Annotated in this window: 109 protein-coding genes, 1 pseudogene and 1 riboswitch (2 of these 111 running past the window's edge); of the genes and pseudogenes, 51 read left to right on the top strand and 59 right to left on the bottom strand. The window is 72.7% G+C overall.

What is annotated here, in order from left to right:
* On the bottom strand, positions 1-129 hold the beginning of the coding sequence (locus EDD30_RS36300) for a helix-turn-helix transcriptional regulator (protein ID WP_071807952.1). It extends 855 nt beyond the left edge of the window; only the first 129 of its 984 coding nucleotides appear in the window; it begins with the start codon at positions 127-129; the stop codon falls past the left edge of the window.
* Positions 126-1121, bottom strand: a complete 996-nt coding sequence (locus EDD30_RS36295; protein ID WP_071807953.1) for a helix-turn-helix transcriptional regulator — start codon at positions 1119-1121, stop codon at positions 126-128. The genes EDD30_RS36300 and EDD30_RS36295 overlap by 4 nt, the downstream gene beginning before the upstream one ends.
* A gap of 97 nt (positions 1122-1218) precedes the next feature.
* Here EDD30_RS36295 and EDD30_RS36290 point away from each other — a divergent pair, with 97 nt between their 5' ends.
* Positions 1219-2304, top strand: a complete 1086-nt coding sequence (locus EDD30_RS36290) for a DUF3866 family protein (protein WP_071807954.1) — start codon at positions 1219-1221, stop codon at positions 2302-2304.
* On the opposite strand, the gene EDD30_RS36285 is transcribed toward EDD30_RS36290, so the two are convergent.
* Genes EDD30_RS36285 through pafA form a run of 3 tightly spaced genes read right to left on the bottom strand, consistent with a single transcriptional unit; the run spans position 2301 to position 4593 of the window.
* Positions 2301-2951 (bottom strand): O-methyltransferase, encoded by a 651-nt coding sequence (locus tag EDD30_RS36285; protein WP_123678914.1) that lies wholly within the window; start codon positions 2949-2951, stop codon positions 2301-2303. The genes EDD30_RS36290 and EDD30_RS36285 overlap by 4 nt on opposite strands.
* 35 nt (positions 2952-2986) lie before the next feature.
* Positions 2987-3208 (bottom strand): hypothetical protein, encoded by a 222-nt coding sequence (locus EDD30_RS36280; protein ID WP_071806820.1) that lies wholly within the window; start codon positions 3206-3208, stop codon positions 2987-2989.
* 26 nt (positions 3209-3234) lie between these two features.
* Complete coding sequence (gene pafA, locus EDD30_RS36275; RefSeq protein ID WP_071806821.1) at positions 3235-4593, bottom strand: Pup--protein ligase; 1359 nt, start codon at positions 4591-4593, stop codon at positions 3235-3237.
* A gap of 118 nt (positions 4594-4711) precedes the next feature.
* Here pafA and rfbB point away from each other — a divergent pair, with 118 nt between their 5' ends.
* Positions 4712-5686, top strand: coding sequence for a dTDP-glucose 4,6-dehydratase (gene rfbB / locus EDD30_RS36270; RefSeq protein WP_071806822.1), 975 nt, complete (start codon positions 4712-4714; stop codon positions 5684-5686).
* Between the two features lie 238 nt (positions 5687-5924).
* On the opposite strand, the gene prcA is transcribed toward rfbB, so the two are convergent.
* The 5 genes from prcA to arc all read right to left on the bottom strand — a co-directional run bounded on the left by prcA (position 5925) and on the right by arc (position 11696).
* Entirely contained in the window at positions 5925-6755 is an 831-nt protein-coding gene (prcA, locus tag EDD30_RS36265; protein WP_071806823.1) for a proteasome subunit alpha, read from the bottom strand.
* 58 nt (positions 6756-6813) lie between these two features.
* On the bottom strand, positions 6814-7653 hold the full coding sequence (gene prcB, locus EDD30_RS36260; RefSeq protein WP_071806829.1) for a proteasome subunit beta: 840 nt from the start codon (positions 7651-7653) through the stop codon (positions 6814-6816).
* A 170-nt stretch (positions 7654-7823) separates the two neighbouring features.
* Positions 7824-8039 (bottom strand): ubiquitin-like protein Pup, encoded by a 216-nt coding sequence (locus tag EDD30_RS36250; RefSeq protein WP_023364349.1) that lies wholly within the window; start codon positions 8037-8039, stop codon positions 7824-7826.
* Between the two features lie 106 nt (positions 8040-8145).
* Positions 8146-9663 (bottom strand): depupylase/deamidase Dop, encoded by a 1518-nt coding sequence (gene dop, locus EDD30_RS36245; RefSeq protein WP_071806824.1) that lies wholly within the window; start codon positions 9661-9663, stop codon positions 8146-8148.
* A gap of 251 nt (positions 9664-9914) precedes the next feature.
* Positions 9915-11696, bottom strand: a complete 1782-nt coding sequence (gene arc / locus EDD30_RS36240) for a proteasome ATPase (RefSeq protein WP_071806825.1) — start codon at positions 11694-11696, stop codon at positions 9915-9917.
* Between the two features lie 174 nt (positions 11697-11870).
* Between arc and EDD30_RS36235 the strand changes: the two genes are divergently transcribed.
* Entirely contained in the window at positions 11871-12164 is a 294-nt protein-coding gene (locus EDD30_RS36235) for a ferredoxin (RefSeq protein WP_071806826.1), read from the top strand.
* 60 nt (positions 12165-12224) lie between these two features.
* Here EDD30_RS36235 and EDD30_RS36230 read toward each other — a convergent pair whose 3' ends face one another.
* The 3 genes from EDD30_RS36230 to EDD30_RS36220 all read right to left on the bottom strand — a co-directional run bounded on the left by EDD30_RS36230 (position 12225) and on the right by EDD30_RS36220 (position 14946).
* Positions 12225-12812 carry a hypothetical protein gene (locus tag EDD30_RS36230; protein ID WP_071806830.1) on the bottom strand — a complete coding sequence of 196 codons (588 nt, stop codon included), beginning with the start codon at positions 12810-12812 and terminating at the stop codon, positions 12225-12227.
* A 70-nt stretch (positions 12813-12882) separates the two neighbouring features.
* A complete protein-coding gene (locus tag EDD30_RS36225) occupies positions 12883-13815 on the bottom strand; it encodes a tRNA (adenine-N1)-methyltransferase (protein WP_071806827.1) in 933 nt (310 codons plus the stop codon).
* A gap of 15 nt (positions 13816-13830) precedes the next feature.
* Positions 13831-14946, bottom strand: coding sequence for a site-2 protease family protein (locus EDD30_RS36220; protein ID WP_071806828.1), 1116 nt, complete (start codon positions 14944-14946; stop codon positions 13831-13833).
* Between the two features lie 240 nt (positions 14947-15186).
* On the opposite strand from EDD30_RS36220, the pseudogene EDD30_RS36215 reads away from it, so the two are divergent.
* From EDD30_RS36215 to EDD30_RS36200, 4 genes and pseudogenes are all read left to right on the top strand, one after another.
* Positions 15187-16131 (top strand): annotated as a pseudogene (locus tag EDD30_RS36215) (RecB family exonuclease); the annotation flags it as partial.
* 706 nt (positions 16132-16837) lie between these two features.
* Positions 16838-17569, top strand: a complete 732-nt coding sequence (locus EDD30_RS36210; protein WP_280526197.1) for a response regulator — start codon at positions 16838-16840, stop codon at positions 17567-17569.
* 405 nt (positions 17570-17974) lie between these two features.
* Positions 17975-18742, top strand: a complete 768-nt coding sequence (locus EDD30_RS36205; protein WP_071806971.1) for an ABC transporter ATP-binding protein — start codon at positions 17975-17977, stop codon at positions 18740-18742.
* Positions 18742-21291, top strand: coding sequence for an ABC transporter permease (locus EDD30_RS36200; RefSeq protein WP_071806970.1), 2550 nt, complete (start codon positions 18742-18744; stop codon positions 21289-21291). The genes EDD30_RS36205 and EDD30_RS36200 overlap by 1 nt, the downstream gene beginning before the upstream one ends.
* Before the next feature lie 246 nt (positions 21292-21537).
* Here EDD30_RS36200 and EDD30_RS36195 read toward each other — a convergent pair whose 3' ends face one another.
* The gene (locus tag EDD30_RS36195) at positions 21538-22185 is read right to left on the bottom strand and encodes an HAD family hydrolase (protein ID WP_071806969.1); all 648 of its coding nucleotides are present in this window, start codon (positions 22183-22185) and stop codon (positions 21538-21540) included.
* 115 nt (positions 22186-22300) lie between these two features.
* Positions 22301-23038, bottom strand: a complete 738-nt coding sequence (locus EDD30_RS36190; RefSeq protein WP_071806968.1) for a neutral zinc metallopeptidase — start codon at positions 23036-23038, stop codon at positions 22301-22303.
* A gap of 117 nt (positions 23039-23155) precedes the next feature.
* Here EDD30_RS36190 and EDD30_RS36185 point away from each other — a divergent pair, with 117 nt between their 5' ends.
* Positions 23156-23530 carry a hypothetical protein gene (locus tag EDD30_RS36185; protein ID WP_143162796.1) on the top strand — a complete coding sequence of 125 codons (375 nt, stop codon included), beginning with the start codon at positions 23156-23158 and terminating at the stop codon, positions 23528-23530.
* Positions 23531-23896: 366 nt separating this feature from the next.
* A complete protein-coding gene (locus EDD30_RS36180; RefSeq protein ID WP_071806966.1) occupies positions 23897-24634 on the top strand; it encodes a YqjF family protein in 738 nt (245 codons plus the stop codon).
* On the opposite strand, the gene EDD30_RS36175 is transcribed toward EDD30_RS36180, so the two are convergent.
* The 4 genes from EDD30_RS36175 to EDD30_RS36160 form a co-directional block, all read right to left on the bottom strand.
* Positions 24631-24975, bottom strand: a complete 345-nt coding sequence (locus tag EDD30_RS36175) for an ArsR/SmtB family transcription factor (protein ID WP_211277870.1) — start codon at positions 24973-24975, stop codon at positions 24631-24633. The two genes, EDD30_RS36180 and EDD30_RS36175, sit on opposite strands and share 4 nt — an antisense overlap.
* 49 nt (positions 24976-25024) lie before the next feature.
* Positions 25025-25570 (bottom strand): hypothetical protein, encoded by a 546-nt coding sequence (locus EDD30_RS36170; RefSeq protein ID WP_071806964.1) that lies wholly within the window; start codon positions 25568-25570, stop codon positions 25025-25027.
* A gap of 8 nt (positions 25571-25578) precedes the next feature.
* Positions 25579-26286, bottom strand: coding sequence for a hypothetical protein (locus EDD30_RS36165; RefSeq protein WP_071806963.1), 708 nt, complete (start codon positions 26284-26286; stop codon positions 25579-25581).
* Positions 26287-26413: 127 nt separating this feature from the next.
* Positions 26414-27439, bottom strand: coding sequence for a CDP-alcohol phosphatidyltransferase family protein (locus EDD30_RS36160; protein WP_071806973.1), 1026 nt, complete (start codon positions 27437-27439; stop codon positions 26414-26416).
* A 303-nt stretch (positions 27440-27742) separates the two neighbouring features.
* Here EDD30_RS36160 and hpt point away from each other — a divergent pair, with 303 nt between their 5' ends.
* Positions 27743-28291, top strand: a complete 549-nt coding sequence (hpt, locus tag EDD30_RS36155; protein ID WP_071806962.1) for a hypoxanthine phosphoribosyltransferase — start codon at positions 27743-27745, stop codon at positions 28289-28291.
* 218 nt (positions 28292-28509) lie between these two features.
* On the top strand, positions 28510-29379 hold the full coding sequence (locus EDD30_RS36150; protein ID WP_071806961.1) for a PAC2 family protein: 870 nt from the start codon (positions 28510-28512) through the stop codon (positions 29377-29379).
* An 82-nt stretch (positions 29380-29461) separates the two neighbouring features.
* On the opposite strand, the gene EDD30_RS36145 is transcribed toward EDD30_RS36150, so the two are convergent.
* Entirely contained in the window at positions 29462-29815 is a 354-nt protein-coding gene (locus EDD30_RS36145) for a hypothetical protein (protein WP_071806960.1), read from the bottom strand.
* Positions 29816-30133: 318 nt separating this feature from the next.
* Between EDD30_RS36145 and EDD30_RS36140 the strand changes: the two genes are divergently transcribed.
* Complete coding sequence (locus EDD30_RS36140) at positions 30134-30925, top strand: GntR family transcriptional regulator (protein WP_071806959.1); 792 nt, start codon at positions 30134-30136, stop codon at positions 30923-30925.
* Positions 30926-31106: 181 nt separating this feature from the next.
* On the opposite strand, the gene mshC is transcribed toward EDD30_RS36140, so the two are convergent.
* The 5 genes from mshC to EDD30_RS36115 form a co-directional block, all read right to left on the bottom strand.
* Positions 31107-32345: a cysteine--1-D-myo-inosityl 2-amino-2-deoxy-alpha-D-glucopyranoside ligase gene (mshC, locus tag EDD30_RS36135; protein WP_071806958.1), complete on the bottom strand. Its 1239-nt coding sequence runs from the start codon at positions 32343-32345 to the stop codon at positions 31107-31109.
* Positions 32346-32408: 63 nt separating this feature from the next.
* Positions 32409-33224, bottom strand: a complete 816-nt coding sequence (locus EDD30_RS36130; protein ID WP_071806957.1) for an SCO1664 family protein — start codon at positions 33222-33224, stop codon at positions 32409-32411.
* Complete coding sequence (locus EDD30_RS36125) at positions 33221-33814, bottom strand: DUF3090 domain-containing protein (RefSeq protein WP_071806956.1); 594 nt, start codon at positions 33812-33814, stop codon at positions 33221-33223. The genes EDD30_RS36130 and EDD30_RS36125 overlap by 4 nt, the downstream gene beginning before the upstream one ends.
* A 120-nt stretch (positions 33815-33934) precedes the next feature.
* Complete coding sequence (locus EDD30_RS36120) at positions 33935-34636, bottom strand: histidine phosphatase family protein (protein ID WP_071806955.1); 702 nt, start codon at positions 34634-34636, stop codon at positions 33935-33937.
* A 2-nt stretch (positions 34637-34638) separates the two neighbouring features.
* A complete protein-coding gene (locus tag EDD30_RS36115; protein WP_071806954.1) occupies positions 34639-35691 on the bottom strand; it encodes an LLM class F420-dependent oxidoreductase in 1053 nt (350 codons plus the stop codon).
* A gap of 158 nt (positions 35692-35849) precedes the next feature.
* On the opposite strand from EDD30_RS36115, the gene EDD30_RS36110 reads away from it, so the two are divergent.
* The gene (locus tag EDD30_RS36110) at positions 35850-36866 is read left to right on the top strand and encodes an aldo/keto reductase (RefSeq protein WP_071806953.1); all 1017 of its coding nucleotides are present in this window, start codon (positions 35850-35852) and stop codon (positions 36864-36866) included.
* Between the two features lie 5 nt (positions 36867-36871).
* Positions 36872-37063 carry a DUF5703 family protein gene (locus EDD30_RS36105; RefSeq protein ID WP_071806952.1) on the top strand — a complete coding sequence of 64 codons (192 nt, stop codon included), beginning with the start codon at positions 36872-36874 and terminating at the stop codon, positions 37061-37063.
* 438 nt (positions 37064-37501) lie between these two features.
* Here the strand turns inward: EDD30_RS36105 and EDD30_RS36100 are convergent, their stop codons facing one another.
* Both EDD30_RS36100 and EDD30_RS36095 read right to left on the bottom strand, forming a co-directional pair.
* Entirely contained in the window at positions 37502-38167 is a 666-nt protein-coding gene (locus EDD30_RS36100) for a hypothetical protein (protein WP_071806972.1), read from the bottom strand.
* Between the two features lie 46 nt (positions 38168-38213).
* Positions 38214-39524, bottom strand: coding sequence for a M20/M25/M40 family metallo-hydrolase (locus EDD30_RS36095; RefSeq protein ID WP_071806951.1), 1311 nt, complete (start codon positions 39522-39524; stop codon positions 38214-38216).
* Between the two features lie 67 nt (positions 39525-39591).
* Here EDD30_RS36095 and EDD30_RS36090 point away from each other — a divergent pair, with 67 nt between their 5' ends.
* From EDD30_RS36090 to EDD30_RS36060, 7 genes are all read left to right on the top strand, one after another.
* Entirely contained in the window at positions 39592-40197 is a 606-nt protein-coding gene (locus EDD30_RS36090; RefSeq protein ID WP_071806950.1) for a hemerythrin domain-containing protein, read from the top strand.
* 156 nt (positions 40198-40353) lie between these two features.
* Positions 40354-41331 (top strand): LysR family transcriptional regulator, encoded by a 978-nt coding sequence (locus EDD30_RS36085; protein WP_071806949.1) that lies wholly within the window; start codon positions 40354-40356, stop codon positions 41329-41331.
* Positions 41332-41447: 116 nt separating this feature from the next.
* On the top strand, positions 41448-41864 hold the full coding sequence (locus EDD30_RS36080; protein WP_071806948.1) for a hypothetical protein: 417 nt from the start codon (positions 41448-41450) through the stop codon (positions 41862-41864).
* A gap of 46 nt (positions 41865-41910) precedes the next feature.
* Positions 41911-42171 carry a hypothetical protein gene (locus EDD30_RS36075; RefSeq protein WP_071806947.1) on the top strand — a complete coding sequence of 87 codons (261 nt, stop codon included), beginning with the start codon at positions 41911-41913 and terminating at the stop codon, positions 42169-42171.
* 4 nt (positions 42172-42175) lie between these two features.
* Positions 42176-43054, top strand: a complete 879-nt coding sequence (locus EDD30_RS36070; protein WP_123678712.1) for a hypothetical protein — start codon at positions 42176-42178, stop codon at positions 43052-43054.
* Positions 43047-45689 carry an FtsK/SpoIIIE domain-containing protein gene (locus EDD30_RS36065; RefSeq protein WP_123678711.1) on the top strand — a complete coding sequence of 881 codons (2643 nt, stop codon included), beginning with the start codon at positions 43047-43049 and terminating at the stop codon, positions 45687-45689. Before EDD30_RS36070 ends, EDD30_RS36065 begins: the two co-directional genes overlap by 8 nt.
* Positions 45686-46393: a hypothetical protein gene (locus tag EDD30_RS36060; protein ID WP_071809317.1), complete on the top strand. Its 708-nt coding sequence runs from the start codon at positions 45686-45688 to the stop codon at positions 46391-46393. Before EDD30_RS36065 ends, EDD30_RS36060 begins: the two co-directional genes overlap by 4 nt.
* Before the next feature lie 72 nt (positions 46394-46465).
* Here EDD30_RS36060 and EDD30_RS36055 read toward each other — a convergent pair whose 3' ends face one another.
* Both EDD30_RS36055 and EDD30_RS36050 read right to left on the bottom strand, forming a co-directional pair.
* Positions 46466-47713, bottom strand: a complete 1248-nt coding sequence (locus EDD30_RS36055) for a cupin domain-containing protein (RefSeq protein ID WP_071809316.1) — start codon at positions 47711-47713, stop codon at positions 46466-46468.
* A gap of 10 nt (positions 47714-47723) precedes the next feature.
* Positions 47724-48056, bottom strand: a complete 333-nt coding sequence (locus EDD30_RS36050; RefSeq protein ID WP_071809315.1) for a BatC protein — start codon at positions 48054-48056, stop codon at positions 47724-47726.
* Positions 48057-48140: 84 nt separating this feature from the next.
* On the opposite strand from EDD30_RS36050, the gene EDD30_RS36045 reads away from it, so the two are divergent.
* Positions 48141-48896, top strand: a complete 756-nt coding sequence (locus EDD30_RS36045) for a DUF72 domain-containing protein (protein WP_071809320.1) — start codon at positions 48141-48143, stop codon at positions 48894-48896.
* On the opposite strand, the gene EDD30_RS36040 is transcribed toward EDD30_RS36045, so the two are convergent.
* The 5 genes from EDD30_RS36040 to EDD30_RS36020 form a co-directional block, all read right to left on the bottom strand.
* Positions 48893-49759, bottom strand: a complete 867-nt coding sequence (locus tag EDD30_RS36040; protein ID WP_071809314.1) for a DUF72 domain-containing protein — start codon at positions 49757-49759, stop codon at positions 48893-48895. The two genes, EDD30_RS36045 and EDD30_RS36040, sit on opposite strands and share 4 nt — an antisense overlap.
* 73 nt (positions 49760-49832) lie before the next feature.
* Positions 49833-50255: a TraR/DksA family transcriptional regulator gene (locus tag EDD30_RS36035; protein ID WP_071809313.1), complete on the bottom strand. Its 423-nt coding sequence runs from the start codon at positions 50253-50255 to the stop codon at positions 49833-49835.
* Positions 50256-50472: 217 nt separating this feature from the next.
* Complete coding sequence (locus EDD30_RS36030; protein WP_071809312.1) at positions 50473-51102, bottom strand: nucleoside/nucleotide kinase family protein; 630 nt, start codon at positions 51100-51102, stop codon at positions 50473-50475.
* Between the two features lie 55 nt (positions 51103-51157).
* Positions 51158-51625 carry a winged helix-turn-helix domain-containing protein gene (locus EDD30_RS36025; RefSeq protein ID WP_244945680.1) on the bottom strand — a complete coding sequence of 156 codons (468 nt, stop codon included), beginning with the start codon at positions 51623-51625 and terminating at the stop codon, positions 51158-51160.
* Between the two features lie 339 nt (positions 51626-51964).
* Complete coding sequence (locus EDD30_RS36020) at positions 51965-52363, bottom strand: cupin domain-containing protein (protein ID WP_084557604.1); 399 nt, start codon at positions 52361-52363, stop codon at positions 51965-51967.
* Between the two features lie 50 nt (positions 52364-52413).
* Here EDD30_RS36020 and EDD30_RS36015 point away from each other — a divergent pair, with 50 nt between their 5' ends.
* From EDD30_RS36015 to EDD30_RS36005, 3 genes are read left to right on the top strand one after another with little or no spacing between them, the layout of a single operon-like run.
* Positions 52414-52806 carry an ankyrin repeat domain-containing protein gene (locus tag EDD30_RS36015; protein ID WP_071809310.1) on the top strand — a complete coding sequence of 131 codons (393 nt, stop codon included), beginning with the start codon at positions 52414-52416 and terminating at the stop codon, positions 52804-52806.
* Positions 52807-52850: 44 nt separating this feature from the next.
* Positions 52851-53048, top strand: a complete 198-nt coding sequence (locus EDD30_RS36010) for a hypothetical protein (protein ID WP_143163010.1) — start codon at positions 52851-52853, stop codon at positions 53046-53048.
* Positions 53038-53970, top strand: a complete 933-nt coding sequence (locus EDD30_RS36005; protein WP_071809308.1) for a DUF3500 domain-containing protein — start codon at positions 53038-53040, stop codon at positions 53968-53970. The genes EDD30_RS36010 and EDD30_RS36005 overlap by 11 nt, the downstream gene beginning before the upstream one ends.
* Here the strand turns inward: EDD30_RS36005 and secA2 are convergent.
* Complete coding sequence (gene secA2 / locus EDD30_RS36000) at positions 53967-56258, bottom strand: accessory Sec system translocase SecA2 (protein ID WP_071809307.1); 2292 nt, start codon at positions 56256-56258, stop codon at positions 53967-53969. The two genes, EDD30_RS36005 and secA2, sit on opposite strands and share 4 nt — an antisense overlap.
* Before the next feature lie 143 nt (positions 56259-56401).
* Between secA2 and EDD30_RS35995 the strand changes: the two genes are divergently transcribed.
* Genes EDD30_RS35995 through EDD30_RS35980 form a run of 4 tightly spaced genes read left to right on the top strand, consistent with a single transcriptional unit; the run spans position 56402 to position 60815 of the window.
* The gene (locus EDD30_RS35995; protein ID WP_071809306.1) at positions 56402-57139 is read left to right on the top strand and encodes an ATP-binding protein; all 738 of its coding nucleotides are present in this window, start codon (positions 56402-56404) and stop codon (positions 57137-57139) included.
* A complete protein-coding gene (locus tag EDD30_RS35990) occupies positions 57136-58155 on the top strand; it encodes a chemotaxis protein CheB (RefSeq protein ID WP_071809305.1) in 1020 nt (339 codons plus the stop codon). Before EDD30_RS35995 ends, EDD30_RS35990 begins: the two co-directional genes overlap by 4 nt.
* 30 nt (positions 58156-58185) lie before the next feature.
* The gene (locus EDD30_RS35985; RefSeq protein ID WP_071809318.1) at positions 58186-60027 is read left to right on the top strand and encodes a CheR family methyltransferase; all 1842 of its coding nucleotides are present in this window, start codon (positions 58186-58188) and stop codon (positions 60025-60027) included.
* Positions 60028-60086: 59 nt separating this feature from the next.
* Positions 60087-60815 (top strand): ATP-binding protein, encoded by a 729-nt coding sequence (locus tag EDD30_RS35980; protein ID WP_071809304.1) that lies wholly within the window; start codon positions 60087-60089, stop codon positions 60813-60815.
* Here EDD30_RS35980 and EDD30_RS35975 read toward each other — a convergent pair whose 3' ends face one another.
* Positions 60816-61949: a SigB/SigF/SigG family RNA polymerase sigma factor gene (locus EDD30_RS35975; RefSeq protein ID WP_071809303.1), complete on the bottom strand. Its 1134-nt coding sequence runs from the start codon at positions 61947-61949 to the stop codon at positions 60816-60818.
* A 258-nt stretch (positions 61950-62207) separates the two neighbouring features.
* Positions 62208-63710: a hypothetical protein gene (locus EDD30_RS39630; protein WP_170208306.1), complete on the bottom strand. Its 1503-nt coding sequence runs from the start codon at positions 63708-63710 to the stop codon at positions 62208-62210.
* 1360 nt (positions 63711-65070) lie between these two features.
* Here EDD30_RS39630 and EDD30_RS39625 point away from each other — a divergent pair.
* Positions 65071-65226, top strand: coding sequence for a hypothetical protein (locus EDD30_RS39625; RefSeq protein WP_170047512.1), 156 nt, complete (start codon positions 65071-65073; stop codon positions 65224-65226).
* Positions 65227-65699: 473 nt separating this feature from the next.
* Entirely contained in the window at positions 65700-65951 is a 252-nt protein-coding gene (locus EDD30_RS35960) for a CDGSH iron-sulfur domain-containing protein (RefSeq protein WP_071807929.1), read from the top strand.
* A gap of 174 nt (positions 65952-66125) precedes the next feature.
* Here EDD30_RS35960 and EDD30_RS35955 read toward each other — a convergent pair whose 3' ends face one another.
* Positions 66126-67079, bottom strand: coding sequence for an iron-containing redox enzyme family protein (locus EDD30_RS35955; protein WP_071807930.1), 954 nt, complete (start codon positions 67077-67079; stop codon positions 66126-66128).
* A 159-nt stretch (positions 67080-67238) separates the two neighbouring features.
* Between EDD30_RS35955 and EDD30_RS35950 the strand changes: the two genes are divergently transcribed.
* Complete coding sequence (locus EDD30_RS35950; protein ID WP_071807931.1) at positions 67239-67781, top strand: hypothetical protein; 543 nt, start codon at positions 67239-67241, stop codon at positions 67779-67781.
* Between the two features lie 25 nt (positions 67782-67806).
* Here the strand turns inward: EDD30_RS35950 and EDD30_RS35945 are convergent, their stop codons facing one another.
* Positions 67807-68160: a DUF3817 domain-containing protein gene (locus EDD30_RS35945; RefSeq protein ID WP_071807932.1), complete on the bottom strand. Its 354-nt coding sequence runs from the start codon at positions 68158-68160 to the stop codon at positions 67807-67809.
* A 96-nt stretch (positions 68161-68256) separates the two neighbouring features.
* Here EDD30_RS35945 and EDD30_RS35940 point away from each other — a divergent pair, with 96 nt between their 5' ends.
* Positions 68257-69732: a glutamate-cysteine ligase family protein gene (locus EDD30_RS35940; RefSeq protein WP_071807933.1), complete on the top strand. Its 1476-nt coding sequence runs from the start codon at positions 68257-68259 to the stop codon at positions 69730-69732.
* 5 nt (positions 69733-69737) lie between these two features.
* Here EDD30_RS35940 and EDD30_RS39620 read toward each other — a convergent pair whose 3' ends face one another.
* From EDD30_RS39620 to EDD30_RS35910, 6 genes are all read right to left on the bottom strand, one after another.
* On the bottom strand, positions 69738-70127 hold the full coding sequence (locus tag EDD30_RS39620; RefSeq protein WP_211353769.1) for a cobalamin biosynthesis protein: 390 nt from the start codon (positions 70125-70127) through the stop codon (positions 69738-69740).
* Entirely contained in the window at positions 70124-71494 is a 1371-nt protein-coding gene (locus EDD30_RS35930) for a cobyrinic acid a,c-diamide synthase CobB (RefSeq protein WP_071808201.1), read from the bottom strand. Before EDD30_RS35930 ends, EDD30_RS39620 begins: the two co-directional genes overlap by 4 nt.
* A complete protein-coding gene (cobO, locus tag EDD30_RS35925; protein WP_071808202.1) occupies positions 71488-72090 on the bottom strand; it encodes a cob(I)yrinic acid a,c-diamide adenosyltransferase in 603 nt (200 codons plus the stop codon). The genes EDD30_RS35930 and cobO overlap by 7 nt, the downstream gene beginning before the upstream one ends.
* Positions 72090-74219 carry a VWA domain-containing protein gene (locus EDD30_RS35920; protein WP_123678911.1) on the bottom strand — a complete coding sequence of 710 codons (2130 nt, stop codon included), beginning with the start codon at positions 74217-74219 and terminating at the stop codon, positions 72090-72092. The genes cobO and EDD30_RS35920 overlap by 1 nt, the downstream gene beginning before the upstream one ends.
* A gap of 56 nt (positions 74220-74275) precedes the next feature.
* Positions 74276-74353, bottom strand: a riboswitch (cobalamin riboswitch).
* A gap of 75 nt (positions 74354-74428) precedes the next feature.
* Positions 74429-76015 carry a gluconokinase gene (locus EDD30_RS35915; protein WP_071804409.1) on the bottom strand — a complete coding sequence of 529 codons (1587 nt, stop codon included), beginning with the start codon at positions 76013-76015 and terminating at the stop codon, positions 74429-74431.
* Between the two features lie 163 nt (positions 76016-76178).
* The gene (locus EDD30_RS35910) at positions 76179-77462 is read right to left on the bottom strand and encodes a citrate synthase (RefSeq protein WP_071804410.1); all 1284 of its coding nucleotides are present in this window, start codon (positions 77460-77462) and stop codon (positions 76179-76181) included.
* 182 nt (positions 77463-77644) lie between these two features.
* On the opposite strand from EDD30_RS35910, the gene EDD30_RS35905 reads away from it, so the two are divergent.
* From EDD30_RS35905 to EDD30_RS35875, 8 genes are all read left to right on the top strand, one after another.
* A complete protein-coding gene (locus tag EDD30_RS35905) occupies positions 77645-78502 on the top strand; it encodes a universal stress protein (RefSeq protein ID WP_084556254.1) in 858 nt (285 codons plus the stop codon).
* A 23-nt stretch (positions 78503-78525) separates the two neighbouring features.
* A complete protein-coding gene (locus tag EDD30_RS35900; protein ID WP_244945523.1) occupies positions 78526-80817 on the top strand; it encodes a putative bifunctional diguanylate cyclase/phosphodiesterase in 2292 nt (763 codons plus the stop codon).
* Positions 80818-80948: 131 nt separating this feature from the next.
* The gene (locus EDD30_RS39615; RefSeq protein WP_170047210.1) at positions 80949-81095 is read left to right on the top strand and encodes a hypothetical protein; all 147 of its coding nucleotides are present in this window, start codon (positions 80949-80951) and stop codon (positions 81093-81095) included.
* Positions 81096-81448: 353 nt separating this feature from the next.
* On the top strand, positions 81449-82228 hold the full coding sequence (locus EDD30_RS35890) for an exodeoxyribonuclease III (RefSeq protein WP_071804419.1): 780 nt from the start codon (positions 81449-81451) through the stop codon (positions 82226-82228).
* 77 nt (positions 82229-82305) lie between these two features.
* Positions 82306-84027, top strand: a complete 1722-nt coding sequence (locus EDD30_RS35885; RefSeq protein WP_123678910.1) for a PP2C family protein-serine/threonine phosphatase — start codon at positions 82306-82308, stop codon at positions 84025-84027.
* The gene (locus EDD30_RS41235; protein WP_244945522.1) at positions 84027-84662 is read left to right on the top strand and encodes a cobalamin B12-binding domain-containing protein; all 636 of its coding nucleotides are present in this window, start codon (positions 84027-84029) and stop codon (positions 84660-84662) included. Before EDD30_RS35885 ends, EDD30_RS41235 begins: the two co-directional genes overlap by 1 nt.
* Entirely contained in the window at positions 84659-85069 is a 411-nt protein-coding gene (locus EDD30_RS41230) for a hypothetical protein (protein ID WP_244945521.1), read from the top strand. Before EDD30_RS41235 ends, EDD30_RS41230 begins: the two co-directional genes overlap by 4 nt.
* Before the next feature lie 249 nt (positions 85070-85318).
* Entirely contained in the window at positions 85319-85549 is a 231-nt protein-coding gene (locus EDD30_RS35875; RefSeq protein WP_123678709.1) for a hypothetical protein, read from the top strand.
* A gap of 267 nt (positions 85550-85816) precedes the next feature.
* Here EDD30_RS35875 and EDD30_RS35870 read toward each other — a convergent pair whose 3' ends face one another.
* The 3 genes from EDD30_RS35870 to hrpA all read right to left on the bottom strand — a co-directional run bounded on the left by EDD30_RS35870 (position 85817) and on the right by hrpA (position 91021).
* Entirely contained in the window at positions 85817-86557 is a 741-nt protein-coding gene (locus EDD30_RS35870; protein WP_071807391.1) for a LamG-like jellyroll fold domain-containing protein, read from the bottom strand.
* Positions 86558-86621: 64 nt separating this feature from the next.
* Complete coding sequence (locus EDD30_RS35865; protein WP_071807390.1) at positions 86622-87002, bottom strand: DUF6401 family natural product biosynthesis protein; 381 nt, start codon at positions 87000-87002, stop codon at positions 86622-86624.
* A 104-nt stretch (positions 87003-87106) separates the two neighbouring features.
* Positions 87107-91021 carry an ATP-dependent RNA helicase HrpA gene (gene hrpA / locus EDD30_RS35860; protein ID WP_071807389.1) on the bottom strand — a complete coding sequence of 1305 codons (3915 nt, stop codon included), beginning with the start codon at positions 91019-91021 and terminating at the stop codon, positions 87107-87109.
* A 136-nt stretch (positions 91022-91157) separates the two neighbouring features.
* Here hrpA and EDD30_RS35855 point away from each other — a divergent pair, with 136 nt between their 5' ends.
* Positions 91158-91523, top strand: a complete 366-nt coding sequence (locus EDD30_RS35855; RefSeq protein ID WP_071807388.1) for a response regulator — start codon at positions 91158-91160, stop codon at positions 91521-91523.
* Here the strand turns inward: EDD30_RS35855 and EDD30_RS35850 are convergent.
* Together EDD30_RS35850 and gsmA are read right to left on the bottom strand one after the other, a co-directional pair.
* Positions 91456-93798, bottom strand: coding sequence for an ATP-binding protein (locus EDD30_RS35850; protein WP_244945520.1), 2343 nt, complete (start codon positions 93796-93798; stop codon positions 91456-91458). The genes EDD30_RS35855 and EDD30_RS35850 overlap by 68 nt on opposite strands.
* A gap of 69 nt (positions 93799-93867) precedes the next feature.
* Positions 93868-95004 carry a sporangiospore maturation cell wall hydrolase GsmA gene (gsmA, locus tag EDD30_RS35845; protein WP_123678708.1) on the bottom strand — a complete coding sequence of 379 codons (1137 nt, stop codon included), beginning with the start codon at positions 95002-95004 and terminating at the stop codon, positions 93868-93870.
* 201 nt (positions 95005-95205) lie between these two features.
* Between gsmA and EDD30_RS35840 the strand changes: the two genes are divergently transcribed.
* Together EDD30_RS35840 and EDD30_RS35835 are read left to right on the top strand one after the other, a co-directional pair.
* Complete coding sequence (locus EDD30_RS35840; RefSeq protein ID WP_071807966.1) at positions 95206-96093, top strand: phosphatase PAP2 family protein; 888 nt, start codon at positions 95206-95208, stop codon at positions 96091-96093.
* A gap of 19 nt (positions 96094-96112) precedes the next feature.
* On the top strand, positions 96113-96685 hold the full coding sequence (locus EDD30_RS35835) for a YflT domain-containing protein (RefSeq protein ID WP_071807965.1): 573 nt from the start codon (positions 96113-96115) through the stop codon (positions 96683-96685).
* A 382-nt stretch (positions 96686-97067) separates the two neighbouring features.
* On the opposite strand, the gene EDD30_RS35830 is transcribed toward EDD30_RS35835, so the two are convergent.
* Complete coding sequence (locus tag EDD30_RS35830) at positions 97068-97859, bottom strand: RNA polymerase sigma factor SigF (protein ID WP_123678707.1); 792 nt, start codon at positions 97857-97859, stop codon at positions 97068-97070.
* A gap of 320 nt (positions 97860-98179) precedes the next feature.
* Between EDD30_RS35830 and ppgK the strand changes: the two genes are divergently transcribed.
* The gene (gene ppgK, locus EDD30_RS35825) at positions 98180-98992 is read left to right on the top strand and encodes a polyphosphate--glucose phosphotransferase (RefSeq protein WP_071808037.1); all 813 of its coding nucleotides are present in this window, start codon (positions 98180-98182) and stop codon (positions 98990-98992) included.
* Positions 98993-99052: 60 nt separating this feature from the next.
* Here ppgK and EDD30_RS35820 read toward each other — a convergent pair whose 3' ends face one another.
* The 3 genes from EDD30_RS35820 to EDD30_RS35810 form a co-directional block, all read right to left on the bottom strand.
* Complete coding sequence (locus EDD30_RS35820) at positions 99053-99397, bottom strand: hypothetical protein (protein ID WP_123678706.1); 345 nt, start codon at positions 99395-99397, stop codon at positions 99053-99055.
* 148 nt (positions 99398-99545) lie between these two features.
* The gene (locus EDD30_RS35815; protein WP_071808070.1) at positions 99546-100595 is read right to left on the bottom strand and encodes a helix-turn-helix domain-containing protein; all 1050 of its coding nucleotides are present in this window, start codon (positions 100593-100595) and stop codon (positions 99546-99548) included.
* Between the two features lie 51 nt (positions 100596-100646).
* Positions 100647-101249, bottom strand: a complete 603-nt coding sequence (locus EDD30_RS35810) for a hypothetical protein (protein WP_123678705.1) — start codon at positions 101247-101249, stop codon at positions 100647-100649.
* A 92-nt stretch (positions 101250-101341) separates the two neighbouring features.
* On the opposite strand from EDD30_RS35810, the gene EDD30_RS35805 reads away from it, so the two are divergent.
* The 5 genes from EDD30_RS35805 to glgB all read left to right on the top strand — a co-directional run bounded on the left by EDD30_RS35805 (position 101342) and on the right by glgB (position 109588).
* Positions 101342-102157 carry a spermidine synthase gene (locus EDD30_RS35805; RefSeq protein WP_084558020.1) on the top strand — a complete coding sequence of 272 codons (816 nt, stop codon included), beginning with the start codon at positions 101342-101344 and terminating at the stop codon, positions 102155-102157.
* A 138-nt stretch (positions 102158-102295) separates the two neighbouring features.
* On the top strand, positions 102296-104263 hold the full coding sequence (locus tag EDD30_RS35800; protein ID WP_071810212.1) for an alpha-1,4-glucan--maltose-1-phosphate maltosyltransferase: 1968 nt from the start codon (positions 102296-102298) through the stop codon (positions 104261-104263).
* 48 nt (positions 104264-104311) lie between these two features.
* Positions 104312-106087 carry a maltose alpha-D-glucosyltransferase gene (treS, locus tag EDD30_RS35795; RefSeq protein WP_071810210.1) on the top strand — a complete coding sequence of 592 codons (1776 nt, stop codon included), beginning with the start codon at positions 104312-104314 and terminating at the stop codon, positions 106085-106087.
* Positions 106084-107394: a maltokinase N-terminal cap-like domain-containing protein gene (locus EDD30_RS35790; RefSeq protein WP_071810211.1), complete on the top strand. Its 1311-nt coding sequence runs from the start codon at positions 106084-106086 to the stop codon at positions 107392-107394. Before treS ends, EDD30_RS35790 begins: the two co-directional genes overlap by 4 nt.
* 58 nt (positions 107395-107452) lie before the next feature.
* Positions 107453-109588, top strand: a complete 2136-nt coding sequence (gene glgB / locus EDD30_RS35785) for a 1,4-alpha-glucan branching protein GlgB (RefSeq protein ID WP_071810213.1) — start codon at positions 107453-107455, stop codon at positions 109586-109588.
* Between the two features lie 199 nt (positions 109589-109787).
* On the opposite strand, the gene EDD30_RS35780 is transcribed toward glgB, so the two are convergent.
* The 5 genes from EDD30_RS35780 to EDD30_RS35760 form a co-directional block, all read right to left on the bottom strand.
* Complete coding sequence (locus tag EDD30_RS35780) at positions 109788-110225, bottom strand: GNAT family N-acetyltransferase (RefSeq protein WP_071809711.1); 438 nt, start codon at positions 110223-110225, stop codon at positions 109788-109790.
* A gap of 39 nt (positions 110226-110264) precedes the next feature.
* On the bottom strand, positions 110265-110660 hold the full coding sequence (locus tag EDD30_RS35775; RefSeq protein WP_084557800.1) for an MmcQ/YjbR family DNA-binding protein: 396 nt from the start codon (positions 110658-110660) through the stop codon (positions 110265-110267).
* A gap of 153 nt (positions 110661-110813) precedes the next feature.
* A complete protein-coding gene (locus EDD30_RS35770; protein WP_071809707.1) occupies positions 110814-111230 on the bottom strand; it encodes a VOC family protein in 417 nt (138 codons plus the stop codon).
* A gap of 124 nt (positions 111231-111354) precedes the next feature.
* Positions 111355-111894: a GNAT family N-acetyltransferase gene (locus tag EDD30_RS35765; protein WP_071809708.1), complete on the bottom strand. Its 540-nt coding sequence runs from the start codon at positions 111892-111894 to the stop codon at positions 111355-111357.
* Positions 111895-111903: 9 nt separating this feature from the next.
* Positions 111904-112629 (bottom strand): PP2C family protein-serine/threonine phosphatase, encoded by a 726-nt coding sequence (locus tag EDD30_RS35760; RefSeq protein WP_071809709.1) that lies wholly within the window; start codon positions 112627-112629, stop codon positions 111904-111906.
* Positions 112630-112693: 64 nt separating this feature from the next.
* Between EDD30_RS35760 and EDD30_RS35755 the strand changes: the two genes are divergently transcribed.
* On the top strand, positions 112694-113069 hold the 5' end (the start) of the coding sequence (locus EDD30_RS35755) for a helix-turn-helix domain-containing protein (RefSeq protein WP_170047702.1). It continues 587 nt past the right edge of the window; the window shows 376 of its 963 coding nt (coding positions 1-376); its start codon is at positions 112694-112696; its stop codon lies beyond the right edge, outside the window.

Below are 113069 nucleotides of genomic sequence, written 5' to 3'. Positions count from 1 at the left end.
GATCCGGAAGTCGGCGGCGGCCTCCGCCACCGCGATCCCCGGACGGGCCAGCAGGTACGGCACCAGGTTGAGCAACCGGCCCAGGCGGTCGGCCGAGGCCCGCGCCGGGCCGCGCTGCTGCGGGGTCACGACGGCGCCCCGGTGCGGGCCGGCTCGTGCCGGGCCACGACCTCCTTGAGCTGCTGGATCACGGCCTCGCGCAGCTCCGGCGGCCCGTCGGCGCGCACGTCCGCGCCGTAGCCGACCAGCCGCGAGGCGAGCCACTCGACGTCGGCGTACGGAATCGTCAGCCGGTCGCCGCCGGGGCCGGGCACCGTCTCCACCGCCAGCCGGCGCAGCCCGGCGGCCCGGCCCGGCCGGACCACGACGGTGGCGCGGCCGGTGCGCTCGAGCGGGCCGGACCAGCGGGCGACGTGGCTGATCAGGTCGACGTCCTCCGGCGGGGTGAACGCGCCCTCCGGGCCGACGACGCGCACCTGGCCGACGATGCGCGACAGCCGGAAGCAGCGGGTGGCGTCGCGGTCGCGGTCGTGGCCGACGACATACCAGCGGCCCTGCCAACAGACCACTCCCCACGGCTGCAACCGGCGGGTGGAGGGCTCGTCGACCTCGGGCACGCGATAGGAGAAGGTCACCGCGCGGCGCGAGCGCGCCGCCCCGGTGAGCGGCGCGAACGCCGGGTCGACGGTCACCACCGGCTCGACGCCGAGGGTGGCCTGGGGGTCGACCTCGACGCCGGCGGCCCGCAGCTTGGCGAGGCCGGACGACGCGGCGGCGGCGAGGCCGGCGTGCTGCCACAGCCGTGCGGCGATGCCCACGGCGGCGGCCTCATCCGGTTCGAGCGGAATGTCGGGTAGCGCGTACTCGCGGTGGGCGATCCGGTAGCCCTGCTCGGTGTCGAACGCGCTCGCCTGGCCCGTCTCCAGCGGCACGCCCAGCTCGCGCAGCTCGGCCTTGTCGCGCTCGAACTTGCGCTGGAACGCCTCGTGGTCGCGCGGATCCTCGGGGTCGTGCTCGTATCCGGGCACGGTCGCGGCGATCTGCGCGGCGGTCAGGAACCGTCGCGTGGACAGCAGACAGATCACCAGGTTCACCAGGCGTTCGGTACGGGTCCGCGACACGACCGAAACGCTAGCAGCCCCGCGGCGCCACGGCGGCACGCGTCGACCGGCCGGGGCCTACCACTCCCGCACGGGTGGCGGAGATAGGGTCGCCGCCATGGTGCGCTGGCGGTCGGGAATCGTTTCTTCGGTACGGCGGGATTGGCACGGCGCCGTCGAGCTGGAGGTCGGCACCGGCGACGGCCCGGTCAAGGCGCTCGCCTACCCGGAGCTGACCGGCGCGCCGCGCCCCGGCGACCGCGTCCTGCTGAACGTGGGCGCGCTGGTGATGGGTCTGGGCACCGGCGGCTATGCCCTGGTCGTGGCGCTGCCCGACCGGCTGCCCCCGGACCCGGTAGCCGACGGCACCACCCGCGACAGCGGCCATCTGGTCAAGGCGCGGTACACCCCCCTGCAGCCCATCCTGCTCGGGGTGGACGAGGAGGCGTCACCGCACCGCCCGGCGATGGAGGCCGCGAGCGGCCTGGACGACATGCCGGTCGTCACCGCCGACCTGCACTCCGCGCTGCCGGCGATCCTCGCCGGCGTCCACGCCGACCGGCCCGACGCGCGGGTGGCGTACGTGATGACCGACGGTGGCGCGCTGCCCGCCTGGTTCTCCCGCACGCTCGACGGCCTGCGCGACACGCTGGCCGGCACCGTGACGACCGGTCAGGCCTTCGGCGGCGACCTGGAGGCGAGCACGGTCCACGCCGCCCTGCTCGCCGCCCGGCACGTGCTGCACGCGGACGTCACCATCGTCGCCCAGGGGCCGGGCAACCTGGGTACGGGCACGGCGTGGGGCTTCTCGGGCGTGGCGGTGGGCGAGGCGGTCAACGCGGTGGTGGCGCTCGGCGGCCGGCCCGTCGGCTCGCTGCGGATCTCGGACGCCGACGGCCGGGCCCGGCACCGGGGGGTCTCGCACCACAGCCTCACCGCGTACGGAAAGGTGGCGCTGGTCCCCGCCGACCTGCCGGTGCCCGCCGACCTGCCCGCGGACCTGGCCAAGGAGGTCACCGACGCCCTCGCGCCACTGACCACCCTGCACCGGGTCGTGGAGGTGCCCACCGACGGCCTGGACGCGGCGCTGCAGGCAAGCCCGGTGAAGCTGTCGACGATGGGCCGCGGCCTGGCCGAGGACCACGCCTACTTCGTGGCGGCGGCCGCCGCCGGACGGCACGCCGCCACCCTGCTTGCGGTCTAGCGGCGGCGGATCAGGGTCACGCCGTCGCGGACCGGCAGCATCACCGACTCGACCCGGTCGTCGGCCACCACCCGGTCGTTGACCTCGCGGATCGCGACGACGGACTCGGACTGCGGGCCGTCGGCCACCACCCGCCCGCCCTGCAGCACGTTGTCGAGCACGATCAGGCCGCCGGAGCGCAGCCGCGGCACGAGCTCCTCGTAGTAGGCGAGGTATCCGGTCTTGTCGGCGTCGATGAAGGCGAAGTCGACGACCGGATCGCGGGGCAGCGCCCGCAGCGTCTCTATCGCCGGCGCGATCCGCAGGTCGATGCGGTCCGCCACCCCCGCCTGCTTCCAGTAGCGGCGGGCCACCCCGGTCCACTCCTCGGAGACGTCGCACGCGAGCAGGCTCCCGCCCTCGGCCAGCCCCCGGGCGATGCAGATGGCCGAATAGCCGGTGAAGACACCGACCTCGACGGCGACCCGCGCCCCGGTCAGGCGGACGAGCAGCGTGAGGAGCTGACCCTCGTCCTGACTGATCTGCATGACGACGTCGTCCGGAAAAGCCGCCCGGGTCTCGGCGGCCAGCTCACGCAGGGCGTCGTCGGCGGGCGTGCAGTGGGCCAGGAGGTAGTCGCTGATCGCGGGATCGATGATGTCAGACATGCCGACCAGCATTGCGCAGATCCGGACGTCTGTCGTCAGTCGAAGATGATCAGGTAGAGCCAGCCCAGCAGGAGCACGCCGAGGATCACGGCCAGCACCCAGGTGGGAACCTTGTGGCCGCCCGCGCGGTTGCGCTGGATCTGGCTGCGGATGCGTTCACGGCGGCGCTCGACGCGCGACCACATGACGTCCTCGACGGTCCGCTCAGGCTTCTCCCCGGGCGGACGCCGGTCGGGCTCGTGCGACGGCTGTGTCATGGCCCGACCAGCCTAGCGGTCGCCGGTCACATGCTGGCGATCAGGCGCTCCACCCGCTCGTCGTACGCCCGGAACGGGTCCTTGCACAGCACGGTGCGCTGCGCCTGGTCGTTGAGCTTGAGGTGCACCCAGTCGACGGTGAAGTCGCGCCGCTTCTCCTGGGCGTGGCGGATGAACTCGCCGCGCAGCCGCGCCCGGGTGGTCTGCGGCGGCGTCTCCTTGGCCTCGAAGATCTCCAGGTCGTTGGAGATGCGGTCCACCTGCTTGCGCTTCTCCATCAGCGCGTACAGGCCGCGGCCGCGGCGCACGTCGTGGTACGCGAGGTCGAGCTGGGCGATCCGCGGGTGCGACATCGGGATCTCGTGCTTGGCCTGGTACCGCTCGATCAGCTTCAGCTTCGACACCCAGTCGATCTCGCGCGAGACCGGGTCCAGGTCGCCGCTCTCGATCGCGCTGAGCACCCGCCCCCAGAGCTCGACGACGCGCTTGGCGGTCTGGTCGCCGCCGCGCCGCTCGACGAACTCGGTCGCCTTGGCGAGATACTCCTGCTGGATCTCGAGAGCGCTGACCTCCTTGTTGTTCGCCAGCCGGATCTTGCGCCGCCCGGTGACGTCGTGGCTGACCTCCCGGATGGCCCGGATCGGGTTCTCCAGGGTGAGGTCACGCATGACCACGCCGGCCTCGATCATCCGCAGCACGATGTCGGCGCTGCCGACCTTGAGCAGCGTGGTGACCTCGTTCATGTTGGAGTCACCGACGATGACGTGCAGGCGGCGGTAGCGCTCGGCGTCGGCGTGCGGCTCGTCCCGGGTGTTGATGATGGGCCGGCTGCGCGTGGTGGCGCTGGAGACGCCCTCCCAGATGTGCTCGGCGCGCTGCGACAGGCAGAACACCGCGCCGCGCGGCGTCTGCAGGACCTTGCCGGCGCCGCAGATCAACTGCCGGGTGACGAGGAACGGGATCAGGACGTCGGCGAGGCGGCCGAACTCGCCGTGCCGGGACACGAGGTAGTTCTCGTGGCAGCCGTAGGAGTTGCCGGCGGAATCGGTGTTGTTCTTGAAAAGGTAGATCTCCCCCGCGATCCCCTCGTCGTGCAGCCGCTTCTCGGCATCGACCAGCAGGCCCTCGAGGATGCGCTCGCCGGCGCGGTCATGGGCCACCAGGTCGGTGACGGAGTCGCACTCGGGGGTCGCGTACTCGGGGTGGGAACCGACGTCGAGATACAGGCGGGCACCGTTGCGGAGGAAGACATTGCTGCTGCGTCCCCAGGACACCACTCGGCGGAACAGATAGCGGGCCACCTCGTCGGGCGACAGCCGCCGCTGTCCCCGGTAGGTGCACGTGACTCCGTACTCGGTTTCGAGGCCGAAAATTCGCCGTTCCATGTCGAAACATTAGCCGCACAACGGCTTCCCGTGGCAGGTACCGCGCGCCCTTTCACCGGTGTCCCGTGCGGCCGACTCCGGCCTCGGGGCCGGTACCTGCGGATACACTGCCCACCTGATGAAAGTTCTGGTCACCGGGGGCGCCGGGTTCATCGGCTCGGCATTCGTCCGCGGCGTCCTGACGGACACGCTGCCGGGCCTGGAGGGCGCTCACGTCACGGTCGTCGACAAGCTGACGTACGCGGGCAGCCTCGCCAATCTGGCACCGGTCGCCACGAGCGGACGCCTCGACGTCGTCCCGGGTGACGTGTGCGACCCGGCGCTGGTCGAAGCGGTGATGCGCCGGCACGAGGGCGTCGTGCACTTCGCCGCCGAATCCCATGTCGACCGCTCCATCCGGGCGGCGGCCGAGTTCGCCATGACCAACGTGGTGGGCACCCAGGTGTTGCTGGACGCGGCGCTACGGCACGGCGTCGAACGGTTCGTCCACGTCTCGACGGACGAGGTCTACGGCTCGATCCCGTCCGGGTCCTGGACGGAGTCCTCGCCGGTGGCGCCCAACTCGCCGTACGCGGCGACGAAGGCCGGGGCGGACCTGCTCGCGCTCTCCTACCACCGGACCCACGGGCTGCCGGTGACGGTGACCAGATGCGCCAACAACTACGGCCCGTACCAGCATCCGGAGAAACTGATCCCGCGCTTCGTGACCAACCTGCTGGAGGGCCGGACGGTCCCGCTCTACGGCGACGGCTCGCAGGTCCGCGACTGGATCCACGTCGACGACCACTGCCGCGCCACGGCCCTGGTCCTGGAGCGCGGAAAGCCCGGCGAGGTCTACCACGTCGGCGGCGGTCAGGAGCTGACGAACCGGGAGCTGACCGGTCTGCTCCTGCGGGCCTGCGGCGCGGACTGGGACCGGGTGGTCCAGGTCGAGGACCGTAAGGGCCACGACCGCCGCTACGCGCTCGACGACAGCCGCCTGCGCGACGAGCTCGGCTACCGGCCCGAGGTGGACTTCGCCGGCGGCCTGGCGGCGACCGTCCGGTGGTACCGCGACAACCCGGGCTGGTGGCGGCCCCTCGTCATCGACTGACCACTCCCGACGAGCCGGAGCCCGCGAACCCGCCGGCCGTCACGGCCCGGGGCGGCGAAGCTCGCCGACCCCTCAGGAGTCCCGACGGGCACTGCGCGGCGAGAGCAGCCGCCACGGCCGGGTGGCGATGGCTCGCCGGAGCGAACCGTCGCCACCCGGGCACGAAGCCCACCGGCGGCACGTCCCCAGGCTGTCCCGCGCGGAGCGCGGACTGTGTCCGGGCCGCCGCCCCGGTGGATCAGGACTTGTCGCCGGACTCGTCGGGCTTGCCCTCGAGGTCGACCGAGGCGGCCGAGACCGTGGGCTTGTCGTCGCCCTGAGCCGGCGGCGCGGTGTCGCCCGCCTCGCCCACCTCGGGCTCCGGCTGGTCCTTGCCGCCGCCGAGCAGCGTCTCCACCGCCGCGCCGACGATCCGCCGGAAGGCGCGACCCTTGCGGCGCCGGTCCAGCACGGCAACCTCGAGCTGGGAGGCGCCCAGCTCGCGCGCGGCGCCGTTCTCTCCGCCGACGCTGCCCAGGCCCTTGACCGCCAGCGCCAGCGCCGTCGGCAGGTCCGCCGTGACGTCGTGGCGCTCTTTGAGGACGGTGGAGATGGCCTCCGCCGAGCCGCCCATCGCCATGAAGCCCGGCTCGTCCATGACCGAGCCGTCGTAGGTGATGCGGTACAGCTCGTCGGCCTCCGGCGAGGCGCCGACCTGCGCCACGCAGATCTCCACCTCGTAAGGCTTCTGCGTTTCGGAGAAGATCGCGCCGAGCGTCTGGGTGTAGGCGTTCGCGAGCGCGCGGCCGGTCACGTCGCGCCGGTCGTATGCGAGGCCGTTGAGGTCGGCCATCCGCACGCCGGCGCGGCGCAGGCTCTCGAACTCGTTGTAGCGGCCGACGGCCGCGAAACCGATCTTGTCGTACAGCTCGCTGATCTTGCGCAGCGAGGTGAGGTTCTCGGCGACCAGCAGGATGCCGCCCTCGTACGTGAGCACGACGGCGGAACGACCGCGGGCGATGCCCTTGCGGGCGTACTCCGAGCGGTCCCGCTGGACCTGCTCGGGCGAAGCGTAGAACTGCATGGCCACGGGTGGTTACTCCTTCGATGACCTTCGCTGGTGGTTTCGTCGTCGGATCGCGGGTGGCTCAGCCCCCCGGATTCTCCATCCGTCCGGCGACCACTGCCTCGGCCACCGCGTTGATCTCGGCCTCGGTGAGCCGGTGGGTGCTGTCGGCGGTCGCGGTCATCACCACCGGGTAGATCTTGCGGGTCAGGTCGGGCCCGCCGGTCGCGGTGTCGTCGTCGGCGGCGTCGTACAGCGCCTCCACCGCGAGCCGGATCGCCTCCTCGGTGCCGATGCCCGGCCGGTAGCGCTTCTTCAGCGCGGCCTTGGCGAACAGCGAACCGGAGCCGATCGCGTCGAAGCCGGTCTCCTCGTAGAGCCCGCCGGCGACGTCGAAGCTGAAGATGCGCCCGACCCGGGCCGGGTCGGCCGGGGACAGGTCGAAGCCCGCGAACAGCGGCACCACGGCCAGACCCTGCATGGCCGCGCCCAGGTTGCCGCGCACCATCGCGGCGAGCCGGTTGGCCTTGCCGTCGAGGGACAGCATGGCGCCCTCGATCTTCTCGTAGTGCTCGAGCTCCACCTGGAACAGGCGCATGAGCTCGATGCCGATCCCCGCGGTGCCCGCGATGCCGATCAGCGAATACGCGTCCGCGGGATGCACCTTCTCGATGTCCCGGCTGGCGATGATGTTGCCCATCGTGGCGCGCCGGTCACCGGCCATCACGACGCCGTCGGTGGTGGCGATGGCGATGATCGTGGTCCCGTGCGGCGCGATGTCGGCCGCCATCCCCGGCGGCAACGGCCGCCGGCCGGGAAGCAACTCGGGGGCGGCCTGGCTCAGGAACTGCGTGAAGGATGACGTCCCCGCATTGGTGAACACATCGGGAAGACGCCCGGATGGATCGAAGCCCGCTGCCACGTGGTTCCTCTCGAACGTGATCGCGGCGGCGAGGGATTCCGGGCCGTCCCGCAACCACCCGATGCCGCCGTCGCAGTTGAAGCACAATATCCCGCGAGCGGGGCCGACGCGATGATCGTGATCAACGTGTCGGCCCGACGCCGCGAATGTCTGATTAGCCGGCTAAGAGGCTATTCTCCGCCTTTTTGTACGTACCCGCGGACGAACTCCTCGGCGTTCTCCTCGAGGACGGAGTCGATCTCGTCGAGCAGGTCGTCGACGTCCTCGGTGATCTCGGCGTGGCGCTCGGCAACCTCGGGGTTGGCCTCGGTGGTGACGTCCTCGATCTCCTCGTCGCGCTTGCCCTTGCCGGACTGCGACTGACCGCCGGTGTCTCGCGTTGCCATCCGTGTCCCCCTTCAAGACCCAACCGGTTCGGGTTGGGAAAAACCTACCTTGCGGGTACGACGAATACGCCTGCCCGTCCGCGTGTTTCTCGCGCAGCGAAGCGGGTCACCGACTGGTGATCACCTCGAGCAGGTCCTTGGCCGTGTCGCACCTGTCGAAGAGCGCGCCCACGTGCTTCCTGGTGCCGCGCTCGGGCTCCATCATCGGGACCCGCACCAGCGACTCGCGGCCGACGTCGAAGATGACCGAGTCCCAGCTCGCCGCGACCACTTCGGACGCGTAGCGGGCCAGGCACTGACCGCGGAAGTACGCCCGGGTGTCCTCGGGCGGCTCCACCATCGCGCGGGCGGTCTCTGCGGGGTCGAGGAGCGTCTTCATCGAGCCCCGGGCCACCAGCCGGTGGTAGAGGCCCTTCTCCGGGCGGACGTCGGAATACTGCAGGTCGACCAGTTGCAGCTTCGGCGAGGACCACGCCAGGCTCTCGCGCTCGCGGTAGCCCTCCAGCAGCCGCAGCTTGGCGACCCAGTCGAGCTGATCGGAACAGGTCATCGGGTCACGGCCGAGCTTGTCGAGCACGTCCTCCCAGCGGCGCAGCACGTCCACGGTCTGCTCGTCGGCGTCGGCGCCGTAGCGCTCGTCCACGAAGGCCTTGGCGCGCTCGTAGTACGCCCACTGCAGGTCCAGCGCGGTGAGGCGGCGGCCGTCGCGCAGCCGCATGAGGTGCCCGAGCGAGGGGTCGTGGCTGACCGCCTTGAGCTCGGAGACCGGGTCGGCCACGCCGAGTTCGCCGGTGAAGACCTTCTCCTCGATCATGTTCAGGATCAGCGCGGTCGTACCCATCTTCAGATACGTGGCGATCTCGGAGAGGTTCGCGTCACCGATGATGACGTGCAGCCGGCGGTACTTGTCGGCGTCGGAGTGCGGTTCGTCGCGGGTGTTGATGATCGGGCGCTTGAGGGTGGTCTCGAGGCCGACCTCGACCTCGAAGAAGTCGGCGCGCGAGGAGATCTGGAAGCCCGATCCCGAGCCGTCCTGACCGATCCCGACGCGGCCGGCGCCGCAGAAGATCTGCCGGGTGACGAAGAACGGCGTGAGGTGGGCGACGATGTCGGCGAACGGGGTCTGGCGGCGCATGAGGTAGTTCTCGTGCGAGCCGTACGAAGCACCCTTGTTGTCGGTGTTGTTCTTGTAGAGCTGGATGCGGTGCGTGCCGGGGATCGTGGCGGCGCGGCGGGACGCCTCGGCCATGACCTGCTCGCCGGCCTTGTCCCAGCGCACGATGTCCAGCGGGTTGGTGCACTCGGGGGTGCTGTACTCCGGATGGGCGTGGTCGACGTAGAGACGGGCGCCGTTGGTGAGTATCACGTTGGCGAGGCCGAGATCCTCGTCGGCGAGCGCTTCCGCGGGGTCGTACGCCGCGCCCGAGTAGGTGAACCCGCGGGCGTCACGCAGCGGCGACTCCTCCTCGTAGTCCCATCGCGCGCGGCCGCCGCGATTGAGCTCGGGGCGGGCGCCGTAGGCGTTGACGACCTGGGAGGAGGTGACCATCGGGTTGGCGCCGGGCTGCCCGGGCACGGAAATGCCGTACTCCACCTCGGTGCCCATAATCCGCCGAACGCTCATGCGACCACTCCGCCCGCCACTGTGCTGCCGTTGCCCATGTATCGAGCCTAGACGCTTCCGTATCGGTTCTCGCCTCGGGCCGTACGCGTCACGCCACGCTCAGTGGCGATCTTTCGTCACATCAGGGAGTTATCGGGCCGCCGAACAGGCGGGAGGCTGTCGGCCGGCGCCACGCAGAGCGACGAAGGCGGATGAAATGAGATGAGAAGACGCGGGCGGAGGAAACCTCCGCCCGCGTCCGGATGCGTCTGCTACAGGTATTGACCGGTGTTGCTGGCCGTCTCGATGGACCGGCCGGCCTCGGCGCCCTTGCCGCCGGAGACGAGCGTACGGATGTAGACGATCCGCTCGCCCTTCTTGCCGGAGATCCGGGCCCAGTCGTCGGGGTTGGTGGTGTTGGGCAGATCCTCGTTCTCACGGAACTCGTCGACGCAACTGTCGAGCAGGTGCTGCAGCCGCAGCCCCTTCTTGCCGGAGGTGAGGAACTCCTTGATCGCCATCTTCTTGCCGCGGTCGACGATGTTCTGGATCATCGCGCCGGAGTTGAAGTCCTTGAAGTACAGGACTTCCTTGTCACCGTTGGCGTAGGTGACCTCCAGGAAGCGGTTCTCCTCGGACTCCGTGTACATCCGGAGCACGACCGCCTCGATCATGGCCGCGACCGTCACGTCGGCGTCGCCGCCGTGCTCGGCGAGGTCCTCCGCGCTCAGCGGGAGGCCCGGGAGGATGTACTTGGCGAAGATGTCCTTCGCCGCCTCCGCGTCCGGACGCTCGATCTTGATCTTCACGTCCAGCCGGCCGGGCCGCAGGATCGCCGGGTCGATCATGTCTTCCCGGTTGGAGGCGCCGATGACGATGACGTTCTCCAGGCCCTCGACACCGTCGATCTCGCTCAGCAACTGCGGGACGATGGTGTTCTCGACGTCGGAGGAGACGCCGGAGCCACGGGTCCGGAAGATCGAGTCCATCTCGTCGAAGAACACGATGACCGGAGTGCCCTCGCCGGCCTTCTCCCGCGCCCGCTGGAAGACCAGGCGGATGTGCCGCTCGGTCTCGCCCACGTACTTGTTGAGCAGCTCGGGACCCTTGATGTTGAGGAAGTAGCTGGTGTGCTTCTCCTCGCCGCGCCGCTCGGCGATCTTCTTCGCCAGCGAGTTGGCGACCGCCTTGGCGATCAGGGTCTTGCCGCAGCCGGGCGGGCCGTAGAGCAGGATGCCCTTCGGCGGGCGCAACTGGTGCTCCCGGAAGAGGTCGGCGTGCAGGAAGGGCAGCTCCACCGCGTCACGGATCTGCTCGATCTGCGAGTGCAGGCCGCCGATGTCGGTGTAGTCGACGTCGGGCACCTCCTCGAGAACGAGCTCCTCGACCTCGCTCTTGGGGATGCGCTCGTACGCATACGCCGAGCGCGGCTCGATCATCAGCGAGTCGCCCGCCCGCAGCTTCGAGATCTCGAGCGAATCGGCCAGATGGACGATCCGCTCCTCGTCGGCGTGCGAGACGACCAGGGCGCGATCGCCCGGTGCCCCACCGGGACCGGCCAGGATCTCCTTGAGCAGGACGACCTCGCCGACCCGCTCGTAACCGAACGCGTCCACCACGTTGAGCGCGTCGTTGAGCAGGACTTCCTGCCCCCGCTTGAGCTCCTCGACCTCGAGGCTCGGTGACACGGCGACCCGCAACTTGCGCCCGCCGGTGAAGACGTCGACGGAACCGTCCTCGTGGGCGGCCAGGAAAACGCCGTAGCCGCTGGGCGGCTGGGCGAGCCGGTCAATCTCTTCCTTGAGAGTGACGATCTGAGCCCGGGCTTCCTTGAGGGTCGCCACGAGCCGGTCGTTGTTCTCGGTCAGCCGGGCCAGCTGCGCCTGCGTCGCCGCGAGCCGTTCCTCGAGCTGCCGGACGTGTCGGGGGCTTTCGGTCAACTTGCGCCGTACCAGAGCGAGTTCCTCCTGCAGGAACGCAACCTGGCTGGAGAGATCGTTGGCCTCTTTCTCCCAACGTGCGGCGCGTGAATCCGCCTCGTCGCTACGTGCCACGTCCCACCTCCCCGGGGGCTCGAACGTCTTGAGACAACACTAGCCGCTGCGGCGCGGATTTCGACCCATGCAACACCCTCGTCACTGAACCTTGATCGATTGGGTCGGGTGGGGCCGCCGGGTGGTCCGACCTGTCGGGTACGGTCGGAGCGGTCGAAACGTGGGAGGTGTGCGGTGTCTGCACAGACCGGAACTGACGAACTCGAGGTCTGGGTGGATCAGGACCTGTGCACCGGCGACGGGCTCTGCGTGCAGTACGCCCCGGAGGTCTTCGAGTTCGACATCGACGGGCTGGCGTACGTCAAGGACAGTGCCGGTGAGCTGCTGCAGGGCCACGGCGCGCGCACCGGGGTGCCGGCCCGGCTGCAGCTCGAGGTGATCGACTCGGCCAAGGAGTGCCCGGGCGACTGCATCCACGTCGTGCGCGCCTCCGACGGCGTCGAGGTCGCCGGTCCGGACGCGGACTGATCCGACGCGTACGGGTCTCGTTCACGGCCCGTACGCGCCGCTGTCATCCGGCGGAAAATGTCACAGTGTCGGACGGCCGACCAAAGATGCGACAATCCGGGAAAACTCCTCTAGACGGGCGATTTGCCCCGGCCCGCCGTCGTCGAGGGTCTTGCCGAAGCGCAACGCGTCGTGCCGTAGCGCCGCCCGGCCCTCCTCCTCCATGCCCGGCGGGGGAACCGCGTCGTCCACCGAACTGAGCAGCAGGTACACGTCGATGCTGTCGACCCGCGCCTGCCCGGTCGAGGTGCGCGTCAGCCGCCGCCGGCAGCCCACCTCGGTCACCGTCGACAACGGCACCACGCGCAGCGACGAGGTCATCGAACCGACCGGCCCGTCCCCCGGCGCCACGTCCTCGCCGTGCCAGAGCACCAGCCGGCTGCCGTCGCAGATCACGACCTCCTGCCAGACGCCGTTGACCTCGTTGACGAAGCGCTCCAGGGTGAAACAGAGCACCGACGCGCCGCGCAGAACGCCGAAGAGGGCGTCCAGCGCCACCTCAGGGTCGCGCAGGTAGGCGCGGGCCGCCGAGTCCAGGTCCTCGTACGGCGACCAGTCCGGGAAGACCGCCGGCATCTCGTTGCTGCCACCGAACGGCGGAGAACTCATCGCGCCCACCCGTTCCCTCCCCATGACCCATCGGACCCGCGACGGAAACTACCGGATGCCGGGCTGGTCGTCACATCCCGGGATCGTCGGCCGTCTCCGTACGCTCGGCGGCCATCGCGGCCTGAGCAGCCCGGCGCAGGGCGTAGGCCTCGGCGCCCTTGCTCGGCTTGCGCCGCCGCGGCGGCGCGGTGACACCCGGCGCCAGTCTGCGCGCCGACACCAGGAACGCGGTGTGCGCGATCATGCGGTGGTCCGGGCGCACTGCCAGGCCCTCCGCGTGCCAGTCGCGCACCAGTGACTCCCACGCCCGCGGCTCGGTCCAGCCGCCGCGCTCGCGCAGCGCCTCGACCAGCTCGGAGAGCTGGGGCGTCGTGGCCACGTACCCGATGAAGACGCCGCCGGGGACGAGCGAGCGCTCGACCATGTCGAGGGCCTCCCACGGGGTCAGCATGTCCAGCACGACCCGGTCGAAACCCGTTTCGGTGTTGCCGGCGACATCGCCGTGGTGCAGATGCCAGGCCGGGTGCGGTCCGCCGAAGAACGACTCCACGTTCTTGCGGGCGATCGCGGCGAAGTCCTCGCGCAGCTCGTACGAGTGCAGCTCGCCGCCGCCACCCACCGCCCGCAGCAGCGAACAGGTCAGCGCGCCCGACCCGACGCCGGCCTCCAGCACCTTGGCGCCGGGGAAGACGTCGCCCATCGCGACGATCTGCGCGGCGTCCTTCGGATAGATGACCTGCGCGCCGCGCGGCATCGAGAGCACGTAGTCGGCCAGCAGCGGGCGCAGTGCCAGATACTGCGTGCCGCCGCTGGACGTGACGACACTGCCGTCGCTGAGCCCGATGAGGGCGTCGTGCTCCAGCGCGCCCCGGTGGGTGTGGAACGCCTTGCCGGGCTCGAGGACGATGGTGTGCATGCGGTTCTTGGGATCGGTGAGCTGCACCCGGTCGCCCGCTCGGAACGGTCCCCGGTGGGTGGGCGCGGCGTCTTGCTGAACGGTCACGGATCCCTCTCTCGACTACCTGGCGGTGGCACGGCGGGCCGCGCGGCGCGGCTCCAGCAGCTCGGCCAGGTCCGCGACGTGCAGCACGCCGACGACATCCTCGCCTGAGGTCACCACGTACTGCGCACCCGGGTGTGCCTGCACGGCCCGGACCACCTGCTCGCCGGTCAGCTCCACCCGCATCGCCGGCACCCGCGACACGTCCCGGGACACGGTGTCGACGGTGACCCACGGCCGCCGCTCGGCCGGCACGGCAGCGACGGCGGCGCCGTCGACCAGGGCGACGACCCGGCCGCTGGAGTCGGCCACCGCCAGGCCCGCGGGGTGCGGCCCGGCCTCGCCGGCCCGGCGCTGCGCCTCGGCGATCGACGTTCCCGACGGCACGGCGACCAGCGGGCGCGCGAGCGCGGCGAGGTCGACCAGGGGGAACCGCCGGGTGATCCGGGCGAGCCGGATCGACTGACCGGCGCCCTGCCACAGCGTCAGCGCGACGAGCAGGATGAAGATCAGACCGAACAGGGTCAGGATATTGAGCCGGTAGAGCGCGACGACGGCGCAGCCGGTGGCCAGGGCGATGCCCCGCCCGGCCCAGGCGGCCACCTCGGTCGCCCGGTTCCGGTCCCGGATCAGCGCCCACAGCGCGGCCCGCAACGCTCGGCCGCCGTCGAGCGGCAGGCCGGGCAGCAGGTTGAAGATCGCCACGATGACATTGCTCGCGGCAAGCTGGAACGCGATCTCCCCCGCGACGGTACGGTCGGGAAGCACCACGGCGGCGGCGGCGGCCACCGCGCCCAGCACCAGGGAGACGGCCGGCCCGGCCAGCGACACCAGCGCGTCGACCCGGGGCGCCGGGGCGTCGCGATCCATCTCCGTGTAGCCGCCGAGCAGCTCCAGGGTGATGCCCCGCACGCCGATCCCGTACCGCCGGGCCGTCAGGGCGTGACCGAGCTCGTGCAACAGCACGGAACCGAGCAGGCAGGCCACGAAACCCAGGCCGATCGCGTACGCGAGCACGCCCGCGAAGCCGAGCTGGCGCTGGGCGTACCCGCCGTACACGATGGTGACGAGCAGCGCCAGGAGCAGCATCGAGGCATTGACGAAGACCGGGATGCCGAGCACCCGGCCGACCATCCATCCACCGCCCCGCGCGCGCCGCTTCGTGTCCTCCACATCCCCGATGCTACGGAGCGCGCCTGAGGCCCCGCCTCGCCGGTTTCGTCGTACCCCTCCCCTAGCCTTGTCCCCATGACGGCAGAAACGGTCCTATCCCCCTCCGAGCCCGGCCTGTCGACTTCAGAGGGCGGCCTATCCCCCTCCGGAGCCGGCCCGTCACCCTCGGGGCCCGACCGGGATCGGCATGCCGGGCCGTCGCTGTCGCCGTCGCGGGCCGCCGACTTCAAGACCTGCCCGCTGCTGTTCCGTTTCCGGACCGTCGACCGGCTGCCGGAGCAGCCCAGCCGCGACCAGGTGCGCGGCACGCTGGTGCACGCGGTGCTCGAGCGGCTCTTCGACCTGCCGGCGCCCGACCGCACCCCCGAGGCCGCAGCGGCGCTGGTGGCCCCGCAGTGGGATCGCCTGGTGGCGGAGGAGCCCGGGCTGTCGGCGCTGTTCGGCGACGACGGCGACGCGGCCGCGCCGGTGCCGGTGGTCGACCGGCCGGCCGGTGCGACCGTGGCCGACGGGGAAACCGAGGTGGCGCCGGTCGACGGGCAGACCGGGTTGATGGTCCCCTCCGTGCCGTCCGTGCCGGCGTCCGCCATGAGCGCGACGCTGCCCGGCATGCCTGAGCCGGACGAGGCCGCCCGGCTGAAGGCCTTCCTGGCGAGCACGGGCGACCTGCTCGACGGCTACTTCGCGGTGGAAGATCCCCGGCGCCTCGAGCCGGCCGAGCGCGAGAGCCTGGTCTCCACGCTGGTCGACGAGGAGCTGCTGATCCGCGGCTACATCGACCGCCTCGACGTCTCCCCCGCCGGCGATCTGCGCGTCGTCGACTACAAGACCGGCGGCGCGCCCCGGGAGGCTTTCGAGGGCCGGGCGCTGTTCCAGCTCAAGTTCTACGCCCTCGTGCTGTGGCGCACCCGGGGCGTCGTCCCTCGCGTGCTGCGCCTGCTCTATCTCAAGGACGCCGAGGTCTGCGACTACAGCCCGGACGCGGACGAGCTCGAACGCTTCGAACGCACCCTGGTAGCGCTCTCGCAGGCGATCGAACGCGCCAAGCAGGAAAGGGACTTCCGCCCCAAGCCGAGCCGCCTCTGCGGCTGGTGCAGCCACCAACGGTTCTGCCCGGAGTTCGGCGGCACCCCACCGCCCTACCCCGAGCCCCCGACCGGCCGCCCCACTGACCCCACGACCGACATCCCCACCAGGACCGGAACAGACGAAGCCACCACAGCCGCGGCGGACGGACGGGCCGCGGCCGTCGTTGATCGACCCGCCACAGCCGTGGTCGATCGACCCGCCGCGGCCATGGCGGTGGGGTCGCACCCGGGCGTGCCGTCGCCGGCGCCCGCGGCCGGGGCGCGCTCCGCGGCCGGCGAACCTCCGATGCCGGGTCCGCGCCGGCCCTGACGGCGCCGCAGGACCTCGGCGCCGCAGGACCTGACGGCGCCGCAGGACCTGACGGCGCCGCAGGACCTGACGGCGCCGCAGGACCAGACGGCGGCGCAGGTCCACGACGCCTGCAGCGTCGGCGGGTAGGCGCTCGTCCGGGTCGGCCGCTCGTTCGACGCGGCCCACTCCTCGCGAGCGCACTAGTCCGGCGCAGCACGCCCGTCCGGCGCATTCCGGTCCGACGGGGCACGCCCGTCGGAAATGGCACGCCCGTCCGAAACGGCACGCCCGTCCGAAGCGGCGCGCTCGTCCGAAACGGCACGCCCGTCCGAAGCGGCGCGCTCGTCCGAAACGGCACGCCCGTCCGAAGCGGCGCGCTCGCCAGGAGGGGGAACTCGGTCGGGCGGGGCGTCTATGCGTGGTTGCCGATCGCCTAGGGTGAGCGGCGGAATCGCGTTCGGGGAGGCTGGCGGTGTCGGCGGGTGACGGGGTGAGTGCGGGCGCCGGTCCGGCCGGTGGGCGTACCGTCCGGGTGCTGCTCGCCGATGATCAGCCCATGTTGCGGTCCGGGTTGCGGTCGGTGCTGGCGGGGGCGGGCGGGCTCGCCGTCGTCGGTGAGGCCGGCGACGGGGCCGAGGCCGTCGATCTGGCCCGCCGGCTGCTTCCCGACGTGGTCCTCATGGATCTGCGGCTGCCGCGGCTCGACGGGCTGACCGTCACGCGCCGTATCGCCGGGTCCGGGCTGGCGGTGCGGGTGCTGATCCTGACCGCCGACGACACCGACGAGCAGGTGCTCGGCGCCGTCACCGCCGGGGCCAGCGGGTACCTGTGCAAAGACGTTCCGCCTGATGAGCTCGTGGCCGCCATCCGTACGGTGGCCGCCGGCGGCGCGGTCGTCGCACCGCCGACTCTCGACCGGTTGCTGACCCGGATGACCGAGATCCTTCCCGCCGCCGAGACCACCGCCGCCGCTCCCGTGCTGGACACCCTCACCGAGCGCGAACGCGAGGTGCTCATCCACGTCGCCAAGGGCCATTCCAACGCCGAGATCGCCCGGGCGCTGCTGGTGAGCGAGACGACCGTGAAGACGCATGTCGGCCACTTGCTCACCAAGTTGCGCCTGCGCGACCGCGTGCAGGCCGTCGTGCTGGCATACGAGACCGGCCTGGTCCGCCCGGGCCGCGGACAGCCCGGCCACCGCTGACGGCCCGGCCACCGCTGACGGCCCGGCCACCGCCGACCGCCCGGCCACCGCCGACCGCCCGGCCACCGCCGACCGCCCGGCCACGTCCGGCGAAAGGCCGTGCCCGACGGGAAGGCTCTCCGGAAGCCGGAGTAGGAAGCCGCAACGAGGAGCTGCGGCAAGCGCAGGAGGACGCCCCGGCGTCAGGTCGCACGAGGGCGCGGGACAGCGCCGCCGCCCGCCGGCGACCGCGGTGGATCAGGGGCAACCCTGACCCTCCCTGGGTGGCGACCCGCAGCCGAATCTCCGCGTCGCTCTCCGCCGGCAGGCGGACGCCCCGCCCCCGTCGCGCCACCAGACTGGCGGAGCCGGCCGGGGGACCAAGCCCCGGCCGGACCACGACGGCACAGGGATCCAGGGGGAACAGTGACAGCGACGAATGCCGGCCTACCGGCGGCGGCTCGGGCCGACGAGGTCTGGAAGGTCTACGGTTCGGGCGAGGCGCAGGTCGTCGCGCTGCGCGGGGTGAGCGCCGAGTTCGCCCAGGGCCGGTTCATGGCCATCATGGGCCCCTCCGGCAGCGGCAAGTCGACGCTGATGCACTGCCTCGCCGGGCTGGACACGGTCGACCGCGGCACCGTCCACGTCGGCGGCACCGAGATCAGCAAGCTTGGCGACAAGGCGCTGACGCGGCTGCGGCGGGACCGGATCGGGTTCATCTTCCAGCAGTTCAACCTCCTGCCGACGCTGAGCGCGCAGGAGAACATCCGGCTGCCGCTCGACATCGCCGGGCGCAAGCCGGACCCGCAGTGGTGGGACATCGTCATCGACACGGTCGGGCTGCGGGACCGGCTGACGCATCGACCCAGCCAGCTCTCCGGCGGCCAGCAGCAGCGCGTCGCCTGCGCGCGGGCGCTGGTCGGACGCCCGGACGTCATCTTCGCGGACGAGCCGACCGGCAACCTGGACTCCCGGTCCGGGGCCGAGGTGCTGTCCTTCCTGCGGGCCAGCGTCCGCGAGCACCACCAGACGATCGTCATGGTCACCCACGACCCGGTCGCGGCGAGCTACGCCGACCGGGTCGTCTTCCTCGCCGACGGGCAGATCGCGGGCGAGCTCACCGAGCCGACCGCCGACCGGGTGCTCGACACGATGAAGCGGCTGGACACGCACGCCGAACCGGTGATGCTCTGATGCTGCGCGCCACCCTCAAGAGCCTGCTGGCGAGAAAGCTGCGGCTGATCCTGTCGGGGCTGGCCGTCGTGCTCGGGGTCATGTTCGTGTCCGGGGCGTTCGTGGTCACCGACACCCTGAGCCGTTCCTTCGACATGGTCTTCGCCAGCGCGTACTCGACCACGGACGTCGGTGTCGCAGCCGTCCCCAAGGTCGAGGTCTCCGAGTTCGAGGGCGAACAGGTTGCCGCGCCCCTGCCGGCGGCCGTCGTCGAGAAGATCAAGACCGTTTCCGGCGTACGGTCGGCGACCGGGCTCGTGGAGTCCGACGGCGCCCGGGTGATCGGCAGCGACGGCAAGGTGCTCACCTCGACCGGCCCACCGCGGCTGGGTGTCTCCTGGACCGGCGAGGACGAGCTGGTGCGCCTGCGCGAGGGCCGCGGCCCGTCCGCGCCCGACGAGATCGCGGTGAACGCCACGGTGGCCGAGGCCGCCGGGCTCAAGGTCGGCGACCGGGTGGGCGTGCTGACCCTGGAGCCGAAGAAGGACTTCACGCTCGTCGGTATCGTCGGCTACAGCGGCGACCGGGACAGCCTCGGCGGCGTCCAGCAGGTCGCCTTCACCGAGGCGACCGCGCAGCAGTTGATGCTCGGGCGCACCGGGGTCTACAGCTCGGTGCGCGTCGAGGCCGCTGGGGACGTGACGCCGGAGGTGCTGCGCGACCGCATCGGCGCCGCGCTCGGCGCCGGGTACGTGGTCAAGACCGGCGACCAGCTCGCCGACGAGAGCTCCGCCGCGATGCGCGAGGGGCTGAGCTTCTTCGGGCAGCTCCTGCTGGGCTTCGCGGGGGTCGCGCTGTTCGTCGGCGTCTTCCTCATCCTCAACACCTTCTCCATCATCGTGGCGCAACGCACCCGCGAGCTGGCGCTGATGCGGGCGATGGGGGCGAGCCGCCGACAGGTCATCACCTCCGTGCTGATCGAGGCCGTCGTGATCGGACTGGTGGCGGCGGTGCTCGGTCTCGCCGCCGGGGTCGGGATCGGCGCGGGGCTCGCGTACCTGTTCGGCAGCTTCGCCGGTGGCGGCCTGGAGCTGGCGCCGCTCGGCGTGCCCGCGGCCGCCGTGATCAGCTCCTTCGTCGTGGGTGTCCTGGTCACCGTGGTCGCCGCGGTCCTGCCCGCCCTGCGGGCGTCGCGGATCGCACCGGTGGCGGCGATGCAGGACGTCGCCATGCCGGACCGCCCGCTGACCAAGATCAGCGTGGCCGGTGGGGCGGTCACCGCCGTCGGTGCCGCGGCGCTGGGCCTCGGACTGTACGGCGACGTCGGCAACGAGCTGTGGCTGATCCTCGGCGGCGTTCTCGGCTCCTTCGTCGGCATCGCGCTACTCACGCCGCTCATCAGCCGCCCGGTGGTGGCACTGCTGGGCCGGTTGTTCTCGTGGTCCGTGCCGGGGCGGCTGGGCCGGCTCAACTCCGGGCGCAATCCGCGCCGCACGGCGATCACCGCGGCCGCGCTCATGGTGGGCATCGCGCTGGTCACCGGCGTCACCGTGATCATGGATTCCGCCAAGAGCAGCCTCAAGGCCGAGGCCGCCCGCGTCCTCAAGGCCCAGATCATGATCAGCGGCGACCAGAACGGCCCGCGGCCGCCGACGTTCGATCCGGCCGTCGTGGACCGGGCCGCACAGATTCCGGGGGTACGGGCGGCGGCCGGCGTCTGGAACGACCAGGTGCTCGTCGACGGCGCCAAGGAGTGGGTGAACGCCACCGACGACCTCGCCGCGCTGGCAGAGACCTACGGCGCCAGCGCCACCGGTGGCACGCTGACGACGCTGCGCGACGACCAGATCGCGGTGAGCGTCCCGGAGGCCACCGAGCACGGCTGGCACATCGGCTCCAGGGTCAAGGTGCAGACGTCGCGGGGCGAGCCCCGCACCTACACCGTGGCGGCCACGTACGCCGACGACGCCCTGCCCGGCTGGATCATCCTTCCGGCGGCGGCGACGAAGGACTTCGGCATTCCGCAGCCGGTCCTCGGGTTCGTCCGCCTCGACGACGGCGTACCCGTCTCCGCGGTCCTGCCGCAGGTCAAGGCGCTGGTAGCCGACAGCCCCGAGGTGTCGGCCACGGACGCGGCGACGTTCGTGGACCAGCAGGCGCAGATCTTCGACGTGCTCATCACGATGATCCAGATCCTGCTGGCGATGGCGATCCTCATCGCGGTCCTGGGTGTGATCAACACCCTGGCGCTGTCGGTCCTGGAGCGCACCCGCGAGCTGGGCCTGCTGCGCGCGGTCGGTCTGGGCCGGGCCCAGACGATGCGCATGGTCACCGTGGAGGCGGTGGTGATCTCCGTCTTCGGCGCCCTGCTCGGCGTGACGGTCGGCGCGGGCCTGGGCACGGCGGTGACCAAGGCGCTGGAGAGCGACGGGATCACCGAGCTGGTCCTGCCGTGGGGCCGGATGGGCACCTACCTGCTCCTGGCCGCATTCGTCGGCGTGGTCGCGGCGGTGCTGCCGGCGATCCGGGCGGCCCGCCTCAACGTCCTGGGTGCCATCGCCCACGACTGAGCCGGACCCGGCACCCGCTGCGTCTGCATCCACGGCGGCGCGGCGGGTGCCGCGTGCTCAGCGATCCGGTGCAGATCGCGGCGCGGCCGAAGAGAACCCGGTCGCGGCGCGGTCGAAGAGAAGCCAGTCGCGGCGCGGTCGAAGAGAAGCCAGTCGCGGCGCGGTCGAAGAGAAGCCAGTCGCGGCCGGAGAAAGGCCAGTCGCGATGCGGCCGAAGAGAAGCCAGTCGGGACTCGGTCGAAGAGGTCAGGTCGCGACGCGGCCGAAGAGGGTCGCCAGGTATTCCGGGTCGACGCCGACGAGGGTGTCGCGCAGGTGGACGCCGTCGGTCGGCGGCAGTTCCAGCTCGGCGGGCACCGCGAGGACGGCCGCGCCAGCGGCGACCGCGCTGGCCATTCCCGTGGGCGAGTCCTCGATCGCCACGCAGGCGGCGATGGGCACGCCGAGCAGCTCGGCGGCGGTCAGATACGGCGCCGGGTCGGGCTTCGGGGCGGTCACCTCGTCGCCGCAGACGACCGCGTCGAAGTTCTCCCGTCCCAGGGTGTCCAGGGCGACCTCGACGAGGCGGCGCCCGGTGGAGGTCACCAGCGCCGTCGGCAGCCCGGCCGCGCGGACGGCGCGCAGCAGCTCCATCGCCCCGGGCCGCCAGACCAGGCCGCCGGCGAAGAGCTCCGCGACCCGGCGCTCCAGCCACCGCACGTCGGCGGCCTCGTCACGGTGCGGCTGGCCGAGGTCGTCGCGCAGGATCCGCATGGAGACGGCCATGCTGCCGCCGACCATGGCGAGCCGCGCCGGCTCGGACAGCGTGCCGCCCGCGTGCGCGGCCAGCTCGTGCAGGGCGACGTCCCAGACCTTCTCACTGTCGACCAGGGTGCCGTCCATGTCGAAGAGCACCGCTGCCGGTTGTCGTGATGTCAGGGGAGGCCTCCCACGCCGCTGAGCCGTCGGTCGCCGCCATTGTCGCCCGTCCACCGCCCCGGCACCGGCTCGGCGCGACCCGCTGTGATCGTCACGACAGGTTGCAGGGCTCCAGCGAGCGGGTGTAGCCGTTGCTGAACGCGCGGGTGCGCTGCTTGGCCGTGCCGTGCGCGCCCTCGGCGAACCACGGCTGGCCCGGCTCGTCGCCCACCGCGTCCAGGCCGACGGCGAGCTCCTCCAGGTCGCCGTCCTCCAGCCGCAGCCGGCCTGCCTTGACCAGATCGCCGAGGTACGCCCCGGCCATGCAGTCGGCCTGCAGCTCCTGCTCGATCGTGAACTGCTGCTGGATGCGCAGCCGGCGCTGGATGGCGTGGGCGTACTCGTGGCCGAGCAGGTAGAAGATGAACGCGTCACCGATCTGCCGGAACGCCCCGAACGCCCAGCGGATGTCGTAGGCGATGAAGTCTCCCGCCGAGCAGTACGCCGCGTTGTTGCGCCCGAGCGCCTGTCCGCCGCACTCGATCTCCCCGTCCTCCTGGTACGGGATCAGCTCGGCGACCGGCCGGAACGTCAGCCCGGAGGCGTCGAACTCCTTCTTCCAGTACTCCTCGGCGAGCACCCGAGCGTCCTCGACGTCGGCCTGGAACTCCTCCACGGTGTCCGTACCGTCGACGTCCGTGTCCGGACGGTCCGCGGCCCGCGTGGCCGGGGTCTGTGCCGGGCGTCGGGGCTCACCGGACGGGGCCTGGGGTGCCGACACGCAACCGAGGGTGACGAGGACGGCCACGCAGAGGGCCGGGATGACGAGGTGATGGCGCGGCACCGGCATGCGGGTCCTCCGATGGGCGGGTGACCGGGGTCCTCTCCACGATACGGACCGCCGACCGGCATCCCGGCTCTGCCGGCCGTGCCGACCACCCCGTGCCGGAGGCCTGGCCAGGTGGTCGTGACGTCCGGCGACCCGGCCTGCTCGTTCGCCTTCTGCGCGGCGGCCTCGGCCTTCGGGGCCGCAATGAGGGCTTCGGCGGCGCGGGCCTCCGCGGCCCTGGCCTGTTCCTCACCGATGCTCTTGGCCTGTTCGGCGACCTGCTTGGCGAAGTCGGCGTCGATGTCGGCGCCGGTGAACGGCGACACCAGGGCGATCGCGGCGTTGTGCGGCTCGGCGATGCCCGCCGAGGACACCGACGCGGCGGAGGCCGCGGCGATCGCGATATCCGCCTGCGCGGCGGCGGTGACCGCCTCGGTGGTGGCCGCCTGGGCCTCGTCCTTGGTGCGGTCGGCCGACCACAGCCCGCGAGAGCCTGCTCGGCGGCCGCCTTGAGCTGCGACTCCGCCGGTGCCGCTGGTCCACACCGGTCTGCCCGTTCCACGCCTCCGTCACCAGCGGCGGGACGACGATGGGCGAGGCGCCGGCGGTGGGCTCCTCGCGGAGCGGGACTACAGCAGCAGCCGGTGGCACCGACAGCCCGGTGCTGACGAGCACTACGACCATCGACATCAGGATCGCGGCGCGTACGCGCGTCATCGACGTCATCGCTGCACCGTCGCGAGGACAGCCCGTGCCGGCACGGTCGCCACCAGGGCATCCGTGCTCGCCTTGGGCGCGAACGCGATCGCGCCGACACATATCCAGTTCCCCCGTTGGGCGAGCCGGCGAGGCGCGGCGCCGCTGCGCCATGATGGGTGGATGTGGATCGAGGACGTCACACCCGAGACGTCGCGGCCGGTGCGCCGCCCCTGGCTGGTGCAGCGCTGGGAGGACCTGGCGTTCCTGCACTGGGCCGTGCCGCCCGCGACCGTCGCGCCGTTCCTGCCGCGCGGGACCGTGCCGGACACCCTCGACGGCGTCACCTACGTGGGTCTCATCGGCTTCCGTCTGGTCGGGCTCGGTCCGCTGGGCGGCCCCGGCATTCCCTACCTCGGCACGTTCCTCGAAACCAACGTGCGTCTCTACAGCGTCGACGACCGGGGCCGCAGGGCGGTGGTGTTCCTGTCACTGGACGCCGAGCGGCTGCTGCCGGTGGTGACGGCGCAGGCGCTGCTGCGGCTGCCGTACAAATGGTCGAGGATGTCGCTGGTCAAGGACTCCGGAGTGCTTCGGTACGCCAGCACGCGCCGCTGGCCGGGACCGCGGGGAGCAGCCACGGCGTTCTCGGTGCGCGTCGGGGAACCGCTCGGTGAGCCGTCGCCGCTGGAGCACTTCCTGACCGCTCGGTGGGGGCTGCACACGCGGGCCTGGGGCCGTACGGTGCATCTTCCGAACGAGCACCCGCGCTGGCCGCTGTTCCGGGCCGAGGCGCTGGAGCTCGGCGACGGGCTGATCCGGGCGGCGGGCCTGCCCGCGATGGCCGACCCGCCGGTCAGCGTCCTCTACTCCCCCGGCGTGCCGGTCACCTTCGGCGCCCCGGGGATTGCGGCCCGCTAGGACGCGTCCAGCCGCGCGAAGGTGACGTCCCAGAACCGGCGGTAGCCCTCCATCCAGGCCGTGGCCTCCCGCAGGGGCTCGGCCCGCAGGCTGCTGGACCGCCACTGGGCCGAGCGGCTGCGGGAGATCAGGCCGGCGTTCTCGAGCACCTTCAGGTGTCGGGAGATCGCGGGGAGGCTGATGGCGAACGGCTCGGCGAGCTGCGAGACGGTCGCGTCGCCCTCGGCGAGGCGGGCCAGGATCGCCCGGCGCGTCGGGTCCGCGAGCGCCGCGAAGATGATGCTGAGCCGGTCCGTGGTCACTTGCTTAACACCTCCGTTAATTAACGGACGCGTTAACATAGCTCCTGCGCGCCGGCCGGGTCAAGAAGAGCCGCCAGGCGCGGGGCGCTCAGACCCGGCTGGGAATGCGGCGGTGCAGCTCCGCCAGCAACGTCTCCGGCCCCGGCGACATCAGCCCCACGTCCACCAGGAACGCCGGCCCGCCGTCGCGGCGCAGCATCCGCGGCCGCCGGCCGGGGCCGGGCAGCTCGGTGACCTCGTCACGGGACGTCGGGGTGATCACGAGCTCGGTGAACGGCCCCCAGCGGCGCAGCCCCACCGACGCCACCGCCCGCCACGGCAGATGGACGCCACGCCGGCCGGTGGCCCCGAACTCGAGCCCCCGCACCGAGCTCTTGAGCCAGCCGAGCCGCCGCCACGCCAACAGCAGGATCGCGCCGGCGACGACCGGGGGCCCGATCAGCACGCTCTCCAGCGCCAGCACGAGGTCGCCGACGCCGGGGCGCGCCCCGAGCGCGAAGGCCACCAGCAGCACCAGCACACCGCAGGCGAGCCAGCCCAGGGCGATCACCCACAGCATCGTCACGAAGACCATGGCCCGGGGCTGGAAGAAGGTGGTCGCGTCCTCACCGACCTCCAGTGGATGATCCCGCACAGAGACGATTATGGCGGTCCGGCCACCGGCGTACGCCCGGTCAGCAGATCCGCCACCCGGTAGAGCGAACCGAGCAGGTACGGAATCGACTCCGGATCCTTCAGCCGGCCCGGCGTGCTGGTCATCAGGTCGGTGCCGTGCAACGTCCAGGCCGGTGCGACGCCGTCCACGTGGGCGGCGAGCAGGGCCGGGCTCAGCGGGTACGGGGAGGAGGAGGGCTCGCCCACCACCCGGAAGTTCTTGTCGAACTGCTCGTTGCCCAGCGCCGCGCCCGCGCCGAACAGCGCCCTGCCCCACTTCGCGAGGGTCCCGCGGGGCTGTACCCCCAGGTATGGCGACGGCCGGTCGAGATGCACCACGAGAACCGTGAAGTGGTGCGTGGTCGAATGCGTGCCGTGGGTCGTGCCGCCGTGGGCGTCCGAGGAGCTGGTCGTGGTCGTCTCGGTGTACGAGTAGTCGGCGACGCTGGCACGCCGCCCCCACAGCGGCCCGGTCAGCGCGAGAGTCACGCCCCGGCGGTTGCGGCCCGGCAGCCGCGAACTCCAGTCGACCGCGGGATGGTCCACGAGCGTCCAGCCGCGCGCGGACGCCCAGCCTTGCAGCGCCTCGCGGCGTTCCCGCTCGCGGCGACGGCCGGTGGCCACGCCGAGGGCCACGAGGGCGACCACGGTGGCCAGGCACAGGCCCAGCCCACCGGAGATCACGAGTGCCTCCATGGCCGGACAGCTTGCCACGCCGCGGCCGGTCAGGACACGGCACGACCCGTCAGGACACGGCAGGCCGGCGCACGGCACGGCCACGGTCGGCGTGAGGTCAGTGGCGGACCGTGGGCCACGCGACAGGTCAGTGGCGGACCGTGGGCCGCGCGACTGTGTCCGTGCCGAGCTGCTCGGCGTCGTCCACCTGCTCGACCGGTTCGACGCCGGCCGCGGCGGCGACCGCCTCCGCCTGGGCCTCCGAGGTCACGCCCAGCGCGGCAAGCTGCCGGGAGTAGCTGCGGGTCGCGGTCCAGAGCTTGTAGATCAGCAGCAGCTCGAACGCCGTCAGCAGCACCGCGGACAGGATGGTGACCGGGATGATCCAGCCGGTGAGCGGGCCGATGATGAAGACGAACATCTGGAACTCGATGCCACTGAACAGGTGCGCGCGGATCCGCTGGCGCACCAGCATGTTGCGGAGGCGGACGAAGGCGCCGAACTTCGTACGGAAGTCGCCGTACACGTCGACCACGGGCCGCTCGGCGCCCGTACCGTCGGTGGCCGTGGCGGCGCCCATGGCACCCACCGGGTGCTCGGCGTCGGTCTCCTCGACGAACATGGGCGGGGCCGCGCCCTCGCCCTGGGCCGCCTCCAGGCAGCGCCGCATGTCGTTCTTGACCTTGCCCATCTGCAGGGCATTGAGGTAGCGGAAGCCGTCCAGGAAGATCACCACGCCGGCCATCCACAGATAGTGGATGTTGTCGGTCTGTGCGTACTGGCCGGCCATGAGGGCAACCGCGCAGACGACCACGCGCAACCGGTCGAAGACGTAGTCGAGCCACGAGCCGAACACCGAGCCGGTGCCCTTGAGCCGGGCGATCTTGCCGTCCATGCAGTCCAGCACGAAGCTGAGGTGGAAGACCAGCGCACCGGCCACCAACCACGGGTAGTCGCCCACGGCGAAGCACGCGGCGGCGACGAGGCCGAGCACGAAGGCACCCATGGTCAACAGGTTCGGTGTGATCCACCCCACCGGTGCGACGAGCCACACGAGTCGCGAGGCCAGCGGGTCCACGAGCCAGACGGTCCACCACGCGTCGCGATCCTTGTACGTGCGGGTGCGGATCTCTCCGAGGCTGAACCGTTGTGCCAATTCAAACAACTCCACCATGGTGACGAACACATGAATACTGAGACTCGCGGACATTACCGGAGACCTTTTCGCGGCAGAAAGACCAAGCCGAAAACCTGGACAGACGCTGCGAAGGCCAGCCTCATGGTCGGGACCGAGGTGAACGCCCGGTTGACTCTCCTTCTGCGTGGTGAGGATCACCGCGGTCGCGAATGGCAACGGTACGGCGGGAAACGGCGTGATGACATGCCGATAGTTCAGCCGTCCGGGCGACAGGGCTGTTGGCCGGGACGTCCCCGCGTGTCAGGATTCCCGCAGGACCGGCCGGCAGCGGGGGGATGAGTGGACGCCGAGCACGTGGCGGGCGACCTGGAATCGGTGCTGTTCAGCGAGGAACAGATCCTGCTGCGCGTCGGCGAGCTAGCCGCCACGATCGGCAAGGACTACGCCGGGCGCGAGATCGTCCTCGTCGGCGTGCTGGGCGGGGCGGCGACCTTCACCGTAGACCTGGCCCGGGCCCTGGAGAGCCGGGTCGAGATCGGCTGGATGGCGATGCGCTCGTACACGACGAGCAAGCGCAGCTCGGGCGCCGTACGCCTGCTCAAAGACCTCGATCTCGACATCGAGGGCCGCGACGTGATCATCGCGGAGACGGTGATCGACACCGGCCTCACCATGTCCTGGCTGATCGCCAGCCTTCACCAGCGCCGGCCCGCCTCGCTGGCCGTCTGCGCGCTGCTGCGCCGGCCGCACAGCCCCGCGTTCGACGTGCCGACGTACGTGGGATTCGACGTGGATCCCGGCCTCATCGTCGGGTACGGCCTGGACTACCGCGGCCAGTACCGAAACCTGCGCTGCGCTGCCGTCCTGGCTCCGCACGCCGTCCGCTGAGGCCGCTCCCGTCGACCGAGGGCCGGCTGCCCGTCCGCCCCGCAGCGCCGCCCGCCGGACCGCCTCACGCCCCGCAGCGCCGCCCGCCGGACCGCCCCGCCCCGCCACGCCGCTTCTGTCCCGCCGCCCGCCCTGCCGCGGCGGCACGGCGCGGCCGCCGAGTGGGATTCTGTGACGGCACGTAGGCTCTGGGTACTGAGGTACGAAAGGTTGGCATCGTGACAGAGTTCGACGGCCTCCCCTTGCTGCGCTCCCCCGTGGCGATCGCCGCTTTCGAGGGGTGGAACGACGCCGCCGACGCGTCGACGGCCGCGGTGGAGCACCTCGAGCAGGTGTGGCAGGCCCGCGAGATCACCACCATCGACCCGGAGGAGTTCTACGACTTCCAGGTCAGCCGCCCCAACATCACCATGGCGGAGGGTGAGACCCGCAAGATCGAATGGCCCACCACCCGGTTCAGCGTGGCCAGCCCGCCCGGCACCGAGCGTGACGTGGTGCTCATCCGGGGCATCGAGCCGAGCATGAAATGGCGCACCTTCTGCGAGCAGATCCTCGAAGTCTGCCACAGCCTGGAGGTCGACCGGGTCGTGCTGCTGGGCGCGTTGCTGGCGGACGTGCCGTACACGCGGCCCCTGCCGATCAGCGGCACCGCGACGGAGAAGGCGGTCGCCGAGAAGTACAAGGTCGTGCCGACCCGCTACGACGGCCCCACCGGCATCGTCGGCGTCCTCCAGGAGGCCGCCGGGCGCGCCCAGCTCGACGCTCTGTCCTTCTGGGTGCACGTCCCCCACTACGCCAACAACCCGCCCTGCCCGAAGGCGACGCTCGCGCTGCTCAGCCGCCTCGAGGACGTGCTCGACCTGCCGGTGCCGCTCGCGGACCTCGCCGAGGAGGCCGACGAGTGGGAGAAGCGCGTCCGGGCCGCCGCGGAGCAGGACGCCGAACTCGGCGAGTACGTCCGCGAGCTCGAGGAACGCGTCGGCGACGAGGGCATCAAGCCGCTGACCGGCGACGAGATCGCCAGCGAGTTCGAGAAGTACCTGCGCCGGCGCGGCGGCTCGGCCGGACCGACCGCCGGATCCTGGTAGGAGGCCGCCACGGTCCCGCGACTCTTCGCGGGGCCGTGGGGAATGGTCCGGACTAGTGCCAGCCGGACCGGTGCCAGCCGGACTAGTGCCAGAAGGTCGCGACGGCGGCGTTGATCAGGGTCATGCCGATGATGCCGAGGAAGTGCCCCCGGTTGACGTCCTCCCGCTTGCGCCGCCACGGGACGAACACCATCACAAAGATCATGATCGCGATGACCAGCTTCACGGCGAGCTTGACCGGGCTGGGCTCCGCGTCGCCGCCACCCCGCAGCGGTGCGGACAGGGCGAGGCCGGTCAGCACCTGGATGACCGCGCCCCACAGCATGGCCGGGTTGATCCGCAGCTTGCCCGAGACGAACTGGACGATCGCACCGCCGAGCAGCAGCGCGAAGCCGATGAGATGCGCATAGCGCAGGACCAACCGCAGAGCCTCCATGGCGAGACAGCCTAGTGGTCACCCGGAAGCCCGCCGACCGGCAGGTGCCGCTCGGCGGAAGCGATCCCGGCTCGGCGCCGAAGGCGGTCACACGGCGCGGCCGTCAGATCCCAGGCGACGTCTCCAGAGTCCCCGGGCAGGCCGTCAACTTCCGGGCAGCTCGTGAAGTTCCGCTCGGGGCGTCAAGTTCCGGGGCGACGTCTCCAGGGCGCCCCGGCGGGCCGTCAAGTTCCGGCGTGTCGATTTCCCGGCGTGTCGATGCGGGGCGGCGCACACCTGGTAGGGCATCCTAGGAACCTAGGGTCTGGAGGTCGGAGCATGACGATCAATCCCGGCGCCGCCGAGTTCCCGCATCGGCAGATCGCCGCCCAGCTCAAAGAGCGCATCCGGCGCGGCGACTGGCAGCCCGGCGAACGGCTGCCGTCGATCCCGGCCATGGCCGAGATGTTCGGCGTGGCCAAGCAGACGGTGCAACGGACGGTCGACCAGTTGCGGGTCGAGGGCATCCTGATCACCAAGCCGGGCTCCGGCACGTACGTCCGCGGCACCCGACGCCGTCTCAACCGCCTCTCCCGCGGCCGCTACGGCGCGCACCGCGGTTACCATGCCGACCTCGCCGCGCGGTACCGCCAGCAGCTCACCCGCGTCGGCCGCGAGGCCGCACCGCCGGAGGTCGCCGACGCGTTCGGCGTCCGCGACGGCACCGAGATGTTGGTGCGGCGCCACGTCGTGCGCGCCGACGACGCGACCGTCGAGGTCGGCGCCTCCTGGTTCCGGGTGACCGACACGACCGGCACCTCCCTGGAACGCGCGGAGGCCTTCGGCCGCCCGCTCTACCAGGAGGCGGAGAAGGCGATCGGCCGCCGGTACGCCTCGGCGACGGACACGATCAGCGCCCGCCAGCCGAGCCGGGAAGAGGCGGAGATCCTGCAGATCCGGCCGGACACGCCGGTGCTGCACCTCGTGCACGTCGCCTTCGACGAGACGCGCAAGCCGATCGAGGTGGCGCAGGCGACGTGGCCCGGTCCGATGACGACGCTGACCGAGGAGTACCGGATCCCGGCGCCCGTCCCCGAGCCGGACCCGGATCCCGGCCTTAGCCTCGCGTGACGGCGGCCGACGCACCGCGCCCGAGGCCACGACGCCGGGCCGGACCACATCGGACGAGCCGCACCAGCGCAGCCCCACGCCGCCCACCGCGAAAGACGCAGCCCCGAAGCACCCGGATCGGGCCGAGGGCCGCCCCACCCTGGTGATGGAGAGGGTGCTGTGAGCGCGGCCCGGCGGGCCGTTACAGGCGGACGCCGAGGAGCGCGTCGACCGTCCTGGCCACGAGGGCCGGTGCGGCCGGATCGTCGCCGGCTCCGGACAGCGCCGCCTCCGCCCAGGCGTCGACCAGCGCGAGCGCCGCCGGCGTGTCGAGATCCTGGTGCAGTGCCTCGCGGACCGACGCCAGCAGGCCCTCACCGGACGGGCCGGACGGCGCGGACGCCGCCTCGCGCCAGCGCGCCAGACGAAGCTGCCCCGTCTTGAGGACGTCGTCGGTCCACTGGCGGTCGGCGCGGTAGTGGTCCGTCATCAGGCCGAGGCGGATGGCCATCGGGTCGACGCCGTCGCCGCGGAGGCGGGACACGAAGACGAGGTTGCCCTTGGACTTGGACATCTTCTCGCCGTCGAGGCCGATCATGCCGGCGTGGACGTAGTGGGCGGCGAACGGCGCCGCGCCGGTGAGGCGCTCGGCGTGGGCCGCGGAGCACTCGTGGTGGGGGTAGAGCAGGTCGTTGCCGCCGCCCTGGACGTCGATGGTGGTGCCGAGCAGGCCGAGGGCGATGGTCGCGCACTCGATGTGCCAGCCCGGACGGCCCGGGCCGAGGTCGCCGCCGTCCCAGGCCGGCTCGCCGTCGCGGGCGCCGCGCCACAGCAGCGGGTCGAGGGGGTCGCGCTTGCCGGGACGCTCCGGGTCGCCGCCGCGTTCCGCGGACAGCTTGAGCATCTCGTCGCGCGACAGATGGGACTCGTAGCCGAAGGAGGGCGCCGTCGCGACGGAGAAGTAGACGTCGCCGGTGCCGTCGTCGAGCGTGTACGCCGCGCCGTCGGCGACCAGCTCACGCACGTGCGCGGCGATCGCCGGGATGGACTCCACCGCGCCGACGTAGTGCGCGGGCGGGATGATCCGCAGCGCCTCCATGTCCTCGCGGAACAGGGCGGTCTCGCGCATCGCCAGCACGATCCAGTCCTCGCCGTCGCGGGTGGCGCGCTCGAGCAGCGGGTCGTCGATGTCGGTGACGTTCTGGACGTAGCGCACGTCGAGGCCGGCGTCGCGCCAGGCGCGCTGGACCAGGTCGAACGTGATCATCGTGGCGGCGTGGCCGAGATGGGTCGCGTCGTAGGGGGTGATCCCGCAGACGTACATCGTCGCGGTGCGACCCGGCATGGTCGGGGCGATCCTGCGGCGGGCCGAGTCGAACAGGGCCGGCGGAGTTGCTTCTCCCGGCAGGGTCGGCACGTCGTGCCCGGTCCAAGCGTCCATGGTCAAAAGCCTATCGAGCCCCTCCGACACTTCCGCACGGGCGTGAGTAAAGACTCAGAGCGCTCAGATCGGTGGCCACGGCACGGCCGGCCAGTCCTGCGGCGGCTCGGGGAACCGTGCCGCCCGTACCAGCCTGCGCACCCTCAGCCGCGCGTGCTGCACCTCCGACACCGTCAGGTGCTCCTCGAGCCGCTCCCCCAGCCCCGCGTCGAGCCGCTCCCCGAGCCGGCGCAGCACGTCGAGCGACTCCTCGGGGATCGGCTTGCCGGTCCAGCCCCAGAGCACCGTGCGCAGCTTGTTCTCCACGTGGAAGGAGACCCCGTGGTCGACGCCGTGGACGCCGCCGCCGGCGGCGTACAGCACGTGACCGCCCTTGCGGTCGGCGTTGTTGATGACCGCGTCGAGCAGGGCCAGGCGGGCCAGCCGGGGGTCGTCGGCGTGGGCCAGCGCGTACGCGTCGCCGTCGGAGTCGCGGGCCGCGGCGACCGGGAACCAGCCCTGCGGCACGTCGTACGCCGGAACGAAGCCGATCAGCGCCTCGGCGTCGGCCGGCTCGTCGATCCAGAGCTGGCAGGCGCCCGGCCCGAGCGGCCCGTCGCGCAGGATCGTGGGCGGCACCAGAGCCCAGCCCGTGGCCTGGGAGACCAGGAACGCCGCCACCTCACGGCCGGCGAGGGTGCCGTCCGGGAAGTCCCACAGCGGGCGTTCGCCCTGCACCGGCTTGTAGACGCAGCGGCGGCTGAGGCCGTCGAGGGTGATCTCGGCGCGCAGCGTGGTGTTGGAGGCGTCGACCAACCGGCCCTCGAGCTCCAGGGTCCCCCGGGTGAGCAGCTCGAGGGCGTCCTCCTCGGCGAGCACGGAAGCGGACTCCGTCGTCACCGGTGATAGCCGTTGTGCCGGGGACAGAGGTGGCCCGCCGGGTCGAGCGGCTGGCCGCAGAGCGGGCACGGCGGCCGGCCGGCCGCGACGACCCGCCGGGCGCGGTCGATGAACGCGCGGGTCGCCTCGGGGGTGAGGCGTACGCGCAAGCGGTCGAGGTCGTCGTCCGGCTCGTCGTCCTCGTCGTCGTCGAGCGGTTCCTCGTCGTCCTCGTCGCCGCCGAGATCGGCCTCCGCGTCGCCCTCGCCGGCCTCGATCGCCTCGATGACGACCGTCGTGGTGTCGACGTCGAAGGCGAGCCCCAGCGTGCCGACGCGGAACTCCTCGTCGACCGGGGTGTCGAGCGGCTCGTTGTCGTTGGCCGACAGCGGCGACGTCTCGGGCAGCTCGACGCCGAAGCGCCGGCTGGCCTCGGTGAGCAACTCCTCGAGCTTCTCGGCGAGCAGCGACACCTGGACCTTCTCCAGCGCCACGCTGACCACCCGCCCGCCGCCGCGGGCCTGGAGGAAGAATGTCCGGTCGCCCGGCTCGCCCACCGTCCCGGCGACGAACCGCTCAGGCGGCTCGAAGGCATGCACCTGGTGGGTCATGACAACGACCCTATCCGCCCGCGTACGCGAGCGCGCAGCGCACCGGGCCGGTTCGCCGAGGGCGCAACGTGAGTGTCGGCAGCGGTGACACGCTGCCGACACATGGGTCACACGGGGTGTTCAGACACCCGCTCCGGCGCCGCCGCCCACGGCGGCGTCGGACTGCGCGGCCGGTTCCACGGCCTGCCCGGCCGTCCGCGGCGGAGGCACCAGACCGGCCAGGTCGGCGGTGTCGTTGAGCCGGACCAGGAAGGGCCGGGTGGGCGTGTAACGGATCACGCTCAACGACGCCGGGTCGGCCACGATGCGCTGGAACTCGTCGAGGTGCAGCCCCATCGCGTCGGCGACGATCGCCTTGATCACGTCGCCGTGGCTGCAGGCGAGCCAGAGTGCCTCGGGACCGTGCTCGGCGGTCACCTCGGCGTCCCAGCGCCGGATCGTGGCCACCGCGCGCGCCGACATGGCCGCCATCGCCTCCCCGCCGGGGAACACCACGGCACTCGGATGCTGCTGGACCACCGGCCAGAGCGACTCCTTAGCCAGTTCCTTGAGCGGCTTGCCCTCCCAGTCGCCGTACCCGCATTCGATGAGCCCCTCGTCGACCACCGGGGCCGCGTCGGGCAGGGCCAGGTCGAGGGTCTGCCGGCAGCGGATCAGCGGGCTGCTCACCACCGCGGCGAGCGGCAGCTTGCGCAGCCGCTCGCCGACCCGTACGGCCTGATCACGGCCGATGTCGTCGAGCTCGACCGGCAGCCGCCCGGCCAGCCCGCCGCTGGCGTTCGCGGTGGTGCGGCCGTGGCGCAGGAGCAGGACGGTGGCCACGGCTACCCGGCCACGCCGGACGCCTCGTAGGCCTCGGCCAGCGCCCGCAGGTTCTCGATGCCGCTGTCGCGGTCGGGCACGAACAGGCTCACCGACAGCGTGGTCACGCCGGCCGCGGCGAACTCGCGGATCCGCTCCGTGACCCGCTCCTTCGGGCCGATCAGGGACGTACGCTCGATGAACTCCTGCGGCACGGCCTCGGCCGCCTCGCGGTGGTTGCCGGCGAGGTAGAGGTCCTGGACCTTCCTGGCCTCGTCCGCGTAGCCCATCCGCACCGCGAGCTGGTTGTAGAAGTTCTGCTCCCGGCTGCCCATGCCACCGACGTAGAGCGCGGCGTAGAAGCGGATCACGTCGGCGCACGCGGCGATGTCGTCGCCGATCATGACGGGCACGCTGGGGCAGACGTCGAAGCCGTCGAGCCCGGCCCCGATCTTCTCCCGCCCGCGCCGGATGTGCTGCAGGCTCTCCTCCGCGGCGTCCGGCGCGAAGAAGACCGCCAGCCAGCCGTCGGAGATCTCGCCGGCCAGCTCCAGGTTCTTGGGTCCCACGGCCGCGAGATAGATGGGTACGGCCTTGCGCGGCGGGTGGAAGCCCAGCCGCAGCGCCTTCCCGGCCCCGTCCGGCAGCGGGAGCCGGTAGTGCTCCCCGTCGTACGCGACGGGCTTGCGCGCGATGGCGAGCTTGACGATGTCGACGTACTCGCGGGTGCGGGCCAGCGGCTTGGCGAACCGTACGCCGTGCCAGCCCTCGGAGACCTGCGGGCCGGACACGCCGAGGCCGAGGCGGAACCGGCCGCCGGAGAGCGTGTCGATGGTCGCGGCGGTCATCGCGGTCATCGCCGGCGTGCGGGCCGGGATCTGCATGACCGCGGCGCCGACGTCGATGCGTTCGGTCTGCCCGGCGATCCACGCCAGCATGCTGGGAGAATCCGAGCCGTACGCCTCCGCCGTCCACACCACCGAGTAACCGAGCCGGTCGGCCTCCTGGGCCATCGCCAGGTGATCGGCGGGTGTGGTCCACGAGGTCTGGTAACCGAGGTTGAGTCCGAGCCGCACGGATCCTCCCGTTCCTGCTGCCGGAGCACCAATACTCCGCAATAAGCAGCCTAGGCGAACACACAGTGTGATCTTCGCCGGACTTGGTCGCGTACCCGACGCCTCATCGACCTGCCACGGGCGTTCCGCCGGTGACCGCGCCTGAATAAGGTTCACCCATGCAACAGCGACCGCTCGGCCGAAGCGGGTTGGCGGTCTCCCGGCTCGCCCTCGGCACCATGACCTGGGGACGCGACACGGACGCCGACGACGCGGCCGCACAACTCAAGCTCTTCCTGGACGCCGGCGGCACGCTGGTCGACACCGCCGACGTGTACGGCGACGGCGACGCCGAAGCGGTCATCGGCTCGTTGCTCGGCCCCCTGGCGCCCCGCGACGAGCTGCTGATCGCCACCAAGGCCGGGCTGGGCCACACGCCGCACCGGCGGCGCGACAGCTCCCGGGGGCATCTGCTGCGCACCCTTGACGCGTCGCTGCGCCGGCTGGGCACCGACTACGTGGACCTGTGGCAGTTGCACGGCTACGACCCGCACACCCCACTGGAGGAGACCCTCGCCGCGCTGGACCACGCCGTGCACACCGGCCGGGTCCGCTACGTGGGCGTGTCGAACCTCGCCGGCTGGCAGACCGCGCAGGTCGCCACCTGGCAGCGGGCCTTCCCGGGCCGCACCCCCATCGTGGCCACCCAGGTCGAATACTCGCTGCTCGAACGCGGCATCGAACGCGAGGTCCTGCCGGCCGCGGCGGCCCTGGGCATCGGCGTGCTGCCCTGGTCGCCGCTGGGCCGCGGCGTGCTGACCGGCAAGTACCGCAACGGCCGCCCGCTGGACTCCCGCGCCGCGACGGAACATCTGGCGCCGTTCGTACGGACCTATCTCGAGCCCCGCAGCTCCAGCATCGTCGAGGCGGTGGTGACGGCCGCCTCCGGCCTGGGCGTCGAACCCCTGGAGGTGGCGCTGGCGTGGATCCGTGACCGCCCGGGCGTGGCGGCGCCCATCCTGGGTGCCCGCACCGCCGGCCAGCTCCAGGGCGCACTGCTCAGCGAGCAGCTCACCCTGCCGGCCGAGATCGCCCGAGCCCTCGACGACGTCTCGGCGGTGCCGATCGGCTACCCGGAACGTGAGGGTCTGACCGGCCCGGGGGCTGGTGGCACACCCGCCGCTGACGCATATTAAGACCCATGGACTACGAATACGCGCCGCTGCGGTTGCCCTCGAATGTCGATCGTCTGACCGCCACGGCGCAGCTATCCATCCAGGCAGAGTTCTCCGGATGGGAGCTGGCCCGAGTCCAGCTCTTCCGCGACGGAACCCGGCAGGTGATGCTCCGCCGCAAGGTCGGCAGCACCCCCCAGCCGGGTCTCTCTCTTTGAGGGCCCGGCTTCCGTCTCTTCAGGGGCGACCGCCACCTCCAGCCCCCGCCAAGCCCCACGGGTCGATCACCTGACAACGGCCCGGCCCGGCGCACGATCTCACCGCGACCAAAGTCGCACTGCGCCCGCCGGTGTCGAGGGCGCCAAAAGTCGCACGCCGGTCTCGACCGCGACCAAAGTCGCACTGCGCCCGCCGGTGTCGAGGGCGCCAAAAGTCGCACGCCGGTCTCGACCGCGACCAAAGTCGCACTGCGCCCGCCGGTGTCGAGGGCGCCAAAAGTCGCACGCCGGTCTCGACCGCGACCAAAGTCGCACTGCGCCCGTCGGTGTCGAGGGCGCCAAAACAGACTAGGCGCCCTTTGCCGTGGTCTGTTTTGGTGTCCTCGACACCGACCTGCCCTTGGGCGCAGTGCCCGCCGAGCGCAGCGAGGCCATGTATCAGTGATGACCCGCGTGCTCGTCTTCTTCATCGGGCAGGAACGGGTGCTCGTCCAGCCGCCCGACGAGCTGGTCGTCGGCGCCCGGGGTGAACGGGCCGGCGCCGTCCTCGTCCGGGAACGCCTCCAGGTCGAGGGGCTCCTTGACCTCGGACACGGTCAGCAGGCCGTCGAGCGGCTCCAGCTCCGGCACGTCGAGCGACGACAGTGACCCGTCGCCGGCCTGGAGCAGTTCGAGGACGGCCTCGCCGACCGACTCGACCGCGCCGGGCTCCTCGTCCTCCGGGACCAGGTTGCGGCGGGCGGCGTCCGCGACCCGCAGCAGGGCCGCCACGCTCGGGACCCGGTAGTCGCGGCGCTGGCGGACCGAGATGACCTGGGCGTACGGATCGGCGGAGGCGTGGCCGTCGGCGCCGGCGGACGCGCCGAAGCGGGCGTCGGCCTCGTCGGGGTCGATCGATTCGACGTCCCACGGCGTCACTTCGCCGAACGCGTCGAGCAGTTGCTCGTCGTAGGCGTAGGAGGTGTTGTTCAGGGCGACGTAGGCCTGCCACACGTCGTCGTCGTCCACCCGGCCCTGGGCGGCCTTGACCGCCGCCAGGTGCGCCCTGGCGGCCTCCACGACACGGTCGAGGGCGGCTTCGAGCTCCGCGTACTGGTCGGTCATGGTCAGCAAAGTCCTCTCATCAGCTCGCCTGCGTCAGGCGGTCGAGTCAGCTTGCCTGGAGCAGGCGGTCGAGCACACGCACGCCGAACTGTAGTCCTTCGACCGGGACGCGCTCGTCGACGCCATGGAACAAAGCGGAGAAGTTCAGGTCGGCGGGGAGTTTGAGGGGGGCGAAGCCGAAGCAGCGGATGCCCAGGGTGGTGAAGGCCTTGGCGTCGGTGCCGCCGGAGAGCATGTACGGCACGGCGCGCGCCCCCGGGTCCTCGGCGCGCAGCGCGGCGCCCATGGCTTCGACGAGGGCGCCGTCGAAGCCGGTCTCGAGGGCCGCCTGCCGCTGCAGGTGCTCGATCTCGATGTCCGGGCCGATCACGTCGCGGAGCTGTTCGAGGAAGAGTTCCGCCTGGCCGGGCAGGGTGCGGCAGTCGATGGTGGCCGACGCCCGGCCGGGGATGACGTTGTCCTTGTAGCCGGCCTCGAGCCGGGTGGGGTTGGCGGTGTTGCGCACGGTGGCGCCGATGAGGTTGGCGATGGGCCCGAGCTTGGCGATGGCGAGCTCGGGCTCGTCGGGGTCGAGCTCGATACCGAGGGCCTCGGAGGCCTGTTCCAGGAAGGATCGCACGGTCGGGGTGATGACCATCGGGAACTTGTGCCGGCCGACGGCGGCCACGGCCTCGGCGAGGGCGGTGACGGCATTGTCGTCGTGCACGAACGAGCCGTGCCCGGGGCGGCCCTTGGCGTGCAGGCGCAGCCAGTCGATGCCCTTCTCGGCGGTCTCGACCAGGTAGAGACGCAGGTCGTCGTTGACCGTGTACGAGAACCCGCCCACCTCGCCGATCGCCTCGGTGCAGCCGTCGAACAGGTCGGCGTGCTCGCGGACGAGGAACTGGGAGCCGTACTCCATGCCCGCCTCCTCGTCCGCGGTGAAGGCGAGGACGATGTCGCGGGGAGGGACGACGCCGGTGCGCTTCCAGTTGCGGACGACGGCGAGCATCATCGCGTCGAAGTCCTTCATGTCGATCGCGCCGCGGCCCCACAGGTAGCCGTCCTTCTCCTCGCCGGAGAACGGGGGCACCGACCATTCGCTCGCGTCGGCGGGGACGACGTCGAGGTGACCGTGCACGAGCAGGGCGCCGCGGGACGGGTCGCGGCCCGGGATCCGGGCGACGAGGTTCGCCCGCCGGGGCGCCGACTCGTGCAGTGCGACGTCGACGCCGACCTCGGTGAGCTGCGCGGCGACGTATTCGGCGGCGACTCGCTCGCCGGTGGTGGTCCGGGGGTCGCCCGTGTTGCTGGTGTCGATCCGGAGCAGGTCGCGGCAGATGCGTACGACCTCGTCGGCGGCGCTGACTGGTTCCATCCGCTCTTCTTACCAGCTCTCCGCACGGCGCGTTTGGCCGGAGATCGGGTGCGGGTACCAGGCGGGCGTGTCCGTACATCTGCCTCCGCTGCCGCCGGTCGGCGGCGAGTCCACCGGCCCGAACGTGGCCGACGTGGTGTCCCGTGAGCATCGCGAGCTACTGGCGCTCTGCGACGAGCTGATCTCCGACGGCACCGCCGCGGGACGGCGACGCGCGCTCGCGCAGGTGGTCAGCGCCGCGCTGTCGCGGCACCTGTCCGCTGAGGAGCAGTATGTCTATCCCGCCGTCCGCGCCGCCGTGCCGGACGGCGATCAGCTCGTCATCCGGGAGATCGCCGAGGATCGGGCACTGCTGGAGTCGCTTCGGCTGTTGGAGGCCGCCGGGGACGGCGAGCGGCGCGAGCGGGCGCGGGACGTGGAGCGGCGGCTGCGCCGGCACGCGGACGCCGCCGCCGGTGAGCTGCTGCCGCTGCTGCAGCGGATGGCGTCGGCCGAGGAGCTGATCCGGCTGGGCAACCGGGTGGAGCTGGCGGAGGAGGCGGCGCCGACCCGGCCGCACCCGGGCACCCCGGCGACGCCGCCGTGGAACAAGGTCGTGGACCCCGCGGTGGCCATCGTGGACAAGGTCCGGGACGTGGCCGGCGGGCGGACCACGTACCCCCAAGATCTCTAACTTTACTGATAGTGATAAATGGCGTACATAATGTTTCCGTACGAACGTACTGGTTAGCTGCTTCTGTCCTTTTGGTTAACCCGTTTGTCACAAGTGGAGGATCTTCGATCGGCTGAAGGTCTAGCCGATATCCCGCGAACGTCCTACCGTCACGCTATGAACCTGGAGCTGCGGCATCTCAAGGTGGTCTGTGCCATCGCCGAGACGGGCAGCGTGACGAAGGCGGCGTCGCTGCTCGGGCTCGCCCAGCCGGCCCTGACCGCGCAGCTGCAACGCATCGAGCGAACGCTGGGCGGACCACTCTTCGAACGCGACCGGCGGGGCGCACGGCCCACCGCGCTGGGCGAGCTCGTGCTCTCTCGCGCCCGGGTCCTGCTACCGGCCATGAAGGGCCTGCAGGACGAGGCGGCCCGGCTGGCCGGGGCCGGCTCGGACAACGCCATGAGCCGGTACCGGATCGGCTCGATCGGCGGCCCGGTCATCGGCGGCATGGTGCACCGGCTGTCCGTGGCCCAGCCCGAGGCGCAGATCACCACCCACGCCTCGTACTACGTGGACGATCTGGCCACCATGGTGCTGGCGGGCAAGCTCGACTACGCCCAGGTCGGGGTCTGCGGCGACGCCATCCCCTCGGCCGACTACGGGCTGGTCTGGCAGACCATCGCGGTCGACGGCGTCTGCGTGCTGATGCAGGAGGACCATCCGCAGGCCAAGGGCGTCGAGGTCGACCTCGCCGAGCTGGCCGAGGAACAGTGGGCGGGCGGCCCCGGCGGCGGTTGCTTCGGCGACTGCTTCGCGGCGGCCTGCGCCCGGGCCGGCTTCACCCCCCGGCGGATCCTGGAGACCGACATCCGCGGCTGCGTCGACATGGCCGAGTCCGGCGTCGCGCTGGCGCTGTGCCAGCCGACCTTCCGACCGCCGGCCGGACTGGTGCACCTGCCGATCAAGGGCGCGCCGCTGCGCTGGCGGCAGGTGCTGGGCTGGCATCCGGACAGCCCGGCGGCGCAGGTCGCCCCGCGCCTGATGACCATGGCCCGGGACGCGTACCTGGAGGCCTCGGCCCGCAACCCCGGCTACCTCGCCTGGCTCGAGGACCACCCGCACCTCGGCGCCGAGCAGCTCACCGCCGCCTGAGCGGGAGCCGCCACCCGACGCCGGCCCAGGAGAGCCGGCGTCAACCGCAGCCCGAAAGCCGCCGCGAGGCGCGGCGTCAGAGCCGGCGTCGGTGGCGGGTGTGAGACGCTGCTGGGATGTCGGTGCCGCTGCTGGTCATGGACGCCGCTAACGTCGTCGGCTCGCAGCCGGACGGCTGGTGGAGGGACCGCGCCGGAGCCACCGCGCGGCTGCGGGACGCGCTGCGCCTCCTGCCCGCCGCGGGGCTGCCGGACCTGCCCGGCCCCGTCGAACTCGTCCTGGTCGTGGAGGGCCGGGCCCGCGACATCGCCGCCGCGCCGGGCGTACGCATCGAGCGCGCCACCGGCTCCGGTGACGACGCGATCGTGGCGCTCGTGGCCGCCGAGGGTGCCGGCCGCCGGGTCGTCGTGGTCACCGCCGACCGCGGTCTGCGCGAACGGGTGACAACCCTCGGCGCCGAAGTACGGGGCCCCACCAGCGTTCCGCGCGGAAACTCCGCACGGGGGGACGACCCGCCCATCAGGGACGACTAAGCTGGGGCGCGTAACACCGTGACGATTTCACCGGGAGGCTGCACGAGTGGCCAGCGTCGCCGAGGTCAGAGCGGCCGTGGACGCCGCGCTCCACCAGGTCACCGAGGGACAGGCGGCCATCCAGGCGGCCCGGGAGAAGCTCGGTGAGGCCCAGCAGAGCCTGGCCGCCGCGCTCGACGGCTCGGCCAACGACGCCGTCGGCGCCGCACACGCCTCCCTCGCCCAGGCCGACCAGCAGCTCGAGGATTGCCTCGGCGCCACGCTGCTGGCGGTCGAGCAGGCCCAGATCTACACGGCGACCCTCTGACCCGATGTCACTCCTGCAGGAACTCGGCGCCCAGCTCAGGTCCACGTCGGACGAGCTGCCGACCGGCCTCGTGTCGGTGGCCATGGAACGGCTGCGCAGCGCCTCCGAGCTGCTGAACTGGGTGCGCCAGACGTCCGTGGACCCGATGGGCGTACCCCAGCTCGGCAATGCCACCGAGCACGCCGAGCACGCCGCCGCCGCGTTGCGCCTCACCCAGGACGCGATCGCCGCCTACCTGGCCGCGCTCGGTCTGTCCGGCGGTGCGCCGGCGGCGGGCGACGACTACCGGGCGGGCCTGAGGGACGACGAGCCGGTCCCGCCCCGGCCCGAGCAGCACGAGCCGCCGTCGGAACGGCTCGGACCGTGGTGGCAGGAGCGGGTCGCCACGCTCACCGGCGAGGCGCCGCCCCCGCCGCAGGAGGCCGGCGCCGCGGGCGGGCGCGCCAACGGCACCGCCGAGCTGCTGCGCCGGGTCGCCGCCGGGGTGCGCTCCGGCGACCGCGCCCGGCTCGGCCGCGACCTGCACCGGGTCGACGCCGCCACCGGCCTGGGCCTCTCCGCGGCCAGCAACCCGGTGCTGCACCGGCTCGCCGGTGACCTGCTCGGCCACGAGCCCCGGCCGGAGGACCTTCCGCGGCTGCGGACGGCTGCCGGGGGCCGGGTCAAGTCGCTGCTGCCGGGCACCCCACCGGCCGTCCTCGACACCCTGCTCGCCCGCATCTGCCGGGCGCCGGCCACGGCGCAGGCGCCCGCGCACCCCGCCGACTCGGCGGTCACCGCGAGCGTGCTGACCGGCGTCCTGCTGGCCCGCCTGGGCCGCGATCCGGCCACTCTGGACCCGGACGCGCCCGAGCCGCTGCGGACCCGGGGCGCCGATGCCTGACTCGACCGCCCAGCAGGTCGTCGAGGTCCGTGCCGCGCTGTCCCACGCGCTCGGCGTCGCCGAGGCCACCCTGGAGGCGGCCCGTACGGAGCACGACGCGGCGGTCACCCGGCGGGCCCGGATCGCCGGCGCCGCCCGCGAGCGCCGCAAGCGCCTCGCCCACGAGCGGGACAAGCGGCTGCGGGAGATCGACGAGCAGCGCGAACGCGAGCTGGCCGAGCTGGCCGGCGCGGCCGTCGAGACCGCGCGCCTCGCCGCACCCGGCGCGGCGGGGATGCCCTGGTCGCGCTGGCGGCCCACGCCGGCCGGCTCGCCCGCGCCCGCCCCGGAGCTGCGGGTGGGGCGCCTGCTGCTGCCGTACGACGACGAGGTGCCCGCCCTGGTGCCGCTGCTGGACCACGGACACGTCGTGGTCCGCGGCCACGACGCGACCGGCGACGACGTGGTGGCCGGGCTGCTGCTGCGCGCGCTCGGCGGCGCCGAGCCGGGCCGGATCACGCTCACCGGGTACGACCCCGAGCAGCTCGGCGGCGGGCTGGCCGGCTTCGCCCCGCTGGCCCCGGCCGGCGTGCTGCGCTTCGTCGGGCCGGGCGGGCTCGGCGCCCTGCTCGACGAGCTGGTCGACCACGTACGCCGGATCAACGAGACGGTCCTGGCCGGTGAGCACTCCTCGCTGCGGGAGCTGGCGGCCGCGACGGGCCGCCGGCCCGAACCCTGGCGGGTCGCGATCCTGCTCGGCGGCGGCCGCCCCGACGAGCTGTCCCGGCACGAGCGCGGCCAGCTCGACCGGATCCTGCGCACCGGGGCGGCGTGCGGCGTGCACCTGATCGTGCGCGACCTGCCCGTGACGGCCGGTCCGGGCATCGAGATCGTCGACGCGGTGCCCGGCGACGGGGCGCGGCTGGGCGGCACCGGCGACCTGCCCGTCCGGCTCGACCCCGGCCCGCCCCCGACGGTGGTCACCCGCACCTGCCGGCAGATCGCCGACACGGTCGCGGCGGGTCCCGCGCCGGTCGCCCTGGACAGCCTGCTGCCCGAGCGCGAGTGGCAGGAGAGTTCGGCCCGGGCGCTGACCGCCCCGCTGGGCGACAGCCCCCAGGGCGCCCCGGTGCACGTGACGCTCTCCGACTATCCGCCGCACGCGCTGATCGCCGGCCCGTCGGGCACCGGCAAGACCAACCTGATCTACGCCTGGATGGGCGCGCTCGCCGCCCGCTACTCCCCAGCCGAGCTGGCGTTCTATCTGTTGGACTTCAAGGAGGGCGTGTCCTTCGCGCGGTTCGCGCCGGGCCGGCGCGATCCGAGTTGGCTGCCCCACGTCCGCCTGGTCGGCGTCAACGTCAACACCGACCGCGAGTTCGGCCTGGCCCTGCTGCGTTTCCTCGGCGCCGAGCTGCGCGGCCGGGCCGACGCCGCCAAGCGCCACGAGGTCACCAACCTGGCGGAGCTGCGCGCCGAGGATCCCGGCGGCGCGTGGCCGCGGATCGTGGCGGTCGTCGACGAGTTCCAGGTGCTGCTCGCTGGCCGGGACGCCGTCGCCGCCGAGGCCGTCGAACTGCTGGAGGACCTGGCCCGCCGAGGCCGTTCCCAGGGCATCCATCTGGTGCTGGCCAGCCAGGACGTGTCGGGCATCGAGGCGCTCTGGGGCCGCCCGGCGCTGGTGGCGCAGTTCTCGCTGCGGATCGCCCTGCCCCGGGCCCGCCGGGTGCTGGCAGAGCAGAACACCGCCGCCGACGTCCTGCCGCGCTACCACGCGGTGGTGAACGCCGACTCCGGCGCGACGGAGGCCAACCGGGTGGTCCGGGTGCCGGACGCCGGCGACCGGGAACGCTGGAGCGACCTGCAGCACCGGTTGTGGCGGCGGCGTCCGCAGGAGCTTCCCCCGCCCCGGCTCTTCGACGGCGACGCGATCCCCCGCCTCGACGACAGCCCGGACTTCCGGGGATTCGCGGCCGGGACGCAGGCCGCGCCGGTGGTCCTGCTCGGCGAGACCATCGACGTCGAGGCCCGCTCCGCGCGCACGGTGCTGCGCCGGGCGCCGGGCCGCAACATCGCCATCATAGGTACGCGGGTGGACGAGGCGTGCGCGATCCTGCACACCGCGGCGCGCTCACTGGCCGCACAGTTCACTCCGGGTGCGGCGCAGTTCGCGGTGGCCTGCCTGGACGCCGACGCGCACGCCGCGGTCGAGGCGCTCCGCGGCGTCCTACCGGCCGACACCGGCTACTACGACGGCGACACGGTCGACTTCCTGCTCGAGGACGCGGCGTCCCGGGCCACCGAGGGCACCGCCGCCGACCGCCCGCTGCATCTGCTGCTCTACGCGGTCGACGCCGCGCCTGCGGCCACCCACGAGCTGCTACGCCGAATCCTGCGCCAGGGGCCTGAACGGCGCGTCCACGTCCTCGGGTGGTGGCGCGGGGCGTCGCTGCTGCGCGACACGCTGGGCGGGCAGGCGTCCCGGACCGATGTCATCGGCGCGTGGGTGGCGCTCGACGTGCACGGCAGCGAACTGGCGCCGTACTACCCCGGGCACGGCTCGCCCGTCTGGTATCCGAGACCGTGGCGGGCGCTGCACTTCGACCGCTCGGTGCACCGTGGCGCCGAGGTCATCATCCCCTATGGACCCTCATGACCGCTCCCGACCACGACGGCGTGCTCGAACGCAGTATCCCGGACTATCGTGGCGTGATCCGCAAGCTGACCCACCTCGACGAGGAGGCGGCGGCGCACCGCGCCGAGGCGCGGACCTGGCACGACACCCGCGCGCGGGAGACCGACGAGGCGGTGCGCCAGGCCGACCGGCGGGTCGAGGAGGCGAGGGCGGCCGTCCGGTCGGCGCAGCGCGGCCTCGAGGAGGTCGACGCTCGCGTCGCCGTCCTGTGGGCGGAGTTCTCGCACCGGGCCGGGCGCGTGGCGGACCGCTTCGCCCGGGCGCCGCAGCCGGCGGTCCCCCGGCAGCGGGACCGCGACGCGGAGGATTATCTGCAGGAGGCGGCGACCACCGCGGCCTGGGCGCCGCCGGCCAAGCCGCTGAAGGGCGCGACCTTCCTGTACACGGGACTCGGTGCCCTCGGCGGTGCCATCGGGCTCGCGGCATGGTCGCTGCTGCGCTGGGCGGGCCGCGAGGGCGGCGGCGACCTGGCCGTGGGACTGCCGGTGGTGGCGCTGATCGTGGCACTGCTCGGTCCGATCCTCGCGGTCGTCGCGGCCAAGCGGGTCGCGGACCGCGGCGGTACCCCGCTCGACGCCTCGGCGGTCGCCACGGTCCTCATCGCCGCCCTGGTCACGGCCGGCATCATCCTCGCCGCCGTCCGCGCCAACGCGGGCGCCGGCTGACTCCACCCAGGCGGGCGAGCCGCGCGTCGCGCGGGCGCATGGCCCCGCGGCGCACGCCACCGGCCGGGCCGGTCAGGCCGGGACCAGGACGGCCTCGCGCAGCAGGCGGCGGGCCAGGACCAGGCGGTCGGCGTCGTCGTCGAGGCCGGGCAGGTCGCCCACCCGGTGGGTCCGGCCGTCGAGCGCCGTCCGTACGGCCGGCGCACAATACGCCGGCAGGCGCAGCGTGCGCCCGGTCAGCCGCAGCACCACATGGTCCGGACCGTCCTCGCTCAGGTCCCAGCGCAGTCCCTCGCGGACCGTGACCAGGCCGCCGGGGCCGAGGCCCTCGGCGTGGGCGAGCTGAGCCAGCGGACGCACCGGCGCCGGGCGCTTCGCGGGCCACGCCCGCTCCCGCAGCCGCTCGGCGATCTCGGCCGGTTCGGCGGTGAGCAGCCACTCCCGCAGCACCGCGACCGTCTCGGTGAGCTCCGGGGCGACCTGGCCGGCGTCCGCCACGTCCATCCTGTACGGCAGCGTCGCGCGCAGCCGCTGGTTCCGGGCCGCGAGGGTGAGCAGTTCCTCGACGATCGCGTACCGGGTGAGTGCCCGGACGCCGAAGGTCAGATGCAGCGACCGCTCCCCCTGCGCCCGCGCCGAGTGGAGCCAGCCGCGCGGCAGGTAGAGGGCGTCGCCCGGGGCGAGGACGACGTCCAGCGCGGCGGGGCCCTCGGCGACGGCATCGACCTCGTCGGCGCGGCCGCCCCAGGCCTGGCGTTCCAGCGGCTCGGGCAGTACCGGCTCGTGGATGCGCCAGCGCTTGGTCCCGTCGACCTGCAGCACGAAGACGTCGTGGGTGTCGTAGTGGGTCGCGAAGCCCTTGTTGCCGGCCGGCGTCAGGTAGGCGTTGACCTGAAGCGGCTGGCGCAGTTCCTCGCCGAGGCGGCCCGCGTATCGGATCAGCGGCGGCCAGAGGCGGTGCAGGCCCTGCAGCACGAGGGTGGCGCCGTCGGCGTACAGGCGCATGATCTTATCGTCGGCGACCTGGTCGGCGATCTCGGCGCCGGCGCCGCCGGAGGCGGTGAACGCCGAGGCCGGCAGCACGGTGCCCTGGTTGGCCACCCGCAGAAACGGGGTACGCAGCCCGCGCTCGCTGAGTAGTTCGTCGACCGCCTCCGGGGACAGCAGGTCACGGAAGCCGTCCGGCCCGGCCAGCTCGTCGGCGCGGGTGAGCAGCGGCTGGCGCCCCCAGTACGCCTCGGCGAACTTGTCCGGGTCGACGGCGACGACCCGGCCGAGAGCCGGACGGTCCCCGGTGCCGTCCGGCGACGGGTTGGTCATCGCGCAGGCCCTAGGAGGCGCCGCCGTCGGCGCCGCCGTCGGCGCCGCCGTCGACGGCACCCGGGTTCGCGCCGCCGTCGGCCGGGCCCTCGCCCGAGGCGCCGCCGTCCGCACCGCCGTCGACCGCACCCGGGTTCGCGCCGCCGTCGGCCGGGCCCTCGCCCGAGGCCGCGCCGTCCGCGCCGCCGTCGTGACCGGCGGGGTTCGCGCCGCCGTCCGCCGGGCCCACGCCCGCGCCGCCGTCCGCGCCGCCGTCCTGGCCATCCGCGTTGGCGCCGCCGTCGGCCACGCCCTCGCCCGAGACGCCGCTGCCGCCGGTGATGTCGTCGTCGCTGAGTCGCATGATCGAGTTTCCCTTCGTGATGGAGACACCCGCGGTACCCGGTTTCGATCATCGCTAACCGGGGAGACCATCAGCGTGCTGGTGATGGGTACCTCGGGGTGGCAGTACAAGGACTGGCGTCCCCCGAAGGGAGGCGACGACACCCGGCCGTACCTCTATCCGGAGGGCCTGCCGCAGCGGCTCTGGCTGGAGACCTTCACCGAGTCCTTCGCCACGGTCGAGATCAACAACGCGTTCTACCGGCTGCCCGAGCGCGACACGTTCGCCCAGTGGCGCGAGCGGACGCCGGACGACTTCTGCTTCGCGGTGAAGATGAGCCGCTACCTGACCCACATCAAGCGGCTCAAGGAGCCGGCCGAGCCGGTCGCCCGCTTCCTGGGACGCGCCGACGCCCTCGGCGACAAGCTCGGGCCGGTGCTGATCCAGTTGCCGCCGACGCTGAAGGTGGACGTGGCGGCGCTGGAGGAGACCCTCGGCCTCTTTCCCCGCGGCGTGAAGGTCGCCGTCGAGCCGCGGCACGAAAGCTGGTGGATCGACGAGGTCCGCGAGGTGCTCACGCGCCACAACGCCGCGCTCTCCTGGGCGGACCGCAAGGGGCGAGCGATGACCCCGCTGTGGCTCACGGCCGACTTCGCCTACCTGCGGATGCACGAGGGGCGAGCGCAGCCGTGGCCCCGCTACGGGCGCGCGTCCCTGTCGTCGTGGCTGGACCGGCTGCCCGACATGCCGGCGTACGTCTACTTCAACAACGACCCCGGCGGCGCGGCGGTCGTCGACGCGACCGCGATGGCCAAGATGGCCCGCCGCCGCGGCTTGCGGGTGACCCGGACCCCCGGCTAGTCGAGCAGTTCGATCAGGGTTGCGGCGTTGCGCTGGGCGAAGTCCATGCAGCAGTTGTTCATGAAGACCTGGGTCTTCGCGGCCTCGTCGGCGAGGGTGCGCAGCTTCGGCACCCACTCCTGGAGCTCCATGCGCGAATAGTCGTAGCCGAACTTCTCGTGGATGTCCTTACTGGTCCACTTGTCGCTGTGACCGTGAAAACGGACCACGGCCAGATCCGCGGTGGCCGCGACCAGGGGCGGCACCGACGACTTGTGGCCCTGGGGCATGTCGACGCAGACCAGGGGCAGCTCGTGCTCGCGCAGGAAGCCGAGGGTCTCCGCGGCATTGTCGCCCGAGAACCACGACGCGTTGCGGAACTCGAAGACCGGCCGCAGCGGCTTGCACCGGGCCGCGACCTCGCACAGGTAGTCCTTGTGCGAGCGCCGGATGCCCCACCACGGCGGGAACTGGAACAGCAGCGCGCCCAGCTTGCCGGCCGACACCAGGGGATCGAGCGCGGACAGGAACCGCGTCCAGATCTCCTCGTATGCCTGCGGCGGCAGGTCGTCCGGATAGACCGTCTTCTTGTCGGTCTCCGGCCGCAGGTCTTTGTAGATCGCCGAGACCTTGGTCGGATGGCCGGTCAGCAGGCTGAAGGCCTTGATGTTGAAGGTGAATCCGTCCGGCGTGCGCTCGGCCCACAGCTTCGTGGTCTGCTCCGCCGGGGGCCCGTAGTACGTCGCGTCGACCTCGACCACGGGGAACTGCTTCGCGTAGTAGGCGAGGCGCTTCTCCGCGGTGTCCGCCGCCTTGGGATACCAGCCCGAGTCGAGCAGCGTCTTGTCGGTCCACGACGCCGTGCCGACCTGGATCTCGCCCATGAGTCCACGGTAGTCGGCGATGCGAGCGATCCGCCGTCCGAACGGGCGGCGGACCGGTGCGCGACGAGGAGGATCAGCCCGCGCGACGCTCGCGGTTGGCCTTGCAGTGCACGCACGTGGTGGCCGACGGGAACACTTCGAGCCGCTCGACCGGGATCGGGTTGTGGCAGCTCTCGCAGTTGCCGTACGAGCCCTCGTCGAGTCGCTGCATGGCGATCTCCGCCTGCGTACGCCGGTCGAGCAGGGTGCGCAGCAGCGACGTCGCCGCGTCGCGCTCGGCGGTCTTGGAGCCGCTGTCGGCCTGGTCGTCGCCGGCGGCGTCGCCGATCTCGACCAGCCGGAGCCGCTGGTTCTCGGCCACGGCCTCCTCGTATTCGGCGTTCAGATCGTCGAACCGGGACTGCAGCAATGCCCGGATCTGCTCGATCTCGTCCGTCGAGCGTCCCTTGGCGGTGTCGGCACCTTTACCCGTGATGACCGCACTGTTGACGAGCATGTGCTCCCCTGCCCTTCCCTCTGCCCCTGCCGGTGGACTCCCCCTGCCGGCCCGCCGGTGTCGCACCGTGGGGTCCGCTCATACCCACCGCCGAAGATCGGAAACTCGATCCCCGCAAAAAAGTAACCGCAGCATAACTGTCAGTGCTCGTAACCGCCACGGACTGCGCGAACCTGCTTTCGCGTCGCAGGTCACGGGGGTGCGGCCGGAGATTCACTCATGCGCGGAGGACCATCGCGGGCCTCCGGGGATCATCCAGGCGGACAACGACGTCGGCGAATGCGGCGGGGTCGACCTCGGCCGCGTAGCGCGCGAAGGCGGGCAGCGTCCAATGCTCGGCCGGGTCGGTGCGGCGGGCCAGGGCCGCCGGCGAGAGTGCGAGATGGACCGTCACGTCGAACGGCAGTCCGGCGCCGAGCAGGAGCGAGCCGCTGACGAGCACCACGGCCTCCGGCGGGAGCTCCGCGTACGGCTCCCGGGCGGCCCGGTCGGTGGCGGCGTTCCACAGCCGGGTCACGATCCGGCCGCTGCCGAGCGGGCCGGCCGGGTCGAGCACCTCACGGCGCAGCCCCGCTTCATCGATCCAGCCGGCGTAGAAGGAGTCCGGGTTGGTCCGCCCGAACTCCAGCCGCAGCGAGGCGGGGCGCAGGAAGTCGGCCGTGGACACGTGCACCGCCGGGCGCCCCCGCAACCGCAGCGGAGCGATCAGGGCGGCGGCCAGCACGCCGGGGTCCGCGGCGGACGGGCCGTCGATCGCCACCCGCAGCCGCTCCCCCGGGTGCTGGCCGGCGAGCCGGTCGGCCAGCTCCTGGACGAGGACCTCGGTCGACACGGGACGCACATGCACCGCGAAAGCTTAGGGCAGGGCCGAAACGCCGTACGCCACCTGCCCGATGAACCGGTTACTCGTGGGGCAGCACCACGATCCGGGCCTCGTCGGAGAGCCGGTAGCCCACCCCGTAGACGGTGGTGATCAGCGGCAGGTGCGAGCCCATCTTGACGCGCAGCCGGCGCACGTGGACGTCGACCGTACGTTCACCGGTGTGCTCGTAACCCCAGACTGCGTTGAGCAACTGGGTCCGGCTGAACACCCGGCGCGGATGCTCGGCCAGGAACAGCAGCAGGTCGAACTCGAGGCGGGTGAGCGGTAGCAGCACACCGTCGAGCAGCACCTGGCGCGAGGCGGTGAGCAGGCGGACCTCGACGCCACCGTCGCGGACGGGCTCGGGGGCGAGCGGCGCCGGCTCGGGACGGGGCTGCTCGAGGGCGACCGAGCCCTGGCCGGCCTCGACCAGTTCCCGGACGGCCTCGATCAGCCGGTGGGCCTGCGGTGGCAGCGTGTCTCCGGAGAGCGGGATGTTCAGCGTCACGGTCAGGGCGGCGGCGGCCGGCGGCGGGGTTACCGCGGCGCGCCGGATCGTGGCCAGGCGGCCGGGCCCCATCGCGTGTCGTCCCGTGCGCCCCGGCAGGGCGGTGACCGGCATGAAGCCTCCTGCGTCGAAAGAATGAGTGCGGCGCCGTTCACAACGACGATCCAATTAATGCACGCTTAAACCGCGGTCGATATTTCCGGGGCCGCGGCCGAGCGGTCAAGGCGGCAACCACACTGTGGGAAACTCGTTCCATAACCAACGGATGCATCGTCTTTACCCGCACCGTGAATGCGATTACCATCACGCCGGTTAACGACGGGCATCCGTTTCCTGCAGTTATGAATAAACGCTGGTTTCCCGAGGCAGGGCCGGTGGCAGCCGCCAGCCGGGCACCGACGGCCAGCGCACGGTCAGCACCACCGTCTCCTCCTCGCCGGCCCGCCAGGAATGATCGTGACCTGGGCCCCAGACCACGTAGTCCCCCGGTTCGCGCAGCACCACGGTCCGATCCCTCAACTCGATGTTGAAGGTTCCCCGGATGAGCACGAGCAAAGCCGTCCGCGTCTCGTGCGTGGCCCAGGCGGCGCGGCGGTCGCCGGGTGGGTGCACACCCCACTTCACCTCGACTTCATCGCTGTGCCGCAGCTCCCCGGCCGGCATGAAATGGCCGAGCAACCAGCCCTGGTTGCGCGCGCCGTCCTCACCGGCGCGGCCGACGTACACCCCGTCGCTCACCCTGCCCCCCTCGCGGAATGCAGGGGAGATTAACATCGTAGGCTGCCGGCATGGCCGAGGAAATGGACGCCGAAACGATCGCGTACGCGCACCGGATGTTCGACCTGGCCCGCTCCGGCGGCACCGAGGAACTCGCCGGCCACCTCGGCCAGGGCCTGCCCGCCAACCTGACGAATGATCAAGGCGACACGCTGCTGATTCTGGCCGCTTACCATAACCATCCGCCGACCGTCGCCGCGCTCATCGCGCACGGCGCCGACCCGGCCCGGGTCAATGACCGCGGCCAGACCGCGCTCGCCGCCGCGGTCTTCCGCAGATGCGCCGAGACGGTCCGGATGCTACTCGACGCGGGCGCGGATCCGGACGCCGGCGCTCCCAGCGCGCGGGAGACCGCCGCGTTCTACGGCCTGTCCGAGATGAACGACCTGCTGCGCGGCGCGTGAGGTCTCCCGGCCGCCGCCACCGCCCCTGCCGCGCGGTGCAGAACGTGCCCTCGGCCGCCGACCGCCACCGTCCGGTGCAGGACGTGCCCTTCGCCGCCGACCTGGCCGCCGCTCGCGACCGCCCGGCGCAGGACGTGCCCTTCGCCGCCGACCTGGCCGCCGCTCGCGACCGCCCGGCGCAGGACGTGCCCTTCGCCGCCGTCCTAGACACCGGTCGCGACCGTCCGGTGCATGCTGAGTGACATGAGCCTCGCCGCCGACATGGCCGCCGCCGCTACCGCCCTGCTGCGGGCCCGTCCGGAGGCGGGCGTCGCCTTCGGTGACCCGCAGCGCCGCTGGATCGAGTACCGGCCCGAGCCTCGGCCCGGGCTGTCGCTCGCCGACCTCGCCCCCGGCCCGCGCAAGGCCGCACACCGGCTGCTCGCCACCGGCCTGAGCCCCGCCGCGTTCGCCCAGGCCATGGCCGTGTGCGCGCTCGAGGAGGTGCTGGACCGCCGGGAGGGCGGCCGGCGCGGCCGGCACAGCGAGGACTACCGGGTGATCGTCTTCGGCACGCCCGGCGACGACGAGTGGGCGTGGCGCTTCGAGGGTCATCACCTGTCGGTGAGCATGACGGTCTCCGGCGGTCGGGTCTCGCCCGCGCCGGTGTTCCTGGGCGCGAACCCGGCCCGGGTGGATGCGCTGGGGCGGCCCGTGCTGCGGCCGCTGGGCGTCGAGGAGGACCTCGGGCGGGAGCTGCTGCTCTCGCTGCCGGCGAGGGCGCGCCGTGTTGCGGTTGTGGCGGACGTCGCGCCGTACGACATCAGGACGGCGACCCAACCGCGGAGCGCGCCCATCGCACCGCCGGGCATCGCCCGGGCGGACCTGCGGCCCGGGGAGCGCGCGCTACTCGACCAGCTCGTCTCCCTCTACCTGGGCCGGCTGCCCGACGAGCTGGCCGCCGGGCTCGACCCGGCCGGCGGCGAGCTTCACTTCGCCTGGGAGGGGCCGCCGCAGCCCGGGACCCGGCACTATTACCGGATTCAGGGCGACGATCTACTCATCGAGTTCGACAACACCACCGACGACGGCAACCATGCGCACACGGTGCTGCGGCGCCCGCGCGGCGAGTTCGGCGGCGACATCCTCGCCGCCCACCACGCGGGCGAGCCGCACACGTCCTAGCTGCCGCCGGAGGTGAGGCGGCGGCCGACCGCCGCGATGAGCCGGTCGAGCTCCGAGCCGAACGGGTTGTCGTGCACCAGATAGGTCCACGTCGCGCTCGGCCGCACGAGCTCGGCCCGGTCCGGCTGCCAGCCGTCGGAGAGGTCGGTCTCCTCGAACGTCTCGATGGTGCGGCGCTCGATCTCGGTGAAGAGGTTCTGGAACGCCGGCACCGCCGCGCGGTGGAACTCGTCCAGCGGGTCGAGCTTGCCCAGGGCCCGCAGGTGCACGCCCTCGCGCACCTCGGAGAGCTCGGCGAGGTGCTCGGCCCAGAGGCGGTCCAGGTGGTACAGGGCGATGGCACGGGCCGCCTCGGAGAGCACGTCCTCGTCGGTCTCCTTCGCCTTGTCCGGCGACTTCTCCAGCAGCATGATCGCGGCGACCTCGGAGGTCAGCAGCCGCTCCCGGCGCTCCGCCAGGGCGAGGCGCTGCTGCTCGATCACCACGCTGTAGCGCCAGGTGTTGCGGTGGATCTCGTGGTTGACGCCCTCGGCGACCCGCTGGGCGTGCTCGACGGCGTACTCGACCTGGTCGTCGTGCACCACGCCGTCCATGTCCATCCGCGGCGAGGACGGCAGGATGTCGCCCGCGTGCCGGGTGACCAGGTCGTCCTCGAGGCTGACGAAGAAGACCGAGCCGCCCGGGTCGCCCTGGCGGCCGGCGCGCCCGCGGAGCTGGTCGTCGACGCGGCGGCTGTCGTGCCGGCCGCTGCCGATCACGTAGAGCCCGCCGAGCTCGACGACCTTGTCCCGGTCCTTCTCGTCGCTGCCGCCGAGGCGGATGTCGACGCCGCGGCCGGCCATCTGGGTGGAGACGGTGACGGCGCCGTACGCGCCCGCCTCCGCGATGATCGCGGCCTCCTCGCCGTCGTTCTTGGCGTTCAGCACCACCGACGGGACGCCCGCGGCGGCGAGCTGCTTGGCGAGCAGCTCCGAGGCCTTGACGTCGAGGGTGCCGATCAGCACGGGCCGGCCCTTCTCGTGGGCCAGCTTGATCTCCTCGACCAGCGCCTCGTCGCGCATGTCGTGGGCCGAGTAGATCCTGTCGGGCTCGTCCTCGCGGATGTTCGGGGTGTTGGACGGGATCACCGCCACCTCGAGCTTGAAGTACTCACGCAGTTGCTCGCCGACGTGCACCGCGGTCGCCGTCATGCCGCAGACGGTCTTGTAGAGGGCGATGTACGCCTGCACGGTGATGGTGTCGAGCACCTCGCCCTCGGCGGTGGCGTGCAGCCCCTCCTTCGCCTCCACGGCCGCCTGGAGGCCGTCGGGCCACCGGCGGCGCTGGGCGACCCGGCCGCGCATCTCGTCGATCAGCTCGACGGTGCCGTCGCGCACGATGTAGTCGACGTCGCGGCGCAGCAGGGCCCGGGCGTGCAGGGCCACGTTCACCGCGGAGAGCTGGGCGACGTTCTCGTCGGCGTACAGGTCGAGGCCCATCTTCTCCTCGAGGGTCTTGAGTCCCGCCTCGGTGAAGGCGACGCTGCGGCCGTCCTCGGCGACCTCGTAGTGCTTGCCCGCGCGCAGCTCGCGGACCAGCTCGGCGGCGTCGTGCACCGGGTCGCCCTCGCCGGCGATGCTGCCGGCCAGCACCATCGGGACGCGGGCCTCGTCGATGAGGATCGAGTCGGCCTCGTCGACGATGGCGGTGGCACGCTCGCGCTGCACCCGGTCGTCGACCGACGTGACGAGCTGGTCGCGCAGGTAGTCGAAGCCCCCCTCGCTGACCGAGACGTACGTGACGTCGGCGGCGTACGCCTCCCGGCGCTCCTCGGGCGTGGACGCCTCGGTGACCCAGCCGACGGTCAGGCCCAGGAGCCGGTAGACGGGCTCCATCCAGGTGGCGTCGCGACGGGCCAGGTAGTCGTTGACCGTGAGCACGTGCACCGGCCCGTTGCCGAGACGCACGTGGCCGTAGGCGGCGACGGTGGCGGTGAGCGTCTTGCCCTCACCGGTGGCCATCTCGGCCACCTTGCCGGACAGCAGCGCCATCGCGCCGACGAGCTGGACGTCGTACGGGCGCTGCTCCAGCGCACGCCGGGCGGCCTCCCGCCCGATCGCGCAGATCTCCTCGTAGCTGGTGGCCTCACCCGCCGCCGCGGTCAGCGCATCGTCGTCCAGCTCCCGCAGGGCCTCCTCGCGGGCCTCGATCGCCGGCAACCGCCGCTCCAACGGCGCGAGATCGACCGTGGTGCCCGGACGCTGCAGAAACTTGCGGAACCGGCTCTTCAGCCGCTGAGACACACCCATGGCGCGTTACGGTACTTCACTTTCGCGCGCGGGGGTTGCCGACTCCCGCGCCCTTTCCTACCGCGGGGCGTTTGCCGCGGCCCGCCGCCGGGCACAGGGAGCGAACGACGTGACGGGTGCGGCGCGACGACGGAAGGGGGCCGATGTCGAGTCAGCTTGTCTGCCGGCCTGAACAGGACCTTCCGGTGGCGGTGCTGCGGGTCAGCGGAGTGCTGGACGCGGTCACTGGCGACGCCCTGGAACGGGCCCTTGCGCGGTCCCTCTCCGCGCAGCCGCAGTCACTGCTCGTCGACATCAGCGCCCTCGAAGTCGCCGAACCCTCCGCCTTGGACGTACTGAGCTCCATCGTCTGCCGTACCGCCGAGTGGCCCGCCGTACCGGTCGTGCTGTGCGGGGCGGAGACCGACACCGCCCGGACCCTGCGCGACTGGCCCGGCTGCCACACCGTGACCACGGAGGAAAGCTGCGAGAAGGCGCTCGCCGAGCAGCTCGACGAGCCGGTACCGCCGCGGATCCGGGTCCGGCTGCGGCCCGTGCCCGACGCCTGCCGCCAGGTCCGCCAGCTCGTGTCCCAGGCCTGCGCGGCATGGCAGCTCCGGGAGCTCGCCGCCACGATCAGCCTCGTCGCGACCGAACTCGTGGCCAATGTCGTCCGGCACGCGCACACCACGATGGAGTTCACGCTCGCGCTGCGCGACGACCGGGTCTGCCTGACCGTCCGCGACGGCAGCCGGCTGCTGCCGCGGCCCAAGGCCCCGAGCGTCTCCGAAGCGGGCGGGCGCGGGCTGCACCTCGTCCGGGAACTCACCGACGCATGGGGCGTTTTGCCCGTCTCAGACGGTAAGGTGGTCTGGACGAAGTTGACGGCAGGAGCGGCGTGACGGTCGAGCACCGCGACGTGGTCGTCGTCGGCGCCTCCGCCGGCGGCGTGGAAGCACTGCGCGCCCTGGTCGGCGGGCTCCCGCCGGACTATCCCGGCGCGGTCCTCGTGGTCCTGCACGTGCCGCGCGACTCGCCCAGTGCGCTGCCGGCGATCCTGTCGCGCAGCGGCCCCCTTCCGGCGACGGCCGCCGTCGACGGCGAGGAGCTGCGGCACGGCCGCGTCTATGTGGCCCCCAACGACCACCACCTGCTGATCCTCGACGGCCGGATCCGGCTCACCCGAGGACCGGCGGAGAACGGGCACCGTCCCGCCGTGGACCCGTTGTTCCGCTCCGCGGCCCGGGCCTACGCCGAACGGGTGATCGGGGTCGTCCTCTCCGGAGCCCGCGACGACGGCGCCGCCGGGCTGGCCAGCATCGCCGCCCGGGGCGGGACGACGGTGGTCCAGGCCCCGGAGGACGCGCTCCACGCCTCGATGCCCCGCGCCGCGATCGACCACGCCACGCCCGACCACATCGTGCCCGTCGCCAAGATGGGCGCCCTCATCGCCGGGATCACCGCCATGGACCTGCCAGAGCACCCCCCGCGCCGCGCGGACCAGCTTCTCGAGGCCGAGGTGGCCATCTCCGAACTCGGCCCGCTGACCACCGACGAGCTCGACGCCGCACCGGCGGGCTTCGGCTGTCCCGCCTGCGGCGGGAGCCTGTTCCAGCTCGGCGACAAGCCGGTGCCGCGCTACCGGTGCCGGGTCGGTCACGCCTGGTCGCCGGAGAGTCTGCTGGATGAGCAGGCGATCGCTCTGGAAGGGGCGCTGTGGATGGCCCTGCGCGCGCTGGAGGAGAAGTCCGCGCTGAGCCGGCGCATGGCCGGCTCCATCAGCCACCGGCACCCGGTGACGACCGCCCGTTTCCACGACATGGCACACGACGCGGAAGCGGCCGGCGAGACGATCCGCCGGCTGATCGCGCAGCTCGGATCGTCGGGCTCGGTGGACGATCCGGCGCCGTCGTCCTGATCCGCCGAGCCCGTGAGATACGGTCTGCCCGTGAACCCCTTCGACCCCGACTTCGAAGCCCTCCTGGTCTATGTCAAGGAGTCGCGCGGTTTCGACTTCACCGGCTACAAGCGATCCAGCCTCATGCGGCGGGTCAACCGCCGCATGTCGCAGATCGAAGCCGCCGACTACCCGGAGTACCTGGACTTCCTCCAGGTCCACCCGGACGAGTTCACCACGCTGTTCAACACCATCCTGATCAATGTCACCGGCTTCTTCCGGGATTCCGAGTCCTGGGACTTCCTGCGCACGGAGGTGCTCGAGCCGCTGGTGGCGACCAAGCCCGCCGACTCGCCCATCCGGATCTGGTCCGCGGGGTGCGCCTCGGGCGAGGAGGCCTACACGCTGGCCATGGCGCTCGCCGAGACGCTGGGCATCGACGCCTTCCGGGAACGGGTGAAGATCTACGCCACCGATGTGGACGAGGAGCAGCTCGCCGAGGCCCGGCAGGCGACCTACGGCGAACGCGAGATGCAGGCCGTGCCGGCCAAGCTCGCTGCCGAGTACTTCGAGCCGGCCGGCAACCGTTTCACCTTCCGCAAGGACCTGCGACGCTCGATCATCTTCGGCCGCAACGACCTGGTGCAGGATGCGCCGATCTCCCGCATCGACCTGCTGACCTGCCGCAACACGCTGATGTACTTCAACGCGGAGACGCAGGCCAAGATCCTGTCCCGGTTCCACTTCGCCCTCGCCGACGGCGGCGTGCTCTTCCTCGGCAAGGCCGAGATGCTCCTCAGCCACGGTAACCTCTTCACGCCCATCGACCTCAAGCGCCGGGTGTTCCGCCGGGTCCCCCGCGTCATGCCGATCGCCGGCGCGGTCTTCTCCGAGCCGTTGCAGACCGTCGACGGCGCGGTCGTCGGCCTGGACGAGCTGCGCAACGAGGCCTTCGCGGCCAGTCCGGTCGCGCAGCTCGGCCTCACCTCCGACGGGCTGGTGGCGCTGACCAACCGGCGGCTCGAGAAGATGTTCGGGGTGTCGTCACGCGACATCGGGCGGCCCTTCCGCGACCTGGAGGTGTCGTACCGCCCGGTCGAGCTGCGCCGCTACATCGAGCAGGCCCAGCTGGAGCGGCGCACCCTACGGGTCACCGACGTGGAGTACGGCCGCAACGGCGAGACCACCCACCTCGAGGTGCAGGTCAGCCCGCTGACCGGCAACGACGGCAGCCTGCTCGGGGTCAACCTGATCTTCCATGACGTCACTGCCGCGCGCCGGCTCCAGGCGGACCTGGAGCACGCCAACCAGCAGCTCGAGGCCGCGTACGAGGAGCTCCAGTCCACCAACGAGGAACTCGAGACGACCAACGAGGAGCTCCAGTCGACCGTCGAGGAACTGGAGACCACGAACGAGGAGCTCCAGTCCACCAACGAGGAGCTGGAGACGATGAACGAGGAGCTCCAGTCCACCAACGACGAGCTCCAGAGCATCAACGACCAGCTCAGGGTCAGCAGCGCTCAGCTCGACGAGGCCAACTCGTTCCTGGAGACCGTGCTGACCAGCCTGCGCGCCGGCGTCGCCGTGGTCACCCTGGATCTGCGCGTCCGCATGTGGAACCAGCGCGCCGAGGACCTGTGGGGACTGCGCTCCTCCGAGGTGGTCGGCCAGCACTTCCTCAACCTGGACATAGGCCTGCCGTTCGAGCAGCTCAGGCCCATCCTGCGGGGTGCGCTCGGCGACGAGGGCTCGTCCGGCGAGGTGACCCTCGACGCGATCAACCGGCGCGGGCGTGCGGTCGTCGTCCGGGTGGCGTGCGCCCCGCTCCGCGGGCTCGACGTCACCCGCGGGGCCGGGGGGGCCATCATCGTCATGGAAGCCGACGACGCCTGAGGTTTCGCCGACGGGGTGACGGGTACCCCGGGGGCTCCAGTGGGCAGGGAGGGACCGCCGTGAGCGTCGAGACGGAGGTGTGCGCGGAGGGAGGGCGCCTGGTCGTCGTGTTCTCCGGCCACCTCGAGCTGCTCAACGTGTCCGAAGTACGCACACAGCTCTTGAAGTGCCTGGCCGAGCAGCCCGACGCACTTCTGCTCGACATATCGGCCCTCGACGTCAGAGAGCCGCTCGCCCTCGCCGTCTTCGCCGCTGTCGCCCGGCAGGCCGAGCGCTGGCCCGGCATCCCGGTGCTGCTCTGCGGCCCGCGCTCCGGCACCCGCCAGTCCCTGCATCTGGCGGCGTACAAGCAGCTGCTCGTCTTCGCCTCGCTCGACGCGGCGCGTGCGGTGCTCGACGACGACCGCCGGGTGCGGCCGAGCCTGAGCGACGAGCTCCTGCCCGTCCGCGGAGCCGCCCGGCAGGCCCGCAACATCGCCACCGAAGCCTGCCTGCGGTGGGATCTGCCCCACCTCGTGGCCCCGGCCAGCCTCATCGCGAGTGAGCTGGTCAGCAACGTCGTCGACCACGCGCACACGATGATGACCCTGCGCGTGACGCTGCGCCGCCGCTATCTGCAGATCGCCGTTCGCGACGGCTCCAGCGAGCCACCGATGCTTCCGACGAGGCCGTCACCGACCGCGCCCGGCGGCCGCGGGCTCATACTGGTGAACGCCAGCGCCCACGCCTGGGACTGGCTGCCCTGCGCCGGCGGCAAGGTCGTCTGGGCCTCGCTGGCGACGAGCTGATCAGCGCCGGGGGTCCATCGCCTTCTGCAGGCCGGAGACGCCGAGAATGCGGGCGACGTAGGGCTGGGCGCCGGTCAGGGCCAGGTCCATGTCGGCCGCGGCGGCGGCCGACGCCGTGTCGAGCAGCACCGAGACCCCGGCGGCGTCGACCAGCGGCACGGCGTTCAGGTCGATCACCAGCCGCTCCCCCGCGGCGGCCGACGAGATCGCGTGGCGCAACGACATCCGCAGGCGATCGGCGGTGTCCCGGTCGACCTCGCCGTGCACCCGGACGGTGAGCACGCCGCCCGCGCGGTCCACCGCGATCCGCATGCCGTGCGCATCCGCGGGACCGCCGGCGCCCTCCCAGCGCGGCGGCCCGTCGCTGAGCATCGCCTCCCGCAGCCACGCCAGCGACCGGCTGAGCAGGCGCGACACGTGCATCTGCGAGATGCCCAGCTCGGTGGCGATCTCGGCCTGGGTGCGGTTGCCGTAGAAGCGCATCGCCAGCATCTGCCGTTCCCGCGGCGGCAGGCGCAGCAGCAGCCCGGCCACGGTGAGCCGGTCGTCGACCAGCTCCAGGTCGCTGTCCGCGCCGCCGATCAGGTCACCGAACTCGGCGGTACCCTCCCCACCCGCCGGGGCGTTCAACGACGACGGCGAATAGCCGGCCGCCGACTCCAGCGCCTCTCGCACGGCCGGCTCGCCCACCCCGAGCCGCTCGGCGAGCTCGGCCGAGGTCGGCGTCCGCGACAACTCGGTGGTCAGCACCATCGAGGCGTGCCCGACCTCGAGACTCAGGTCCTGGATCCGCCGCGGCACGTGCACCCCCCAGGTCCGGTCCCGGAAGTGCCGCTTGATCTCGCCGGAGATCGTGATGACCGCGTACGCCGTGAAGGAGCCGCGCTCGGGGTCGTACCGGTCGATGGCCTTGATCAGGCCAAGACGCGCGACCTGCTCGAGGTCCTCCAGGGCCTCGCCGCGGCCCCGGTAGCGGCGGGCCATCCGGCCGGCGAAGGGCAGGCAGACCCGGGTGAGCCGGTCCCGCAGGACGGCACGTTCGGCGTCCGAGGCCGCCGCCACGCGGGCGGCATAGTCGACCGCCGCGGCGTCCAGATCCTCGAGAACCCGGGACGAGTCCTCCTGTATAGGCATGCCCGTTTCCCTTCGACCGGCACGGTGTGCCCGTGCGCCCGAAACGCCATCGGCCGCACCGGACCACATCCGATGCGGCGATCCGGCGGAGGCCGGCCCGCAGCCGCCTCCGCCGACGCTGTTGCCCCGCACGGACGGCACCGAAACACATCGACCGCGATGGTGACGTTCAGTGTACGACTCGCTACCGATCTCGCCGCCCGCTTGTCACGCGGAGGCGACATCGTGTCGCGCCGCCGAGTGACCGCCGCCGGGGGACTACGGCTGCGGGCGCCGGGGCAGCCCGCTCGGTGCCTCCTCCTCACCGGTCGCGGCGGGCCGCGGCGCGGCGGCACGCTCCCCCTCCGCGGCCGGCATTCTCCCGGTGAGCCCCGACGGCGCCCCTTGCCCGGCTTGCTGCACTCCGGGGCCCGACGGCGCCCCCCGCCCGGGTCCCTGCGCGCCCAGGCCCGACGGCGCCCCCCGCCCGGGTCCCTGCGCACCCAGGCCCGACGGCGCCCCCCGCCCGGGTCCCTGCGCACCCAGGCCCGACGGGGCTCCCGGGCCGCCCAGACCCGACGGGGCCCCTTGGGCGCCTCCCTGCGCGGTCAGGCCCGACGGGGCCGGGTTCGCACCGCCGGCGCCCTCGCCCGTGGCGTGCACCGGGCGGTTGAGCTGGCCCATCTGCGGCGGCTCGAGCGGCGGGCGACCGGGGCGCGGAGCCTGCTGCGGGCGGTTCGAACCGGACGACGCGCCGGGAGCGGCCGCCGGACGGGAGAGCCCGGACGGCGCGCCGGAGCCGGATGTCTCGCGCCCGGGGCCCGGCGCGGCCCGATCCGGCGCGGTGCGGCTCAGCCCGGACGGGGAGTCGCTTCTCGCCGGTGGACGTTGGAAGGCGGACTCCAGGTCCAGGCCGGAAGCCGGGCGGTCCGGTGCGGCCGGCGGCGGGGCGGCGGCCTGCCCGGAAGCAGCCTTCCCAGGCGCAGCCTGTCCGGAAGCCTGGCCGGGGGCCTGCGCGGCGGCCTGCCCTGGACCTGACCGGGCCAGTCCCGACTGGCCCGGCCCCGACTGCCCCAGACCCGACTGGCCGGCGTCCGGCTGAGCGGGTGCGGATTGCGCGAGGCCGGATCGGGCGGCTGCCGGCTGCGGAAGGCCGGAGGGTGCGGTGGCGGGCTTGGCCGGGCCGTCCTGCGGGACCCCGGCGGGTGCGGCCGGGTGGGCCGGTTCGGCGCCGGGCTCGCCGGCGGGCCGGTTGAGCTGTCCGAGCTGCGGCGGTTCGAGCGGCGGGCGGGACGCACGGGCGACCGGGTCGGCGGTGCGGAAGGCGCTGTCCGCAGTCGACGGCGACGGTGTTCCGACTGCCTGCGCCGGCTCCTGGGGAGGCCTGAGTCCCGACGGAGCAGGGCCGGTCGCGGCGGGCGGTGCGGCTGCTTCAGGCGCGGCCTGGCCGGAGGCCGGTTCGCCCCCGGCCAGGCCGGAGACCGAGGCGGTCCGGGTCAAGCCGGAGGCCGAGGCGGTCCCGGCCAGGCCGGAAGGCGAGTCGGCCCCGGCGACGGGTGTTGTCGGGTCGGACACGGCCGGGCCGGGGGTCGGTTCGGCGACGGGCGGCGGCGCTGCGGCAGCCACGGGCGGCCTCGCCGGGCCGGGCCGGGCCGGCGGCGCGGGTTCTTCCGGTGGACGGGCCGACGGGGTGAAGCGGGGTGCATCCAGGGGACGGTTCTGCTGGACGAACAGCGGCGGCCCGAGCAACAGCGGGTCCACGTCCTGCGCTGCGGACGGCATCTGTCCCGGGCCTGGCGACGGGCGCGCCCCAGGCACCGCGGGTGGGGCTCCGGGCGGCAGCGACGGCTGGGCGGCACCACTATGCGCGGCGGCGGGATGTGCGGCGGCGGGATGTGCGGCGGGCGCCATCGAGCCGTTCGGCTGGGTCGGTCCCGGGCGCACGCCCGGCTGGGCGGCAGGCGGCATCGCGGCGCCGGGTGGCGCGGCGGGCGGGCGGGCGCCCGGCCGGCCGGGACCGGGGTGCGCCAGATCCGGCTGGGCGGTGGGCGGAACCGCGGCGCCCGGCCGGCCGGGACCGGGCTGCGCCAGGCCGGACGGCGTGGTGGGTGGGGTCGGGGCGCCCGGCTGCGGCGGCGCGGCTTGCGGGGCGGGCCAGGACGTGGCGGGTGCGGCGCCGGGCGGAGGGCCGGACGGGGTGGGCTGGAGGCCGGAGGAGGCAGGCCGGAGCCCGGAAGGAGCAGGCCTGAGGCCGGAAGGCTCGCCTGCCGGCGACGGTGGAGCGGATGAGTGGGGTGCCGCCTGCGGCGCCGCCGGCGGGGTCGGCTGCCAGGTCGATGACGGCTCGGTTGCCGGCGGCTGGGCCATCGGCGGGCGGGTCGGCGACGCGGGCGATGGACCTGCCGATCCTGGTGGGAGCGCCGTCGGCGGGGATGCTTGGGACGCAGCCATCGGCGGGCGAGCGGCAGGGCCGCCAGGAGCGGCGAGGCCGCCGGGAGGCGCGGGGGCTGCGGGAGTCGCGGGGGTTGCGGGAGAGTCAGAGGCTGGGCGCACAGCGCTCGATGGGGGCATGTCGTGCGGCGGCGGGCGAAGGCCCGACGGCGGGGCCGCCTGGGGGTCGACGACCGGTCCCTGAGCCGGCGGCGAGGATACGGGCGCCGAGAACGACAGGCCGGTCGGCTCCGGCGCGGGACCGGCCCGATAGGGAACGCGGTTATAGGCGGGCGGCGTCAGCGGTTCGGGCGGGGCCGACGCGGCCATCAGGGCCGACGCAGGCCCCCCGTCTCTCGGGTTCAGCGGATCGGACGCGGTCCGCGGGTCCGGCGCCGATGCGGTCCCTGGGTCTGGCGAGGTCAACGAATTCCGCCCGGTCAGCGGGTCCGGCGCAGTCAGCGGGCCCGGCGAGGTGACTGGGCCCGGCGAGGTCAGAGAGTTGCGCGCGCTGGGCGGGTTCGGCGCAGTCAGCGGGTCTGGCGAGGTCAGTGGGTCCAGCGAGGTCAACGGGGTGCGTGCGCTCAGCGGGTCGGTCAGCGGGTCCGGCGTGGTGTGCGGGGCCGATGTGCGAGGGTAAATGGCCGGCTCGAAGGGCGGCGGGGACGGTGAGTCGGCCGGGGATGCATAAGCCGGAGTCGGCAGCGGTTCCGTGGGGAGCGGGAACGACGGCGAGCCGCCCGGGACGTCGGCCGGCGGGAGTGCGGGCGCCGACGCGTACGGGGAGAACGACGACGCCGACGGGGGCGTGGCCGGCGTGGCGGTGGGGAGCGGGGGGAGGTCGGTGCTCGGTGCGGACGGCGAGTAGGTGGGGGCCGGGTTCGGGGGCATGGCGACCGTGGCCTGCTGGATGGCTGCCGCCGGGAGTCCGAGTGGGGAGGCGCCGGGGCCGCCTCGGGCCGCCGCGATCAGGCCGGAGCTCTCCGCCAGGCCCGCCGCGGCGACGACCTCGGCCGCGGCCCGGCCGGCGGTGCACGGCAGGGCCTCGCCGCAGACCGGGCAGATGGTGATGCCGTCGTGCGGGCCCCGGCCGCCCGCGTGCGCCTGGACCATCTCCCACGCCGTGCGTGCGAGCACGCTGTCCGGATTAACGTACTTCATGCCGACCAAGGCCATGCCGTTCCACCCCCGTAGCTCGCCTGCGACAGGCGTTCACGCTCAAGTTCACCGTGAACCGCGCAGCTCCGGGCCGCTTTCGCCCAATCGGTAGACGGACGGGGTCAGGACCACCACCGGTCGGCGGCTGTTTCCCTGCGCCGGGTTGCGGGCAACCGCTGCGGCATGACTGTTGCGCCCGAGACCGCCGATGAACACGGCGCGGTCGTCGTTCCCTACGAGGACGGCCCGTTGCTGCTGCGTGGCACCTTCACCCTGCGGACCCCGGACGGGCAGATCATCGATCCGGGCCGGGCCACGGTGGCGCTCTGCCGGTGCGGCAGATCGGCCATCAAGCCCTTCTGCGACGGTACGCACAAGGCCGTCGGCTTCCGCGCCGGAACCGGCCGCGACAAGCCCGGCCCCCGCGACCGTTAGCGAGGCGAGAAACGCCGAGCCGGAAGGCTGCACCGGGCCCCGGGCCGGGAAGCTGCGCCGGCCCGAGCCGGAAACCGGCGGCCCCGAGCCGGAAACTGGCGGCCCCGAGCCGGAAACTGGCAGCCCCGAGCCGGAAACTGCGGGCTGAGCCGGAAGGCTGGGCGGTCGTGCCGGTCACTCGCGCAGTGACGACTCCCCCGCCTCCCAGCGGGACAGGACGTACTCGGCCCAGCGGTCCTCGAGCGCGAGCGCGCAGCGGGCGCCGAAGAGCACGTCGGCGGCCAGCGCGGGCTCGGCCGCGCAGAAGGAGCCGCACATGTCGAACGCGGCGATCTGCTCGTGGACCGCGTCCGCCTCGACGTGCTCGTCGTAGAAGCGGGTCGCCTTCTCGTCGCCGCCGAGGCGGCGCAGGCCGTTGCCGTAGGCGCGGTTCGGGCCGGTCGAGGTCATCTCGTACGCGGCCAGGTGCCCGAGCAGTGCCCCGCGCCGTCGGCGGTGCAGGCCGAACAGCGACATGAGGTTGTTGTTCGCCAGCGTCTGCCAGGGCACCACCTCCACGTACGCCCCGTAGGTGGTGTCGAGCCCGAGCGCGCTCATCGTGTCCTTGAACATCTCCTGGTGCATGCGCCGGACGACGCCTGCGCCGTACTCGTCGATCTGGACCTCGATGAGGGCGGCCTTGGCCGCGCCGCCGAGCCGGGGTATCGCGAAGGTGTGCGGGTCCGCCTCGCGGAGGTGGTAGATCGACCGGTGGGTGGCGAACTCCCGGAACTGCTCGTAGGTGGCGCGGCGGCGCACGTAGCCCGACAGCGACGACCCGCCGGTCTCGCTCGTCATGGCGGTCAGGGTGTGCGGCACGTCGCCGGTGATCTCGGGTACGGCAAGCCGGCGGAGCTCGGCCTCGAAGGCGGCCTCGAGGCGTGCCCGCAGGCCGAGCAGGCCCGGGTGCCATTCCCAGGTGTCGTCGACGCCGTCCCAGCCGCGGTAGTGCAGCTCGTAGAGGACGAACAGGCTCAGGTGCAGGTCGTCGTCCGACCCGGCGTCACCGGCGGTGAAGGCGTGCGGCGCCTGGGCGAGCGCGGTGATGACGGCGTCCGACACGGGGCCTCTGGGAGAGGGAAGTTTCATGCGCCACTTCCTGATCGAGGGGGTTCGGACCGCAGGGTTTCCCGGTCCGTTGTCCGCCAAACGATCGAGATCACGCGTGAACGTGAGGCGAGATTTCACTCACTGTGGTCGCACTATCGCTCTTCGTACCCTGAAGGCACCCCCCAGGAGGTGGTCCCCATGGATGACTCCGATCTGTTCCGCGAACATGTGCTCCGGCATGCCGGGCCCGTCATCACCGGACGGCTCCTCGGCTTCCAGGCCTCGTACACCCGCGAGGTCAAGGTCGGCAAGCCGCTCGTGATCCTCGTCTTCCTGACCGCGTCCGTCGCCCACGCGCTCGGCTCACTGGTGATGGCCGCTGTGCGCGGCGGGGGCCGCGGTGCCGCCCGCCGCACGCTCAAAGATCTGAAGAAAGGCCCCGAATACCTGGTCACCCCGGTACGGCTGCGCGACGACCTGGGCCAGGTCTACGAGGTGGAGATGCACGGCCAGCTCCCCCAGTCGGCGCTGCACCGCGGGGATCTGGTGCAGGTGCGCACGGTGCCGCAGAAGGACCCCGATCTGCCGGCACGGCTGCACCAGGTGATCAACCTGGAGACGCTGCAGCCGTACACGCCGCGGATTCCCACGATGTGGTCGCACCTCGGCCCGGGACTGCTGATTCAGGCCGCGCTCGGCCTGACCGTGACCGCCGCCGTGGCCGCCGCCTGGATGAGCTGAGCCCGCCAGAGCGACACAGCAGCGATCAGTGTCGATGCTGGGTGACTTTCTGTAAAGTACCGGTGACGGGATCCGCTGCCGTCGTCCGCACCAGACCCTTCGCGCGCGCCCAGCGCTCGAAGACGACGGTGGCGAACGGCGGCACGGAGCTCGCCAACGCCAGCAGCGTCACCCACCATCGCCAGCCGCCGGCCCGGGCCTGCACCACCGTCACGCCGAGGTACGCCACGAACAGGGCCCCGTGGACCGGACCGGCGATCTTCACCCCGATGTCGTCGTGCACGACCACGTACTTGAAGAACATTCCGGTGAGCAGCAGCGCCCAGCTCACCGCCTCGGCGATTGCGACGGTCGCGAAGAGGGCAGGTATGCGGCGCACGCGCGAACCTCCTGGTGACGAGTCGGCGCGTGCCGTCGTGCGCCGAGGGGCGGACTGGCAGATCATAGTCGTGGGCTCGCGGAAGGGCGGTGCGCGGTGGGCGAAGAGGTCGAGCGTCGGGAATTCTCCCGCGAGGACCGGACCAGGTACCGGCACAAGATCCGCCGCAGTCTCGACGTCTTCGCCTCGATGCTGCGCGAGTCGCGCTTCGAGTTCGAGCGGCCGCTGACCGGCATGGAGATCGAGCTCAACCTCGTCGACGACAACGCCGACCCTGCGATGCGCAACGCCGAGGTGCTCGCCGCGCTCGCCGACCCCGACTTCCAGACCGAGCTGGGCCAGTTCAACATCGAGATCAACGTGGCGCCGCGGCGGCTCTCCGGCGAGGAGAACAGCGATCTCGAGCGCGAGCTGCGGGCCAGCCTGAACAACGCCGAGCAGCACGCCCGCGGCGTCGGCGCGCACATGGTCATGATCGGCATCCTGCCGACGCTGCGCCGCGAGCATCTCACCGGCGACACGCTGTCGGCCAACCCGCGCTATGCGCTGCTCAACGAGCAGATCTTCGCCGCCCGCGGCGAGGACCTCGACATCCGCATCGACGGCATCGACCGGCTCGCCGTCACCACGGACAGCATCGCACCGGAGGCGGCCTGCACCAGCACCCAGTTCCACCTGCAGGTGAGCCCGCACCAGTTCGCCGCGTACTGGAACGCGGCCCAGGTGATCGCCGGGGTGCAGGTCGCCCTCGGCGCGAACTCGCCGCTGCTGTTCGGGCGGGAGCTGTGGCGAGAGACCCGCATCCCGCTGTTCGAGCAGGCGACCGACACCCGCTCGGAGGAGATCCGCGCCCAGGGCGTACGCCCCCGGGTGTGGTTCGGCGAGCGCTGGATCACCTCGGTCTTCGACCTGTTCGAGGAGAACGTGCGCTACTTCCCGGCGCTGCTGCCGATCTGCGACGAGGAGGACCCGGAGCAGGTCCTGGAGAGCGGCGACATCCCGCAGCTCAGCGAGCTCCGGCTGCACAACGGCACGGTCTACCGCTGGAACCGCCCGATCTACGCGGTGGTGAAGGACCGGCCACACCTGCGCGTGGAGAACCGGGTGCTGCCGGCCGGCCCGACGGTCGTGGACACCGTGGCCAACGGCGCGTTCTACTACGGCCTGGTGCGGATGCTGGCCGAGGCGGACCGTCCGGTCTGGACCCAGATGTCGTTCAGCGCGGCGGAGGAGAACTTCCACTCGTGCGCCCGGCACGGCATCGCCGCCTCGGTCTTCTGGCCCGGGCTCGGCTACGTGCCGGTGTCGGAGCTGGTGCTGCGCCGGTTGCTGCCGCTCGCCCACGAGGGCCTGGAGAAGTGGGGGGTGTCGCAGCCGGAACGCGACCGGCTGCTCGGCATCATCGAGCAGCGCTGTCTCACCGGCCGCAACGGCGCCACCTGGCAGGTCGAGACGCTGCACGCGCTGGAGGGCGACGGGCTCGATCGGCAGGGCGCCCTGCACGAGATGCTGCGCCGTTATCTGCCGCCGATGCACGAGAACGTGCCGGTGCACGAGTGGCCGCTGCCCTGACGGGATCAGCCGGTAGCGCTCTGCGCGATGGCGACGGTGACGTGCCCCAGCACCCGCTTGGGCAGCAGCAGCACCGCGCCCCGACCGGCCGCCCTGAGCGCGGCGGCCTCGGCGACACTGGGCACACCCGCGGCCGCGGCCACCCGGACGGACGGGTGCGGCACCTCGACACCGGCGAGCAGCTCGGGCGCGAACAGCACCAGCGGCCACCCGCGGCGGGTGGCGACGGGCTCGACGAGCCGCGCCCGGCGGTCGAGGGTGGCGATCGCGGCGACGCGGGCCACGGCGAGCCCGGCGAGCGCCAGCGCGGCGTCGACCGCGTGGTCCAGCGCCGCCGCCGGCACGCCGGAGCGGAGACCGACGCCGAGCGTCACCGGCGCGGAGGTAGCCGTCACGCCGGGGCGGGAACGGCCGCCGCGGTCGCGACCAGCCGGTGGGCGAGCGCCTTCTCGGCGGCCCAGTGCAGGTGCAGGTAGGAGGCGTGCAGACCGGGAGTCGCGAAGCCCTCCGGGTCCGCCTCCCGCCAGGCCCAGGCCGCTCCCCCGGCCGGTTCCAGCAGCAGACCCGAGCGTGGGTGGACGGTGGTGCGGTGGAACTCGTGGCCGGTGATCCGGGCACCCGCCGGCAGCAGCGGGCTGTCCGTCAGGGCCACCGCGTCCCGGTAGCCGAGCGTCAGGGTGCGCGTCATCGCGGCTTCCGCGTCCAGGACGCCGCACATCGGGGCGCCGTCCAGGCTGCGGCAGAGCCACAGCAGGCCCGCACACTCGGCGACGATCGGCCGGCCCGCCGCCGCCAGCGACGCGACCTCCCGGCGCAGCGGCTCGTTGGCGGAGAGCTCCGCGGCGTACACCTCCGGAAAGCCGCCGCCGACGACCAGCGCGCGGGTGCCCGCCGGCAGGGCCTCGTCGCGCAGCGGGTCCACCACCACGACCTCGGCGCCCGCGCCGGCGAGCAGTTCGGCCGTCTCGGCGTACGCGAAGGTGAACGCCGGACCACCGGCGAGCGCGACCACCGGACGGCCCGGCACCGGCGCCTCGGCCTCCGGGGTCCACGCGGTGGCCCGCAGCGGCGGCGCCGAGCGGGCGAGCGCCAGCAGCGCGTCGAGATCCACCGAGGACTCCACGAGGGCCGCCAGGGCCTCCACCGACGCGAGCGCCTCGGCCCGACGCTCGGCCGCGGGTACCAGGCCGAGGTGCCGTGACGGGGCCTCGACGGCGTCGGCGCGGCGCAGGGCGCCCAGGACCGGGGTGCCGACCTCCTCGCAGGCCTCCCGCAGCAGCGCCTCGTGCCGGTCCGAGCCGACCTGGTTGAGGATGACGCCGCCGAGGCGTACGGTGCCGAAACTGCGGAAGCCGTGCACCAGCGCGGCCACCGACCGGCCCTGCGCGGCGGCGTTGACGACCAGCACCACGGGGGCGTCGAGCAGGCTCGCCACGTGCGCGGTGGACCCGGTGTCGCCGGCGCCGGTGCGCCCGTCGTAGAGGCCCATGACGCCCTCGACCACGGCCAGCTCCGTGCCGGCCGAGCCGTGCGCGAAGAGCGGCCCGATCAGCTCCTCGCCCACCATGACCGGGTCGAGGTTGCGTCCCGGCCGTCCGGCGGCGAGCGCGTGGTAGCCGGGATCGATGTAGTCCGGCCCCACCTTGAAGGGCGAGACCGGCAGACCCCGGCGCGCGTACGCCGCCAGCAGGCCGGTGGCCACCGTGGTCTTGCCGTGCCCCGAGGCCGGCGCGGCGATGACGATGCGGGGTACGGTCACCACTCGATGCCCCGCTGGCCCTTGCGGCCCGCGTCCATCGGGTGCTTGACCTTGGTCATCTCGGTGACCAGGTCGGCCGCCGCGAGCAGGTCGGGATGGGCGTCGCGCCCGGTGATGACGACGTGCTGGGTACCGGGGCGGGTCCGCAGGGTCTCCACCACGTCGGCGACGTCGACCCAGCCCCACTTCATCGGATAGGTGAACTCGTCGAGCACGTAGAACGTGTGCGTCTCGGCGGCGAGGTCGCGCTTGATCTGGGCCCAGCCCTCGGCCGCCTCGGCGGCGTGGTCGCGCTCGGTGCCGGCCCGCTGGATCCAGGACCAGCCCTCGCCCATCTTGTGCCAGGCGACCGGCGCGCCGCCGCTCACCTGGCCGAGGGCCTTGAGCGCGGCCTCCTCGCCGACCCGCCACTTCTCGCTCTTGACGAACTGGAAGACGCCGACCGGCCAGCCGGCGCTCCACGCGCGCAGTGCCATCCCGAACGCGGCGGTGGACTTGCCCTTGCCGTGTCCGGTGTGGACGGCCAGGACGGCCTGGCGGCGGCGCTGGCGGGTGGTGAGCCCGTCGTCGGGAACCGTGGTGACCTGTCCCTGCGGCATCAGGCGGCGCTCCTCGAGAATCCGCTCGCGGCCAGGGCCTCGAGCGGCATGACGTCGGCGTTCAGGGCGGCGGCCAGGCGGCGGGCCAGGCCGAGACGGACGGGTCCGGACTCGCAGTCGACCACGACGGTCGCCACGCCGGCCAGCGCGGGCGCGAGGCGTACGGGGTCACCCCCGCTGGTCGCCCGTCCGTCGGTGACCACGACCAGCAGCGGCCTGCGGCGCGGGTCGCGGCGGCGTTCGGTGGCGATGGTCGCGGCGGCGGTGCGCAGCCCGGCGGCCAGCGGGGTACGCCCCCCGGTCCGCAGGCTCGCCAGGCGCAGCACCCCCACCTCGTGGCTGGAGGTGGGCGGCAGCACCTGCTCCGCGGCGGACCCCCGGAACGTGATCATCCCGATCCGGTCGCGCCGGTGGTAGGCGTCGCGCAGCAGCGACAGTACGGCGGTCTTGACCACGGTCATCCGCTTGCGGGCCGCCATCGACCCGGAGGCGTCGACGACGAACAGCACGAGGTTGGCCTCGCGTCCCACGTGTACGGACTCGCGCAGGTCGCACGGCCGCACCCCGGCGAGGGCGCGAGGCGAGGGGACTCCGCGGGTCGGGTGCGCCGCGGTCGTGCCGAAACCGCCGCGGTGCAGCGCTGCCCGCAGGGTCGCCGGCAGGTGCGGGGCACCGGAGAGCTTGCCGCGCGGCACGCGAGACCCGACCACGCGACCCCGGCGGGCGAACGCGGGCGACCGGCGGCCGGCATGGCCGCCTTCGCCGCGCGCACCGATCCGCAGTGTCCGCGGCCGGTAGGCCGCGCCGGCCTGCGCCAGGCCGCCGGAGGCCGACGCCTGGCGCGGCTCGCCGCCATCCGCGGCCTGCTCGTCCGACCGCTGGTCCCGAGGGTCGACGCCGCTATCCGGCGTGCGTCCGTCCGGCCCGTTGTCGGGCCCGGCGCCGGGACCGCCGCCGTCGGGGCCGCCGGGGCTGTCGTCGCGGCCGCCGCCGTCCGGGCCGCGGGGGCTGTCGTCGCGGCCGCCGCCGTCGGGGCCGCGGGGGCCGCCGTCGGGGCCGGCGTCGTCGGGACCACCGTCGGGTTCCGGTGGGGGCGGCGGGTCGCCCGGGTCGTCGTCCCCGCCGGCCTGCTCGAGGGCTTCTTCCAGGCGCTGCTCGTCGGTGCCGGGCGGGTCCAGGGGATCCTTGCGGCGGCGATGCGGCAGCGCGAGCCGGGCGGCGTCGCGGACGTCACCGGCCGTGACCCGGTCGCGGCCGTGCCACGCCGCCAGGGCGACCGCGCAACGGGCCACCACGATGTCGGCACGCATGCCGTCGACGCCGTAGGCCAGGCAGACCCGGGCGATGCGGTCCAGCTCGGCGTCCGGCAGCGCCACCGAGGGCACGGCCGCGCGCGCCGCCACGATCCGCGCCGCCAGGGCACTCTCGTCGGCGGTGAAGCGGGCGGCGAAACCCTCCGGGTCGGCCTCGTAGGCGAGGCGCCGCCGGACGACCTCGGCCCGCTGTACCGCGTCGCGGGGCGCGGCCACGGTGACGACCAGGCCGAACCGGTCGACGAGCTGCGGGCGTGGCTCGCCCTCCTCCGGGTTCATGGTGCCGACCAGCAGGAACCGGGAGGCGTGCTTGACGGACACCCCGTCGCGCTCGACGTGGGCGCGGCCCATCGCCGCCGCGTCCAGCAGCAGGTCCACCAGGTGGTCGGGCAGCAGGTTGACCTCGTCGACGTACAGGGCGCCCCGGTGCGCCGTCGCGAGCAGGCCCGGCTCGTACGCCTTCACGCCGTCGGCCAGCGCGCGCTGAATGTCGAGGGTGCCCACCACGCGGTCCTCGGTGGCACCCACGGGAAGCTCGACCAGGGCGGCGGGCCGGTGCCCGCGCGGCGCGCCGACCTCGTGCGGACCGTCGGGACAGCCGGGATCGGGCGCGGCCGGATCGCAGGCGAAGCGGCAGCCGCGCACCACGTCGACCTCGGGCAGCAGCGCGGCGAGCGCCCGCACGACGGTGCTCTTGGCGGTGCCCTTCTCGCCGCGGACGAGCACCCCGCCGACGGCCGGTGACACCGCCGTGAGCAGCAGGGCGAGGCGCAGATCGTCGAGGCCGACGACGGCGGAGAACGGGTACGGCGTCACGCCACGGTCCTTTCCGCGGGTGTCCACGCCCGCGTGGGCAAGGGTGAGAGCGGCCGGAGTCTCCTGACTCCCGGGCACACCACGATGGCCCGGTCACAGTGGCGGGACCGTCCCGGACTCGCACCGGGTTCCTCCGCTACCGCTCGCCGGTCACTCTGTCGCACCGCCGCCCGCCCCGTCAACGCGGGTCGTCGTGGCCAAGCTCACCTTCACCGGGAGGTGTCGGTTCCCGGGGCGCCGACCGCCTTCTCCGTGTCCGGCAGCGGGGAGGGTGCCAGCCTGTCCAGCTCGGTCACCACGTCGGTGACGGCGAGCGCCGACCGCTCCACCAGGGGCCGCAGCCGCCGGTAGAGCGCCGCGTCCTGCGGGTCCGGCCGGGTGTGCCGGGTGATGTCCACGAGGGAGGCGGCCCGGTCCAGGTCCGGCAGGCCGCCGATCGCGTGCAGGCCCAGCAGGCATGCGCCCAGGGCGGTGCCCTCCGGGGTGTCGGCGATCGCCACCGGCAGGTCCAGGGCCGCCGCCAGCACGCCGATCCACAGCCCGGAGGCGACCGCGCCGCCGGTCGCCCGTACCTCGCGCATCTCGACGCCCTCGGCGGCGAAGGTGTCGCGGACCAGGGCCAGTTGCTGGCAGACCCCCTCGACCGCGGCGCGGACGAGATGGGCGCGACCGTGTTCGCGGCGCAGCCCGAGGTACGCCCCGCGCATCCCGCCGCGCCACCACGGCGCACGCTCGCCGAGCAGGTACGGCAGGCAGAGCAGCCCGTCGCTGCCCGGCGCCACCGCTGCCGCCTCGACCAGCAGCGCGGCGTCGCGGGTGTCGGCGTCCTCGCCCTCGGCCGCCGGGCGGTCGATGCCCTCGGCCATCGTCCGACCGGCCCAGCGGACCACCGACCCGGCGTTGTTGACCGCGCCGCCGAGCACCCAGCGGTCCTCGGTGAGGGCGTAGCAGAACAATCGCCCCGCCGCGTCGGCCGTGGGCGCACCGACCACGGTCCGCAGCGCCCCGCTGGTGCCCAGCGACACCGCGGCCACCCCGGCGGGGGTGGCGCCGACGCCGAGGTTCGCCAGTGGCCCGTCGGCGGCGCCGATGATCAGCGGGGTGTCCGGCGGCAGCCCGGCCGCGGAGGCGACCTCGGCGCGCAGCGTCAGCACGGTGGTGGTCGGCACCACCTCGGCGAGCCGGCCGGCCTCGATGCCGGCGATGTCCAGTGCCTCCGGATCCCAGCGGCGCTCGTGGATGTCGTACAGCCCGGTGCCGGAGGCGACGGAAAGGTCGACCAGGAATCCCTCGCGGGCGAGGCCGCCGAGCACGATCTCCTTGACGCCGCCCCAACGCGGGGTCTCCCGCAGCGTCGCCGGGTCGTGGGCACGCCACCAGGCCAGCTTCGCCAGCGGGGCCATCGGGTGCACGGGCGTGCCGGTGCGCGCCTGCAGAGCCTTGGCGCGGCCGGAGGCGGCGATCTCCTCGCTCTGCCGCGACGAGCGGTTGTCCGCCCAGGTGATCACCGGCCCGGTGGGATGACCGCCGGCGTCCATCGGGGCGAGCCCGTGCAGGAAGGCGCTGAGGCTCACCGCGAGCACCCGGTCGCCGCGCTCGTCACACGCCCTCGCCACGGCGACGAGGGCCTGCACCGCGGCGTCGCGCAGCAGCCCGGGGTCGAGCTCGGCGCGGCCGGGGCCGGGCACCGACAACGGATAGTGCACGCTGGTCAGGGCGCGCACCTCGCCGTCGAGGCCGGCCGCGATCGCCTTGGTGGCGGTGGTCCCGGTGTCGATCCCGATGACGACGTCCATGCATCCTCCCCCGGCGCGGCGCCTCGGACGAGGAACATGCCCGATCGGGCGCCGACTCATGCCCCGCCGTCCCGCTCGTCCACAGTGGTCCGTCGCCGGACGGGCCGGGAAACGCACTCGGCCGCCCCGGCGAGGCCGGGGCGGCCGACGAGCGAAACGGAACTCAGCGCTCGGTGATCGGCACGAACTGCCGCTCCGCCGCGCCGGTGTAGAGCTGGCGGGGACGACCGATCTTCGTGGTCGGGTCGGCCATCATCTCGCCCCACTGCGCGATCCAGCCGGGGAGCCGGCCGAGCGCGAACAGCACGGTGAACATCTTCGTGGGGAAGCCCAGGGCCTTGTAGATCAGGCCCGTGTAGAAGTCCACGTTGGGGTAGAGCTTGCGCGAGACGAAGTAGTCGTCGGCGAGGGCGATCTCCTCGAGCTGGAAGGCGATCTCCAGCAGCGGGTCCGGCCGCTCCAGCGTGGCCAGCACCTCCTGCGCCGCCTTCTTGACGATCGCGGCCCGCGGGTCGTAGTTCTTGTAGACCCGGTGGCCGAAGCCCATCAGCTTGACGCCCTTCTCCTTCGCCTTGACCCGGCGAACGAAGGACTGGACGTCGCCACCGTCGTTGCGGATCTGCTCGAGCATCTCCAGCACCGCCGAGTTGGCGCCGCCGTGCAACGGGCCGGACAGCGCGTTGATGCCCGCGGCGACCGAGGCGAAGAGGTTGGCCTGCGCGGAACCGACCAGGCGCACCGTGGAGGTGGAGCAGTTCTGCTCGTGGTCGGCGTGCAGCACGAAGAGCATGTCGAGGATCTTGGCGATCTTCGGGTCGACCGGGTACTCGACCGTGGGCAGCCCGAAGGTCATGCGCAGGAAGTTCTCGACGTAGTCGAGCGAGTTGTCCGGGTACGGCAGCGGGTGGCCGATCGACTTCTTGTACGCGTACGCCGCGATGGTCGGCAGTTTCGCCATGAGCCGGATCGCGGAGATCTCGACCTGCTCGGGGTCGGTCGGGTCGAGCGCGTCCTGGTAGAAGGTCGACAGCGCGGTCACCGCCGAGGACAGCACCGCCATCGGGTGCGCGTCGCGGGGGAAGCCCGAGAAGAAGGCGCGCATCTCTTCCTGCAGCAGCGTGTGCACGCGGATCTTGTCCGCGAACTCCGCGAGCTGCGCCGGCGTCGGCAGCGCGTCGTGGATCAGCAGGTAGGAGACCTCCAGGAAGGAGGCCTTGCCCGCGAGCTGCTCGATCGGGAAGCCCCGGTAGCGCAGAATGCCGGCATCACCGTCGATGTAGGTGATCCCCGACGCGCACGATGCCGTGTTGACGAAGCCCTGGTCCAGGGTGACGTAACCGGTCTCCTTGAGGAGGGCGCTGATCTCGATTCCACCCGGGCCTTCGACCGCCGGGCGCACCGGCAGGGACAACTGGCCACCGGGGTGGTCGAGCTTGACATCCGTCATCTATTTCCCTCACTTCACCGGCAGATGTCACCTATAAATCTGCCGTTCACCGTAAACCCTCGAGCTGAACGGGTCATCAGGACAGTCGACCGCTGAGGTATTGATCACGACCGGCTCCGCCGTTGAACCATAGATAATGGTCGGTAGACCGCGTCGTCGTGGTGCTCGGAGGTGGTGAACCGATGCAGATTCCGGGCCCTGCTCCTGTCGTCGTGGGCGTGAACGGAACGGCCGCGGGCCTGGCCGCGGCACGGCTGGGCGCCCGGGAGGCGGTGACGCGCGGGCAGCCGTTGCGGATCCTGCACGTGTTCGCCTGGCCGGGCATGCGATACACCGATGATCCCTCGGATTACGCCTCGGCGCGACAGGAAGCCGGGCGAATAGTGGAAGAAGCTGTGGCGACGGCCGCCCGCAGCGTCCCCGGCGTCCGGGGCGAGGGCCTGGTCGTCGACGGGCAGCCGGTGCGGGAGCTGCTGCGGCGCAGCCGGACGGCGGGCCTGCTGGTGCTCGGCGCCGACGACCCGGCGACGGGCGTCCGGCTTCCGCTCGACCCCGTGCTGGTGCAGGTCGTGTCCCGGGCCCGCTGCCCGGTGGTGGTGGCCCACGGCGTCCGCCCTCCGGCCGGGCCGCTGCTGGTGGCCGTCGACGGCTCACCGAGCTCGTGGGCGGCGCTGCGCCTGGCCGCCGCCGAGGCCCGGCGGCGCGGCGTGACGCTGGAGATCGCGCACGTGGCCGCCACGGACGCCGCGGTACCGGCCGGCCGGCGACTGCTGGACCGCGCCGCCGCCGCGTGCCCGGGCGAGCTCGTCGAGGTCCGGCGCACGCTTCTCGTCGGAGATCCTGCGCCAACTCTCGTACGCACGTCGCGCCGAGCCCGCATGATGATCCTGGGCCCGCGCGGCACCGGCGGAGGTCTGCTCGGCGCCGTGGCGGGCGAGCTCCTGCGTCACTGTGCGTGCCCGACGCTGTTCGTCCACGGCGACCCCGCCGGGGACGACCCGGCGGACGGTGCGCTGCCGGCGGGGGCGCTGATGAGCTGACCGGTGCCGGGGGGCGATGCCGCGTGCGATCCGCTGCAGCGTCGCATGCCGGGCGCCGGTGGTGGCAGATGTTCGGCGGAGCCGGCGCGGTGGCGACGGTCCTCTACACGCTCGACCTGTCCCCCTCCGTCAACGGAGCCGCCTTCGCCCTCATCGGCCTCGGCGCCGTGCTGGCCTGCGCCACGGTCCCGCTGCGCAGCCCGGTACGACCGCGTGCCGCCTGGCCGATCATGGGTGTGGCCGCGCTGTTCTTCCTGGTCGGCGTGATCGTCCGCCCCTACGTCACGGACCAGCCGCTGCTGGCCGACGCCGCGACCGTGCCGGGGTACGCGCTGCTCGCCACCTTCTTCGCGCTGCTGTTGCGGGCCCGCGGCGGCGTCACGCGCCACGCCGTGCTCGACGGGCTCATCGTCTGCCTCGCCGGCGGGCTGGCCAGCGCCCTGCTGCTCGCCTCGCCGGCCGCGGAGATCGCGGACCGCCCGGCGATCGTGTCCTTCCTCGCCGGCCTCTATCCGCTCTTCGACGTGGTGCTGCTGGCGCTGGGCGTCAATCTCACCTTCACCGCGCGGACCTGGCCGCCGTCGCTGGTCGCCCTGGTGTGCGGCATCGCGCTGATGGTCGTCGGCGACCTCGCGTACGCGGTCATCGGCGTCTCGGGCCTCACCTACGCGTCCCCGCTGTTCGACGCGCCGTTCCTGCTCTCGTACACCCTGATCGGGATCAGTGCACTGCACCCCTCGGTGGTGGAACTGGTCCGCGCCGACCGCCAGCCTGTCCAGGCCTGGTCCTGGCGGCGCATGTCGCTGCTGGTGCCCGCGGTCGTCACCCCGTTCGTCCTGCTGGTGGCGGTCGGCGGCCGCTCGGGCGGGCACCGGGCGCTCCTCGCCGCCGGGGGCCTGGCGATCGTCACGCTGCTCATGCTGCGGGCGGTGACCGCCGTACAGGCGCAGGTGGCGGCCCAACTGCACTCGGAGTACCAGTCGATGCACGACCCGCTCACCGGGCTGCCCAACCGGCGGATGGCCACCGCCGAGATCGAGCGGCTGGTCTCGGCGCCGAGCACCGCCGCGGACGGGCGGGTCTGGGTCTGCGTCCTCGACCTCGACGGCTTCAAGTGGGTCAACGACTCCTGGGGCCACGACACCGGCGACCAGCTCGTCATCGAGGTGGCCACCCGGCTGCGCGCGGCGCTGCCGGCCGGCACCACGCTGGCCCGGGTCGGCGGCGACGAGTTCGTGGCGGCGCACGTCGGCGAGGAGACCGAAGCGCTGCGGCTGGTGGAGCGGGTCCAGAGCTGCTTCGCCACGCCGCTGCCGCTGCACGACACCAAGGTGGTGATCAGCGCCTCGCTCGGGCTGGCCCACGCGCCGGGCGGCGGCGATCCGGCCCTGACCGCGGAGGCGCTGCTGCGCGACGCGGACACGGCGATGTACCGCTCCAAGTCCGAAGGCCCCGGCCACGCGACCATCTTCGACGTCTCGATGCACGACCGGGTCCGCGAACGCATCGAGCTGGAGGGCGCGCTGCGCGCGGCGCTGGCCGAGGGCGGGCTCACGGTGGTCTACCAGCCCATCGTGCGCCTCGACACGGGCCGCCCCACCGGCGCCGAGGCCCTGGTGCGCTGGAACCATCCCGAGCGCGGGCCGATCCCGCCGATGACCTTCATCCCGGTGGCGGAGGAGGCCGGGCTGATCGACGCGCTGGGCACCTGGGTCCGCAACGAGGCGCTGGGCCAGCTCGCGCGGTGGCGCGCCGACGGCACCGTGACCGACGACTTCTACCTTTCGATCAACGTGTCACCCCGTCAGCTCGAGGATCCTCATCTCCCCGCGGTGGTCACCCGCGAACTGCAGCAGCACGGCGTGCCGGCGTCGGCGGTAGCGCTGGAGATGACCGAATCCGTGATGGCCGACGGCGGAGGCGTCGCCGGGCGGGTGCTGTTCGAGCTGCGCGAGCTGGGCCTGCGCCTGCTCGTCGACGACTTCGGCACCGGCTTCTCGGCGCTGGGCTACCTGCGGAGGTTCCCGGTCACCGGCGTGAAGATCGACCGGTCGTTCGTCTCCGGCCTGGGCGAGAGCGGCGAGGACGAGGAGATCGTCCGGGCCGTGGTGGCGATGAGCCGGGCGCTCGGGCTGAGCATCGTCGCCGAGGGCGTGGAGACCCGTACGCAGCGGGACGCGCTCGCCGCGGTCGGGGTCGTCCAGGGGCAGGGCTGGCTGTGGGGACCGGGCGTCAGCGCCGGCGACTTCGCGCTGCACTGGGCCGCGGACCGCCACGTGCCGGGACCGGCACCGCTGGGCGCCGGCAACGCCTGAACATCCCCGGGAGGTGACAAACGTCTCATCCGCCCCTGGCGTATCTTCCGCAAGTCCGGCATTATTCCCACGGCCAGGGTCCTTGCGCGGATGCCCGCGCTGCCGATCACATGGGGACGAGGGGGCGACACATGGCGACTTTGATCGGAACCGACGGCTCGGTGGTCTGGCTCGTGACCGTGCTCATGCTCCTGGCCTCGGGCCTGGCCGGCGCCGTGCTCGCGGCCACCCGCGCGGAGGCCGCGCCGATCCGTGCACCGCGCCGCTCACCGGACTGACTCGCCCACCCATCCGTGGGCGGTCGAGCGCGACACACCTCCCCCGCAGCACGACCGCAAGCGCGACGGCATCGACTCGCTGACGGCCGCCTACTTCACCGTCCGACTCGACGCCTTGGCCGCCCGGCCGCTCTACCTGGACCGGCTGGAGCACACCCTCGGCATGCGACAGGTCGCCCTCCGCATCGAAGGATTCCGCTACGAATTCACGGCGACCCGGACGCCACGCGCCTTCCCACACCGAGGCCGATCCTGCCCTGATGTCCCGTCCTTGCGCGGGAGCGCTGAGCACCTCCGTCAGCGCAGGTCAGGCCACCCTCTGCGGGAGCAGCGGGGCGGGTAGGTTCTGATTCATGCGCTTCGCGACCTGGAACGTGAATTCGGTCAAGGCCCGCCTTCCCCGCCTGCTCGAATGGCTGGCGGCGACCAAGCCCGACGTCCTGTGTCTACAGGAGACGAAGGTCGGCGCGGAGGCGTTCCCGTCCGCCGAGGTCGCCGAGCTGGGCTACGAGACCGCCGCGTACGGTCAGGGACGCTGGAACGGCGTCGCCCTACTCTCCCGGGTCGGGTTGTCCGACGTGCGGCGCGGCTTCGACGGCGAGCCCGGCTACCCCGATCCCGAGGCCCGCGCGATCTCCGCCACCTGCGGCGGTATCCGTTTCACCTCGATCTATGTGCCGAACGGGCGGACGCCCGAGGACCCGCACTACGTCTACAAGCTGGCCTGGTTCGCGGGCCTGCGGGCCGCGCTGGCGCAGTCGTCGGGCCCGGCGGTGGTCGCCGGTGACTTCAACGTCGCGCCGACCGACGACGACGTGTGGGACCCGGGGGTCTTCGTCGGCGCGACGCACGTGACGCCGCCGGAGCGCCGGGCCCTGGCCGATCTGCGGGAACTCGGGTTCACCGATGTCGTGCCGCGACCGATGAAGGGCGATCGGCCGTTCACCTACTGGGACTACCGGGCGGGGATGTTCCACCAGAACAAAGGCATGCGTATCGACCTCGTGTACGCGACCGCCGACGTGGCGTCCGCGGTCCGGGACGCGGTGGTCGATCGGGACGCCCGCAAGGGCAAGGGGCCGTCGGATCACGCCCCCGTCGTGGTCGACACCGATCCCGGTTCCGTCTTCTGAGCCGCGACGCCCGGCCGAGCGGCGCGTAGGGTGGGTTCGGTGCCATACCGGACAGGGCGACAGAGACGAGGACCGTGGTGACCGCTCATCTTCCGCTCCACGCGGAGGGGCAGCACAGCGACGGTCGAGCGACCGGTCCGCCGGTGGCCGCCCCCGCGCTGCTGCGCGCGGCGCTCGACGCCTCGGCCGAGGCCATCGTCCTGTGCGCCGCCGACGACGACACGATTCTGTTGGTCAACCCCGCCGCGTCCGAGCTTCTGCCGGATCTGCGACCGGGCGACAGCGCCGCCGCGGGGACGCCGCCGGGTCTCGGCCGCGCCATCGCCGAGGGCGCCGAGACCTTCACCGACGAGTACGCCGGCCGCCAGGTGCACGGCCGGCGCCGCCCGCTGGACGAGGACCACTACGCCTGGTACGTGCGCGACTGCACCGACGAGATGCGCCGGGCCGAGGAGTTCCGCGCCGAAAGAGCCCGCACGTCGTTCCTCGCCGAGGCGGGCCGCCGGCTCTCCGCGTCGCTGCACCAGCGGCGCTGCCTGCGTACGACGGTCGATCTGGCCGCGTCGCACCTCGCGGACGCCGCGGTGGTGGTACTGCCGCCACGCCGCCGGCAGAGCGAGTGGATGCGCCTGGTGACCGGCGGTTCCGTGGCGGAGGGGATGCTGCGCGAGCGGCTGCTCGCCGAGGTCCCCGGGCTGGAGGAGGCGCTTGCCGGCTTCCCGCCGATCCCCAGCCGGTGGCTGGACGCGTCGCAGGTGCCGTCCTGGCTGCTGCCCGAGGACTTCGGTACGGTCGGCGCGCTGCTCGTGACCCCGCTGCCCGGCAACGCGGAGCCGGCCGGCGCACTCATTCTGGCCCGGCACGGCGCCCGCGCCGCGTTCTCGCCCGAGGACGAGATGCTCGCGCGGATCTTCGCCGCCCGGGCGGGTGCCGCCATCTCCGCCGCCGCGCTCTACCGCGACCAGGTCGACACGACCGCGATCCTGCAGGCCGATCTGCTGCCGCCCGAACTGCCCCGGCCGGACGGGGTCGAGCTCATCGGCTCCTATCAGGCGGCCCGGGACTCGCTGCGCATCGGCGGCGACTTCTACGACGTCTTCGAGCCGGCCGAGCCGGGCGGCGAGACGGTGGTGGTGCTCGGCGACGTCTGCGGCAAGGGACCCGAGGCCGCGGTGCTCACCGGCAAGATCCGTCAGACGCTGCGCGCGCTGAGCCTGGTCGAGGACGACCCGGCCGCCATGCTCAAGGTGCTCAACCAGGCCCTGCTCGGAAGCAACCGCCAGCACCGGTTCGTGACGCTGGTCGTCGGCGCGATCGGCCGCGGCGACCACGGCCGGGTGAGGCTGAGCCTGGCCACCGGCGGTCACCCCGTGCCGCTCGTGCTGCGCGCCGACGGCACCGTCGAGGCGGCGCCGGTGCGGGGCACGCTCATCGGGGTCGTTCCGCAGATCACCGTACGGCCGGGCACGGTCGACCTCTCCCCGGGCGAGATGTGCCTGCTCTACAGCGACGGCCTCACCGAGGCCCGCGGCGGCGCGACCGGCCAGGAGCAGTACGGCGAGGCCCGGCTGCGCGACGCGCTGGCGAGCTGCCACGGCATGCCGGGCGACGCCGCCGTGGAGCGCATCCGCCAGCTCGTCTCCGACTGGGTCCACGGCGGTGTCCGCGACGACATCGCCATGCTGGCCGTGCGCGCCCCCGCGCGCACCCGGCTCAGCCTCATGGGTGCCGGCGCCCCGGCCGGATCACCCTTCGCCATCGACGCCCGGCGCAGCGATCGGAGGAACCGCGCCCGCTGATGACCATCTCCCCCGGAACCACCGCCCGGTCGCTCGACGATCCCGGATTCCACGAGCACTATCTGCGTCTGGTGGGCGACGGTGACGAGTACGGCGCCATCGAGATCGTCACCGGCCTACTGGACGACGGCGTGGCGCCGCAACGGATCATGCTGGAACTGATCGCGTCGACCCAGGGTCGCGTCGGCGACCTGTGGGCCGCCAACGAGTGGTCCATCGCCCGCGAGCACGCGGCGACGGCGATCAACGAGCGTGCCCTCGCCGCGGTGGCGGCGCGCTTCCCGGCCCGGCCGACCCGCGGCCGCGTCACCATGGCCTGCGTCGACGGCGAGTGGCACTCCCTGCCCGTACGCATCCTCGGCGAGATGCTGCGCCTCGACGGCTGGCGGGTCGACTTCCTCGGCGCGAGCGTGCCCGGGCCGCACCTGGTCACCCACCTGCACCAGACCGGTCCGGACGCGGTCGCGCTGAGCTGCTCCATCGCGACCCGGCTGCCCCGGGCGCACGCCGCGATCACGGCGTGCCGCTCCGCCGGGGTGCCGGTCATCGCCGGTGGCCGCGGCTTCGGCCCGGACGGGCGCTGGGCCCAGCGGCTCGGGCCGACGCGTGGGCGGCTACCGCTCCGCAGGCGGTGACCCGGCTCGCCCGCAACTGGCCGCCGGTGGTGGGAGACCCGTACGAGACCGCGTTCCTGGGCGACGAGGAATACACCTATGTGGTGCGCCGCCGCGCCGAGCTCGTCCGCACCGCCCTCGATCGGCTCGCCGCCACCTATCCGCCGATGGCCGCGTACGACCAGCGCCAGCACGACGCCACGGTCGAGGACCTGAGCCACGTCGTGGACTTTCTGGCCGCGGCGCTCTACGTCGACGACGCGCAGGTCTTCACCGGATTCGTGGAGTGGACGGCCGCGGTCCTCGAGGCCCGGCACGTGTCGCCGGCGGCCCTGGACGTGGGCCTGCGCCTGGTCTGCGAACAGCTCCGCGGCTTCCCGTCGGCGACGGCGATCCTCGGCGCGGGCCGGTCCCGGCTCGCCCGGTAGCGGCGCGGGCCCGACCCGGCTTCCCGATGAAGCGGTGGGCGCGCCCGATAAACGGTTGGCGCGCCCACACGGGGCGGGACTACGGTAACGCCCATGTTCTCCTGAGACGCTGCCTCTCTGCCGCATCCTCGCCCAGCGGGTAGTGCCGGCGGCGCCGTCCGCCGTGGGTCCGCCGCAACCGGTGCCCGGGGCTCCTCACGATCGTTTCTTCGCCACGGCTTTCCCCTCGATTCTGCCGAGGAGGCCCTTATGCCTGCAGACTTCTCCGTACCCGTCGATCCGGACGAGCTCGCGCGCCAGGATCTGGCCGCGGCGCTGGACGTGCCGAGCGTGACCTCGGGCGAGCACCGGACGCCGGGCCCGGCGCACCACGGTGCCCGCGACGAGCGCCAGGCCGCCCGGGAGCGCTCGGGCCGGGCTCGCGCCGGGCGCGCCGCGGCGGCCGGCGGTGCCCGGTCGTACGCGTTCCGCCGCAGTTGAGCCGCTCGTCCGCACACGGCGGAAGGCCGGGACCCTTGCCGGGGCCCCGGCCTTCCTGATGTCCGGACCTGCCGCCGTGCCGGGCCGGTGGTGGGAGACGGCGGGTCCGGGTCCGGGCGGCCGAGCGGATCGCGGTCCGCCCGGCCGGTCCGACGGATTACAGCCGCGCGCATCGCCGGCGCGGCGCGCGGGACAGCGCGGACGCGGCGCGCGGGACACCACGGACGCGGCGCGCCGGCAGGGCCGTGGCCGTCACGGGCCGACGTGTCAGCCGAGGCGCGCCCACACGTCGTCGAGCAGGCCGTGGTACATGTCGGTGCGGGTGTGGAAGTTCGGGCCGCCGATGCGCAGCGGCAGGCCGTTGTGGATGGACAGCGACGCGGGGATGGTGACGTGGCCGCGGTCGCGCCCGTCGACGTAGACGGTCAGCCGGTTGCCGGAACGCTGGCACATGACGTGGTGCCAGCGGTTGTCGGCGACGCCGACGCTGGACCGTACGATCACCGGCCTGGTGCCCTGGCCTGCCACGACGCACTGTGCCTTCGCCTGGCGGGCGCCGATCTGCAGCTTCCACTGGCTCTCGGTGTCGGCGACACCCTTCTGCATGACGTTGGACGAGTCGGTGACCTGGGACTGCGTCAGGCGTACCGAGGCACCCCAGCGGAACCGGCGGGTGCCGGGGTCGAGGTCCGGATCGTCGGTGCCTTCCAGCAGGGCGCGGGGACAGACGGTGGCCTTGGGAGCGCAACGCGCCGGGAAGGCGGCGTACTTGTCGGTGCTCGTGCCGTTGAAGTGGACGCGGCCCCGATCGGCGCTGCGCACGACGAGGGCGGCGCCACGACCGGACCGGTCGGCGACCCGGCCGGCGGCGACGGCGCCCGAGTCGAAGGTGTATCGCGCGACCGTGACGGCCGCGGCGGGGGCCGCGGAACCGGCCGCCGGAAGAACCACAGCGGGTAGGACGAGGACGGTCAGGACGGCGCTGAGAACTCTGGGGGAACGATGCATTCGGAAAAGGTACGTTCACCGACAAAGTTCGCGAAGCTCATAGAGTCGGCGTTTCGGACAGGATCTAGAGCAGACCGGCCGATTCGGCGATCATGCAGACGGCCACCAGGCGCATCAGGTGCCACTCAGCGCGCAGCCACGCGGTGCCGGACACATAGGCGTGACCGGGCTGCGGCACCGGCCGGCCCATCCGCTCGGCGGCGGCGGCGATCGACTTCGCGTACGCGGCCAGCCCCTCCGCGTCGACCTCGCGGCCGGCGTGGTGCAGCGCGTCGCGGACGGCGGCGGCGTGCTGGTCGACCTGGGCGAGCAGGCCGGCGTCGCCGAGGGCGGCGGCGAGGCCGTCGACGCCCACCCGCGCCATCATCTCGTCCAGCAGCGCGCGGGCCGGGTCGGCGACGGGAGCGGCGGAAACCGGGGCGAAGGCGAGGAATTCGTTCGTCATGGGAAGGACGCTATGGCCTCGCGGCGCCCCAGGACAGGCGGGTAACCGAACGGCACCCGACCGCTCCCCACAGCGCACCCGCAGCCCCCGGATCGGCCCGGAAATCAGGCCGGGAGCTGGTCCATCGCCTTGTAGATGCGCTTGTCGGAGACCGCGTACGCCGTACCGAGCGACTGGGCGAAGAAGTTGATCCGAAGCTCCTCGAGCATCCACCGGATCTCCCTCAGGCCCTCGTCGGCCGGTCCGCCACCCAGCTCCTCACGCAGCTCGCGGTACTCCCCCTCGACCTCGTGGAGCTGGGCCATCAACTGCCGGTCGCGGGCCAGGTTGCCGCCCAGCCGGTCCAGCCGGTACGCGACGCCCTTGAGGTAGCGGGGCAGGTGGTGCAGTTGCCGCCAGCCCGTGTCGGTGACGAATCCCGGATACACCAGGGCCTTGAGCTGTGCCCGGATGTCGGCGAGGGCCGGGACCAGCGCCGGGTCGCGGGTGGTGCCGAGCCGCTGGCCGATCTCGTACGAGGTGGCCAGCACCGCCCGGACCTGGGTGACGACCGTGGCGGTGGCGTCCACGAGCTCGGCCCGGACCTCGTCGCGCAGCCGGGTGAACTCCTCCGACGACCAGGCCGGGCCGCCGGCGTCCTGCACGAGCCGGTCGACCGCCGCACCCGCGCAGTCGTCGAGCAGGTCGGCGATCGAGCGGTACGGGTTGCCGCGCGACAGCTCCAGCTTCGCCCGGTTGTCCAGGCGGCCCTGCAGGTAGCGGGCGGCCGGCGGGAGGGTCAGCAGGAGCAGGCGGCGGGTGCCGGCCCGCATCGCCTCCCGCTGCTCGGCCTCGGTCTCGAACACCCGCACGGCCACGCTGTCGGTCTCGTCGGCGAGGGCGGGGTACACGGTGACCTGGTAGCCGCCCCGGACCTGCTGGATCGAGCGGGGCAGCGTACCGAACTCGTTGGTGGTGATGCCGCGCCGCTCGATGTCGCCGGCGGCCGCGGAGATGGTGGCCTGGACCTTCGGGGCCAGGCTGTTGCGCAGCACGTCGAGGTCGCGGCCCTCACCCACCACGGCGCCGTCCTCGCCGACCACCTGGAAGTTCATCCGCAGATGGTCGGGGACCTGGCCGGGCCGCCAGGCGTCGCGCGGCACGACCGTGCCGGTGAGCCGGCGCAGCTCGTCGCCGACGGCGTCGCTCAGTGCGCCCCGGCGGGCGGGGATGCGGGCGAGCACCGCGTCGGCCCAGTCCGGCACCGGGACGAAGCTGGTCCGCAGGTGCTTCGGCAGAGCGCGGATCAGCGCCACGATGATCTCCCGGCGCAGGCCCGGCACGTTCCACCCGAAGTCGTCGGCGTCGAGCTTGTTGAGCAGCGGCAGCGGCACGCGCACGGTGACCCCGTCGGCGGCGGCGCCGGGCTCGAACTGGTAGCTCAGCGGTAGACGGACCTCGCCGGCGAGCCACGCATCCGGGTAGGCGCCCGGGTCCACCGCGTCGCGCCCGGCGTTGACCAGCAGCTCCCGGGTGAACGTGAGCAGTTGGGGATTCTCCCGGCGAGCCTTCTTCCACCAGGCGTCGAAGTGCCGGGCGGAGACCACGTCGGCGGGGATCCGGGCGTCGTAGAGGGCGAAGACGGTCTCGTCGTCCACCTTGATGTCGCGGCGCCGGGCCCGGTTCTCGATCTCCTCGATGCGCGTCAGCAGGGCCGCGTTCTCGGCGAAGAACGCGTGGTGGGTGTCCCAGTCGCCCTCGACGAGCGCGTGGCGGATGAACAGCTCCCGGCACATGTCGGGGTCCACCTTGGCGTAACCGACCTTGCGCCGGGGCACGATCGGTAGACCGTAGAGCGTCACCTTCTCGTACGCCATGACGGCGCCCTGCTTCTTCTCCCAGTGCGGCTCGCTGTAGCTGCGCTTCACCAGATGCGGCGCGAGGGCCTCGGCCCACTCCGGCTCGATCCGGGCGTTGACCCGGCCCCACAGCCGCGAGGTCTCGACCAGCTCGGCCGCCATGATCCAGCGGGGCTGCTTCTTGAACAGCGCCGACCCGGGGAACACGGCGAACTTGGCGCCACGGGCGCCGAGATACTCGCGCTTGTCGACGTCCTTGAGCCCGATGTGGCTCAGCAGACCGGCGAGCAGGGCGGTGTGGAAGCGGCGGCCGTCGGGCGTCCGCTCGTCGTCCTCGACGATGGTCAGGCCGAGGCTCCGGGCCACCTGCTTGAGCTGGGAGTAGATGTCCTGCCACTCGCGGACGCGCAGGTAGTTGAGGAACTCGGCGCGGCACAGGCGCCGGAACTGGTTGCCGGACAGCTCGCGCTGCTTCTCCCGCAGGTAGCGCCAGAGGTTGAGGTACGTGAAGAAGTCGGATTCCTTGTCGGTGAACCGGGCGTGCTTCTCGTCCGCCTGTTGCTGGCGGTCGGCGGGTCGCTCGCGGGGGTCCTGGATGGACAACGCGGCGGCGACCACCATGACCTCGGCGGCGCAGTCCTGCTCGCCGGCCTCGATGACCATGCGGGCCAGCCGCGGGTCGACCGGCAACTGGGCCAGTTTGCGTCCCAGCGGGGTGAGCTTGCGGGCGTCGAGCGCGCCGAGTTCCTCGAGCAGCTTGACGCCGTCGGTGACGTTGCGCCGGTCCGGCGGGTCGATGAATGGGAAAGCGGCCAGGTCGCCGAGGCCGAGGTTGGTCATCTGCAGGATGACCGAGGCCAGGTTGGTGCGCAGGATCTCCGGCTCGGTGAACTCCGGCCGCGCCGCGAAGTCCTCTTCGGAGTAGAGCCGGATGCAGATGCCGTCGCTGGTCCGGCCGCAGCGGCCCTTGCGCTGGTTGGCGCTGGCCTGCGACACCGGCTCGATCGGCAGCCGCTGTACCTTGAGCCGGTTGCTGTAGCGGGAGATGCGCGCGGTGCCGGGATCGATGACGTAGCGGATGCCCGGCACGGTCAGCGAGGTCTCCGCGACGTTGGTCGCCAGCACGACGCGGCGGCCGGTGTGGCGTTCGAAGACGCGGTGCTGCTCGGCGGCGGACAGCCGGCCGTACAGCGGGACGATCTCGGTGTCGCGCAGGTTCCGGCGGTTCAGGGCGTCGGCGGTGTCGCGGATCTCCCGCTCGCCGCTGAGGAAGACCAGGATGTCGCCACTGCCCTCGCGCCCCAGCTCGTCGACCGCGGCGGCGATCCCGTCGACCTGGTCGAGCGGCTCCTCCCGGCTGTCCTCGGTCTCCTCGACCAGCGGCCGGTACCGCACCTCGACCGGATAGGTGCGCCCCGACACCTCGATTACCGGCGCCGGGCCCCGAGGGCCGGAGAAGTGCTCGGCGAAACGGCCGGTCTCGATGGTCGCCGAGGTGATGATCAGCTTGAGGTCGGGCCGCTGCGGCAGCAGCTGCCTGAGATAGCCGAGGATGAAGTCGATGTTGAGGCTGCGCTCGTGCGCCTCGTCGATGATCAGGGTGTCGTAGCGGCGCAGCAGGCGGTCGTTCTGGATCTCGGCCAGCAGGATGCCGTCCGTCATCACCTTGATCATGGTCTCGTCGGACACCTGGTCGGTGAAGCGGACCTTGTAGCCGACCGTCGCTCCCAGCGGCGTGCCCAGCTCCTCGGCAATGCGCTCGGCCACGGTGCGGGCGGCGATGCGCCGCGGCTGGGTGTGCCCGATCTGGCCGCGCACACCCCGGCCGAGCTCGACGCAGATCTTCGGGATCTGGGTGGTCTTGCCCGAGCCGGTCTCGCCGGCCACCACCACGACCTGGTGGTCGCGGATCGCGGCGAGGATGTCGTCCTTGCGCTGGCTGACCGGCAGCTCGTCCGGATACGACACCGCGGGGACGTTCGCCAGGCGGGCCTCGCGCCGCGACTCGGCCTGGGACACCTCACCGGAGATGTCGGCGAGCACGGCCGCGCGGGCGCCCTCGTCACGCACCTTGCGGATGCCGTCGAGCCGGCGCCGGAGCCGGCGCTCGTCGCGGGGAAGGAGATCGGAGACTCTGCGGCGGAGCTCGGCGAGGTCCTGGCTCAGGGGTGTGACAGACATGGCGGGTCAACAATAGGCACTCCGCTCGCGGAATGCCCGGTGATTAATCCGGCAACGATTCGGCCGACGCCCGTGTCCGCCCGGGCGCGTCGCTCTTTGTGCCTGCGACAGGCGGAGCGCGGGAGAGGCAGGCGTCATGATCGTTGTTGCAGAGGACCACGAGGACATCCTGCTCGTGCTCCGCCGGGCGCTGGAGCGGGCCGGCCACGAGGTCGTCGCGGCCACCGACGGCGCGGAGGCCCTCGAAGCCGTCCGCCGGCACAAGCCGGACGTCGTGATCACCGACGTGGACATGCCCCGGATGAGCGGGCTCGAGCTCTGCCGGGCGATCCGCGCCGACCCGGGCCTGGAGCACATCCCGGTGGTGCTGGCCAGCGGCTCGCTGCTGCCGGGCGACGCCCGTGCCGGGGAGGTCGGCGCCAGCGCGACGCTGCTCAAGCCCTTCCTGCCGGCCCAGCTTCTCGCGTGCGTGGCGGATCTGATGCCGTCCCGGCCGGCCTGAGCGGTCCGGCGCGGGGCCGCTCGTCGTCGTCCTCGGGCCGCGGCAGGGCCGCCTGCCCGATCGCGGCCCGCTCGGCGCACGCGCGGTCGAGGGCGGCCCGCTCGTCCGGAGCCGTCGCGGCCAGCGGCAGGGTGAAGAAGAAGCGGGTGCCACCGCCCGGGTTGTCCGCCACGCCGATGGCACCGCCGTGACGCTCCACGATGCGCCGGCAGATCGCCAGGCCGAGGCCGGTGCCGGCGTACCCGGCGGCGCTGCGGGCGCGGTGGAAGGCCTCGAAGATGGCCGGCTGGTCCTCCGCGGGGATCCCGATGCCGCGGTCGGCGACCTCGACGCGGGTCCAGCCCGGATCCGCGGGCGTGGCCGCCACGTCGATACGGGCCGGCCGGCCCGGCGGTACGTACTTGAGCGCGTTGCCGACCAGGTTGTCCAGCACGTGCCGCAGCATCGCGGGGTCGGCCTCGACCACCGGGAGCGGACCCACGTAGATCTCCGGCGGCGGCGTGCCGGCGGGTCGCGGCTGCTCGGTCCGGTGCTCGACCACCTCGGCCACCAACGGGCCGAGCGGGACGGCCCGCAGGGTGAGCGGGGCGTCCCGCGCGGTCGTGTATGCCAGCAACGTGTCGATCATCGCGGCCATCCGGTCGACGGCCCGCGCGATGCGGTCCAGGGAAGCCCGGGCCGCCGTCACCTCGGGAACCGGCGCAGCGTCGGCGAGCTCGTCGGCCGCCGTCTCGCAGTGCCCGCGGATCACCGACAGCGGCGCCTTGAGGTCGTGCGCCACGACCCCGGCGAAGACGGCCAGGTCGGTCTCGTAGCGGCGCAGCTCGGTGATGTCATGGAAGACCGCCACCGCGCCGCGCAGCCCGGCGCTGGGGTCGAGAGGGCGGCCGTCGACGCTGACCAGGATGCCGTCCGGACGGTTCTCGTTGCGGATCACCATCTCGACGTCGTCGGACGCCTCGCCGTGCAGCGCGCGGACCAGCGGCAGCTCCTCGACCGGGAACGGCGTCCGGCCGTCGGCGCGGAACAGCCCGTAGTGCTCCTGCCAGCCCTGGGGCCCCTCGATGTCGTCGGCGACGCCGAGCAGCGCCTTGGCCGCCGGGTTGTGCAGCAGGAACCTCCCCTGGTCGTCGACCACGCCGACGCCGTCGCCCAGGCTCGCCATGATGGCGCTCAGCAGGCCGGCCTGGCGACGGCTCTCCGCCTCGGCGCCGCGCAGGTCGGCGGTCGCCAGCAGTACCTGGGCGCGGGCCCGGTGGCGGCCGGTCGCCAGGACCCAGACCAGCAGCGCCAGCATGACGCTGACAGCGATGCCGCCGTGCAGCACGGCTGCCGGGGTGCTGCTGCGCGCCCCCGGCAGGTAGCGCGCGTCGGCGGCGGTCAGCAGGGCCCAGTGGCGGTCGGCGACCGGGAAGCTGGCCTGCCGGATCAGGTCCCGGCCGCCCCGGGCGTCGTAGGCGGCCACCTGGACGCGGCGACCGCTGCCGTCGGTGGCGTACAGCTCGCCGTCGAGCAGGCCCTGGCTGGCGGTACCGAGCACGCCGCCGAGGAAGTCCCTGCCACGCAGGCCCAGCGCCAGCCACCCGCGGAACTCCGGCAGCGCGCCGGCGCCGAAGACCGGCGCGGCGAACATGAACGAGAGCTGCTGCCGCGGTGCCGGCAGACCGCGGTCGCGCAGCAGCACGTAGGCGTCCGACACCGAGGGCTGTCCCGTACGCCGGGACTCGGCCAGCGCCGCGGCCGCCTCCGGCGCGGACGCGACGTCGACGCCCAGCGTGCCGGCGCCGCCGTGGTTCAGGTCCCGGCGCAGGACCGAGAAGAGATGCTCCCGCGGTGTGCCGTGCGGCCGCAGGACCAGGCCGGTGACGCCGCGCGAGCGCCAGAGTCGCTGGGTTGCCGGGATCTGTCCGGGCGAGGTGGCGACCACGAAGGCCACCGAGGTGGCACCGACCAGCCCGGCCCGCTCCAGGGGCGCGGTGGCGGCGGCGAAGTCGGCGGCGGTGAGCCGGACGTTCGTGCCCAGGCCGGCGGCGACGACCTGGATGAGGTCGCGGTAGCGCCCGGTCTCGCCGGTGACGGCGGCGCGGGCGAGCGCCGTGCGCTGGTCCATGACCCGGTCCGCCTGCGCGCGCTGGTTGTCGCGCAGCGCCCCGGCGGCGAACGCCGTGACGGCGAGGCCGGGCCCGAGGACCAGAGCGGCCAGGGCGGTGCCGACGAAGCGGGCCCGCCGGGTCCCGGCCGTGCCGTCCTGCGCTGCCGTACCCCTGCTCCCCACCGAACGGAGCATAAAACGCGAATCACCCCCGTCGGCGAGGTTCCGCCGACGGGGGTGAGGACGAGCGACCTACTTGAAGGTGTCGTACTGGTAGAGGTTCCAGGACGCCATGATGCCGGTGACCTTGGTGTAGTAGTTGGGGTCCGTGGCGTAGCCGGCCTTCCAGACCTTCCAGATGAACTTGTTGGCGTTCTTGGTGTAGGCGAACGCCGGCTTGTAGCGCGGGTTCACCCGCAGGAAGCTGCCGTGGTCCCGGAACGAGTGCGACTGCGTGGCGTACGTCCGGAAGACGGCCGAGGTGGAGAAGCAGTTGCCGGCCTTGGTGCATTCCTGGGTGCGGTACGTGTGGCAGCCGTTCGCCAGCTTCCCGTAGGAACCGTTCTGGCACTTGATGCCGAAGTAGTTCTTGTCGACCGAGGCGAGGCCGCTGCGGCCCCAGCCGGATTCGAGGATCGCCTGGGCGATCGTCACCGAGGCGGGGACGCCGTACTCGCGCCAGCCGCGCTGCGCGCCCGGCACCGAGTTCTTGATGAACTGCTCCGGGGTGAGCGACACCGACGGCGCGGGGACCGACGAGCCGGTGCACGCCTTGAGCGGGCCCGAGTAGATGTATCCGTGCGAGATGTAGCGGCCGGTCGACGTCCGGTCCCACTGGGTGGTGGTGCGCACCGAGCCGTCGACGTTCTGCCCGGCGACCGCGCAGACCAGGTCGATCTCGGTGCCGCTGGCGACCGAGCCGAGGATCGACGACGAGGTCGACGGGCCCGAGCGCAGGTTGACCCGGCCCTCGAGGCTGCGGACCGTGCCGACCACGTACTTCTTGGCGGCCGTGACCGGCTTCGCCTTGGTGCGCACCGCGGTCGGCGTGCCGGTGGCGCAGCGCGACAGCGTCCGGGTGGTCTTCACGTACGCGTGCGAGATGTACCCGCCCGTGCTCAGCCGGTCCCAGGCCGTGGTCGTGCGGACCGTGCCGCGGACGTTCTGGCCGGTCACCACGCAGGAGACGGTGACCTTGGCGCCGTTGCGCAGGGAGCCGACCGCCCGGGCGGCGAGCGACGGCGCGGAGCGCACCTTGAGCGAGGTGCTCACCTTGACGGTTGCGGACACTCCGGCGGCCATCGCGGCCTCCGGTGCCACGGCCACTCCGGCGCCAAGGGCGGCGACCAGCAGCGGCCCGGTGAGCAGTCGGCGGGCGGTGTGCAGCATCTACGTCCCCTCGATCGCGGCGTCGGCATCTTTGCTTCGGCTCCGTTCGAAGATCTCGGGGTGCCGTTGCGGGCCGAGAGCGCCCGCGGGTGCAGTCGAGTTGCGTGGTGCCGGTGGCACTGCCCACTCACGCGCTTGAGATCGGCGCCGGGTGGGCATTGCGGAATCGCCCAGTCGTGACGTTCAGGAGGACATCCGCCGATGACGGCCTTGGCTTCACGCCCGGCCCGGACGGCCACCCCCGGCACCGGCCGCGGGGTGACGCACGTGATCGCCCACGCCTGCGTCGCCGTGCTGGCCGCCGCGGGCGTGGCCCTGGTGTACTACCTGTGCGTATGCACCGCGCCCGGTCAGAGCGTCGACACGCTCGTCATGCGGGGCGCGGACGTGCACCACGAGCGGATCGAGCAGGTCCTGCGGCGCGCGCTCGACGCCACGACGCTGGTCAGCCTGGTGGCCGTCTGCCTCGTGGCGGCGGCGATCGGGGTGGTCCGGCGCCGGGCCGATCTGGCCGTCGCCGCGGCGGTCCTGGTCCTCGGCGCCAACGTCACCACCCAACTGCTCAAGACCCGGCTCGAGCGCCCCGACCTCGACGGCTTCCCCGCGCCGAACTCGTTCCCGAGCGGCCACACGACGGCCGCGGCGTCGGTCGCGTTCGCGCTGGTGCTGGTCCTGCCGTTCGCGATCCGTGGGACGGTCGCCCTGGGCGGTGCGGGATACGTGGCCACCATCGCGGTCGCCACCGTCTCGGCGGAATGGCACCGCCCGAGCGACACCGTCGCCGCCCTGCTGATCGTCCTGGCCTGGGGCGCGTTGGGTTCGACCCTGGTACGGGCCCGCCGGGCCGGCATCACCGGCGTCGTGGCCCGCCCCAACCGCACGGCGATGCTGCTGTTCGCCGCCGTGGGCGCGCTCGGCGCCGCCGGCGCGCTGCTCGGCCTCGGCGCCGTGCTGCTCGCCCGCTGGGCCGCCCCGGACCTCGTCCCCGGCAGCCTCGCGTTCGCCGCCGGCGTGGCGGCCATCATCGCCGCGGTGGCGGGAGTCTTCGCGATCTGGATACGTCTCGCCGCAGGCGATCGCCGCGGCTGAACCCCCGTAGGAGGAACCGATGTCCACCCCCACCGAACCCACCATGCCGGGCGCGTCCGGCACCGTTCCGCCCGGCCCGGCGGGCGTGCCGTTCACGCCCGCCACCGACCCGGCCCCCCAGGCCGCGCATCCGGGCCCGACCGTCTCGGTGGCGACATACCCGAACTACCTGCAGGCGCAGCAGGCCGTCGACTACCTGTCCGACAACAAGTTCCCGGTCGAGCGGACCAGCATCATCGGCACCGACCTGCGGCTGGTGGAGAACGTCCTCGGCCGGGTGACCGTGGGTCGCGCGGCGCTCGCCGGCGCCGCCAGCGGCGCCTGGTTCGGCCTGTTCATCGGCCTCTTCTTCGGCCTCTTCAGCGACTCGAGCTGGGTGAGCGTGATCCTGCTCGGCCTGATCGTCGGCGCGGTCTGGGGCGCCGTCTTCGGCGCCATCGCGCAGGCCATGAGCGGCGGCCGGCGGGACTTCTCGTCGCGCAGCTCGCTGCAGGCCGCCCAGTACGCGGTGATCGTCGACGCGGACGCCGCCGACGGCGCCCGCCAGTTGCTCACCCGGCTCAACTGGCAGACCCATTCGCCTTCCTCGTAGCCGGGCGTTTCACGGTTGCGCGCCGTCTCCGCCTCACGGAGGCGGCGCGTTCTTCCGTACGTGCACAGCCGCCGACCGTTCGCGTCGGGGCCGACGCCTTCAGGGCTACGCGATCCCCTGCCCGTCCACGCCCCTGTGCCGCACGCCGCGGTTAGGGCGAGCGCGGGTGCGCAGGCTCACGCGCCGCCCCCTGGAGGATTCCCCACTTCCGCGGCGGGGATCACGCGCCGGACGTCCCGCGGACCGCGTGGGCGTTGGGGTCTGGACACGCCGGGGGTCTGGACACGCCGGCGGCACCCTCGGTGGGCGGACATGACGGCCGCACTCCCGGGGTGGGGGCGGACATGACGGCGCCGCCCCCGGTGGGCGGGGGCGGCGGGTGTCAGCGTGCGGCGTCGAGCTGGGTGCGCAGCTTGGTCAGGGCCTTGGTGAGCAGGCGGCTGACGTGCATCTGGGAGATGCCGATCTGGTCGGCGATCTGGGACTGGGTGAGGTTGCCGTAGAAGCGCAGGGTGAGGATCTTCTGTTCGCGGGGGTCGAGGGTGGCCAGGGCGGGGCCGAGGGCGACGCGGGTTTCGGCGAGTTCGTATTCGTGGTCCTCGCTGCCGAGGGTGTCGCCGAGTTCGGTGGTGCCGTCGGCGCTGATCGGGGTGGAGAGGCTGGTGGCGTTGTAGGCGCGGGCGCCTTCGAGGCCTTCGAGGACGTCTTCCTCGGTGACGCCGAGGTGGGTGGCGATGTCGGCGACGGTCGGGGATCGGCCGAGGGTGTGGGTGAGGGTGGCGTTGGCTTCGGTGATGGCCAGGCGGAGTTCCTGGAGGCGGCGGGGGACGCGGACGGACCAGGTGCGGTCGCGGAAGTGGCGTTTGATCTCGCCGATGATGGTGGGGATGGCGTAGCCGGCGAAGTCGACGCCGCGGGTGGGGTCGAACTTGTCGACGGCTTTGATGAGGCCGACGGTGGCGGTCTGGATGAGGTCGTCGGTGGGTTCGCCGCGGCCGGAGTAGCGGTGGGCGAGGTGGCGGGCCAGGGGTAGCCAGGCCTCGATCGCCCGGTCCCGCAGCGCGGCGTGGCGGCGGTCCTCGGCGGGCACGGCGGCCATGGCGTCGAGCAAGTCCGCGGCACTGTCCGACGCGGTGTCACTCCCCGTGCCGGCCTTCGGAGCGGTAACGGTCATAACGGAGGTCCTCCATCAGCGGGCAGAGAGCCGTGCCCGCGCGCGGCGACCATTCACTCCCTCCCACGCTAGCCGCTCGGACGAGCGTTGACTAGCCGAAAGTATGAGTCACGTTGGGTGACAACTGCATCAGGTGCCTCGGAAGTGTGCACCGGCGGATGGCAGGATTCGGTCACGGGTGCCCGGATGACACGATTCGATCCCGGGTGCTCATGGGTACACAGATCCGAAACGCACTGGGACATCCGAGAAACAACGCACTGGGACATCCGAGAAACGCACTGCGACATCCGGAACGCACCGGGGACGGAGAACGGGACATGGCCATCCTGGGCATCGACATCGGCGGGTCCGGCGTGAAGGGCGCACCGGTCGACACCGGGCAGGGCGAGCTGCTCGCGGAGCGATACCGGGTACCGACGCCGCAGCCGGCCGACGTGACGAGCGTGGTCGAGGCGGTCGCGGAGGTCGCCGGCCGGTTCGACGGGTACGACCGGGTCGGGGTCACCTTTCCCGGCGTGGTGGTCGACGGCGTCATCCGGACCGCGGCGAACGTCGACAAGTCATGGATCGGCGCACCGGCGGCGCGGCTGTTCACCGAGCGGCTCGGCCGGCCGGTGTCGGTGCTCAACGACGCCGACGCCGCGGGCGTCGCCGAGGTCGCGTTCGGCGCCGGGCGCGACGAGCGCGGCCTGGTGATGATGCTGACCTTCGGTACGGGCATCGGCAGCGCCCTGTTCCTCGACGGCACCCTGATCCCGAACACCGAGCTCGGCCACCTCGAACTCGACGGCGGCGACGCCGAGCTGCGCGCCTCCGACCGCGCCCGCGAGCAGGAGGACCTGAGCTGGGAGCAGTGGGCCCCGCGGGTCCAGAACTACCTGCGGCACGTGGAGATGCTGCTGTCGCCGCGGCTGTTCGTCATCGGCGGCGGGGTGAGCAAGAAGGCGGACAAGTGGCTCCCGCTGGTCGAAATCCGCACGCCGATCGTCCCGGCCACGCTGCTGAACAACGCCGGCATCATCGGCGCCGCGGTCACCGCCGGCCAGGCGGCCGGCCACCCGGGCGCCGTCCGCGTCGAGGCCGACCGCCCCGCCGCCGAGGGCGTCGCCGCCGGCGCCCACGAGGGCTGAGCGCGACGGTGGCCCGGACGGCCGCCCGGCGTGATCCGGACGGCCGCGCCGAGGCGATCACTAGTTCCAGGTGTAGGACCAGCCGGATGCCCGGCCCCCGTAGCCCGGGCACTCCGCCTTGTTGTATCCCTTCCTGAATCCGGGACTGGTCCCGCCGCCCGTGTTGCAGTAGATCTCCACGTAGACGTACGTGCCGCCGCTGCACTGCACATGGCGGCGGTCACCACCACCCGGCCCAGACCTGTCGGACCAGGTCACGTAGCCGGGGCAGTTGGCGCGTGCGGCGCCCGTGCCGGCGGTGGGCGCCGCGGTTCCCGCCGGTGCGGCCGCGGCCGGTGCGGCCACGCCGGCCAGCGTCAGTGCGGCACCGGCCGCAACGGTCGTCATTGCCTTGCGGATGCGCATCTCGTTCCTCCTCGGGTCGGACATCGATGTCCGGATCCCATCAAGCCGCGGAGCCGGGCTGCCAGGGCCGGACCCGTCCGGGACGCGTTCGGAACGGTTCGGAACACGCCAGGGTACGGCGATGTCCCAGGTCAGGGGCGGCGCAACGTCAGGAGGGGCGGGAGGCCTGCCGGGTGGCGGTGAAGACGAGCTCCTGATCGGGGGCGCCCGTGCAAGGGGTCTGCACCGCCTCGGCGCCGGCGCTGTCCTCCGCGGGGCCACCGAGGATCCCGACGCACAGGCCGCTGTGCACCGGCCGGAGCCGGTAGCCGCCCGGCACCGGGACGTCGACAGCCTCCAGCAGATACCGCTGGTGCGCGGCGCCGGTGCAGTCCGCCGGTGCGAGCAGGGCCCCGTCGCCCGGGTACGCCTCGTCCACGGTCAGGCAGCCCACGCCGTGCTTCGGGTGACGCCACCGGATCTCGACGACGCCGGCGCCGGCGGACTGCACGTAGGTGTCCGGGGAGACCTGGTCACACGGTCGCTGCACCACCAGCGGCCGGTCGGTGCGGCCGTTGCGTTCGCGCCCCTCGCCCAGGCACAGCCCGTGCCCGTCGACATGGGCCGGACGCAGCAGATACCAGCCGTCGGCGATGGGCGCGCCCCCGGCATCACCTCGGCGCGGACCGTCGGTAGCGCGCTGTACGGCACCCTCGCCGTCTTGATCCCGGACGCCGTCGCGGACCAGCACGGCGGCCCCACCAGTCACGAGCAGCAGCACGGCCGCCGCGATCCCCGCCGGGAACCGCCGCCGAGCCGCCGTCCCGGCCCGTGGGTTCACCGGCCGGACCTCCGGCATCGGCGCGGCACCCTCTGCCATCTCGGACGCGGCGTCGCTCGGGGAGGCGACCCGGCCCGCGGCGATCGCGTCGCGGGCCTCGGCCCAGTGCACCGCCTCGTCGTCGCCCAGTCCGCACGCCCGCACGAACGCGGTCACCACCTGCCGACGGGGAAGGCTGCTGCGGCCCAGGGCGGACGCGATCGTGCTCGACGGCAGGACGTCCCCGCAGGCGTCGGCCTTCGCGGCGAGCTGCCGGTAGGTCAGCCCCGACCACTCGCGCAAGGCACGTAACGCCGCGACGTATTCGGCGGGCGTCGTCGTCGCATCGGGGCTTGGCGGGTTCGGACCGGGCTCGGGCACGTCACTCCTGGCAGACATCGATTTGTCTTGATATCCGAGGAGCCTAGCCGAGCGTGCGGCGTCTACATCCTAGGCGGCGATCCCGGTGGGACCGGCTGCCCGGCCGTCCGGCACGGCCAGCAGGTAGAACAGGTCGTCGCGGTGCATCTCCGCCACCGGCTCGAGCAGGTCGGGGTGGCGCAGCAGGACCGCGGCGGCCCGCTCGCGGGCGTCCGGGGCGGTCAGGCGCTGGAACTCGGCGGGGAGGTCCCCCACGGAGCGGCGCGGGCGGGGCCGGGAGGCGGCCTGATCACGGCTCGGCGGGATGGCGGCGGCCACCGCGTCGACCGCGCGGGCGGCCAGCAGCGGGTCGGCGAGCAGGCAGGCGGCCCAGCTCACCACGACCTCGTCGACCCAGGTGCGCCAGCCCTCGTCCTCGGCCAGGTCGTCGTCGGGCTCGCTGCCGGTGCGCCAGTCGAGCACCGCCGAGCCGCCCGGGCCGGCCATGGCGACCAGCTCGGCGTCGACCGGCGTCGGGTAGCGCAGCCACGCCGCCACGGTGATCGCCTGGCGGGCCTGGAGCTCGTTGAGGGTGGGCGCGACGCGGTCCCCGCCGGTCGCCGGGTACGCCCGGACCAGCCAGTGCGTGCTGGCCGCGATGACCGGCGACAGCGCGGTCGACGGACCCGCCATGTTTCCCCCAGGGCTTCGGTGCGCCCCGTCCACGGGGTGCTTCACCGCTACTGCTCGGCGGAGCGCGCCGGCCCATGAGTAACCTCGCCCCGATGGCAACGCACGGCAACCGGCGCGCAACGATCGTCGCGCGGGTGGACTCCGGCATCGCCACCCTGGAGCCGGATCCGGCCCGCGCCCGGGGCTGGACCGTGTGCGTGGACGGGGTACCGCAGTCGTACGTCGATCTGGGCGATCCCACGCATCTGGCCTTCGAGTACGTGCGCAAGCTGGCCACGGTGCTGCGGGTGGGCGCGCCTGCGGCCGTACCCTTGCGGATCTTGCATCTGGGCGGCGGTGGGCTGACGCTGCCCCGCTGGATCTCCGCGACGCTGCCCGGCGCAATGCAGACCGTGGTGGAGCACGACGCGCCGCTGCTCGCGCTCGTGTCCCGCACGCTGCCCTGGCCGCCGGACGTCGCGGTGCGGGTGGGTGAGGCCCGGGAGTTCGTGGAGGGGGCCGCGCCGGGCGGCTACGACGTGATCATCACCGACGTGTTCCAGGGCGCGGTGCTGCCGGCGAGCGTGGCCACGGTCGGTTTCGCGGCCGCGGCGGCGCGCCTGCTGGGGCCCGGCGGCCTGCTCGCGATGAACCTGACCGACGTCCCGCCGCTGTCGCACTCGCGCATCCAGACGGCGACGCTGCGCGCGGCGTTCGACGACGTGGCCCTGATCGCCGCGCCGGGGCTGCTGCGGGGGCGCCGGGCCGGCAACGTGGTGCTCGCCGCGGCGGCGGGATCCGCCACCCTGCCCGTCGCCGCGTTGGCCGCGGCGACGGCGCGCGACCCTCGGCCGGCCCGGGTGTGGCACGGCGCCGCCCTGACCGACTTTCTGGGTGGAGCAAAGGCGCGCCTCGACGGGTACGCGTGAGCCCACTCCGGTAGGTTGAACAGCGCCGGAAGCGCGACCGTTTGCCGTTGCTCCAATGCGGAGAAACCAGCGGCGACGGCCGCTGCATTTCGCCCGTCTCCGAGCACCCTCCCGCGCATTCTGACTACGGTGGAGATCATGACCGGACGCTTTCCCATCGAAGACGTGACGCCGTCCGTGTCCTGCGGCCGCTACCCGGCGAAGGCCGTGGTGGGCGAGCTGGTTCCGGTTTCGGCGGTGTCCTATCGGGAAGGCCACCACGCGCTGGGCGTGAACGTGGTATGGACCGGCCCGGACGGCGAGACCCAGCCGTTCACCCGGATGCGGCCCGGCGAGCCCGGGCTGGACCGCTGGCACGGCGTGATCAAGCCGGACCGGGTGGGCCGCTGGACGTTCACCGTGGAGGCGTTCGACGACCCCTACCAGACCTGGCGCAACGCGGTCACCAAGAAGATCGGTGCCGGGCAGGGCGTGGAGGACCTCGCCAACGACCTGGCCGAGGGCGCCGACGTGCTGGACCTGGCCGCCAAGATCGTGCCGCAGGAGCACGAGGAGCGGGTCCGCACCGCCGCCGCCGCGCTGCGCGACGACCACCGCTCGCTGTTCTCCCGGGTCTCCCCCGCCCTCGATCTGGAGGAGCTGCTCTGGGACAACCCGGTGCGCCACCTCGTGACCACCACCCGGTCGTACGCGATCTGGGTCGACCGCCAGCGCGCCCTCTTCTCCTCGTGGTACGAGTTCTTCCCGCGCTCGGAGGGCGCGGAGATCGGTCCCGAGGCGACGCCGATCAAGCACGGCACGTTCGCGACCGCCGCCGAGCGGATCCCGGCCGTGGCGGCGATGGGCTTCGACGTGCTGTACCTGCCGCCGATCCACCCCATCGGCAAGATCAACCGCAAGGGTCGCAACAACACCCTGGTGGCCCGCCCGGAGGACGTCGGCTCGCCCTGGGCGATCGGCTCCGACGAGGGCGGCCACGACGCCATCGAGCCCAAGCTCGGCACGCTGGAGGACTTCCGTGCCTTCATCCGTACGGCGAACGCGCACGGCCTCGAGGTCGCCATGGACCTGGCCCTGCAGGCCGCGCCGGACCACCCCTGGGTCCGCGAGCATCCGGAGTGGTTCACCACCCGCGCCGACGGCACCATCGCCTACGCCGAGAACCCGCCCAAGAAGTACCAGGACATCTACCCGCTGAACTGGGACAATGACCCCATCGGCCTGCGCGAGGAAGTGCTGCGCGTCGTGCTGCACTGGGTCGAGCAGGGCGTCAAGATCTTCCGCGTCGACAACCCGCACACCAAGGCCCTGAACTTCTGGCAGTGGTGCATCGCCAAGGTCAAGGCCGTCGACCCGGACGTGCTGTTCCTCGCCGAGGCGTTCACCCGGCCGGCGATGATGAACGGCCTCGGCAAGATCGGCTTCTCCCAGTCGTACACGTACTTCACCTGGCGCACCACGGCCTGGGAGATGCGCGAGTACATGGAGCAGCTCAAGTCGTCGATCGACTGGATGCGCCCGAACTTCTGGCCCAACACCCCGGACATCCTGCACGAGACGCTGCAGCACGGCGGCCCGCCGATGTTCAAGATCCGGACGGTACTGGCGAGCATGCTCTCGCCGTCCTGGGGCATGTACTCAGGGCTGGAGCTGTTCGAGCACGTGGCCCGCCCGGGCGCCGAGGAGTACATCGACAACGAGAAGTTCGAGCTGAAGCCGCGCGACTGGGCCGGCGCCGAACGGGCCGGCCGGTCGCTGGCGCCGTACATCACCCGCCTGAACACCATCCGGCGGGAGAACCCGGCGCTGCACTGGCTGCGCAACACGGAGTTCCACGAGATCGACAACGCCGAGCTGCTGTGCTGGTCCAAACACGATCCCGAGTCGGGCAATACCGTTCTGGCGATCTGCTCGTTCGACTCGGCAAACGTGCAGTGGGGCAACACGACCCTCAACATGCCGGCACTGGGGATGGACTGGCATGAGCGCTTCGACGTGGTCGACCAGATCACCGGGGCGTCGTACGAGTGGGGCCAGCACAACGCCGTCCGGATCGATCCGTACGTCGAGCCGGCGCACGTGTTCGTGGTGCACCCGCGCCGCTGAGGCGCACGCGATGGAAGTTCCTGCGGGGTGGGGTAGGTGAAACGTCTGATGGATTTGGCGAACGACCTCGGCGGTACCGTCGAGCACGATCCCGCGGAGGGCAGCCACGTCGAGGACGGTGTGGTCGAGCACCCCACCGCCGACGACTTCGGGCACGCCCGCACGTTGCCGGCGGACCGCACGTGGTTCAAGCGTGCGGTGTTCTACGAGGTGCTCGTCCGGGCCTTCTACGACTCCAGCGCGGACGGCTCCGGCGATCTGCGGGGGCTCATCGAGCGGCTGGACTACCTGCAGTGGCTGGGCGTCGACTGCCTCTGGCTGCCGCCGTTCTATGACTCGCCCCTGCGCGACGGCGGCTACGACATCCGCGACTTCTACAAGGTCCTGCCCGACTTCGGCACCGTCGACGACTTCGTCGCGCTGCTCGACGCGGCGCACAAGCGCGGCATCCGGGTCATCACCGACCTCGTCATGAACCACACCTCCGACTCGCACGCGTGGTTCCAGGAGTCGCGCCGCGACCCCGACGGCCCGTACGGCGACTACTACGTCTGGAGCGACACCAGCGAGCCGTACTCCGAGGCGCGGATCATCTTCGTGGACACCGAGGAGTCGAACTGGACGTTCGACCCGGTGCGCCGGCAGTTCTACTGGCACCGCTTCTTCAGCCACCAGCCGGACCTCAACTACGACAACCCGCGGGTGCAGGAGGCGATGCTCGACGTCCTGCGCTTCTGGCTGGACCTGGGCATCGACGGCTTCCGGCTGGACGCGGTGCCGTACCTGTTCGAGCGGGAGGGCACCAACTGCGAGAACCTGCCCGAGACGCACGCCTTCCTCAAGCACTGCCGCAAGGTCATCGACGACGAGTTCCCGGGCCGGGTGTTGCTCGCCGAGGCCAATCAGTGGCCGGCCGACGTGGTCGAGTACTTCGGCGACCCGGAGACCGGCGGCGACGAGTGCCACATGGCGTTCCACTTCCCGCTGATGCCGCGCATCTTCATGGCGGTACGCCGTGAGTCGCGTTTCCCGATCTCCGAGATCCTCGCCCAGACGCCCGGCATCCCGGACATGGCGCAGTGGGGCATCTTCCTGCGCAACCACGACGAGCTCACACTCGAGATGGTCACCGACGAAGAACGCGACTACATGTACGCGGAATACGCCAAGGACCCGCGGATGAAGGCGAACGTGGGCATCCGCCGGCGCCTCGCCCCCCTGCTGGAGAACGACCGCAACCAGATCGAGCTGTTCACCGCCCTGCTGCTGTCGCTGCCCGGCTCGCCGGTGCTGTACTACGGCGACGAGATCGGCATGGGCGACAACATCTGGCTGGGTGACCGCGACGGCGTGAGGACGCCGATGCAGTGGACGCCCGACCGCAACGCCGGCTTCTCGACCGCCAACCCGGGCCGGCTCTACCTGCCCGCCAACCAGGACCCGATCTACGGCTACCAGTCCGTGAACGTGGAGGCCCAGCGCGACAGCTCCACCTCGCTGCTCAACTGGACCCGCACCATGCTGGCCGTCCGGCGACGCCACGACGCGTTCGCCACCGGTTCGTTCCGCGAGCTCGGCGGCTCCAACCCCTCGGTGCTGGCATACCTGCGCGAGGCGGGGGACGACGTGGTGCTGTGTGTCAACAACCTCTCGAGGTTCCCCCAGCCCATCGAGTTGAACCTGCAGCACTGGAACGGGTACACCCCGGTCGAGCTGACCGGGCACGTGAACTTCCCGCGCATCGGCCAGTTGCCCTACCTGCTGACGCTGCCGGGCCACGGGTTCTACTGGTTCCAGCTCTGCGGCTCCGAGGAGAAGCAATGACGCTGCCCTTCACCGAATGGCTCCCCCAGCAACGCTGGTACGCAGGCCGCAGCCGGACCCTCGCCTCCGCCGAGCCCGGCTCGGTGACGGCCCTGCGCGACGACCTCGACCTGATGCTCGTCGACGCCACCTACACCGACGGCAGCTCGGAGCGGTACCAGGTGCTCGTGGCCTGGGACAACGGCCCGATCTCCGAATACAGCACCGTCGCCACGATCGGCACCGACAACGACCGGACCGGCTACGACGCCCTGTACGACACCGGCGCGGCCAAGCACCTGCTGTCGCTCATCGACTCCTCGGCGATCGTCGGCGACGTCGTCTTCGCCAAGGAGCCCGGCACCACGCTGCCGGTGGACGCCGCGCCGCGGGTCTTCGACGCCGAGCAGAGCAACACCAGCGTGATCTTCGAGCAGGAGGCGATCTTCAAGATCTTCCGGCGGGTCGACTGCGGCATCAACCCCGACATCGAGCTCAACCGCGTCCTGGGCCGGGCCGGCAACCCGCACGTCGCCCGGCTGCTCGGCTCCGTCGAGATGGGCTCCGAGACCGCGCCCTGCCCGCTGGGCATGGTCACCGCGTACGCGGCCAACTCGGCCGAGGGCTGGGCCATGGCCACGGCCAGCGCCCGCGACCTGTTCGCCGACGCCGAACTGCGTGCCGACGAGACCGGCGGCGACTTCGCCGGGGAGTCGTACCGGCTGGGCGAGGCGGTCGCCTCGGTGCACCGCACCCTCGCCGAGGAGATGGGCACCGGCCCGTCGCCGTTCCCGGTCGACGCCGTCGTGGCCCGGCTGAACGCCGCCGCCGGCACCGTGCCGGAGCTGCGGGAGTACGTCCCCGTCATCGAGGAACGGTTCCGCAAGCTGACCGGCGAGCAGGTGACCGTCCAGCGGGTCCACGGCGATCTGCACCTGGGCCAGGTGCTGCGCACCCCGCAGGCGTGGCTGCTCATCGACTTCGAGGGCGAGCCGGGTCAGCCGCTGGACGAGCGCCGGATGCCGGACTCGCCGCTGCGGGACGTCGCCGGGGTGCTGCGCAGCTACGAGTACGCCGCGTACCAGCTGCTGGTGGACCAGGACGACGAGGAACATCTGGCCGCGCGGGCCCGCGAATGGGTCGACCGCAACCGTGCCTCCTTCTGCGACGGGTACGCGGCATCGGCCGGCACCGACCCGCGCGAGCAGGGCGCGCTGCTGGCGGCGTACGAGCTGGACAAGGCGGTTTACGAGGCCGCGTACGAAGCCCGGCACCGGCCGGGATGGCTGCGGATCCCGCTGCGGTCCATCTCCCGGCTCGTCGGCTGACACCCCGGAGGAAGAACCGATGATCGGGCAGACCACGCCCCCGCCCCCGTCGCCGCCCATGCCGGGCGGCGCCGACCAGCGCCTGCTGCACGCCGTCGTCTCGGGCGACACGCACGATCCGCACTCGCTGCTCGGCGCGCACCCCGCCGGCGGCCGCACGGTGATCCGGACGATGCGCAAGGGCGCGAAGAACGTCGCGGTGGTCGCCGGCGGCGAGCGTACGGAGATGACCCAGGTGCACCCCGACGGCATCTTCGCCGCCGAGCTGCCCGGCTCCGTGCTCGACTACCGGATCGACGTGGACGGCACGACCTGCGACGACCCGTACCGGCACCCGCCGACGCTGGGCGAGCTCGACCTGCATCTCATCGGCGAGGGCCGGCACGAGAAGCTGTGGACGGTGCTCGGCGCCCACCCGAGCGGCGACGGCGTCGCGTTCGCCGTGTGGGCGCCGTCCGCGCGGGGCGTGCAGGTCGTCGGCGACTTCACCGGCTGGGGCCCGTACGACGGCTGGCCGATGCGTTCCCTGGGCAGCAGCGGCGTCTGGGAGCTCTACGTGCCCGGCACGGCGGCCGGCGCCAAGTACAAGTTCAAGATCCTCGGCCGCGACGGCGTGTGGCGCGAGAAGGCCGACCCGCTGGCCCAGCACACCGAGGTGCCCCCGGCCACGGCGTCGGTGGTCTTCGAGTCGGCGTACGAGTGGCAGGACAGCCGGTGGATGGCGGAGCGCGCCACCAAGCACTGGCACCAGGAGCCGACGAGCATCTACGAGGTGCACCTCGGTTCGTGGCGTCCCGGCCTGTCCTACGTCGAACTGGCGACCCAGCTCGTCGACTACGTGGTCGAGACGGGCTTCACCCACGTCGAGCTGATGCCGGTGATGGAGCACCCGTTCGGCGGCTCCTGGGGCTACCAGGTCACCGGCTACTTCGCGCCGACATCGCGCTTCGGCAACCCCGACGAGTTCCGCTACCTGGTCGACAAGCTGCACCAGGCCGGCATCGGGGTGATCCTCGACTGGGTGCCGGCGCACTTCCCCAAGGACGAGTGGGCCCTGGCCCGCTTCGACGGCACCCCGCTCTACGAGCACGAGGACTGGCGGCGCGGCGAGCACCCGGACTGGGGTACGTACGTCTTCGACTTCGGCCGCCGCGAGGTCCGCAACTTCCTGGTGGCCAACGCGCTCTACTGGTGCGACGAGTTCCACGCCGACGGCCTGCGCGTCGACGCGGTCGCCTCGATGCTCTACCTGGACTACTCGCGCAAGGACGGCGAGTGGACCCCGAACCAGTACGGCGGCCGCGAGAACCTCGACGCGATCAGTTTCCTGCAGGAGATGAACGCGACGGTCTACAAGCACCACCCCGGCGTGGTCACCATCGCCGAGGAGTCCACGGCCTGGCCCGGCGTCACCCGCCCGACCCACCTCGGCGGCCTCGGCTTCGGCTTCAAGTGGAACATGGGCTGGATGAACGACACGCTGTCCTACATGGAGAAGGAGCCGATCTACCGGCAGTGGCACCACCACCAGATGACCTTCGCCACCGTGTACGCCTGGAGCGAGAACTACATCCTGCCGATCAGCCACGACGAGGTCGTGCACGGCAAGGGCTCGCTGACCGGCAAGATGCCCGGCGACCTCTGGCAGAAGCTGGCGAACAACCGCGCCCTGCTCGGCTTCATGTGGGCCTTCACCGGCAAGCAACTGCTGTTCATGGGCGCCGAGATGGGCGACGAACGGGAGTGGAGCGAGGAGCGGGGCCTCGACTGGACCCTGCTCGCCGACGAGACCCGCGGCGGCGGCATCCACCGCCTGATCAAGGACCTGAACCACGCCTACCGCGAGACCCCGGCCCTGTGGACGCAGGACACCACCCCGAGCGGCTTCCGCTGGATCACCTCCGAGGACTCACAGCACAACACGTTCTCGTTCCTGCGCTTCGCCCCCAACGGCGACACCCTCGCCTGCATCGTCAACTTCGCGGCGATCCCCCACGAGGGCTACCGCATCGGCCTGCCCCGCGCGGGTGTGTGGCGGGAGGTCATCAACACGGACAGTTCCCTCTACGGCGGCTCCGGCGTCGGCAACCTGGGCGAGGTGCACGCCGAGGCCATGCCCTGGCACGGCCTGAACGCGTCTGCGTCGCTGCGGGTGCCGCCACTGGGCGCCGTCTGGCTGCGCTACGAGGGCTGAGCCGGACCGCTCCCCCGGCCGAATCCGGGCCGACCCGGCGGACGGCGGCGGGCTCGCCGCCGTCCGCCGTCACCCGCCTGCGCCGGCTGCGCCCGCGGCCCGCGGTCGCCTGCCCGCGCCCGCCGTCGCCCGCCGTCGCCCGCCGCCCGACGTCGCCCGCCGCCCGCCGTCGCCCGCCTGCGCCCGCCGGCCGTGCCGGTCAGCCCAGGATCAGGGCCATCCCCTCCGAGGAAGGTGCCGTGAGCCGGAAACCATGCCGTTCGTAGAGACGGCGCCCCGGCGGATCGGCTAGCAGATTGACGTATGCACCGGGCGGCGCCTCCCGCCGGATCGCCTCCAGCAGCGTGGTGAGCACCGCATCCCCGATACCGCGGCGTTGATGATCCGGCAGCACCGCCATGTCCACCACGTGGAAGTACCAGCCGCCGTCGCCGAGCACCCGACCCATGCCGACCGTCGTGCCGGTCTCCTGGTGCACCACGTGCGCAGCCGCCCAACTCCCGCGGAGCGCGGCCGCCGCTTGGTCGGGCCGGCGCGGCGACAGTCCGGATCGCTCGCGCAGTGCGAGGTAGTCGTCGACGTGGGGCGGCCCACTGATCAAGCGGTAGCCGAGCGGCACGGTCGAGGGCGTTGTCATGACCGACATTGTGCCTCACCCCTTACAGCCGGCCGTCCGTCAGCGTGCGTCCGGGCGCCGCTCCTCGACGGTCGCCCGCAGCGACTTCGGGGCGATGGTGAGGAATGCGTCCTCGCACAGCTCCGCGATCTCGTCCCAGTCCACGTCGCCGTCGAGCCGCACCCCGAGCCACCCGCGATGGCCCACGTAAGGCGGCCGGAAGAAGCGCCCGGGATCGGCGGCGATCAGCTCCTCCTGCGCGCCCGGCGGGGCGGCACACCAGAGATGGGGGAAGTCCGCGTCGTGGTGGCCGTCCGCCATGAGCGACACGAAGGTCCGCTTACCGCGCACGAACCAGGTCGGCGCACCGTGGCTGAGGCGCTCGGTGACCTCCGGCAGGGCAAGACAGATCCGGCGCAGTTCCTCGAGCATGGTCGGGCCCGGCTGAGCGTGCATCCGGCAATGATCGCCCACCTCCCCGCCGCGCACCCACCCGACACCACCGGGAACCCGCGCCGCACACCCGACCGACACCGCCGGAGACCCACGCCGCACACCCGGCCGACACCGCCGGAGACACGCCAGAGCGGCGGGCGCGGCGCGCACGGATCAGGGCTGAGGGGAGGTGATGTTGACCATCCAGTCGACGCCGAACCGGTCCTTGCACATGCCGAACTCGTCGCCCCACGCCTGCTTCTCCAGGGGCATGGTCACCGTGCCGCCGCCGGACAGCTTCTCCCAGTAGCCGCGCAGGTCGTCGGCGTCGTCGCCGCTGAGGCTGACCGAGATGCTGGTGCCGGACACGTGCGGCATGCCCGGCGGCACGTCGGCGCCCATCAGCGTGAAACCGTTCGGCGCCTCGAGCATGGCGTGCATGACCTTGTCGGCCGCGCTGGGGTCGGGCGCACCGAAGTCGCCGAAGGTGCTGATGCGCAGCTCGCCGCCGAAGACGTCGCGGTAGAACTCCATGGCGGCGCGCGCCGTGCCGCCGGGAAACGAGATGTACGGGTTGAGGCGACTAGTCATGACCGAGGCTCCTTCGCCGTGACGGGCGGACCGTGCTGCACGAGCACCATAGCCCTGGCCAGGCACGTCGCGCCCTCGATCCCGCCGAGCCTGTGGACAACCGCCCGTCCGGGTGCGTCACCGGTCAGCGTCCAGGCGGCCACTCGTCGGACAGCAGGCCGTAGAGCAGGTCGTCGGTCCACTCGTTCTTGATCCAGGTGTGCTGGCGCCGCAGACCCTCGCGGGTGAAGCCGACCCGCTCCAACAGCCGCGCCGAGGCCGTGTTGCGGGCGTCGCACTCCGCCGACACCCGGCGCAGGCCCCGCACGGTGAAGAGGTGGCCGAGGACACCGCGGACCGCCTCCGAGGCGTAGCCGTGGCCCTGCCAGCGCGGGTCCAAGGTGTAACCGATCTCGGCCTGCATCAGGTTGTCGGCCAGGTTGACGCCCACGTCGCCGATCAGCGCCGCCTCGTCCGGGAGCTCCACCGCGTACTGAAACCAGCCCGGCTGCCCCGGATCGGCCGCGACCATCGTCTGAACCGCGTAGCGGGCCTTGTCGAGCGAGTAGGGTGAGCGCCACGACTGGTAACGGGCGACCCCGGGATCGGAACGGTACGCGGCCAGCGCCGGCACGTCCTCCAGTCGGAACCGGCGCAGCACCAGGCGCTCGGTGGTGAGCAGCACCGGTCGACCCTAGTCTGCGGCCGGCTCGAGATCGGCGACGATCACCGTGACGTTGTCCGGCGCGCCCGCCTCCAGCGTCCGCGCGATCAGCTCCGCCGCGCACACCTGCCGGTCCTGGTACGCCCGCAGCGTCGCGGCGATGACCTCGTCCTCGACATAGTCGCTGAGCCCGTCGCTGCACAGCAGGAACCGGTCGCCGGCCTGCACCGGCACCATCCGCCCGGCCGGACGGAACGGCCCGCCCTGCACCGCCTGGGTCACCAGCGCGCGCTGCGGATGCCGCCGGGCGTCGTCCGGCGTCAGCACCCCCTGGTCCACCAGCGCCTGCACGTACGTGTCGTCGCGGGTGATCTGCGTCAGGTCCCCGTCGCGCATCAGGTAGCAGCGGGAGTCGCCGACGTTCAGGGCCGCGACCCGGTCGCCGGCCAGCAGCAACGCCGTCACCGTCGTACCCATGCCGTCGCGGGCCTCGTCGTCCGCGACCGCGGCCTCGATCCGCTCGTTCGCCGTGCCGAGCGCGGCGATCAGGTCCTGCAGGGGTTCTCCCGTGTCGGGCAGGTCGTCGACGACGGCTACCGACTTCACCAGGATGTCACTGGCGAGTTCCCCGGCGGGCAGGCCGCCCATGCCGTCCGCCACGACCAGCAGCCGTCCACCGACGAAGACCGCGTCCTCGTTGTTCGACCGGACCAGCCCCTGATCGGAGGCGGCGACCGCGCGTAGCACCAAGCTCATGCCCCCAGACTGCCAAAGGGCGGAGAGCATGTCTGTAGTACGTACTACGTAGTGTTGGGTGGTGATGCCGGTACCGATGGTGGGCCGGGCGGCCGAGCTGGACGAGCTGCGGCACGCCTGGGAACGTGTGCGCGGCGGCGGTCGGTGTGTGCCCGCCGTCGTCACCGGGCCGGCCGGGACCGGCAAGAGCACCCTGGCCGCGGCGGCGGTGCAGGTCGCGACCCCCGAGGTGGTGCTGTCCGGTTCGGCGCGGCTGCACTCCCCCGCGCCGTACGACTGGCTCGCCGCCGTTCTGGCCGCCCACGGGCCGCGCCCCGACCTGCCGGTGCCGCCGGACGCGCTGGCCTGGCTCGCCCAGGACCCCGATGTCCCCCGGGAGCGGTACGCGCCCGACGCGCTGCTGCGCCTGGCGGTGACCACCGTACGCGCGCTGATCGGCG

Origin of the sequence: Couchioplanes caeruleus (genome assembly GCF_003751945.1) — a bacterium.
GTDB lineage: Bacteria > Actinomycetota > Actinomycetes > Mycobacteriales > Micromonosporaceae > Actinoplanes > Actinoplanes caeruleus.
The sequence above is the reverse complement of the archived record's forward strand: the minus strand, read 5'-3'. Positions and strand labels throughout refer to the sequence as shown.

Coding starts and splice junctions, on each gene's coding strand:
- EDD30_RS35780 (WP_071809711.1), bottom strand. CDS start 110,225: ATGACAACGCCCTCGACCGTGCCGCTCGGCTACCGCTTGATCAGTGGG.
- EDD30_RS35800 (WP_071810212.1), top strand. CDS start 102,296: ATGACCGGACGCTTTCCCATCGAAGACGTGACGCCGTCCGTGTCCTGC.
- pafA (WP_071806821.1), bottom strand. CDS start 4,593: ATGGAACGGCGAATTTTCGGCCTCGAAACCGAGTACGGAGTCACGTGC.
- EDD30_RS36125 (WP_071806956.1), bottom strand. CDS start 33,814: ATGACCCACCAGGTGCATGCCTTCGAGCCGCCTGAGCGGTTCGTCGCC.
- gsmA (WP_123678708.1), bottom strand. CDS start 95,004: ATGCTGCACACCGCCCGCCGACTGCTCACCGGGCCGCTGCTGGTCGCC.
- EDD30_RS36280 (WP_071806820.1), bottom strand. CDS start 3,208: ATGACACAGCCGTCGCACGAGCCCGACCGGCGTCCGCCCGGGGAGAAG.
- rfbB (WP_071806822.1), top strand. CDS start 4,712: ATGAAAGTTCTGGTCACCGGGGGCGCCGGGTTCATCGGCTCGGCATTC.
- EDD30_RS36220 (WP_071806828.1), bottom strand. CDS start 14,946: ATGGTCGGCCGGGTGCTCGGCATCCCGGTCTTCGTCAATGCCTCGATG.
- EDD30_RS39615 (WP_170047210.1), top strand. CDS start 80,949: ATGGCGACTTTGATCGGAACCGACGGCTCGGTGGTCTGGCTCGTGACC.
- EDD30_RS36080 (WP_071806948.1), top strand. CDS start 41,448: ATGTCGGTGCCGCTGCTGGTCATGGACGCCGCTAACGTCGTCGGCTCG.
- EDD30_RS35830 (WP_123678707.1), bottom strand. CDS start 97,859: ATGACCGTTACCGCTCCGAAGGCCGGCACGGGGAGTGACACCGCGTCG.
- EDD30_RS35820 (WP_123678706.1), bottom strand. CDS start 99,397: ATGCGCATCCGCAAGGCAATGACGACCGTTGCGGCCGGTGCCGCACTG.
- EDD30_RS35835 (WP_071807965.1), top strand. CDS start 96,113: ATGTCCACCCCCACCGAACCCACCATGCCGGGCGCGTCCGGCACCGTT.
- EDD30_RS35840 (WP_071807966.1), top strand. CDS start 95,206: ATGACGGCCTTGGCTTCACGCCCGGCCCGGACGGCCACCCCCGGCACC.
- EDD30_RS36250 (WP_023364349.1), bottom strand. CDS start 8,039: ATGGCAACGCGAGACACCGGCGGTCAGTCGCAGTCCGGCAAGGGCAAG.
- EDD30_RS35875 (WP_123678709.1), top strand. CDS start 85,319: ATGCCTGCAGACTTCTCCGTACCCGTCGATCCGGACGAGCTCGCGCGC.
- EDD30_RS36040 (WP_071809314.1), bottom strand. CDS start 49,759: ATGGGCGAGATCCAGGTCGGCACGGCGTCGTGGACCGACAAGACGCTG.
- EDD30_RS36165 (WP_071806963.1), bottom strand. CDS start 26,286: ATGGAGGCACTCGTGATCTCCGGTGGGCTGGGCCTGTGCCTGGCCACC.
- EDD30_RS35855 (WP_071807388.1), top strand. CDS start 91,158: ATGATCGTTGTTGCAGAGGACCACGAGGACATCCTGCTCGTGCTCCGC.
- EDD30_RS36175 (WP_211277870.1), bottom strand. CDS start 24,975: ATGTTAACGCGTCCGTTAATTAACGGAGGTGTTAAGCAAGTGACCACG.
- EDD30_RS36105 (WP_071806952.1), top strand. CDS start 36,872: ATGGACTACGAATACGCGCCGCTGCGGTTGCCCTCGAATGTCGATCGT.
- EDD30_RS35770 (WP_071809707.1), bottom strand. CDS start 111,230: ATGACTAGTCGCCTCAACCCGTACATCTCGTTTCCCGGCGGCACGGCG.
- EDD30_RS36015 (WP_071809310.1), top strand. CDS start 52,414: ATGGCCGAGGAAATGGACGCCGAAACGATCGCGTACGCGCACCGGATG.
- EDD30_RS35960 (WP_071807929.1), top strand. CDS start 65,700: ATGACTGTTGCGCCCGAGACCGCCGATGAACACGGCGCGGTCGTCGTT.
- EDD30_RS36110 (WP_071806953.1), top strand. CDS start 35,850: ATGCAACAGCGACCGCTCGGCCGAAGCGGGTTGGCGGTCTCCCGGCTC.
- EDD30_RS36085 (WP_071806949.1), top strand. CDS start 40,354: ATGAACCTGGAGCTGCGGCATCTCAAGGTGGTCTGTGCCATCGCCGAG.
- dop (WP_071806824.1), bottom strand. CDS start 9,663: ATGAGCGTTCGGCGGATTATGGGCACCGAGGTGGAGTACGGCATTTCC.
- EDD30_RS36290 (WP_071807954.1), top strand. CDS start 1,219: ATGGTGCGCTGGCGGTCGGGAATCGTTTCTTCGGTACGGCGGGATTGG.
- EDD30_RS36045 (WP_071809320.1), top strand. CDS start 48,141: ATGGGTACCTCGGGGTGGCAGTACAAGGACTGGCGTCCCCCGAAGGGA.
- hrpA (WP_071807389.1), bottom strand. CDS start 91,021: ATGTCTGTCACACCCCTGAGCCAGGACCTCGCCGAGCTCCGCCGCAGA.
- EDD30_RS35870 (WP_071807391.1), bottom strand. CDS start 86,557: ATGCATCGTTCCCCCAGAGTTCTCAGCGCCGTCCTGACCGTCCTCGTC.
- EDD30_RS35890 (WP_071804419.1), top strand. CDS start 81,449: ATGCGCTTCGCGACCTGGAACGTGAATTCGGTCAAGGCCCGCCTTCCC.
- EDD30_RS35975 (WP_071809303.1), bottom strand. CDS start 61,949: ATGCCTATACAGGAGGACTCGTCCCGGGTTCTCGAGGATCTGGACGCC.
- treS (WP_071810210.1), top strand. CDS start 104,312: ATGGATTTGGCGAACGACCTCGGCGGTACCGTCGAGCACGATCCCGCG.
- EDD30_RS35950 (WP_071807931.1), top strand. CDS start 67,239: ATGGATGACTCCGATCTGTTCCGCGAACATGTGCTCCGGCATGCCGGG.
- glgB (WP_071810213.1), top strand. CDS start 107,453: ATGCCGGGCGGCGCCGACCAGCGCCTGCTGCACGCCGTCGTCTCGGGC.
- EDD30_RS35910 (WP_071804410.1), bottom strand. CDS start 77,462: ATGACGGATGTCAAGCTCGACCACCCCGGTGGCCAGTTGTCCCTGCCG.
- EDD30_RS36230 (WP_071806830.1), bottom strand. CDS start 12,812: ATGAGTTCTCCGCCGTTCGGTGGCAGCAACGAGATGCCGGCGGTCTTC.
- EDD30_RS41235 (WP_244945522.1), top strand. CDS start 84,027: ATGACCATCTCCCCCGGAACCACCGCCCGGTCGCTCGACGATCCCGGA.
- EDD30_RS36145 (WP_071806960.1), bottom strand. CDS start 29,815: ATGGAGGCTCTGCGGTTGGTCCTGCGCTATGCGCATCTCATCGGCTTC.
- EDD30_RS35815 (WP_071808070.1), bottom strand. CDS start 100,595: ATGTCTGCCAGGAGTGACGTGCCCGAGCCCGGTCCGAACCCGCCAAGC.
- EDD30_RS36035 (WP_071809313.1), bottom strand. CDS start 50,255: ATGCTCGTCAACAGTGCGGTCATCACGGGTAAAGGTGCCGACACCGCC.
- EDD30_RS36180 (WP_071806966.1), top strand. CDS start 23,897: ATGTGGATCGAGGACGTCACACCCGAGACGTCGCGGCCGGTGCGCCGC.
- EDD30_RS35775 (WP_084557800.1), bottom strand. CDS start 110,660: ATGCACGCTCAGCCGGGCCCGACCATGCTCGAGGAACTGCGCCGGATC.
- EDD30_RS36200 (WP_071806970.1), top strand. CDS start 18,742: ATGCTGCGCGCCACCCTCAAGAGCCTGCTGGCGAGAAAGCTGCGGCTG.
- EDD30_RS35995 (WP_071809306.1), top strand. CDS start 56,402: ATGTCGAGTCAGCTTGTCTGCCGGCCTGAACAGGACCTTCCGGTGGCG.
- EDD30_RS35760 (WP_071809709.1), bottom strand. CDS start 112,629: ATGAGCTTGGTGCTACGCGCGGTCGCCGCCTCCGATCAGGGGCTGGTC.
- EDD30_RS36050 (WP_071809315.1), bottom strand. CDS start 48,056: ATGCGACTCAGCGACGACGACATCACCGGCGGCAGCGGCGTCTCGGGC.
- EDD30_RS36065 (WP_123678711.1), top strand. CDS start 43,047: ATGCCTGACTCGACCGCCCAGCAGGTCGTCGAGGTCCGTGCCGCGCTG.
- EDD30_RS35810 (WP_123678705.1), bottom strand. CDS start 101,249: ATGGCGGGTCCGTCGACCGCGCTGTCGCCGGTCATCGCGGCCAGCACG.
- EDD30_RS35790 (WP_071810211.1), top strand. CDS start 106,084: ATGACGCTGCCCTTCACCGAATGGCTCCCCCAGCAACGCTGGTACGCA.
- EDD30_RS36060 (WP_071809317.1), top strand. CDS start 45,686: ATGACCGCTCCCGACCACGACGGCGTGCTCGAACGCAGTATCCCGGAC.
- EDD30_RS39630 (WP_170208306.1), bottom strand. CDS start 63,710: ATGCCGTCCGCAGCGCAGGACGTGGACCCGCTGTTGCTCGGGCCGCCG.
- EDD30_RS35955 (WP_071807930.1), bottom strand. CDS start 67,079: ATGAAACTTCCCTCTCCCAGAGGCCCCGTGTCGGACGCCGTCATCACC.
- EDD30_RS36055 (WP_071809316.1), bottom strand. CDS start 47,713: ATGACCAACCCGTCGCCGGACGGCACCGGGGACCGTCCGGCTCTCGGC.
- EDD30_RS36140 (WP_071806959.1), top strand. CDS start 30,134: ATGACGATCAATCCCGGCGCCGCCGAGTTCCCGCATCGGCAGATCGCC.
- ppgK (WP_071808037.1), top strand. CDS start 98,180: ATGGCCATCCTGGGCATCGACATCGGCGGGTCCGGCGTGAAGGGCGCA.
- mshC (WP_071806958.1), bottom strand. CDS start 32,345: ATGGACGCTTGGACCGGGCACGACGTGCCGACCCTGCCGGGAGAAGCA.
- EDD30_RS35905 (WP_084556254.1), top strand. CDS start 77,645: ATGCAGATTCCGGGCCCTGCTCCTGTCGTCGTGGGCGTGAACGGAACG.
- EDD30_RS36285 (WP_123678914.1), bottom strand. CDS start 2,951: ATGTCTGACATCATCGATCCCGCGATCAGCGACTACCTCCTGGCCCAC.
- EDD30_RS36100 (WP_071806972.1), bottom strand. CDS start 38,167: ATGACCGACCAGTACGCGGAGCTCGAAGCCGCCCTCGACCGTGTCGTG.
- EDD30_RS36160 (WP_071806973.1), bottom strand. CDS start 27,439: ATGGTGGAGTTGTTTGAATTGGCACAACGGTTCAGCCTCGGAGAGATC.
- EDD30_RS35805 (WP_084558020.1), top strand. CDS start 101,342: ATGGCAACGCACGGCAACCGGCGCGCAACGATCGTCGCGCGGGTGGAC.
- EDD30_RS36190 (WP_071806968.1), bottom strand. CDS start 23,038: ATGCCGGTGCCGCGCCATCACCTCGTCATCCCGGCCCTCTGCGTGGCC.
- EDD30_RS35865 (WP_071807390.1), bottom strand. CDS start 87,002: ATGACGAACGAATTCCTCGCCTTCGCCCCGGTTTCCGCCGCTCCCGTC.
- EDD30_RS36095 (WP_071806951.1), bottom strand. CDS start 39,524: ATGGAACCAGTCAGCGCCGCCGACGAGGTCGTACGCATCTGCCGCGAC.
- secA2 (WP_071809307.1), bottom strand. CDS start 56,258: ATGGGTGTGTCTCAGCGGCTGAAGAGCCGGTTCCGCAAGTTTCTGCAG.
- EDD30_RS35915 (WP_071804409.1), bottom strand. CDS start 76,015: ATGGACGTCGTCATCGGGATCGACACCGGGACCACCGCCACCAAGGCG.
- EDD30_RS36070 (WP_123678712.1), top strand. CDS start 42,176: ATGTCACTCCTGCAGGAACTCGGCGCCCAGCTCAGGTCCACGTCGGAC.
- EDD30_RS36005 (WP_071809308.1), top strand. CDS start 53,038: ATGCTGAGTGACATGAGCCTCGCCGCCGACATGGCCGCCGCCGCTACC.
- cobO (WP_071808202.1), bottom strand. CDS start 72,090: ATGCCGCAGGGACAGGTCACCACGGTTCCCGACGACGGGCTCACCACC.